77 protein-coding genes, 1 tRNA gene, 2 pseudogenes and 1 riboswitch are annotated in these 81,247 nt (G+C 56.3%); of the genes and pseudogenes, 40 read left to right on the top strand and 40 right to left on the bottom strand.

What is annotated here, in order from left to right:
* Positions 1 to 148: 148 nt before the first annotated feature.
* Positions 149 to 1,237, top strand: a complete 1,089-nt coding sequence (locus tag ACLTXB_RS05205) for a hypothetical protein (protein ID WP_008980302.1) — start codon at positions 149 to 151, stop codon at positions 1,235 to 1,237.
* Between the two features lie 41 nt (positions 1,238 to 1,278).
* On the opposite strand, the gene ACLTXB_RS05210 is transcribed toward ACLTXB_RS05205, so the two are convergent.
* The 12 genes from ACLTXB_RS05210 to ACLTXB_RS05265 all read right to left on the bottom strand — a co-directional run bounded on the left by ACLTXB_RS05210 (position 1,279) and on the right by ACLTXB_RS05265 (position 11,175).
* Positions 1,279 to 1,491, bottom strand: a complete 213-nt coding sequence (locus tag ACLTXB_RS05210; protein ID WP_008980303.1) for a hypothetical protein — start codon at positions 1,489 to 1,491, stop codon at positions 1,279 to 1,281.
* Positions 1,492 to 1,524: 33 nt separating this feature from the next.
* On the bottom strand, positions 1,525 to 2,706 hold the full coding sequence (locus ACLTXB_RS05215) for a nucleoside recognition domain-containing protein (RefSeq protein ID WP_428226268.1): 1,182 nt from the start codon (positions 2,704 to 2,706) through the stop codon (positions 1,525 to 1,527).
* 288 nt (positions 2,707 to 2,994) lie between these two features.
* Positions 2,995 to 3,633, bottom strand: a complete 639-nt coding sequence (locus ACLTXB_RS05220) for a hypothetical protein (protein ID WP_428226269.1) — start codon at positions 3,631 to 3,633, stop codon at positions 2,995 to 2,997.
* On the bottom strand, positions 3,630 to 3,863 hold the full coding sequence (locus ACLTXB_RS05225; protein ID WP_110440917.1) for a hypothetical protein: 234 nt from the start codon (positions 3,861 to 3,863) through the stop codon (positions 3,630 to 3,632). The genes ACLTXB_RS05220 and ACLTXB_RS05225 overlap by 4 nt, the downstream gene beginning before the upstream one ends.
* A gap of 143 nt (positions 3,864 to 4,006) precedes the next feature.
* Positions 4,007 to 4,083: transfer RNA gene (locus ACLTXB_RS05230), tRNA-Pro, on the bottom strand.
* A gap of 200 nt (positions 4,084 to 4,283) precedes the next feature.
* A complete protein-coding gene (locus ACLTXB_RS05235) occupies positions 4,284 to 4,814 on the bottom strand; it encodes a peptidoglycan-binding domain-containing protein (protein WP_302667555.1) in 531 nt (176 codons plus the stop codon).
* Positions 4,811 to 6,037 carry a peptidoglycan-binding protein gene (locus tag ACLTXB_RS05240; RefSeq protein WP_428226270.1) on the bottom strand — a complete coding sequence of 409 codons (1,227 nt, stop codon included), beginning with the start codon at positions 6,035 to 6,037 and terminating at the stop codon, positions 4,811 to 4,813. The genes ACLTXB_RS05235 and ACLTXB_RS05240 overlap by 4 nt, the downstream gene beginning before the upstream one ends.
* Before the next feature lie 9 nt (positions 6,038 to 6,046).
* A complete protein-coding gene (locus tag ACLTXB_RS05245; protein ID WP_008980309.1) occupies positions 6,047 to 6,445 on the bottom strand; it encodes a hypothetical protein in 399 nt (132 codons plus the stop codon).
* A gap of 178 nt (positions 6,446 to 6,623) precedes the next feature.
* Positions 6,624 to 7,631 (bottom strand): NAD(P)H-dependent glycerol-3-phosphate dehydrogenase, encoded by a 1,008-nt coding sequence (locus ACLTXB_RS05250; RefSeq protein WP_008980310.1) that lies wholly within the window; start codon positions 7,629 to 7,631, stop codon positions 6,624 to 6,626.
* An 85-nt stretch (positions 7,632 to 7,716) separates the two neighbouring features.
* On the bottom strand, positions 7,717 to 8,373 hold the full coding sequence (locus tag ACLTXB_RS05255) for a glycerol-3-phosphate acyltransferase (RefSeq protein ID WP_428226271.1): 657 nt from the start codon (positions 8,371 to 8,373) through the stop codon (positions 7,717 to 7,719).
* A 3-nt stretch (positions 8,374 to 8,376) separates the two neighbouring features.
* A complete protein-coding gene (der, locus tag ACLTXB_RS05260) occupies positions 8,377 to 9,702 on the bottom strand; it encodes a ribosome biogenesis GTPase Der (protein ID WP_110440913.1) in 1,326 nt (441 codons plus the stop codon).
* A gap of 42 nt (positions 9,703 to 9,744) precedes the next feature.
* Positions 9,745 to 11,175, bottom strand: a complete 1,431-nt coding sequence (locus tag ACLTXB_RS05265; protein ID WP_428226272.1) for a DUF512 domain-containing protein — start codon at positions 11,173 to 11,175, stop codon at positions 9,745 to 9,747.
* Positions 11,176 to 11,505: 330 nt separating this feature from the next.
* On the opposite strand from ACLTXB_RS05265, the gene ACLTXB_RS05270 reads away from it, so the two are divergent.
* From ACLTXB_RS05270 to ACLTXB_RS05290, 5 genes are all read left to right on the top strand, one after another.
* Positions 11,506 to 11,820 (top strand): hypothetical protein, encoded by a 315-nt coding sequence (locus ACLTXB_RS05270; protein WP_428226273.1) that lies wholly within the window; start codon positions 11,506 to 11,508, stop codon positions 11,818 to 11,820.
* 48 nt (positions 11,821 to 11,868) lie between these two features.
* Complete coding sequence (locus ACLTXB_RS05275; RefSeq protein ID WP_428226274.1) at positions 11,869 to 13,149, top strand: hypothetical protein; 1,281 nt, start codon at positions 11,869 to 11,871, stop codon at positions 13,147 to 13,149.
* 109 nt (positions 13,150 to 13,258) lie between these two features.
* Positions 13,259 to 14,860: a glucosyltransferase domain-containing protein gene (locus ACLTXB_RS05280; protein ID WP_428226275.1), complete on the top strand. Its 1,602-nt coding sequence runs from the start codon at positions 13,259 to 13,261 to the stop codon at positions 14,858 to 14,860.
* Positions 14,861 to 14,864: 4 nt separating this feature from the next.
* Positions 14,865 to 15,824 (top strand): glycosyltransferase family 2 protein, encoded by a 960-nt coding sequence (locus tag ACLTXB_RS05285; protein WP_020989546.1) that lies wholly within the window; start codon positions 14,865 to 14,867, stop codon positions 15,822 to 15,824.
* A complete protein-coding gene (locus ACLTXB_RS05290) occupies positions 15,814 to 16,254 on the top strand; it encodes a GtrA family protein (protein WP_110440909.1) in 441 nt (146 codons plus the stop codon). Before ACLTXB_RS05285 ends, ACLTXB_RS05290 begins: the two co-directional genes overlap by 11 nt.
* Positions 16,255 to 16,312: 58 nt before the next feature.
* On the opposite strand, the gene ACLTXB_RS05295 is transcribed toward ACLTXB_RS05290, so the two are convergent.
* From ACLTXB_RS05295 to ACLTXB_RS05315, 5 genes are all read right to left on the bottom strand, one after another.
* Complete coding sequence (locus ACLTXB_RS05295) at positions 16,313 to 17,083, bottom strand: TIGR03915 family putative DNA repair protein (protein WP_428226276.1); 771 nt, start codon at positions 17,081 to 17,083, stop codon at positions 16,313 to 16,315.
* A complete protein-coding gene (locus ACLTXB_RS05300; RefSeq protein WP_428226321.1) occupies positions 17,080 to 18,351 on the bottom strand; it encodes a putative DNA modification/repair radical SAM protein in 1,272 nt (423 codons plus the stop codon). Before ACLTXB_RS05300 ends, ACLTXB_RS05295 begins: the two co-directional genes overlap by 4 nt.
* Positions 18,352 to 18,482: 131 nt before the next feature.
* The gene (locus ACLTXB_RS05305) at positions 18,483 to 19,304 is read right to left on the bottom strand and encodes a mechanosensitive ion channel family protein (protein ID WP_428226277.1); all 822 of its coding nucleotides are present in this window, start codon (positions 19,302 to 19,304) and stop codon (positions 18,483 to 18,485) included.
* A gap of 75 nt (positions 19,305 to 19,379) precedes the next feature.
* Positions 19,380 to 19,754, bottom strand: coding sequence for a metal-dependent transcriptional regulator (locus ACLTXB_RS05310; protein ID WP_428226278.1), 375 nt, complete (start codon positions 19,752 to 19,754; stop codon positions 19,380 to 19,382).
* A gap of 73 nt (positions 19,755 to 19,827) precedes the next feature.
* A complete protein-coding gene (locus tag ACLTXB_RS05315; RefSeq protein WP_428226279.1) occupies positions 19,828 to 20,748 on the bottom strand; it encodes a DMT family transporter in 921 nt (306 codons plus the stop codon).
* Positions 20,749 to 20,840: 92 nt separating this feature from the next.
* Between ACLTXB_RS05315 and ACLTXB_RS05320 the strand changes: the two genes are divergently transcribed.
* Genes ACLTXB_RS05320 through ACLTXB_RS05330 form a run of 3 tightly spaced genes read left to right on the top strand, consistent with a single transcriptional unit; the run spans position 20,841 to position 22,901 of the window.
* Entirely contained in the window at positions 20,841 to 21,452 is a 612-nt protein-coding gene (locus ACLTXB_RS05320) for a DNA-3-methyladenine glycosylase (protein WP_428226280.1), read from the top strand.
* Positions 21,439 to 22,104: an HAD family hydrolase gene (locus ACLTXB_RS05325; protein ID WP_428226281.1), complete on the top strand. Its 666-nt coding sequence runs from the start codon at positions 21,439 to 21,441 to the stop codon at positions 22,102 to 22,104. Before ACLTXB_RS05320 ends, ACLTXB_RS05325 begins: the two co-directional genes overlap by 14 nt.
* Positions 22,105 to 22,106: 2 nt before the next feature.
* Entirely contained in the window at positions 22,107 to 22,901 is a 795-nt protein-coding gene (locus ACLTXB_RS05330; protein ID WP_243142138.1) for an HAD family hydrolase, read from the top strand.
* 49 nt (positions 22,902 to 22,950) lie between these two features.
* Here the strand turns inward: ACLTXB_RS05330 and ACLTXB_RS05335 are convergent, their stop codons facing one another.
* Both ACLTXB_RS05335 and ACLTXB_RS05340 read right to left on the bottom strand, forming a co-directional pair.
* Complete coding sequence (locus ACLTXB_RS05335) at positions 22,951 to 23,577, bottom strand: ANTAR domain-containing response regulator (protein ID WP_008980326.1); 627 nt, start codon at positions 23,575 to 23,577, stop codon at positions 22,951 to 22,953.
* Positions 23,578 to 23,603: 26 nt separating this feature from the next.
* Entirely contained in the window at positions 23,604 to 24,821 is a 1,218-nt protein-coding gene (locus ACLTXB_RS05340) for a glutamine synthetase family protein (RefSeq protein WP_428226282.1), read from the bottom strand.
* Between the two features lie 318 nt (positions 24,822 to 25,139).
* Between ACLTXB_RS05340 and ACLTXB_RS05345 the strand changes: the two genes are divergently transcribed.
* Genes ACLTXB_RS05345 through ACLTXB_RS05360 form a run of 4 tightly spaced genes read left to right on the top strand, consistent with a single transcriptional unit; the run spans position 25,140 to position 31,936 of the window.
* Positions 25,140 to 27,239 (top strand): glutamine synthetase III, encoded by a 2,100-nt coding sequence (locus ACLTXB_RS05345; protein WP_428226283.1) that lies wholly within the window; start codon positions 25,140 to 25,142, stop codon positions 27,237 to 27,239.
* A gap of 18 nt (positions 27,240 to 27,257) precedes the next feature.
* Complete coding sequence (gene asnB / locus ACLTXB_RS05350; RefSeq protein WP_428226284.1) at positions 27,258 to 28,835, top strand: asparagine synthase B; 1,578 nt, start codon at positions 27,258 to 27,260, stop codon at positions 28,833 to 28,835.
* Between the two features lie 13 nt (positions 28,836 to 28,848).
* A complete protein-coding gene (purF, locus tag ACLTXB_RS05355) occupies positions 28,849 to 30,306 on the top strand; it encodes an amidophosphoribosyltransferase (RefSeq protein WP_428226285.1) in 1,458 nt (485 codons plus the stop codon).
* A gap of 19 nt (positions 30,307 to 30,325) precedes the next feature.
* Positions 30,326 to 31,936: a CTP synthase gene (locus tag ACLTXB_RS05360; RefSeq protein ID WP_428226286.1), complete on the top strand. Its 1,611-nt coding sequence runs from the start codon at positions 30,326 to 30,328 to the stop codon at positions 31,934 to 31,936.
* 48 nt (positions 31,937 to 31,984) lie between these two features.
* On the opposite strand, the gene ACLTXB_RS05365 is transcribed toward ACLTXB_RS05360, so the two are convergent.
* Positions 31,985 to 32,836 (bottom strand): undecaprenyl-diphosphate phosphatase, encoded by an 852-nt coding sequence (locus ACLTXB_RS05365; protein ID WP_110440898.1) that lies wholly within the window; start codon positions 32,834 to 32,836, stop codon positions 31,985 to 31,987.
* Between the two features lie 281 nt (positions 32,837 to 33,117).
* On the opposite strand from ACLTXB_RS05365, the gene bioB reads away from it, so the two are divergent.
* Entirely contained in the window at positions 33,118 to 34,086 is a 969-nt protein-coding gene (bioB, locus tag ACLTXB_RS05370; RefSeq protein ID WP_428226287.1) for a biotin synthase BioB, read from the top strand.
* Positions 34,087 to 34,089: 3 nt separating this feature from the next.
* Here bioB and ACLTXB_RS05375 read toward each other — a convergent pair whose 3' ends face one another.
* Positions 34,090 to 34,635 carry a tocopherol cyclase family protein gene (locus ACLTXB_RS05375; protein WP_428226322.1) on the bottom strand — a complete coding sequence of 182 codons (546 nt, stop codon included), beginning with the start codon at positions 34,633 to 34,635 and terminating at the stop codon, positions 34,090 to 34,092.
* Here ACLTXB_RS05375 and ACLTXB_RS05380 point away from each other — a divergent pair.
* From ACLTXB_RS05380 to ACLTXB_RS05400, 5 genes are all read left to right on the top strand, one after another.
* The gene (locus ACLTXB_RS05380; RefSeq protein WP_428226324.1) at positions 34,522 to 34,965 is read left to right on the top strand and encodes a hypothetical protein; all 444 of its coding nucleotides are present in this window, start codon (positions 34,522 to 34,524) and stop codon (positions 34,963 to 34,965) included. The two genes, ACLTXB_RS05375 and ACLTXB_RS05380, sit on opposite strands and share 114 nt — an antisense overlap.
* 186 nt (positions 34,966 to 35,151) lie before the next feature.
* Positions 35,152 to 35,799 carry a YczE/YyaS/YitT family protein gene (locus ACLTXB_RS05385; RefSeq protein WP_428226288.1) on the top strand — a complete coding sequence of 216 codons (648 nt, stop codon included), beginning with the start codon at positions 35,152 to 35,154 and terminating at the stop codon, positions 35,797 to 35,799.
* A 122-nt stretch (positions 35,800 to 35,921) separates the two neighbouring features.
* The gene (locus tag ACLTXB_RS05390) at positions 35,922 to 36,254 is read left to right on the top strand and encodes a cytochrome C biogenesis protein (protein ID WP_428226289.1); all 333 of its coding nucleotides are present in this window, start codon (positions 35,922 to 35,924) and stop codon (positions 36,252 to 36,254) included.
* A gap of 42 nt (positions 36,255 to 36,296) precedes the next feature.
* Entirely contained in the window at positions 36,297 to 36,689 is a 393-nt protein-coding gene (locus ACLTXB_RS05395; RefSeq protein ID WP_428226290.1) for a (deoxy)nucleoside triphosphate pyrophosphohydrolase, read from the top strand.
* Positions 36,686 to 37,273, top strand: coding sequence for a 3'-5' exonuclease (locus ACLTXB_RS05400; RefSeq protein WP_428226291.1), 588 nt, complete (start codon positions 36,686 to 36,688; stop codon positions 37,271 to 37,273). Before ACLTXB_RS05395 ends, ACLTXB_RS05400 begins: the two co-directional genes overlap by 4 nt.
* On the opposite strand, the gene ACLTXB_RS05405 is transcribed toward ACLTXB_RS05400, so the two are convergent.
* The 10 genes from ACLTXB_RS05405 to ACLTXB_RS05450 form a co-directional block, all read right to left on the bottom strand.
* Complete coding sequence (locus tag ACLTXB_RS05405; protein WP_428226292.1) at positions 37,262 to 38,653, bottom strand: MATE family efflux transporter; 1,392 nt, start codon at positions 38,651 to 38,653, stop codon at positions 37,262 to 37,264. The two genes, ACLTXB_RS05400 and ACLTXB_RS05405, sit on opposite strands and share 12 nt — an antisense overlap.
* A 76-nt stretch (positions 38,654 to 38,729) precedes the next feature.
* Complete coding sequence (locus ACLTXB_RS05410; RefSeq protein ID WP_428226293.1) at positions 38,730 to 38,969, bottom strand: hypothetical protein; 240 nt, start codon at positions 38,967 to 38,969, stop codon at positions 38,730 to 38,732.
* Between the two features lie 187 nt (positions 38,970 to 39,156).
* A complete protein-coding gene (locus ACLTXB_RS05415) occupies positions 39,157 to 39,948 on the bottom strand; it encodes an EFR1 family ferrodoxin (RefSeq protein ID WP_428226294.1) in 792 nt (263 codons plus the stop codon).
* 168 nt (positions 39,949 to 40,116) lie between these two features.
* On the bottom strand, positions 40,117 to 41,769 hold the full coding sequence (locus ACLTXB_RS05420; RefSeq protein ID WP_110440889.1) for an ABC transporter permease subunit: 1,653 nt from the start codon (positions 41,767 to 41,769) through the stop codon (positions 40,117 to 40,119).
* A gap of 15 nt (positions 41,770 to 41,784) precedes the next feature.
* Complete coding sequence (locus tag ACLTXB_RS05425) at positions 41,785 to 43,293, bottom strand: sugar ABC transporter ATP-binding protein (RefSeq protein ID WP_428226295.1); 1,509 nt, start codon at positions 43,291 to 43,293, stop codon at positions 41,785 to 41,787.
* A gap of 201 nt (positions 43,294 to 43,494) precedes the next feature.
* Positions 43,495 to 44,787, bottom strand: a complete 1,293-nt coding sequence (locus tag ACLTXB_RS05430; RefSeq protein WP_428226296.1) for a substrate-binding domain-containing protein — start codon at positions 44,785 to 44,787, stop codon at positions 43,495 to 43,497.
* A gap of 176 nt (positions 44,788 to 44,963) precedes the next feature.
* On the bottom strand, positions 44,964 to 45,944 hold the full coding sequence (locus tag ACLTXB_RS05435; RefSeq protein WP_428226297.1) for a substrate-binding domain-containing protein: 981 nt from the start codon (positions 45,942 to 45,944) through the stop codon (positions 44,964 to 44,966).
* Entirely contained in the window at positions 45,931 to 47,649 is a 1,719-nt protein-coding gene (locus tag ACLTXB_RS05440; RefSeq protein ID WP_428226298.1) for a sensor histidine kinase, read from the bottom strand. Before ACLTXB_RS05440 ends, ACLTXB_RS05435 begins: the two co-directional genes overlap by 14 nt.
* Complete coding sequence (locus tag ACLTXB_RS05445; protein ID WP_428226299.1) at positions 47,646 to 48,923, bottom strand: response regulator; 1,278 nt, start codon at positions 48,921 to 48,923, stop codon at positions 47,646 to 47,648. The genes ACLTXB_RS05440 and ACLTXB_RS05445 overlap by 4 nt, the downstream gene beginning before the upstream one ends.
* An 80-nt stretch (positions 48,924 to 49,003) precedes the next feature.
* A complete protein-coding gene (locus tag ACLTXB_RS05450) occupies positions 49,004 to 49,576 on the bottom strand; it encodes a hypothetical protein (RefSeq protein WP_428226300.1) in 573 nt (190 codons plus the stop codon).
* A 445-nt stretch (positions 49,577 to 50,021) separates the two neighbouring features.
* Between ACLTXB_RS05450 and ACLTXB_RS05455 the strand changes: the two genes are divergently transcribed.
* The 3 genes and pseudogenes from ACLTXB_RS05455 to codA all read left to right on the top strand — a co-directional run bounded on the left by ACLTXB_RS05455 (position 50,022) and on the right by codA (position 53,141).
* Entirely contained in the window at positions 50,022 to 50,345 is a 324-nt protein-coding gene (locus ACLTXB_RS05455) for a YcxB family protein (RefSeq protein WP_428226323.1), read from the top strand.
* A gap of 288 nt (positions 50,346 to 50,633) precedes the next feature.
* A pseudogene (gene codB, locus ACLTXB_RS05460) lies at positions 50,634 to 51,875 on the top strand (cytosine permease).
* A 27-nt stretch (positions 51,876 to 51,902) separates the two neighbouring features.
* A complete protein-coding gene (codA, locus tag ACLTXB_RS05465; RefSeq protein WP_428226301.1) occupies positions 51,903 to 53,141 on the top strand; it encodes a cytosine deaminase in 1,239 nt (412 codons plus the stop codon).
* A 77-nt stretch (positions 53,142 to 53,218) separates the two neighbouring features.
* Here the strand turns inward: codA and ACLTXB_RS05470 are convergent, their stop codons facing one another.
* Both ACLTXB_RS05470 and ACLTXB_RS05475 read right to left on the bottom strand, forming a co-directional pair.
* Positions 53,219 to 54,919: an ABC-ATPase domain-containing protein gene (locus ACLTXB_RS05470; RefSeq protein ID WP_428226302.1), complete on the bottom strand. Its 1,701-nt coding sequence runs from the start codon at positions 54,917 to 54,919 to the stop codon at positions 53,219 to 53,221.
* A gap of 24 nt (positions 54,920 to 54,943) precedes the next feature.
* Positions 54,944 to 55,108 (bottom strand): hypothetical protein, encoded by a 165-nt coding sequence (locus ACLTXB_RS05475; RefSeq protein WP_191905432.1) that lies wholly within the window; start codon positions 55,106 to 55,108, stop codon positions 54,944 to 54,946.
* Between the two features lie 155 nt (positions 55,109 to 55,263).
* Here ACLTXB_RS05475 and ACLTXB_RS05480 point away from each other — a divergent pair, with 155 nt between their 5' ends.
* The 4 genes from ACLTXB_RS05480 to ACLTXB_RS05495 all read left to right on the top strand — a co-directional run bounded on the left by ACLTXB_RS05480 (position 55,264) and on the right by ACLTXB_RS05495 (position 59,385).
* The gene (locus tag ACLTXB_RS05480; RefSeq protein WP_428226303.1) at positions 55,264 to 55,848 is read left to right on the top strand and encodes a TetR/AcrR family transcriptional regulator; all 585 of its coding nucleotides are present in this window, start codon (positions 55,264 to 55,266) and stop codon (positions 55,846 to 55,848) included.
* A 122-nt stretch (positions 55,849 to 55,970) separates the two neighbouring features.
* Complete coding sequence (locus ACLTXB_RS05485; RefSeq protein WP_428226304.1) at positions 55,971 to 57,944, top strand: oleate hydratase; 1,974 nt, start codon at positions 55,971 to 55,973, stop codon at positions 57,942 to 57,944.
* A 123-nt stretch (positions 57,945 to 58,067) separates the two neighbouring features.
* Positions 58,068 to 58,688 carry a TetR/AcrR family transcriptional regulator gene (locus ACLTXB_RS05490; protein ID WP_428226305.1) on the top strand — a complete coding sequence of 207 codons (621 nt, stop codon included), beginning with the start codon at positions 58,068 to 58,070 and terminating at the stop codon, positions 58,686 to 58,688.
* Between the two features lie 211 nt (positions 58,689 to 58,899).
* On the top strand, positions 58,900 to 59,385 hold the full coding sequence (locus ACLTXB_RS05495) for a hypothetical protein (protein ID WP_008980356.1): 486 nt from the start codon (positions 58,900 to 58,902) through the stop codon (positions 59,383 to 59,385).
* Positions 59,386 to 59,476: 91 nt separating this feature from the next.
* Here the strand turns inward: ACLTXB_RS05495 and ACLTXB_RS05500 are convergent, their stop codons facing one another.
* Positions 59,477 to 59,905: a nuclear transport factor 2 family protein gene (locus ACLTXB_RS05500; protein WP_428226306.1), complete on the bottom strand. Its 429-nt coding sequence runs from the start codon at positions 59,903 to 59,905 to the stop codon at positions 59,477 to 59,479.
* A 296-nt stretch (positions 59,906 to 60,201) separates the two neighbouring features.
* Here ACLTXB_RS05500 and ACLTXB_RS05505 point away from each other — a divergent pair, with 296 nt between their 5' ends.
* Both ACLTXB_RS05505 and ACLTXB_RS05510 read left to right on the top strand, forming a co-directional pair.
* Complete coding sequence (locus ACLTXB_RS05505) at positions 60,202 to 61,446, top strand: hypothetical protein (protein ID WP_428226307.1); 1,245 nt, start codon at positions 60,202 to 60,204, stop codon at positions 61,444 to 61,446.
* 24 nt (positions 61,447 to 61,470) lie between these two features.
* Entirely contained in the window at positions 61,471 to 62,712 is a 1,242-nt protein-coding gene (locus ACLTXB_RS05510) for a tetratricopeptide repeat protein (protein WP_428226308.1), read from the top strand.
* A gap of 75 nt (positions 62,713 to 62,787) precedes the next feature.
* On the opposite strand, the gene ACLTXB_RS05515 is transcribed toward ACLTXB_RS05510, so the two are convergent.
* Genes ACLTXB_RS05515 through ACLTXB_RS05535 form a run of 5 tightly spaced genes read right to left on the bottom strand, consistent with a single transcriptional unit; the run spans position 62,788 to position 66,182 of the window.
* A complete protein-coding gene (locus ACLTXB_RS05515) occupies positions 62,788 to 63,537 on the bottom strand; it encodes a carboxymuconolactone decarboxylase family protein (protein WP_428226309.1) in 750 nt (249 codons plus the stop codon).
* 11 nt (positions 63,538 to 63,548) lie between these two features.
* A complete protein-coding gene (locus ACLTXB_RS05520; RefSeq protein WP_428226310.1) occupies positions 63,549 to 64,052 on the bottom strand; it encodes a cyclophilin-like fold protein in 504 nt (167 codons plus the stop codon).
* A gap of 23 nt (positions 64,053 to 64,075) precedes the next feature.
* Entirely contained in the window at positions 64,076 to 65,050 is a 975-nt protein-coding gene (locus ACLTXB_RS05525) for an alpha/beta hydrolase (protein WP_428226311.1), read from the bottom strand.
* A 14-nt stretch (positions 65,051 to 65,064) separates the two neighbouring features.
* The gene (locus tag ACLTXB_RS05530; protein ID WP_428226312.1) at positions 65,065 to 65,604 is read right to left on the bottom strand and encodes a flavodoxin family protein; all 540 of its coding nucleotides are present in this window, start codon (positions 65,602 to 65,604) and stop codon (positions 65,065 to 65,067) included.
* Positions 65,604 to 66,182, bottom strand: a complete 579-nt coding sequence (locus tag ACLTXB_RS05535; protein ID WP_428226313.1) for a sugar O-acetyltransferase — start codon at positions 66,180 to 66,182, stop codon at positions 65,604 to 65,606. The genes ACLTXB_RS05530 and ACLTXB_RS05535 overlap by 1 nt, the downstream gene beginning before the upstream one ends.
* A gap of 142 nt (positions 66,183 to 66,324) precedes the next feature.
* On the opposite strand from ACLTXB_RS05535, the gene ACLTXB_RS05540 reads away from it, so the two are divergent.
* From ACLTXB_RS05540 to ACLTXB_RS05585, 10 genes are all read left to right on the top strand, one after another.
* Positions 66,325 to 67,257, top strand: coding sequence for a LysR family transcriptional regulator (locus ACLTXB_RS05540; protein WP_428226314.1), 933 nt, complete (start codon positions 66,325 to 66,327; stop codon positions 67,255 to 67,257).
* 218 nt (positions 67,258 to 67,475) lie between these two features.
* Entirely contained in the window at positions 67,476 to 69,137 is a 1,662-nt protein-coding gene (locus tag ACLTXB_RS05545; protein ID WP_008980366.1) for a M20/M25/M40 family metallo-hydrolase, read from the top strand.
* Between the two features lie 269 nt (positions 69,138 to 69,406).
* Entirely contained in the window at positions 69,407 to 70,849 is a 1,443-nt protein-coding gene (locus tag ACLTXB_RS05550; protein WP_051355015.1) for an amidohydrolase, read from the top strand.
* A gap of 10 nt (positions 70,850 to 70,859) precedes the next feature.
* Entirely contained in the window at positions 70,860 to 72,017 is a 1,158-nt protein-coding gene (locus ACLTXB_RS05555; RefSeq protein WP_151075577.1) for an AfsR/SARP family transcriptional regulator, read from the top strand.
* Positions 72,018 to 72,157: 140 nt separating this feature from the next.
* Entirely contained in the window at positions 72,158 to 73,549 is a 1,392-nt protein-coding gene (locus ACLTXB_RS05560; protein ID WP_020989556.1) for an alanine/glycine:cation symporter family protein, read from the top strand.
* Between the two features lie 189 nt (positions 73,550 to 73,738).
* Positions 73,739 to 73,853, top strand: a riboswitch (FMN riboswitch).
* Between the two features lie 156 nt (positions 73,854 to 74,009).
* Positions 74,010 to 75,116 carry a bifunctional diaminohydroxyphosphoribosylaminopyrimidine deaminase/5-amino-6-(5-phosphoribosylamino)uracil reductase RibD gene (gene ribD, locus ACLTXB_RS05565; protein WP_428226315.1) on the top strand — a complete coding sequence of 369 codons (1,107 nt, stop codon included), beginning with the start codon at positions 74,010 to 74,012 and terminating at the stop codon, positions 75,114 to 75,116.
* A complete protein-coding gene (locus ACLTXB_RS05570; RefSeq protein WP_428226316.1) occupies positions 75,097 to 75,744 on the top strand; it encodes a riboflavin synthase in 648 nt (215 codons plus the stop codon). Before ribD ends, ACLTXB_RS05570 begins: the two co-directional genes overlap by 20 nt.
* Positions 75,745 to 75,769: 25 nt before the next feature.
* Entirely contained in the window at positions 75,770 to 76,972 is a 1,203-nt protein-coding gene (locus tag ACLTXB_RS05575; RefSeq protein WP_428226317.1) for a bifunctional 3,4-dihydroxy-2-butanone-4-phosphate synthase/GTP cyclohydrolase II, read from the top strand.
* A gap of 36 nt (positions 76,973 to 77,008) precedes the next feature.
* Positions 77,009 to 77,476, top strand: coding sequence for a 6,7-dimethyl-8-ribityllumazine synthase (gene ribH / locus ACLTXB_RS05580; RefSeq protein ID WP_008980373.1), 468 nt, complete (start codon positions 77,009 to 77,011; stop codon positions 77,474 to 77,476).
* Between the two features lie 2 nt (positions 77,477 to 77,478).
* The gene (locus ACLTXB_RS05585; RefSeq protein WP_428226318.1) at positions 77,479 to 78,147 is read left to right on the top strand and encodes an HAD family hydrolase; all 669 of its coding nucleotides are present in this window, start codon (positions 77,479 to 77,481) and stop codon (positions 78,145 to 78,147) included.
* A 73-nt stretch (positions 78,148 to 78,220) separates the two neighbouring features.
* On the opposite strand, the pseudogene ACLTXB_RS05590 reads toward ACLTXB_RS05585, so the two are convergent.
* Positions 78,221 to 78,781: pseudogene (locus tag ACLTXB_RS05590) on the bottom strand (flavin reductase family protein).
* 236 nt (positions 78,782 to 79,017) lie between these two features.
* Between ACLTXB_RS05590 and ACLTXB_RS05595 the strand changes: the two are divergent.
* Positions 79,018 to 80,157 (top strand): exonuclease SbcCD subunit D, encoded by a 1,140-nt coding sequence (locus ACLTXB_RS05595; protein ID WP_428226319.1) that lies wholly within the window; start codon positions 79,018 to 79,020, stop codon positions 80,155 to 80,157.
* On the top strand, positions 80,154 to 81,247 hold a 1,094-nt coding region (locus tag ACLTXB_RS05600; RefSeq protein ID WP_428226320.1), incomplete at its 3' end, for an AAA family ATPase. The genes ACLTXB_RS05595 and ACLTXB_RS05600, both read left to right, overlap by 4 nt.

Raw genomic sequence — 81,247 nt, forward strand, 5'->3', positions numbered from 1 at the left:
GCTTGAATGGCATTCAAGAGGTCAGCGGTTCGATCCCGCTTATCTCCACCAAAATGACCACACCAATTACGGTGTGGTTATTTTTTTGATGCCGGGGAAGAGACCCGGTCTAATTTATTTGATTCCCGTTTTCTGGAGGTCCCTAGCTATGAGTTTCTCCCTTCCCAAATACCAGGCACCGGATTTTGCTGCTCTGGGGCTGGACAACGCGCCCGATGTGCAGTTGGTCCCGGCAGAGAAAGACGGTGTGATGCCTGAAAACTATCACGCCACCACTATGTTCCCCGAATATTTCCGCATCGGCGGACAATGGGTGCTGGCAGAGGACAGCCGGATGGACTGCGTGGCTGTGGTCCGGGAGGGCAAAGTGTCCGTGGTGGAATTTCGCAATGTGAAGCAGGGTGATCTGGTAGCAGTAGGCCGGTCTGAGGACGGCTCTCAGGGCATCTATGTCCACCCGGACTGCTTTGTAGATGAGCAGGGAGAGCAGGAGGTCTTTGCCTTCCGTCAGGGCCGCAGCCGGGAGACTGCTTACTCGGTGGACTATGATAACCTCTATCAGCTGCTGCGCTATGAGCGGCAGCACGGCAATATCCTGTGGGTCATGGGTCCGGCCTGCGTCTTTGACTCTCGGTCCCGGGCCGCTTTTGCTGCCCTGGTGCGCCAGGGCTATGTCAACGGTGTCATGGCGGGCAATGCTCTGGCTACCCATGACCTGGAGGCAGGCTACTTGGGCACTGCCCTGGGCCAGGACATCTACACCCAGCAGTCCCAGCCCAACGGCCACTATAACCACATCGACACCATCAATGAGGTGCGTCGGATGGGGTCCATCCAGGCCTTTGTGGAGTCTGGCAAGGTAAAGGACGGAGTGATGTACCAGTGCGTACACCACAATGTGCCCTTTGTGCTGGTTGGCTCCGTGCGGGACGACGGCCCTCTGCCTGAGGTGTACGGTGACGTCTATCAGGGCCAGGACGCCATGCGCAACCTGGTGCGAAACGCTACCACGATCATCTGTATGGCCACCACCCTGCATACCGTGGCCACTGGCAATATGACGCCCTGTTTCCGGGTCGTGGACGGAGAGGTGCGCCCCCTGTTCTTTTACTCGGTGGATATCTCTGAGTTCGCGGTGAACAAGTTGCGGGACCGGGGAAGTCTGTCGGTGAAAACCATCGTTACCAACGTGCAGGACTTTGTGGTCCACGTCAAACAGAATCTGTTGGGAGAATAAAAAATAAGGTTCGGTATCTGTACAGATACCGAACCTTATTTTTATAGTTGAAAATCCTCATCTTTCAGGGTGCTGAAATCCGCCTTTACCGGGCGGGGCGGGACCCGCTTGAGGGGATCGTATCGAAAGCTGCGGCAGCTGGAGCCGGCAGACATGACCCCCTTCTTCTCACAGATCACCTGGTCTCCCTCCAGGGGACGGCTGTGGGTGCAATAAGAGCAGCGGGGGTCCATCTTTTTTTGAAACAGGGCCATGAATCGGTTACCTCCCTTGTGTAATCTTCTCCATTATACCCCGGACAGACGGGATTTTCCACCGCTTTTTTTCACCACCCGTACGGCCAGAGCAAAAAGGAGCAGCCACAGGCACCAGGCAGAGACGGTGGAGATGGTCAGAGCCTGCTGAAAGTCCAGTACCACCATGGCCTCGGTCTGTTCTGCCAGATAGAAGCTTACTGGGGCATTCAGTGGGACCAGCCGGGTGAGAAGGCCCAACAGAGCGGCGGAAAGGGCTCCATGGAGCAGTTTACCAACAAAGTAGGTGCGCATAGACAGGCCGCTGTCCCCCAGAAAGGCCAGTACCTGGCAGTGGACGGACAGGCCGGCCCAGCCCAGCATGAAGGCGGCCATGGACAGCCGACCGGGTAGGGAGCCGTCAGTGAGGGAGGAGACCCCAGAGGAGATCTCCAGCACGCCCGTGAGCAGCCGTTTTGCCCAGGACTGGGAGAAACCCAGGGGGCCCAGAAAAAGCGACAGGAGCTCAGCCAGGGCCTCCAGAACCCCGGCCAGACTGAGCATCCGGATGACCACACAAAACAGCAGTACAAAGGCGCTGATGGTCAACGAGGAGGACAGAGCTCCGGTGACCGAGCGGGTAAAGGCAGCAGGAAAACGGACGGCCTGGAATTGAGGGGCAGTAAGGCTGCCCCGGCGGGGCCCCTCGTGGGGGCGGTAAAAACGGAACAGAAGCCCTACGCACAGGGAGGCGGCAATGTGTGCCAGGTATAGGAGCAGCCCCACGGTACCGCTCCCAAATACCCCTGCGCCCACCACGCCAAGGATAAAGGCTGGTCCGGCATTGTTGCAGAAAGCGAGCAGACGCTCGGCCTCTGTTTTGGAGCACTGTCCGCTCTGATACAGGGCAATGGCGGTGCGCGCTCCCACGGGATAGCCTCCCACAAAGCCTAAGGCCACCGCGCTGGTGCAAGCTCCATTGACTCGAAAGAGAGGTGCCATCACCGGCTGGAACAGTTTGCCCAGGTACCGGGACAGTCCCAGCTCCACAACCAGAGAGGACAGGACAAAGAAGGGAAACAGGGAGGGGATAATTACATTGCCGCACAGGCGCAGGCCGTCCTTCATAGCGGCCATGGCTTCCTTAGGCCACAGAATCAGCGCCAGAGCGGCGCAGACGATGGCGACGCCCAAAAGTAGCTCTCGATAAGCTTCTTTTCCCAGCAGACGGCCCAAGATGATCCTCCCCCTTTCTGCGCACAGGAGAGTGTATGCAGAAAAGGGGAGAAGGAGAACAAAGAAAAGTGGTACGCGCCTGATTGTATCCAATCGGAGGCAAGAAAAGCAGCGATTTTAGCACCGTTTTTTCCACTCCCAGGGTTTTTACAGGCATGTGATTGTATTGAGACGTCAAGGCTGCCTCCTGTATGGCAGCGGTGACCGTATGTTATTGGGTTATAGCCTATTGACATTGAAAAGGAGAGGACGGGATTGCTCCCGCCCTCTTTTCCTGTCGTTATTCCCTCATCTTATATCATATACAAGTTCTCTTTCAGTTCCTTCCATATCCATAAAAGTTACTACTAATTTCAAAGAATCGGACTCACTACTTTGGACTTCAAGAGGGACTTCAAAGTAGCCTCTACATTCACGGTTTGTATCTAATGGCTCAAAGATACTGTCATAAACATACAAACTGCTACCATCTGCCCCTTGCGCGTCCGCTATGGCAAATTCATATGTGTCAAAAGTATAGCCATCACCATAACGGATTTCAAAACCTATGTAGTTTTCGCTTTGACTTCCAATTTCAGCCGATTCTTTCCCGTTATATGTCAATTCAGCAGTAAAGAATAGAAATATATCCCCGCTTTCTGCCGTGTAAAAAGAATTCCCTGTTTCACTTTTATACTCATCATCTGCTGGCCGGAGATAATAGAGGCCGTTGTTTTCATCTGCTACAGCGTCACTAAACTCAATACCTGTTAAAGTAAATTCCCAATCGCCAGCAGTGCTTGTGTCTCCAATTTTCAAAACTCCGCTTGTCTGATTATTCTCACCATTTCCAGTGGTGGTATTGGGTGAATCGCCTATTTCTCCCCCGCAAGCTGCCAAGGACAACGTGAGTGCCACCGCCAGAATAAGCGGCAATATCTTTTTCATTGCTTCTTTACTCCTTCCCGCACGACCTCCGCAAAGGTGTGCTTGACAATTTGGGGCGTTCCCTTCATTTTGATGTACCTTGCAACCGTGGAGCCGCTGTGCTCTACTTTACGGCCTACCACCGCATAGTTTCCCGGCTTGGTATACAGGCGGTGTATTTCTATGATTTCACCGGGGGGACACTCCGGCTCAGCTATCAAATTTTTATTATACTGTAACATATTATACATAGATATACATATATTGTCAATTAATGCCGTGAACTTTCCACAGTAGTGGCAAAAGGAGAAGTATGTGCAGATATAAGGGAGGTAGATACAAGCGGAGTAAAATAAAAAATCCGCAATCCATTGAGTCTCAATGGATTGCGGATTGGTCCGAGTGCCGAGATTCGAACTCGGGGCCTCTTGAACCCCATTCAAGCGCGATACCAAACTTCGCCACACCCGGTTGTCGGCTCAGGACTCGTTGTCCCGGCGACTCGTTTATATTAGCATACCCCCGGGGAAAATGCAAGCTTTTTTTTAATTTTTTTCAATTTTTTTTGAAATAAGAATAATGTTGAGAAAACTGACGAAATATAACTGTATTTGCAACTTTTTTGAAAGGCACAAAAACTCCTCCGAGAAGAATTTCCCGGAGGAGTGCATTTATTTTGCGGTTACAAACAGCTCATAAAGTCTGGAGAGCATATCCCAAGTCTTCCGATCCATCACTCCCGTCTGTTCCAGCTGGGCCAGACCCTGGAGCCAGCGGGTATTTTCCACTGAGGCGTCTCCGTGATAGCCGTCGGACGGGGCATCTACAATGCCGTTGAGCTTCTGGCTAAGGATCTGGAACATGGTCTGGGGCAGAATCATATAGCCGCCGGACATGCCCGGGGAGACCTGGAACCCTTCGCCAGGGAAAATACGCAGGGAGCGGGTGGGTGAGACGTCCCGCTCCAGATCCACCCAGGCGGAGTGGATGGCGTCCCAGGTGCGCTGGTCCACCACACCGGTGACCGGAGGAGCCAGCTCTCGCTGGAACAGCATCACGGCCTCCAAGGTCTCCTCGCCAAACAGTCCGTCCATGGCTAGCTTTGGCAAGAAAGGGTAGCGGGTAGCCAGCCGCCACAGCATGTATTGAAGGTTGCGGACCGGATTGGACAGCATTTCCTGTTCCAATTCCATTCTTGTCATACCAATTTGACCCCCTTAAAGTCTGTGTTTCCAAGCTGCAGACCTCCGCCCGGGAACTGGCCCTGCCGGCTGGTGGTGCCGTAGGTTTTACCGCCGGTCTGAGCGGATGCAGTCTGGCTGAGCGGAAAGTTGATGTTATCGTTGCGTAGATCTCGCTCAATGCCGGTGTAGTTGTTATAGAGAGAATACCAGGTATTGGGACCGACAATGCCGTCTACCTGCAGTCCGGCCTGTGCCTGATATTTCCGTACCGCCTGTGCCGTAGCATTACCGTAGATGCCGTCTACCCGAATGGGGGTGAGGGATTCGTTAAACTCGGCGGTAAGGGCCAGCATATATTGCAGAATACGCACATCCGCTCCCCGGTCACCCGGCCGGAGAATACCGGGATACTGGAAGGAGAAAGTCTGGAACTGCTGACCCATACTGACCAGCTCTGAGAGCTGGTTGGTGCCCACATAGAGATAGACCAGCTTATACCAGGTAGCCTTGCCTACAATGCCGTCCGGCGTGAGATTGAAAATCTGCTGGAATGTTTTAACCGCCTGTTCTGTGCTCTCATCAAATACATTGGTGACCGGAAAGAGCTTGGGAATGGCAGGATAACTCTGGGAGACGCGGTTGATCATGGTTTTGAGAACCAGCACATCGTCTCCGGTGGAACCCAAGCGAAGCGGCGTGCTGGGATAGGACTGACCCAGGTTGCGCACCGGCGCATCCTGGACCAATTCAATGTCGTTTCCATAATAGTACCGTAAAATCTCCATGGCGGAATAGCCCTGCTGGGCCAGATCCTGGCTTCCCCATTGAGAGAGCCCAGCGCAGGTGACGGTGGTGCCGTTGCAGAACTTGGCGGCCAGAGGCTCGACAAATCCCTTGCGGCGGATGTAGTCATTAAAAATCTCGTCTACGACCTGACTGATATTCTCGAAAATGTTGCGGCCCCGGATAAACTTTTGATCGTAAGCAGTGGAAGATGTGATTTGAAAGTCATAACCCCGACTGGGATAGAACTCCGTATAGACCCGGTTGAGGGCGAAAGAGATAATGGCCAGCACGTTGGCCTCAATGGCGGCGGGCTCCCAGGTGGGATAGATCTCACTGGAGGCCACATTCTTGACGTAATCCGGGAAGGATACCGTTACATTTTCGGCCCACTGATCGGGCGGTCCCAGATGCACGGTAATGGTGCTGGGTACGTAAGGGACGACGGATACTGCCATAGCGCCACCTCACAGATTCTGGCCCGGAATATCCCGGATGCTGTTTTGCAGCAGACTGGACTGGCCCTCGGTGAGGGGCTCCAGCTCCATATCCTGGAGAGTCTCTACCCCGTCAAAAATCTGGACGCCCTCTACCAGCAGCATGGCATAGCCGGGGTGCTCTGCCCAAACGTCACAGATGGCGAAGGGGGGAAGCTGCGCGCCGGGGTGTGTACTTTCCCCGAGCAGGGGCGTAGGGATGCTGATCGGCTGTGTCATTCCACTGGAGTCGGTGGCCTGCACGGAGAGCAGCTTGTATTTGCCGCCCTCTCCCCGCTGTGTGACCACTACCGTGGCGTCTACCACCGGGAGTTTGGCCCGAGAGGTATATACCTGCACCACCAGCCGTCCTTTACCTTTCACTTCCATGTTGTTTCCTCCTTCTGGGCAGGTGTGAGCCTGCCCTCGTTTCCCCATGCTATGCGCAGGGTGAGGGAGGGGTGCGGAGAATAGAAAAACACCCCCAAGATCTCGAAGATCCTTGGGGGTGCTGAGCAGTTTAACGAGGCGAAGCGGAGCTTCGCAGGGTGTTCTTTGCCAAGCTTTCTTACAAGAAAGCGGGAGACTCATCCAGCTCAGAGCGCTTGGCGCGGCTCATAAGGTCTGCAATCACGGCATGGACATCCCGGCCGTTGTAGAGCACCTCATACGCGGCCTGGGAGATGGGCATCTCTACCCCGGCCTTCTGGGCCAGAGAACGGGCGTTGGCGGCAGCGTAATAGCCCTCTACTACTGCGCCGATCTCCTCCAGTGCCTCAGGTACGCTCTTTCCTTGACCGATCAGAATGCCATACCGGCGGTTTCTGGAGTGCATGGAGGTGCAGGTGACGATCAGGTCGCCGACTCCAGCCAGACCAATAAAAGTCTCCTTTCGGCCACCCAGCGCCACACCCAGCCGAGCCATCTCCGCCAGGCCGCGGGTCATGAGCAGAGCCTTGGTATTGTCCCCGCAGCCCATGCCGTCGGTGCACCCGGCACACAGGGCAATGACGTTCTTCAGCGCGGCACAGATCTCGGTGCCAATGCGGTCGTCGCTGGTGTACACCCGGAACCGGGGATTCATAAACAGATCCTGAACCAGCTCCGCATCCTTCAAATCGTCTGCAGCCGCTACCACGCCGGTGGGAATGTGACGGCCGACCTCTTCCGCGTGGGAGGGACCGGAAAGGACCACCACAGGACATTTACCCTCCAGCTCCTCCTCGATGACCTGAGAAAGGCGCAGGGAGCTATCCTTTTCGATGCCCTTCGACACCGAAATCACGATGGTGCCCGGATCAATGAGCCCACGCAGCTTATGGGCCGTTTCCCGCACGGCATAGGAGGGGGTAGCCATTACTACCGCTCCGCAGCCCTTCACCGCGCCCAGATCGGCAGTAAACTTCATCTCCTGAGGGAGCGGAACCCCCTTGAGCATGGGGTTCTCCCGAGTCTCCTCCAGTGCCACCGCCTTAGCGGGGGTGTGGGACCAGAGGGTAACGTCGTGACCGTTTTCCACCAAAAGCAGGGCCAGAGCCGTTCCCCAGCCGCCGCTGCCTACCACGGTAATCTTCATGTTTCCTCCTTCTCTTTTTCTTTTTGAAAAAGGTACATAAGGTATCGTAAGAAATACAAAGGTGACGCTGCGCGGTTAAGGAACCTCACTTCCTTTTATGCAGGGAGAACTTGTTTTCCGTGCCTGTGAGGAGCCGCTTGATGTTGCCGCGGTGCATGTACAGGATCAGCAGTCCGATGACTGCGCCCAGCACGGTGATCACCACGTTATGATATACAAACCAGGTAGCAAAGGGGAAGGAGGCGCCGGCCCAGCAGGAGCCCAGGGACACATACCGGGTCAAAATGGCCAGGATGAGGAAGCCGCCCCACACCACCAGAGCGATGCGCCAGTCGATCATGATGGCGATGGCGCCGCCGGAGAGAATGCCCTTGCCGCCCTTGAAGTGGAACATGCAGGGGAACATGTGGCCGAGCAGACAGAAAAGGCCAGCCCAGTATTTTGACAGTGCGACGACAAGAACTTCGTTGGCAATCATCTGCCGGAACAGGAACATGCCCACCCAGATGGCGACAATAGCCTTAAATACATCGGTGAGGATCACTACCAGGGTGAGAGGACCGCCGAAAGTGCGGTAAAAGTTGGTCAAACCTGCGTTTCCGCTGCCGTGGGTGCGCACATCATCCCGTAAAATATACTTGGAAACGATGACCGCTCCATTGAAACAGCCGCAGAAGTAGGCAATCACAGCGGTGAGCAGGGCAGGAAGTATAGCGGCAGAGCCTAAATCAGTCAAATCCATGGTTTAACCCTCCTTGTCTTCCTTCTGCCGGATAGTCAGCCGGATGGGCGTGCCCTCCAGGCCGAAGGTGGCGCGGATCTGGTTTTCCAGGTAGCGCTGGTAGGAGAAGTGGAACAGCCGAGCATCGTTACAGAAGCAGACAAAGTGAGGCGGCTTGATGCCGATCTGAGTCATATAGTAGATCTTCAGGCGGCGGCCCTTGTCCGTGGGGGGCTGTACCCGGGCGGTGGCGTCGGCCAGGACGGAGTTGAGCATACCGGTGGTGATGCGCATGGCGGACTGGTTGTTGACGTAGGTGATCAGGTCAAAGAGACGGTCTACACGCTGGCCGGTCAGGGCGGAGATGAAGATGATGGGGGCGTAGGTCATATAGCTGAGATCCCGCATCACATCCTTGCGCATCTTGTCCATGGTCTTGCCGTCTTTTTCGATGGCATCCCACTTGTTGACCACGATGATGCAGGCCTTGCCCGCCTCGTGGGCCAGACCGGCTACCTTGGTATCCTGCTCGGTGACGCCCTCCTGGGCGTCAATGAGGATGAGGCACACATCGCTGCGCTCGATGGCCATGGTGGCGCGGAGAACAGAGAACTTCTCAATCCGGTCATCCACCTTGGACTTCTTGCGCATGCCGGCGGTGTCGATGAAGAGGAACTTGCCCTTCTCATTTTCAAATACGCTGTCCACCGCGTCGCGGGTGGTACCGGCCACGTTGGAGACGATGACACGCTCCTGGCCCAGAATACGGTTGACCAGAGAGGACTTGCCTACGTTCGGCTTGCCGATGATGGCGACTTTAATGGTGTCGTCATCCTCTTCCTCCTCATCATCCGGGGGGAAGTACTCAAAGCAGGCGTCCAGCAGGTCGCCGGTGCCATGGCCGTGGACGGCAGAGACGGCGATGGGGTCGCCCAGGCCCAGGTTATAAAACTCGTACACATCGGGGTTCTCTCGACCGACCTGGTCGGCCTTGTTAACTGCCAGCACCACAGGTTTGCCGGAACGGAGAAGCATGTTGGCTACCTCCTGGTCGGAGGCGGTCATGCCTGTCTTCACGTCGCAGACAAAGACGATAACGGTGGCGGTGGAGATGGCGATCTCAGCCTGCTCCCGCATGAAGGAGAGAATCTGGTCGTCAGTGCCCGGCTCAATGCCGCCGGTGTCTACAATATCAAAGGTGCGGTTTCTCCACTCGCACTGGGCATACAGCCGGTCACGGGTGACACCGGGGGTGTCCTCCACGATGGACAGGCGCTGGCCGCACAGCTTATTGAACAGCATGGACTTGCCCACGTTGGGACGGCCCACAATAGCAACTAAAGGTCTCATGATAGTCTCACTCTCTTTTCTTCACTCAGCTGGGCAGAGCCGTCAGCTGGGATTATAGCGGTAGTATTCCCCGTCGCTTCCCGGGGGAGTCGTCTGCTCGATGGTAACAGGCAGACCAAGCATAGCATCCACCAGATCAAAGCCGCTCTCCGCATCCACTGGACATACGGTGACGCCCAGTTCCCGCTCTACATCAGCCACCGTCACATCGTCCAGGAAGACGGACTCTCCGGCGCGGAGCATGTTGGAGGGGATGAGCAGCCGCTGTCCCAGCTCCTGACCTTTCAACTGGGCAATGAGGTCCTGGCCGGTGACCAGTCCGGAAACAGTAATGGTTTCGCCAAAAAAGCGGTTGCGGATGGGATAGACCCGGCCCTGAAGCTGGGGGAACTCTTTTTTGGTTTTTTGCAGGATTTGATCAATGAAGGGTGCCGCGGAGACTCCGGTGGCCACCGAGAAGGGGACCAGTTCTCCCACCTCCGGCTCATCCAGAGCCATATCTGCCTGGCTGAGAAGCAGCCGGAGCATGCCCACGCCGTTTTCCAACTGGGCCATGTCTTCATAGAAGGATTTCTCCGGCAGAGGCAGCCCGGCCAAAAGATAAAATTCGTCGGAGCACCAGGCCAGGCGGGTACCGTGCTTCTCCATGAAGGTTTTTCCAAACGCCTCTACCTGGGCAATGACGGCAGCGGCCTGTTCCTGAGTGTAGGGAGCGATGGGGCACAGCCCGTCCCGGAATTTGGTTACGCCCACCGGGACGATGGCTACGCTGGCCACACCGGGATACATCTCAGACAGCTCCCGCAGTGTGCGGTCCAGAGCCGGACCGTCATTGACGCCGGGGCAGGAGACGATCTGGCAGTTCATGGTGATGTTGGCGGCGGCAAAGCGGCGCATGACCTCAATACTCTCTCCTGCCCGCTTGTTTTTCAGCATCTCCACCCGCAATTGGGGGTCTGTGGTGTGCACCGAGACGTTGATGGGGCTGATGTGCAGGTCAATAATGCGCTGCACCTCGCGCTGAGAGAGGTTGGTAAGGGTCAGGTAGTTGCCCATAAGGAAGGACAGCCGGGCATCATCATCCTTAAAATATAAGGTATCCCGCATGCCCGGGGGCATCTGGTCCACAAAGCAGAAGATGCAGTTATTGGCGCAGGAGCGGGCCCGGTCCATGAGATAGGTCTCAAAATCCAGGCCGAGATCCTGACCCTCTTCCTTGCGTACATGGGCGGTGCGCCGGGTCCCGTCCGGGGAGAGAAGGGTCAGCTCCAAACGGGGGTCGTAGCTGTAAAACTTGTAGTCCAGCACGTCTACAATGGGGGTGCCATTGATCTCCAGCAGGGTGTCCCCCGCCCGGACCCCGGCGCGGTGGGCAGGACTGCGGGGGTCCACGTGCCGCACGACGGTCATGCTCATAGGGGACTCCTTTCCGGCGGCGGAGAACTGCTCCGGGCCGCAGATGTTTTCTCTCATTCTCACCACTGCCCCAACAACCAAAGCGTTTGTTGGGGCAGGAAAAACCGAAGAATGAATTTGCGTATTTCAAGCGTTTTGTTTATTTTACAATAGAATGGGCCGTATTTCAAGGCAAACAGGAAAATTCAACGAAACGTCGCCCATGGGGAAAAAACAAGGGAAAATATGTGCGATTTTTCCAGAAGAGGTGTCTGCATTTTATGTAAAGTCATGGTTGCGTGGGATGCGGCAGGATGTTAAACTGTAAACTGTGATTTTAGAGCCTAATTTGGCCCCCTGTTGCATCAGTCCGGCCAGCGGCGTCTTGTTTGTTGAAGGAGGGCACCTGTGATGATTCAACGTGCCGATTCAAACCGAAAGACCCTTTTGGCTTTGTTGGTGGTGCTTGCCGGACTGCTTGTACTGCGGTACTGTGCCTTTGGCCTGTCCTATTATCCTCAACTGGACGACTATATCCAATATTGCAATTACCGGCAAAGTACAGAACCCTTCTGGGAGATGGCCCTGCGGGTGGGACTGCTGGCCTCCCGGCCTTTGGCCAACATAGCCGACTATTTTATTTGGAGCCCCCTGTTTGACCATATGTTGGTGGGAGTGGCCCTGGTCTGTGTGTTATACGTGGCCTGTGTGGGCATGATGTAGAGCCTGCTGAGACGGCATTTTCCGGTAGGACCAGTTTTTCCAGTGGTAATGACCCTGCTGCCTCTGGGTATGGAGGGGCTATACTGGATGTCCGCCTCCACCCGTATTGTGGGCGGGATGTTCTTTGGCTGTCTGGGGGCCGTGGCCTTTGCGAGATGGCTGGATACCGGGCGCTGGTACTGGCTGGCGGCCTATCTGCCCTTACAGCTTCTGCCCTTTGGGTTTTATGAGCAGAGTGCCGTGCTGTCCATGACGCTGGTGTTGGGACTGGCCCTGCTGGAGCTGCCACGGCGGAAATGGCGCTGCCTGGGAGCTCTGTGGGCTCCTGCTGCCATGGTGCTCTATTTTGCGTTTTTGTCCTTTATGGCATCCAAGAACCCCTTTGTCTCCCGCAGTGAGCTGGTGTTGCCTGACAGTCCGTATTACTGGGACGTTTTCCTGCCCCAGGTTCTGGGGCAGATCAAGAAGGCGTTCCTCGAGGGCGGCCTGCTGACCCTGGGAAAGGGCTTTATCCGGGGAATCCAGATCTTGCTTTCCCATGGCCTGTGGCTGTGGCTGGCGGTGATGGCGGCCGGGTGTGCGGGCTTTGGTTACCTTGCCTGGAAGGAAGATAGCCGCAAGTCGGACCGCACCGCAGTGGGGATCCGTCTGCTGGCCTGGCTTGTGGGCATCCTGCTGGCGGTGGCCCCGGTGACCCCGTTCCTGATTTTGGGCAATCCCTGGTTCTCTCTGCGGGGTACGGTGACTTCCTTTGTCGGAATCGCCCTGGTGGCGGATACGGTGGCGGAGCTGATCTTCTGCCGCTGGCGCAGGGTTCTGCCCTGGGCGGCGGCAGCCTTTGCGTTGGTATGTTCGATAGCCTGTCTGTCTGAATTAAGTGATTACCGGGACACCTATCAGACTGATCAGAAGATTGCACACGCAGTTTTGTCCACGCTAAAGGAGGACCAGGTGGCAGGTGAGACCAAAGTGGGCATTTTAAATCTGAAGTCCAGCTACCTTCCCGACCAGAATTTTTACTACCACGAGCATATCCACGGCTGCACAGAGAGCAGCTGGGCCTTTTCCGGGCTGATCACTGCGGTGGGAGGGCTGGGACTGCCCAGCGTAACGCCTCTGCCCACCACCCCAATGTATCAGCAGTGGAACTATGAGAGCAATCGCCCCGACCGCTTTGATCTGCTGTATTACTATGACGGCGAACAGTTGATTCCTGCCCAGCTGGAGGTCACTGGGGAGAAGAGCTATCGGGTGACGGATCGCCAGGGCAACCTTTTGGGAACCATCTGGGAGGAGAACGGAAATGGATATTTCCAACCCGCGGCGTAATGTGGCTCCCCTTGCAATTTGATACAAAGTATCCTACAATAATGCCTGCGGAATAAACTGGTCAGCGGTTTATTTACACGTATGGTTTGATAGAGAAGGAGGTCCTTTCATGCCCCTTGACCGCATTGCCGGAAATCTGTTTCAGCGCACCTCGTCCGCCCAGCGGGCCGCATTTTTGGCCTGTTTCGTATCGGGATACCTGGTGCACCTGTTTGCTTTTACCAATATCATTCCGAACTCCGATGGACTCAGCCGGGTCTTTGATCCCCAGCAGATGACGGTGTCCGGGCGGTGGTTTCTCCACTATGCCTCCGCCCTAAACAGCTTTACCCAGATGCCTGCCCTCATAGGCTTTTTCTCTATGGTTTTTCTGGCTCTGGCGGCGGTGGGCATTGTGAGCGTGCTGGGGATGCGCAGCCGGTCTCTGGCCGCTCTGCTGGGGGTGAGCATGGCCGCCTTCCCCTGCATGGGCTATACCTTCCTGTACATGTTTACCGCCTCTGCCTATTGTCTGGCCATTTTCCTGGCTGTGCTGGCGGTGGCGATGGCGAAAAAAGGTTGGCGATGGGCTGTGGCAGGAAGCTTGCTGCTGGCCCTGTCCATGGGCATCTACCAAGCCTACGCCGCCGTGGCGGTGGCCCTGTCGGTGCTGCTGATTTTAAAGCGGTGCCTCAGCCACCGGGCACAGTGTAAGGAGACCGCCGTGCTGGGTGTGCGCCTGTTGGCCTTCCTGGCGGTGGGAGCTGTGGCCTACTACGTCATTTTACAGGTGTTTTTGAAGGTAAAAGGGCTGGAGCTGCTGGAATACCTGGGGATGAGCCAGGCGGGCAGCGGTTATCCCATTGCTCAGCTGCCCTCTTTGCTGCTGTCTGCCTATAAGCAGGTGGTGGTGTTCTTCTTTGTGCCCGGTTCTTCCAACGCCTTTACCACTCCGCTTATGGCGGGGCTGGATGTGCTGGCTACCCTGCTGGCTGCGGTGTGCTTTTTCGCTATCCTGGTGCGCCGCTCCCTGTGGCGGGAGGTATGGCGGGTAGCCGGTGCGGTTGTCATGCTCCTGCTGCTGCCCGTGGCAGTGAGTTTTGCTCAGATTATTTCCCCCTACTCCGACGCCACCCCGATTATGAAGTACCCCTATGTGCTGGTGTACGCTGCCGTGCTGCTGTGTGCCGACTTGGGACTGAGCCTGCTGCCTCGCCCCCGTGCGGGCGTGACGGTCTCCTGGGCGCTGGCGGTCTGCATGGTTTGCCTGTGCCTGTATGGAGCCAACATCAATAATATCCTCTACACTGCTTCCGAGCAGGCCCACCGCTCTACCCTCAGCTATGCGACCCGGCTGATGGAGCGGATTGAGAGCTGCCCGGGCTACACGGGAGAGGAGGAGATCGTCATTATCGGTTCCTTCCCCGTGGACCGGATTTACTCCCAGATCGAAAGCTATGCTCTGGTGGATCATTACAGTGTCCCCCTGAACACGGTGGCTCCCCTCAATAAGCACATCTACTACTACCTCCAGGACTGGCTCAATATCCCCGTGGAGGAGCCGGACGAAGAGGTTATGCTGGAGGTCTCCCAGTCCAAGGAATTCCAAAAAATGCCCCTCTATCCCGCCGACGGCAGCGTCCAGAAGCTGGATGGCCGGATCGTAGTGAAGATCCAGGAGGAGTATACCCCCAAGAGCGACTACGAGATCGCCTATGAAAACAGGAGATGAACCCATGGATACACAGAACTCGCTGCGGGACGGACTGCTGACGGTAGTGCTCCCAGCCTACAATGAGCAGGATTCCGTTCCCCTGGCGGCAGATACCATCTGTCCTCTGCTGGAGAAAGAGGGAATCCGGCACGAGATTCTCTTTGTCAACGACGGCTCCCGGGACGGGACTTGGAAGGCGATCCAGGCCCAGACTGCCCGGCATCCTCAGGTGCGGGGAGTCTGTTTTTCCCGCAACTTTGGTAAAGAGGCTGCCATCTTTGCCGGTCTGGCCCAGGCCAAGGGCGACTGCGCGGTGGTGCTGGACTGCGACCTGCAGCATCCGCCGGAAAAAATTGTAGAGATGTATCGCCTGTGGCAGCAGGGCTACCAGGTGGTGGAAGGGGTCAAGGTGACCCGGGGCAAGGAGAGCCCCCTGCACACCCTGGCGGCCAAGACCTTCTACCACTTCATCAGCAGCGCCACCAAGATCGACATGTCCCGGGCATCTGACTTTAAGCTCCTGGACCGCCGGGCGGTGGATGTACTGGTGGCCATGCGGGAGAAGAACGCCTTCTTCCGGGCTCTGTCCTCCTGGATCGGCTTTGAGACCACCCAGGTGGAGTTTGAGGTGCAGCCCCGGGCGGCGGGGGAGTCCAAGTGGTCTATCCGCTCCCTGGTGCGCTACGCCATCACCAACCTGGCCGCTTTCTCCACCGCGCCCCTGCAGATCGTCACCTTCCTGGGTGTACTGGTGTTTTTGTGCTCCCTGGTGCTGGGTGGCTGGTCCCTGTGGCAGAAGATCAGCGGACAGGCCCTGGAGGGCTTTACCACGGTCATTCTGCTCCTGCTGCTTATCGGAAGCATCCTGATGATTTGCCTGGGCATCATCGGTTATTACATCGCCAAGATCTACGAGGAGATCAAGGACCGGCCCCGGTTCATTATCTCTCAGGAGTGCGGAGGCAAGCAGGATGACCGATAAGCTGAAAAAAATCTTCGATCCCACCTTCTTCCGCTTCATCGTGGTGGGCGTCATCAACACCCTGGTGGGCTACGGAGTGATGTTCGGCCTGTACAATCTGGCTGGACTGCACACCTGGGGGGACGCAGGTTACTGGATCTCCTCGGCGGCCAACTACATCATCGGCAGCATCGTCAGCTTTTTCCTCAATAAGCACTTCACCTTCCGCAACCAGGAGAAGGGCGCGGGCGTGGTGCTGCGGTTTGTGGTGAACATCTCGGTGTGCTGGCTGCTGGCTTACGGCCTGGCCAAGCCTGCCGTGGCATGGGTGCTTTCCGGCTGGGGACTGAGCGAACAGCTCCAGGGTAACCTGACTATGCTGGCCGGCTCGGGACTTTTCGTGATCCTCAATTACTTTGGCCAGCGATTCTTCGCCTTTAAGCAGCGTTAATGAAAAAGAAACGAACAGCGGACCGATCAGATGGATTCTGATCGGTCCGCTGTATTTTTCATTCCGCCAGAGCCTCCTGCTCCGGCGGGGCAAATTCGGTCATGTCTCCCCAGTACCGTTTGGGCATATGGGTCATGCGGCACTTGGGGTTGTAGCGCCCCTCAATGGAGATGGTGTGGTAAAAGCTGCGCCACATTTTTCGGTAGGCCAATTCCTCCTGGTCTGCCGGGCCTATTTCAAGGTCCTCCATAGGCAGGATGGCCCAACGGCCAGGAGTGTAGACCAGGGCCTCCTGGTGGGTCTTGTCGTAGAGGAGAAACTGTTCCTGAGGCAGGCGGGAGCAGAAGTGGATGCGCAGCAGGGGCAGTACCCGGTTTTTGGGCGTGATGGTTCCCACCAGCACGCCCTCCAGCTGGGAGAAGCGGACAAAGCCGGTGAACAGGTGTGCCTCGCTGCTGAGTGCCTGAACCGCCTTGTGGACCTGGTTTACCACCGGGTGGGTGAGGTCCCGGGTAAAGCCGGGCCCTCGCTTGTATCCCAGGCGGAGGAAGCACCAAAGCCAAAGTTCCCGGTCGGGCAGGCAGGTAAGAAATCCACGCAGCAGCCAGTCCTTTCCCGTCTTTCCCAGCTTGGCCTCCAGAGAGCGGTACACCCGCTGGGCCTTGGCCCGGTCGGTTTCCACCGATCGCTGGGCGTAGAAGGAGGCGCAGGCCTGGTCGAAGGGGGTGAAGTCAGCCGGCTCCTCCCGGTGGGTGTAGGCCTCAAATACGCAGGTGAGAAAACCAGCCAGGGAGCCGTCATAGAGATAGGAGACCTGAGTCCAGTTCATGACGCACCTCCCATGGAGAAGAGAGACAGCTGTTCCCATTCCGGTTGGGCCAGGTTGGGGGCCTCCAGAGCTACCAGATGGCGCAGCAGTCCATCCTGGCTGACCCGAAGCCCCCGCTCCATCCTGCCGGAACAGGTAATGAAATACTGGGCCCGCTTGAGCACCACCCCCAGCTGTTTGAGACCTTGGAAGTTCAAAGGGCCGAAGCGCCGGGCGGCCAAAATTCGCCGGGCACTTTTGACTCCAATGCCCGGTACCCGCAGCAGGGTCTCGTAGTCCGCCCGGTTCACCTCCACCGGAAAGTGCTCCAGGTGGCGCAGTGCCCAGCCGCATTTGGGATCCAGTCGGGGGTCCAGATAGGGCTGGTTTTCATCCAGAATTTCTTCCGCCTGGAAGTGATAAAACCGCAGCAGCCAGTCGGCCTGGTAGAGCCGGTGTTCTCGGAGCAGAGGGGGTTGGAACCCCTGAGGAGCGGGGAGCAGGGGGCTGTTGGATACGGGCATATAGGCGGAGTAGAAGACCCGCTTGAGGCGGTAGGTGCGGTAGAGCCCCTGGGTGAGGGCCAAAATCTGCCGGTCGCTCTCTCCGGTGGCTCCCACAATCATCTGGGTGGACTGCCCCGCTGGGGCAAACCGGGGAGCGTGGCGGTATACCTTCAGCTCCTGTTTGGAGACCGTGATCCCGTCCCGGATCTGCCCCATAGGGGCCAGAATAGCCTGCTTCTTTTTATCCGGAGCCAACAGGGCCAGGCTTTGGGCGCTGGGCAGCTCGATATTCACGCTCAGCCGGTCGGCCAGCAGTCCCAGCTGCTGGGTGAGCAGGGGATCAGCCCCGGGAATTGCCTTGGCGTGGATGTAGCCTCCGAAGCGGTACTCCTCCCGCAGCAGACGCAGACACTGGATCATTTGCTCGGTGGTGTAGTCCGGGTCCCGGAGGACGGCGGAGGAGAGGAAGAGACCCTCGATGTAGTTGCGGCGGTAAAAGCCCATGGTGAGCTCGCACAGCTCCCGGGGGGTGAAGGCGGCCCGGGGCAGGTCGTTGGAGCGGCGGTTGACGCAGTATTGACAGTCGTAGACGCACACGTTGGTTATCAGCACTTTTAACAGGGAGATGCACCGCCCGTCAGCGGAGAAGGAGTGGCAGCAGCCGCACTGGGTGGTGCTGCCGATGGTTCCCGGTCGTCCCGAACGGTTGAGACCGCTGGAGGTGCAGGCGGCGTCATATTTGGCCGCGTCGGCCAAGATCTCCAGTTTTTGCAGCAGCTCCATACCCTTCACCTCAAAATAGAACATTTGTACTATTATTATAAACTGGAGAAGAAGAAAGTCAAGGGGAAGTTTTTGGATGGAAAAAGCCCTGGCTGCCGGAAACGGCAGTCAGGGCTTTGCAGGAAAACAAGTTAAGGTTTCAGCAGATGGACGTTGAGATGGTTGTAGGTCATCTCGATGCCGTGGCGCTCAAAGGCGGGACGCACGGCTTCCAGCAGGGGATAGTAAACGTTCCAGTAGTCCTCCGTGGTGGTCCAGACCCGCACCACATACTCAATGCAGCTGTCCTTATAGGCGTTGAGCCAGATGGCAGGGGCGGGATCGGAGAGAATTTGCGGGAACTGCTCTACCACTTCCCGCAGGGCAGTTTTTACGGTCTCAGTGGGGGCGTCATAGGAGGCAGAAAAGAGCAGCTCCATGCGGCGGTGGCCCAAATGGGTGTAGTTGATGACCTTGGCAGCGGAAACCTGGCTGTTGGGGATGTAGATCTCCTTATTTTCCGGGGTGACCAGCATGGAGTAGACCAGACCCACAGTGGATACCGTGCCGCCCACATTGTCGATTTCCACATAGTCACCTACGACGAAGGGCTTGGAGACCATGATGACGATGCCGCTGGCCAGGTTGGACAGGGTGTTCTGAAGGGCCAGGGACACAGCCAGACCGGCTACGCTGAACACGGCAATGATGGAGGTGACGGGCACGTTCAAGGCGCTGAGGACCATCACGGCCAGGATAGACCACAGCAGCACCCGCACGGTAGAGCGGATATAACCCCGCACGGCGACGACCGCTTTGCTGCGGTTCAGTGCCCGGTCCACCAGCTTCATGAGGATCTTCACCACAATGATGCCGATGATGAGAGTTAGTGCACCCCGAAGGATGGTGGAGAGGGTCAGTGCCTGCCAGGAGACCCCGCCGGTTACCTGGGACAAAATGGAGTCAAGGGACATGGATATTCCTCCTTTGGATGGGTATTAAAAGGCGCGCGGCGGGACAAGCCCGAACGCGCGCCTGTAAGACGAATCTTATTCCGAAGTGTTTTGACTGACGTGCCGCTTAAGGCACTCAAAGGTCTCGGGGCTGATGTCGTGCTCAATGCGGCAGGCATCCGCGGCGGCCGTCTCCGGGGAAACGCCCAAATGGATAAGCCATTGGGTGAGGAAACGGTGGCGCTCATAGACCCGCTGGGCGTTGGCCTCGCCCTCCTCCGTCAGTTCCAGATGGCCGTCCTTTTCCATGGTGATGTAACCGTTGGTTTTCAGAATGGACACGGCGCGGCTGACAGAGGGCTTGGAATAACCCAGGTATTGGGCTACGTCGATGGAGCGGACGATGCCCTTCTCCTGGCGCAGCACCAGAATGGCCTCCAGGTAGTCCTCACCGGACTCGTGCAGTACCATAGTCGGGCCTCCTTTACGTGAAGTTTTAAGAATCAGTAAACAATATTATACCATAATCTCACAATTGATTCAACTAAAAGCTGTCTGCGGTCTGTTCCTTGGAGGGACTGCGCTTAGAGCGAAGGAAGGAGAACTTGGTCTCCGAGCAAATGACCGCCACAAAAATCAGTGCAAAGCCGGCCAGCAGACGGGGAGTGACCGGGTCGCCGTAGAACAGCACCGAGAACAGTACGCCGAATACCGACTCCAGGGATAAAATCACCGAGGCGGAGGAGGGGTCAGAGCCTACCTGTCCCACATTCTGGAACAGCAGAGCCACCGTGGTGCACACCACACACAGATAAAGCAGAGGCAGCAGTACCTGCGCCTGAGAGAAGATGGCAGCAGGGAAGGGCTGGAAGAGGGCGGCGCTGATCAGAGACAGGATTGCCGTACCTGCAAACTGGAAGACAGTAATGAGGTAAACGTCCTTGCCGGGGGAGAGCTTGTTTACCGCTACAATGTGCAGGGCGTAAAACAGAGCGCTGACCAGGGTGAGCAGATCCCCTATCGTAATGGTGAGATCGCCGTTGAGGGATACTAGGCCAACTCCGGCAACACACAGCACAGCATCCAGAATGTTATAGCGGTCGGGGCGCTGCTTGGCCAGCCACCAGTAAAGGAAGGGGACCAGTACGCAGTAGACCGAAGTCAGAAAGGCGTTTTTCGAAGGCGTGGTGTATACCAGACCAAAGGTCTGGGCGCTGTAAGCCAGATAGAGGAAAGCACCCAGAATTCCGCCGCGCCAGATATAGTCCTTTTTAAAAACAGTCCCCCACTTCTTCCAGCAGAACAGCCCCAGCAGAATGGCTCCCGTGCCGAAGCGGAAAGTGAGCAGCCAGAACACCGGGGTAGCATCCAGCGTATTTTTCATAATGAAGAAGGAGGTGCCCCAGATAAAAGCGGCCAAAAACAGCATGGGTTTGGCCAGCTTGCGGGAGAGGTTGGATTTCATTGCATTTCACTCCTGTACGAAGTTGCATTTTTACGGGAAACATGGTAGGATACCGTTGCTTTGAACGTATTTCTCTCCTGGAGGTGAGATAGGTGAAGATCCTGCCAAAGTCCTTTTATGACCGGGATACCGTGGAGGTGGCCCGGGACCTTTTGGGCAAATATCTGGTGCGGGAGTATGAGGGCAAGACGCTGATGTGCCGCATCATGGAGACGGAAGCCTATGTGGGACGGATGGACAAGGCCTGCCACGCCTACGGGTATAAGCGTACGCCCCGCACCCAGACTCTTTTTGCGCCGCCGGGCACCGCCTACATCTATCTCATCTATGGAATGTATCACTGCCTCAATTTGGTGACCGAACCGGAGGGGGAACCATGCGCAGTATTGCTGCGAGGGGCGGTTCCCGTCCAAAACAGGGATATTATAGCAGACAATCGCTTTGGCCGCAAGGGAAATGAGCTTACCAGGTATCAAACCAGCCATTTTTTGGACGGGCCTGGAAAGTTGTGTAAGGGACTGGCTCTCACCCGGGAAGAAAACGGTCTGGACCTGACCGTTCCGCCTCTTTACGTGTGCGACGGACCAGCACCCGACCCGGCTAAGATCCATGTGGGACCCCGGGTGGGGATCGACTATGCGGAGGAAGCGGTGGACTTTCCCTGGCGGTTCTGGGTGGAGGAGGATGGATATGCTGTTTTTTGATCTGGACGGCACCCTGCTGGATTCCAACGGGGTGTGGCTGGACATCGATGTGGAATTTTTAGGGCGGCAGGGGATCTCCCCGGTACCGGCCGACTATACCGACTATGTGGCCCACCACAGTGCACCGGACGCCGCCCGCTACACGAAAGAGCGCTTTGGGCTACCCCATAGTCCGCAGGAGATTTTAGATGCCTGGATGGAACTGGCCCGGGAGGCCTACGCCCACACGCTGCCTCTGAAGCCGGGAGCGAAAGAGTTTTTGCTGCGCTGCCACCAGGCGGGGGAGCGGATGGCGGTGCTCACCTCCTGCATGCCGCCCCTTTGCCAAGCGGCTCTGGAGCGCCACGGCCTGCTACCGCTTCTGGAGCGGGTCATTACCACCAAGGAACTGGGCCTGGAAAAGCGCGACTCTAACCTCTACCGCCGGGTAGCGGAGGAGATGGGAGTGGCCTGTGGAGACTGCCTGCTCTTTGAGGACGCTCCGGACTATTGTGCTGCCGCCCGCCAGGCGGGCTGGTCGGTGGCGGGGGTAAAGGATGCCCTGTTTGAAGGTCGGGAAGCGGAGCTTCAAGAGCTGTGCCGCTACTGGGTAGAAACCTTCCAGACCCTGCCCACGGAGCTGGAAAAGCGGATCTTTCAAGGAGAAACATGACTATGGTGAAATTGATCGTCAGTGATATTGATGGGACTCTGCTGCCCTATGGGCAGATCAACCTGCGGCCCAGCCTGTTCCAGGTGATTGAGCAGCTGCGGGAGCGGGGAGTGATCTTCTGTCCCGCCTCTGGGCGGCAGTACCACTCCCTGCGCGGTCTGTTCGCCCCGGTGCAGGATGAGCTGGCCTATCTGTGTGAAAACGGGGCCATTCTCTATGGAGCGGGCCGGGAGGAGGACGCCCCGGTACTGGGCAAGACTTCTATGCCGCGGGAGGCGTCTCTTGCTCTGGCAGAGGACATCCTGGCTCTGCCGGGCTGCCAGCTGCTGGTGTCCGGCGCTAACGTGAGCTATGTGTGCCGGTGTACCAGCGACTATGTGTCCATGCTGAAAGATGAGAAGGGCAACCGAGTCCAGATTCTGGAGCATCCCCGGCAAATTGAGGAGGACATTTTGAAGGTGTCGGCTTACTGCCCCGCAGGGACCAAAGAGCCTGCCCAGGTTCTGGGACCCCAGTGGGGGGAGGCGCTGCATATGGCGGCGGCAGGTCCCGACTGGCTGGACTTTACTCTGGCAGACAAGGGAACCGGCCTGGAGCAGCTGTGCCGGGCGCTGGGAGTCTCGCCGGAGGAGACCGTTGCCTTTGGGGATAACTGGAACGACGCTGCCATGCTTCACCGGGCTGGCCGGGGCTACCTGATGGAGCAGGCCGACCCGGAGCTGGGCAAGCAGTTTTCTCTGCGCTGCAGCGATGTGGAAGAACGGCTGCGTGATTTTTTGGCGGGAGGAACCTTATAAATAAACCGCGCTGAGCGACAGACAAAGATCTGGAACTCAGCGCGGTTTTTTATGGCAGAGAGGAGAATGGGTTATCACTCAAAGGGGGCTGCCCGGCGTAGGTCTTGATGATGTCCTGGGCCACCTCCCGTTTGGAGACACGGGTGTCCATAGACTGCTTTTCGATGTAGCGGTGGGCCTGGGCTTCCGTCATGTTGAGACACTGGATGAGCAGCCACTTGGCCCGGTTCACCAGACGAATCTCTTCCATGCGCTCTTCCACCGACTGCTGTTTGGCCTCCAGCTTGCGCAGCCGCTCCCGCAGGGCACAAAGTACCCGCAGAGAGTGGGTGATCATGGGCAGAGAGGTGGGCTTAGACAGGGTGAGCACTCCGTGAGGGGTCACTTTGGAGTAGACGTCGTTATAAAGCGCGCTCTTCACACACAATAGAACTCCAGCGTGGCTGGTGCTGCACACGTCAATAGCAAGACGCATACCAAAGTCGTCCTGGAGAGGGGCATTGATGAGGACGATATCGTACTCCTTGTCCAGCAGCGCCCGGCGGGCCTCTCCACAGCTCTTTACCATGTTTACTGGGAAGAAATCATTGCGGGGGAGCAGGTCGGAGACGGTGCGGTCAAAGGCGGCCGAGGCCGAAACCACCAGTACGCTGTACGTGCGTTCCTGGAATACCATAACATCTCCTCCTTCTCCAAATGATATCAGCCTCTCCGGCGGCAGTAGGCGGCGACTACCGAGGGGGGCAGGTGCTGGGTGACAAACTTGCTCTCCCAGGCGGCGCTCATAGCCTCTTCCAGGCAGGTGGGCAGCCGACGGTAGCGGGAGAGAACACCGGCGGGCGCGGTGTAGAGGTTAAAGTCGGCGGGAGCAGGAAGGGTGAGCCCCTGCTTGATGCCGTAGAGTCCCGCATAGATGAGCATGGCAAAGGCCAGGTAGGGATTGGCCGCAGGGTCGGCGGAGCGCAGCTCCGCACGCCGGAACTCGCCGACGGCAGCCGGAATGCGGATCAGCTGGGAGCGGTTCTCCGAGGACCAGGTGATGTAGCCCGGGGCCTTGCTGCTGCCCAGGCGCAGATAGGAATTAGCGGTGGGGTTTAAAAATGCGGTAAGGGGATAGGCCTGATCCAACAGTCCGGCGATAACATGGGGCAGGGGATCGCTGCCCTCTGGCCCCTTAACGGAGAAATTGATGTGCAGGCCGCTGCCTGCCCGGTTGCTTAAAGGCTTGGGGGAGAAGTCGGCCCACAGGCCGTTGTGGGCAGCCACCGTCTTAACAATGGAGCAGAAAGTGACCGCATTGTCGGCGGCGGTGAGAGGATCGGAGTAACGGAAATCGATCTCGTTTTGCCCCGGTCCCTCTTCGTGGTGAGAGCCCTCGGGCTGGATGCCCATCTGCTCCAGGATCATGCAGATCTCCCGGCGGATGTTCTCTCCCTTGTCCTCGGGAGCCACGTCCATATAGCCCGCCTGGTCATAGGGCTGGGTGGTGGGATTGCCCGCCTCGTCGGTTTGAAAGAGATAAAATTCCATCTCCGAGCCGAAAGCAAAGGCGTAACCCTCCTGAGCGGCCTGGGCCACAGCCTTTTTCAGCAGCCCACGGGTGTCGGAATCCAGGGGAGTGCCGTCCGGGTGGGTGACGTCACAGAACATGCGCACCACCCGGCCGTTCTCCGGCCGCCAGGGCAGGGAGATGAGGGTGGCAGGATCGGGGTGGAGAAAAAGATCAGAGCGGACCTCTCCGCCAAAGCCGGCAATGGCCGAGGCGTCAAAGGCCACGCCGTAAGTGAATGCCCGCTGAAGCTGGCTGGGCATGATGGTGATGTTTTTTTGCTTGCCGTATACGTCGCAGAAGGCCAGACGGATGAACTTCACATCCTCCTCCTGGACGAACTGGATGACTTCTTCCGGTGAATATTTCATGGCGTGTATGCCTCCCTTGTGGGCGGGAATCAACTCCCGGGATGAAATAAAAAAGGGACGTTCCGGGGGAAAAAGGGGACACTTCTCCCAGGGAACATCCTTGTTCATGGTAGATAAAATACTACATTCGGCGGAAATTGTCAATTTGCTCTTTTGGAAAAACACACGGCTTCAAAGGCAAGAAATTTTTGTGATTCCGCCCTTGACAATCCGGAGGGGGGAAGGGTATAGTATGCCCATGAAAAGACGACGGCGTCTTGGAAGTGAAATTCCAGGGCGCCGTCGCCTTTTTTTGAATTTTTGAAAGAGGTGAGTCACATGATGACCGTACCGGAGTATTTTGGATGCAAAGCCTTTGACGACCGCGTGATGAAGGCCAGACTGTCCCAGCCGGTGTATGAATCGCTGCGCAAGACCATGGATGAGGGGGCCAAGCTCAATCTGTCCGTGGCCAATGCGGTGGCCCAGGCTATGAAGGACTGGGCCGTGGAACAGGGAGCTACCCATTTTACTCATTGGTTCCAGCCCATGACCGGGATCACGGCGGAGAAGCATGACAGCTTCATTAGCCCGGCGCCCGATGGGCGGGTCATTATGGAGTTCTCCGGCAAGGAGCTTATCAAGGGCGAGCCGGATGCCTCCTCCTTCCCCTCCGGCGGCCTGCGGGCTACCTTTGAGGCCAGAGGCTATACCGCCTGGGACCCCACGTCCTACGCGTTTATTAAAGACGATACCCTGTGTATCCCCACCGCTTTCTGCTCCTACGGAGGCGAGGCGCTGGACAAGAAGACCCCGCTGCTTCGTTCCATGCAGGCGCTCAACAAGCAGGCACTGCGAGTGCTGCGGCTGATGGGAAATGACACCGTCAAGTACGTGCGCACCTGTGTGGGACCGGAACAGGAATACTTTTTGGTGGACAAGGCCCTCTATGACCGCCGCCCCGACCTTATCTACACCGGCCGCACTCTGTTCGGTGCACGTCCGCCCAAGGGACAGGAACTGGACGACCACTACTTTGGTTCCATCAAGCCTCGGGTGGCTGCTTACATGAAAGAACTGGATGAGGAGCTGTGGAAGCTTGGTATCCTGGCCAAGACCGAACACAACGAGGTGGCTCCCGCCCAGCACGAGCTGGCTCCTATCTACACCACCACAAACATCGCCACCGACCACAACCAGCTCACCATGGAGATCATGCAGAAGGTGGCCGCCCGCCACGGTCTGGTGTGTCTGCTCCATGAAAAGCCCTTTGCCGGAGTAAACGGCAGCGGCAAGCACAACAACTGGTCCATTTCCACGGATGAGGGAGTAAACCTTCTCTCTCCCGGGGATACTCCCCATGAAAACGCCCAGTTCCTGGTGTTCCTGTGCGCGGTGCTCCAGGCGGTGGATGACTACCAGGACCTGCTGCGTATGTCGGTAGCCACCGCGGGCAACGACCACCGGCTGGGTGCCAACGAGGCTCCGCCCGCCGTGGTGTCCGTCTTCTTGGGAGATGAGCTCACCGGCATCCTGGAGGCCATCGAAAAAGATGCGCCTTACGCCGGAGTGGAGCCCACCCAGATGAAGCTGGGAGTCCACACTCTGCCCCGGTTTGCCCGGGATACCACCGACCGCAACCGTACCTCTCCCTTTGCCTTCACCGGCAACAAGTTTGAGTTCCGGATGCTGGGCTCCTCCAACTCCATCGCCTGTGCCAACATCATGCTCAACACCGCGGTGGCCGAGTCCCTCAAGGAGTATGCCGATCGTCTGGAGGGAGCGGGAGAGGACAAGAACCAGGTCCTCCACGACCTCATCCGGGAGACTGTGTCCAAGCATAAGCGCATCATTTTCAACGGCAACGGTTATGACGATGCCTGGATCAAAGAGGCTACCCAGGAGCGGGGACTGCTGAACCTGCGCACCACGCCTGACTGTGTGCCCTGCCTGCTCAGTGAGAAAAATGCGGACCTGCTCACCGGACATAAGGTATTCTCCATGGCGGAGCTCCGTTCCCGCTGCGAGATCATGCTGGAAAACTACACGAAGACGGTGAGCATCGAGGCCCTGACCATGATCGACATGGCCCGGAAGGAGATCCTCCCTGCGGTGGAGGAGTACACTGCCTCAGTAGCCGCCGGAGTTGCGGCCAAGCGGACTGCAGTGGCTCAGCTGAGCTGCAGCTATGAAGCAGGACTGGTGAGCAAGCTGTCTCAGCTTACCGATCAGATTGCTCAGCGCACCGACGAGCTGGAACTGGCTATGGTGCACTTGGGAGATGAGAGTGACGTGATGGTCCAGGCCGACTATGTGCGGGACGAGATCCTGCCTAAGATGGGCAGCCTGCGGGCAGCGGTGGATGAGGCAGAGACCATGACAGCGAAGAAGTATTGGCCCTTCCCCAGTTATGGGGAACTGCTGTTCGGCGTGCGCTGAATATAAGGAGGAAAAATTATGTGTTCCATCATGGGATATTGCGGGGAGGGTATGGATTACGAGACCTTCCGACAAGGATTTGACCGTACTCTCTCCCGTGGACCGGATGACACCCGGATCGTAGATACCGGGATGGGCTTGCTGGGCTTTCACCGTCTGGCCATCATGGATCCCCGGCCGGAAGGGATGCAGCCCTTTGAGCTGGAGGGAAGCTTTGTAGTCTGCAACGGCGAGATCTACGGCTTTGATGCTCTGCGCAAGAAGCTGGAGGGCAAGTACACCTTTGTCAGCGACTCCGACTGCGAGGTGCTGCTGCCTTTGTATCGGGAATATGGAACCGATATGTTCCGCATGCTGGACGCAGAGTTTGCCTGCATCCTCTTTGACGCGGTGAGCGGCAGCTATGTAGCCGCCCGTGACCCCATCGGCATCCGGCCTTTGTATTACGGCCGGGATGAGAAGGGCGTCATGGTCTTTGCCAGTGAGCCCAAGAACCTGGTGGGCCTGGTAGATAAGATCGCCCCCTTCCCTCCGGGACACTACTATAAGGACGGCGTCTTCGTGCGCTATGCCGATATGACCCGGGTGGAGCGGCCGGTGTACGACGATCTGGATACTATCTGCCAGAACATTCGGGAGAAGCTGATTGCCGGTGTAGAGAAGCGGCTCATTGCTGATGCCAAGGTGGGTTTCCTTCTCAGCGGCGGCCTGGATTCCTCTCTGGTGTGTGCCATCGCAGCCAAGAAGAGTTCCAAGCCCATTCGTACCTTTGCCATCGGTATGGATACCGACGCCATCGACCTGAAATACGCCCGGGAGGTGGCTGATTACATCGGCAGCGACCACACCGAGGTCATCATCAGCCGGGACGATGTGATTGAGGCCCTGGAGCCGGTAGTTGCCCTGCTGGGCACCTACGACATCACCACCATCCGGGCCAGCATCGGTATGTACCTGGTGTGTAAGGCTATCCACGAGCAGACCGACATCCGGGTGCTGCTTACCGGAGAGATCTCCGACGAGCTGTTCGGTTATAAGTATACCGACTTTGCCCCTTCCGCCCAGGAGTTCCAGCATGAGGCGGAGAAACGCATCCGGGAGCTGCACATGTACGATGTGCTCCGGGCCGACCGGTGTATCTCGGTCAACTCTCTGGAGGCCCGGGTGCCCTTCGGTGACCTGGACTTTGTCCGCTATGTCATGGCGATCGACCCCGAGAAAAAGCGCAACCACTACGGCAAGGGCAAATACCTGCTGCGCCGGGCCTTTGAGGGGGACTACCTGCCCACTAACATTCTCTACCGGGAGAAGGCAGCCTTCTCCGATGCAGTAGGCCACTCTCTGGTCAACGATCTGAAGGACTATGCGGAGAGCTGCTACACCCAAAAGGAGTTTGCAGAGAAGTGCAAGGCATATACATACGCGCAGCCTTTTACCCAGGAGTCTCTTCTTTACCGGGAGCTGTTTGAGAAGTACTACCCCGGCCAGGCGGAGATGGTGGCTGGCTTCTGGATGCCCAACCGCAGTTGGGAGGGTTGCGATGTGGATGACCCCTCGGCCCGTGTGCTGTCCAACTACGGCGCTAGCGGACTGTAAGAAAAGATACAGCATGAAGGAGGAACAGAGAATGTGGGGAGAGGAGCGGCACCTGCACGAGGAGTGCGGTGTATTTGGGGTGTGCAGCCCCAAGGAGCAGGATGTGGCCAGCCTGACTTATTACGGCCTGTTTGCTCTGCAGCACCGGGGACAGGAGAGCGCCGGCATCGTGGTCAACGACCGGGGGGTGTTCTCCACCTGCTGCGACGTGGGACTGGTCAGTGAAGTATTTCCTCCCCAACGGCTGGAAGCGCTGGGCCAAGGAAATATCGCCGTAGGCCATGTGCGCTATGCCACCACCGGCTCCGACCATAAGCGCAACGTACAGCCCATCGTTATCAACCACTTCAAAGGGCGTATGGCTCTGGCCCACAACGGCAACCTCACCAACTCTGTGCCTCTGCGCCACAAGTTGGAGGAGCAGGGCTCCATCTTCCACACCACCACAGACTCGGAAGTCATTGCCTATCTGATCGTCCAGGAGCGGCTGCGCCAGCCCTCCATCGAGGCGGCAGTTTCTGCCGCCATGGATCGGCTGGAAGGGGCATACTCCCTGGTCATTTCCTCCCCCGCCAAGCTCATTGCGGCCCGGGACCCTATGGGGTTCCGGCCGCTTTGCTTGGGAAAGCGGGACGACGGGAGCATCGTGTTTGCCTCCGAGTCCTGTGCTCTGGATGCGGTAGGAGCCAAGCTGGTGCGGGATCTGCTGCCGGGGGAGATCGTGGTGGCCGACGCCCAAGGGGTGCGGACCGACACAAGTCACTGTGGACGGACCGCGCCCCACCTTTGCGTGTTTGAGCTTATTTACTTTGCACGCCCAGACTCGGTGATCCAGGGCTGCAGTGTGAGCCATGCCCGGGAGCGGGCGGGGGCTTTCCTGGCCCAGGAACACCCGGTGGAGGCGGACGTGGTAATCGGTGTGCCCGACTCCGGCCTGGATGCCGCGCTGGGCTACGCCAAGGCCTCCGGCATCCCCTACGCCATCGGCTTTACGAAAAATCGGTATGTGGGACGCACCTTTATCGCGCCCACCCAGGCTATGCGGGAGGAGGGCGTGGACCTGAAGCTCAACCCAGTGCGGGAGGCGGTGGAGGGCAAACGAGTGGTCCTCATTGACGATTCCATTGTTCGGGGCACGACCTGCCAGCGTACCATTGCCATGCTCCGCCGGGCGGGGGCGAAAGAGATCCACATGCGGGTCAGCGCGCCGCCCTTTGTGGCCCCTTGCTACTACGGTACCGACATCGACAGCGGTGAAAACTTGATTGCCAACCACCATAGTGTGGAGGAGATTGCAGATATCATTGGGGTGGATTCTCTGGGCTACCTCAGTTTGGAACATACCAGGGCGTTGGCAGGCCGGGAGATGGGCTTCTGTACCGCCTGTTTTGGCGGAGGATATCCCACATCGGTTCCCCAGAGCGGAGAGAAGGACCGTTTTGAATATAAAATTCCCCGCAAGCCACAATAAAAGCACGGGAGGCTATGATATGAAGTATATATTTGTGACCGGCGGTGTCGTGTCCGGACTGGGTAAGGGCATTACCGCTGCATCCCTGGGCCGACTGCTGAAGGCTCGGGGGCTGAAAGTGGCCGCCCAGAAGCTGGACCCCTATATCAATGTGGACCCGGGGACCATGAGTCCCTACCAGCATGGAGAGGTGTTTGTCACCGAGGATGGGGCGGAGACCGACCTGGACCTGGGACATTATGAGCGTTTCATTGACGAGGACCTGAACCAGTTTTCCAACCTGACTACCGGGCGGGTCTATTCCAACGTGATTGCCAAGGAACGCCGGGGGGAATATCTGGGCAAGACCGTGCAGACCATCCCTCACATCACCGACGAGATCAAGCGGTTTATTTACTCCGTAGGAGAAAAAACCGGGGCCGACGTGGTCATCACGGAGATTGGCGGTACCACCGGCGACATGGAGAGCCAGCCCTTCCTGGAGGCTATCCGTCAGGTAGGACGGGAAGCAGGCCAGGGCAACGCGCTGTATATCCATGTCACCCTGGTGCCCTACCTGCGTGCCTCCGGGGAGCACAAGTCCAAACCCACCCAGCACTCGGTAAAGGAACTGCAGGGCTTTGGTATTTCACCGGATATTATCGTCCTGCGCTGTGATGAGCCCATTACCGACCGGAGCGTGTTTGAGAAGATTGCAGGCTTTTGCGGGGTACGGCCCGACTGCGTGATCGAAAACGTGACTCTGCCCAGCCTGTACGAGGCCCCTCTTATGCTGGAGGCAGCCAATTTCTCAGGGGTCGTGTGCCGGGAGCTTGGACTGCGGACTCCGCCGCCTGATCTGCGGGAGTGGCGGGAGATGGTGGAGCGTATCCGCCGGCAAAGCCGCAGCGTCACCATCGGTCTGGTGGGCAAATATGTTCAGCTCCACGATGCCTACCTCTCGGTGGCCGAAGCTCTGCGCCACACGGGGTATGCCCTGGATACCCGGGTATATATCCGGTGGGTCGACTCGGAGGGGCTGACCGGAGGAACGGTTTCCTCTCAGCTGGACGGGCTGGATGGGATCTTGGTTCCCGGCGGGTTTGGAAGCCGGGGGATCGAGGGGATGGTTCTGGCCGCCCAATACGCCCGGGAGAAGCAGATCCCCTACCTGGGGATCTGTCTGGGTATGCAGATTGCCGTGATGGAGTTTGCCCGCCATGCGGCGGGGCTCTCCCAGGCCAATTCCGGAGAGTTTGACCCGGCCTGTCCGCAAAAGGTCATCGACTTTATGCCCGGGCAAAATGATGAGATCGACAAGGGCGGTACGCTGCGTCTGGGCAGCTATCCCTGCCGGGTGCAGTCGGACAGCCGTCTTTACCAGTGCTATGGTGAACCGTTGATTTACGAGCGTCACCGTCACCGCTACGAGTTCAATAATCAGTACCGTGCCCAACTGGAGATGGCCGGGCTGAGGCTCAGCGGCCAGTCTCCCGACGGTCGGTTGGTAGAAGCGGTGGAGATCACCGGACACCCCTTCTTTGTGGGAGTTCAGTTCCACCCGGAATTCAAGAGCCGTCCCAACCGTCCTCACCCCCTGTTTCGTGGGTTTGTGGCGGCAGCCGGCAGCCGGAAAGAACAAGTAAAATAAAAAATGTCCGCTCCAACTTGGAGCGGACATTTTTTATCCAAACCAGTGTTATGCCACCAGCGCACGAATACCGAAAAACAGCAGGACCAGAATACCCAGGACGATGCGGTACCAGCCAAAGGGCTTGAAGTCGTGCTTTTTCACAAAGTCCATCAGGAAACGGATGCACAACAGGGAGACTACAAAAGAGACGATAAAGCCTACCGCCAGGATAGCGGCCTCCGGACCGGTAAAGAGAGCCTCGCCAGCAGCGATCTTCTCGGCGAAGAACTTGCCCAGCTTCAGGACGCTCACACCCACCATGGTGGGGATGGCCAGGAAGAAGGAGAACTCCGCAGCCACAGGCCGGGCACAGCCCAAAATGATAGCGCCCAAAATGGTAGCGCCAGAGCGGGAAGTGCCGGGAATGATGGACAGGGCCTGGAACAGGCCGATGCACAGGGCAATCTGCCAGGTGAGGTCGCTGGTGCGGCGGATAGCAGGGGTGCGGCGGCGATCCTCGATAATGAGGAAGCCCACGCCGTAGACGATCAGAGCAGCGGCTACCACCCAGGGGTTCATCAGATGCTCATCCATCCAGTCATTGAGGGGGAGACCAATGACGGCAGAGGGGATGCAGGCCAGAACCACCAGGCCCCACAGGGTCCAGGTCTGCCGCTTCTGATGGGAAGATTTCCGGGGAGAGAAGGGGTTGAGCTTATGGAAAAACAGCACGAGTACGGCTAAAATCGCGCCCAGCTGGATCACGTAGCGGTACATATCCATAAACTCGGTGGTGACATTCAGCTTGATGAATTCATCTACCAGAATGAGGTGGCCGGTGGAACTGATGGGCAGCCACTCGGTGATGCCCTCCACCACGCCCAGGAAGAAGGACTTCAGCAGCTCAACAATCAACATGGCAAAATTCCTTTCCAACGTATGTCGTTTTCGCTGTGCCTGTTACAAACACATTAACCGAGTGGAAAGTATAACACGGGGAAAGGAAAGAAACAAGGGCAAATAGTCCATTCTTTTCTTAAAAATTGTATAAAAACAGACATGGCCGTACCAGGAGAAATGCTGCGGCAAAGCACAAATGAAAACCAAAATAGAATAGAGGTTGACAATCTGCTGCCGAAGAATTAAACTTAAATGTAAACCAAGAAAATAAAATGTTTACAAACAGGAGGGGCAGAGCCATGAATTTTGTGGAGGAACTGAAACAGAAAGTGCTGGCCGGAGGTAAAGTGACCCGGGAAGAGGCGCTGGAGCTGGTCAGTGTTCCCTTGGAGGCGTTAAGCCAAGCGGCCGATGAGTTGCGGGAGCACTTCTGCGGTGACCGCTTTGACCTGTGTACCATCGTTAACGGCAAGTGCGGCAAATGCTCCGAGGACTGTAAATACTGTGCCCAGAGCGCCCACTACCACACCAGCCTGGAGGAGAGCTATCCGCTTCTCTCCACAGAGGAGCTGGTGAAGGGGGCCGCGGAAAATAAGCGCAAGGGCGTATTGCGCTACTCCATTGTCACCTCCGGGCGTAAGCTGTCCGACCAGGAGGTGGATCAAGCCTGTGAGAGCATCCGGGCGATCCGGGAGCAGGTGGGTATTGAAGTATGTGTTTCCTTCGGCCTGCTGGGGGAGGAGGCCTTTCGAAAGCTGAAGGAGGCGGGGGCCTCCCGGGTCCACTGTAATTTGGAGTCCTCCCGGCGTTACTTCCCCCAGGTGTGTACCACCCATACTTATAACGAGAAGATCGAGACGCTGAAAGCTGCTCAGCGGGCGGGACTGGCCGTCTGTTCCGGCGGCATCCTGGGACTGGGGGAGACGATGGAGGACCGGATCGACATGGTCCTCACCGCCCGGGAGTTGGGAGTAAAGTCCGTGCCAGTCAATCTGCTCAACCCCATTCCCGGTACACCCTATGAGCATAATCCGATCCTGACCGAGGATGAGCTGCGCCGGGTGGTAGCTATCTTCCGTTTCCTCATTCCCGACGGCAACATTCGTCTGGCAGGAGGCCGAGGCCTGCTGGAGGATAAGGGAGGGCGCTGCTTCCGTTCCGGAGCCAATGCGGCTATCTCGGGCGATATGCTGACCACCGCGGGCATTACGGTGCAGCGGGATCAGGAGATGCTGAAGGGGCTGGGGTACACGGTCCGTTTGGAGTAACCTTCAGCAGGGATACTCATATTCAAAGGAAGCTTGGCAGCTTTCTCCCGCCCAAAGAAGCTGTCCATCCTGAAACAGGTGGTACCGGGCACGGCAGGATACGTTTTCACGGATGGTTCTGCACATTTCACCTCCTTGGGGAGCGTGCAGAGGGCGGCCTTGATCAGACAGAAGTTCCGCAGTTAGCAGCAAGTCATTTTGCTTTACAGAAATTTTTCCACTTTTAACAGATAAAATCCGAGCGCCGCAATATGTGGCAAGGATTATAACCTTACTAAAAATAGACAGCACGGCGATCACACCGGGGAAGGAAATCGGGCCCAGAGGGATATCTGCGGCTGAGAGTATTAGGGAACCTTCCGGAAATAGACACTGGATCCAGAGGTAGCGGCGAGGAAAAGAGCGGCCTTGGTCCCCCTCGATATACCCCAGATCGTGATCGAAGTGATAGGTCTTTCCATTGACACAGAGTTGGCCTGTGACCGGATGCCGCATGCTGAAGACCCGGTGACGGCACTCCAAAAAGGGAACAAAGCGGAAGGGGCCCATAATATCGCCGGGAAGCGAGGCAGGCTGCCCGAAGCGGAGCTTCCCCTCCACATGGCAGTGCTGGGAATGAAGATGAAGCTCCACACCCTGAGGAGAAAAATAGTTTTGTCCCAGTTTGGCCTGGGGACGATCCCAACGGACAAGGCATCCCTCTCCGGGGAGGGGGATGTTCCAGTGTTCGTGTTCCGTGACGATCTGGATGGAACTGGTCCGCCGGCCCCGACAGGTATGAATGGCTGGAATCAAGGCCAGGGTTTGGGTGGGAGACTGGCACTTGAAGTACCAGCCGCGAAAACTGTTCCCCATAGGTTGACCTCCCAAGTGAAATAGGAGCGCTTTCCTTCCGACGTGAGGAGAGCGCTCCTGTTTATTGTTTCCGGATATCGATGGGATATTCTTCGTCCTGTCCCTGCCGCCTTGACAGAAATATGGGGAGGACTATAATAAATCTCGTTATCAAAGCTCAAGAAAGAGGTAGAAAAACCGAAGCAGAGCCGCAGGGAAGGAAGCATTGGAATGAAAACAGATGTTTTGGGGCAGGTTAAGCGGTATGTGCTCCTGTGTGTGGGGCTAACCATTATGGCCTTTGGTGTGGCCTTTTCCATTAAGGCGGGATTGGGTACCTCGCCGATTTCCAGCCTGCCCTATGTGCTCAGCCTGTTGACGCCTCTAACAGTGGGAACGGCCACCATTGCCATGCATGTGGTGCTTATTTGCCTGCAGATTTTACTTCTTCGCCGCCGATATGACCCTATTCAGCTCATGCAGCTGCCGGTGGCTCTGATCTTTGGGGTACTGACCGATTTTAGTGTCTGGGCGCTGCAGGGAGTGTCCGCCACATCCTACCCCATGCAATGGGTGCTCTGTGTGGTCGGCATTCTTCTGGTGGGTGTGGGAGTCAGCTTTGAGGTCACCGCCAACGTAGTGACACTGGCGGGCGAAGGAATGGTTCTGGCCTTATGTAAGGCGTTCCCTTTGAAATTTGCCAACACCAAAGTGGGATTTGATGTGACGCTGGTGCTTATTGCCAGTACACTGTCTCTCGTCTTCCTGGGACAGCTGGAAGGAGTGCGGGAAGGCACCGTGGCGGCGGCCATCTGCGTAGGACTGGTAGCTAAACAGGTCAACCGGCCTATGACCGCCTTTGCCAAGCGATATCTGTAAAAAAGCGGTCCAGACACAGAGACCAAGTTCTCTGCATCTGGACCGCCTTTTCATGGGTTATGGAGTATGGTACAATAAGAAAAATTATTTATGAATCATGACAGAGGGAAAGGAGCAAGGGTATGACCGAATTTTCCTGCTGCAAATTGGAGATTTTTATTCCAGAGAGCCATTTACCCGTTCTTCAACAGGCACTGCGAGAGGCAGACGCGGGACATATCGGCAGCTACGACAGCTGTCTATCTTACAGCCCGGTTACCAGTTGCTGGCGGCCCTTGACCGGGAGTGAGCCCTACCTGGGTCAGGTAGGGGCGCTGAGCACAGAGCCGGAGCTGAAGGTGGAGGTCACCTGCCGCCGGGAGAAATTGGATGAGACACTGAGAGCGGTGAAGGCTGTGCACCTCTATGAGGAGCCGGTAATCAATGTGATTCGCCTGTATCAGGTGGGAATATAAAAAGCCGCCCGGAGGCGGCATGGCATGGAAAGAGGAGAGCATATGACAGAAGTAGTGGCTGCCCTCATCTGGCAGGGAGAGCGGTTTATGATTTGCCAGCGCCCTGCGCACAAGGCCCGGGGAATGCTGTGGGAGTTTGTGGGGGGCAAGGTGGAGCCCGGAGAGAGCAAGGAACAGGCCCTGGTGCGGGAGTGCCGGGAGGAATTGGCAGTTGAAGTGGCAGTGGGTGATATCTTTCTGGAGGTCACTCATACATATCCCGACATTACAGTTCACCTTACGCTGTTTCACGCCTCCATTGTCCAAGGGGTGCCCCAGAAGCTGGAGCACAACGATATCCGCTACATTACGGTGGATGAGATTCCTAAATATGAGTTCTGCCCGGCGGATGAAGTGATCCTGCAAAAGCTCCGGCAGGAGGGAGGACGCTCATGACCGGACGGTACATTGCCTTTGATGTGGAGACGCCCAACTCTGCCAATGACCGTATTAGTGCCATTGGTGTTACCGTGGTAGAGAGGGGAGCAGTGGTGGAGCAGCACGACTACCTGGTCAATCCTGAGACCCGGTTCGCCTCTTTTAATGTGGCGCTCACCGGAATCACACCGGAGATGGTAGCAGATAAGCCCGCCTTTCCTCAGCTTTGGCAAGAGCTGGAGCCTATTTTTGACAGTGGATTGCTGATAGCCCACAACGCCCCCTTCGACATGTCGGTGCTGGCGAAATGCCTGCGGGATTATGGGATCCGTTGGCGGCCCAACGTCCCCTATGCCTGTACCTGCCAGATGAGCCGTCGTCTGCTGCCTCAGCTGCCCAATCACAAACTGAATACCCTGTGTGATTTTCTGGGTCTGGAACTGGACCACCACCGGGCGGGCAGCGACAGTCTGGCCTGTGGGGAGATCCTCCTGCACCATCTGCATTCCGGGGCAGACTTAACCCCATTTATACGTACGTATGACCTTATTGCGATTCGTACTATGCAGCCGGCCAGACGGGGCTGGGGATCACGACGCTAATGATTTGTAAGTGAAACGGATCATCAGCACGGCAATCAGAAAAGTGAGAAGATCGGAGACCGGCATGGAGTACAATTCGCCGTCCAAACCAAAAAAGACAGGCAGAAGTAATGCAAAACCGACGCCAAAGACCACTTCACGTACTGTGGACAGTACCGTGGAAGCCAGTGCCTTTCCCAGAGACTGAAGGTAGATGAAGGTGCCTTTGTTGACGCAGGCCAGGACCATCATGCACAGGTAGATGCGGAAGGACTTGATGGCAAAAGACGTATAGTAAGAGCTTTCATTGGCTGCGCCGAAGATGGAAATAAGCTGGACTGGAAAGCACTCTACAATAACCAGTGCTACCGCACCCACTGCCGCCTCTGCGAGCAGAAGGTGGGTAAACAAGCTCTTGGCCCGATCCTTTCGCCCGGCACCGATGTTAAAGCTAACGATGGGGATACAGCCTGCAGCCATCCCTACGGCGATGGAGATAACGATCTGGAAAAACTTCATTACGATGCCTACTACAGCCATGGGAATTTGGGCATACTCGGGTTGCCCGAAGATGGGGTCCAGAGCGCCGTATTGCCGAATCATATTGTTAATGGCGGCCATAGCGGCCACCAGAGAGATTTGAGAAAGCAGGCTGCACAGACCTAAGGGAATGAATTTTCCAATCAATGCCTGACGCATGCGGAAACTGTCTTTGGACAAGGATACCGCCCGCATGTGGCATAGATACCAGACAGCGAGAACTGCGGTGAGAATCTGACCCAGCACAGTGGCTACCGCGGCCCCCATCATCCCCCATTTGCATCCGAAGATAAAGACAGGATCCAAAATAATATTGACCACAGCACCGGCCAAGGTAGAGGCCATGGCAAATTTAGGACTGCCATCGGAGCGGATGATAGGGTTCATTGCCTGCCCGAACATGTAAAAGGGAACTCCCAAGGTGATATAAAAGAAGTATTCTTTGGAATGACGGAAGGTTTCGTCATTAACCCGACCGCCAAACATGGTCAGGATAGGCTCTTGGAAGAGCCGATAGATAGCGGTAAGCAATATGCTGGCCGCCAGGCAGAGAACAACGGCATTGCCAATGCTGCGGTGAGCGTTTTCTTTTTCATTTGCACCCAGGCAGATACTTACAAAGGCACAGCAGCCGTCACCAATCAGCACAGCCACAGCCAATGCTACCACAGTCAAAGGAAAGACCACGGTGTTGGCTGCATTGCCGTAGGAGCCCAGATAGGAAGCGTTAGCAATAAAAATCTGATCGACGATGTTATACAATGCAGCCACCAGCAAGGAAATAATACAGGGGATAGCATATTTCCTCATAAGTTTTCCGACTGGTTCCGTTTCCAAAAAAGAATTTGATTTCTGACCCATTTTAAATCCCTCCAAATAAAAAAGCGTGTAGCCAAGCTGGATTTATGCCATAGGCTACACGCTTTGAATTATCATGTTATTTCAGATAGTCCCCTACTGGAGCGTTGTTGTATTGTTTGATGATGCGAAGGAGAATAGAGCCATCCGGCTGTAAAACTTCAGAGAAGATCTGATACTGGACATGATTTCTCTCCAGCTGTTTTTTGTAATTCATCACTTCATTTTGTACTGCCTGTGCAGCATATTCATGCTCGACATGATCTTTTTGAAAGAAATGAAGCGTTTGACAGATACATGCTGCTCTGATTCGTTTCATAAACAGGCCTCCTGTCTCAGAATAAAAAGAAAACGTGCAGCAATCAACCGGATTTACGCCGATCTAGCTACACGTTGTAACTGTATTATATCGAAGGTTTGATAGAAATTCAAAGGTGGTTTTGAACAAAAAATCAAAAAAGCAGCAGATCAGTCGGGACCACCTTGTCAAATCAGGGGGCAAAGATTTATTGGGGGTTCTTCTCGGCTTCTGTACGGAAACGGCCGCGGCGGTATTCCGGGCACTGGTAGCGTCGTTTTCCCTGGCTGGCTCGGCCATATTCGATGGCTTGGACGGGGCAGCCATTGATACAGGCCATGCAGTGCGTACACTCCTTGCCCCACGCCGGACGCCCGTTTGCCATAGAGATAGAACCAAGGGGGCAGCTGCGTTCACATTTGCCGCAGGAGGTACAGGCATCTGATACAGAAAACGGAGAAGATTTGACAAAAAAGCGATAAAACAGCGTGTTGACAATTCCGGACTTCAGATGATCCAGTACACCTGCCTTCCGAGGAGGAAAGTCCTCGCCGTCCCGGATAGAGAGGATGGCCTTGCCCAGGGCGAACCGAGAGGCGTCTATCAACTTCTTGGACAGCTCCGGATCGGGGATGGAGAACATGGCAGTATAGTTTTCCGGCATGACCACGGAGAGGGTTCCCCGGTAGCGCAGACCGATCTGCTGGCAGAGCGCCCGGTTGTATGGCGCCGCACTTCCATTGTCTCCAGCACAGGTCATGACAAAGTAGGCGTCCCGGCTGCCGGAAAAATAACCGGAGCGAAGGATGGCCTCAAAAACTCTCGGGAGACGCCAGCTGTAAGTGGGGGCGACAAAAATCCAGGGTTTTGTGGAGGTCAGCTCCAGTGCAATACCATCCCGGATAAAGTGAAAGGTGTCCAGCAGCTCATCTTCCAGCTTATCTGCCAGCATTTTGGCGCAGTAGCGGCTGTTACCAGTGCCGCTGAAATAGACGATCATAGTATATTCACCTCAAAACTGTTGTCTGCGATTTGTCCACAGTATAACAGATTTTCCGGCGGCTGGGAATAGAAAACAGGGAGAGGGACTTCTTTCTATCAAAAGGACGGAAAAAGGACGGCCTGAGACGTGGTCTCAGGCCGTCCTGATTTACTTGGCAGGGAAGAATTACTTCTTCTGCACGTACTTCAAGCAGTCCAGGGTCACGGCGACCAGAATGATGATGCCGGAGAAAACGAACTGCAGGTTGGTGTCGATACCCAGAATAGTCAGGGAGTAGGTCAGAGCGGTGAAGATGAACACGCCCACGACCACGCCGGAGATCTTACCGATACCGCCGGTGAAGGAGATACCACCGACCACGCAGGCGGCGATGGCGTCCATTTCCCAGCCCTGGCCGTAAGCGGCGGAGCCAGAACCCACCATGCGGATACACTCCAGCCAAGAGCCGAAGCCATACAGGATACCAGCCATTACGAAGGCACCCACGGTGACCAGGAACACGGAGATACCGGATACGGAAGCGGCCTCAGGGTTGCCGCCTACGGCGTACAGGTTCTTACCAAAGGTGGTCTTGTTCCAGATGAACCACACAATGATGATGGCAGCCACGGCCCACAGAATGATGGTGGGGAACTTGCCGATGCGGGGGATGATCATGCTGGGGATGCTGGGATCAATGGCACCGAAGGAGACACCCTTGGTAGAGTAGGTGACCAGACCGAAGATGACCAGCATGTTGGCCATGGTGGAGATGAAGGGGTGCATCTTGAACTTTGCGGTGAAGAAGCCGGCGATGGTGGTAAAGATGGTGCACAGCACGATACAAACCACCAGAGCCAGAAGAATGCGGGCCACCACAGGCAGGCCGGTAAAGTCAAAGATATGACCAAATACAGAGCCGGTGTTGATGCCCTGGTGCATGATGATGGTGGCGGCCGTCATGCCCATACCAACCATACGGCCGATGGACAGGTCGGTGCCGGCCAGCAGGATCAGGCCGGCCACGCCGAGAGCCAGGAACATTCTGGGAGAGGCCTGCTGAAGGATGTTCAGCACGTTGTTCATCGTCAGCAGCTGAGTGTTCTTGACGATGGGGGTGATGATACAAAGGGCGATGAAGATGACAATGATGGCAAGATACAGGCCGTTTTTCAGGAAGAAGTCCCGCTTATTGAAAGTGTACTTATAGTTCTCCCACTTCTGGGCCATGGTCTCGCCGAAGGTGAACTTGGACATGCGGAGCATGTCGATCAGGTGATACTTGTAATCGAACGCAGCGTGCTGCCGATCCTTGACCTGCTGGAGGTCCTTGGCCAGGGTCATCTTGGCGTCGAAGAGACGGTTTTTGTGAACGTACTTCTCGTCCTTGATTTCGTGCTGGTCAGTGAGCTTGGACAGGGTAGCCTGATGCTCCTTGTTGAGCTCAGCCACAGCGGCCTGGTACTTCTCCTGAGCGGCGACTTTTTCATTGCGGCAGCTGGCCAGCAGGGGCTGGTAGTACTCTGCGTCGTAATGGGCCTTCAGGTAGCTCTCCGCGTCAGCGATCAGCTTGGAGATCTCGGCCTTGTTCTGGTTCTCTACCGCCTTGGCTGCTTCCAGCTCTTTCTTCAGCTGAGCAGCGCGGGCTTCCTTCTCCTGAGCGGTATAGATGCGGTCCCGCTTCAGGTTATCCAGGGTGCTCTGGATGTCAATGACTCTGTCGGTGCCGTCCACCCGCAGAGCATCAATTTTCGCTTGGATGCCGCCGACGTATTCGTCGATGGGCTGGCGCAGCTTCAGTTCCTGCTCCGCCGTAAGAATCTTGTTTTCTGTTGCCATATGCAATATCTCCCGTTATAGGTATTTTGCACTGAGCCGCAAAAGCTCTTCCTGATTGGTCTCCTTGGTGTTTACAATGCCGGAGAGATGTCCGTTGGACATAACGCCGATGCGGTTGGTGATACCCAGGATCTCGGGCATCTCCGAGGAGACTACGATGATGGTCTTGCCCTGTTTAGCCATTTTGATGATCAAGTCATAGATCTCATACTTGGCACCTACGTCAATACCGCGGGTGGGCTCATCCATCATAAAGACCTGGGGTTCCCGCTCCAGCCACTTACCAAAGATGACCTTCTGCTGGTTGCCGCCGGAGAGGCTGGAGATCATATCGTCCGGTCCCATACACTTGGTGTGCATGATCTTGATCTCCTTGTTGGTGGCTTTGACCATCTTGGGATTGGACAGGGCCAGACCGGCCTTGTATTGATTCAGGTTTGCAATGGTGGTATTGAAGGTGAGGTCGCACTTAAGGAACAGACCGTTGGCCTTACGTTCCTCGGTGATCATAGCGAACCCGTGTTCAATGGCCTCCTTTGCGTTGCTGAAGTTCATCAGACGGTTTTTAAAGTAAACGCGGCCCGCTGCACGGGTACGCACGCCGAAGATGGTCTCCAGCAGCTCGGTACGGCCGGCGCCTACCAGGCCATACAGGCCAAAAATTTCGCCTTCCTTTACATCGAAGGTCACGTCCTGCAAATGAGGGGCATACTTGGTGGAGAGGTGCTGGACGGACAAAATCGTATCGCCCGGCGTGTTGTCCACCGGAGGGAAGCGGCTCTCCAGGGAGCGGCCCACCATGGCGGAGATCAGCTCGTTCATGTTGGTGTCCTTGGAGTTCTTTGTCATGACCAGATTGCCGTCCCGCAAAACGGAGATCTCATCGCAGATTTCAAAGATCTCATCCATCTTGTGGGAGATGTAGATCAGGGAGATACCCTGAGACTTCAGCATCCGCATCATTTCAAACAGCTTATCGACCTCCTGAACCGTCAGGGAGGAGGTGGGCTCGTCCAAAACGATGACCTGGGAGTTGTAGGAGATTGCCTTGGCAATCTCACACATCTGCCGCTGAGAAACGGACATGTTCCGCATGGGCTGGGTGAGGTTCACCGTCATGCCAAGCTTACGGAACAGCTCGGAAGCTTTCTTCTTCATTCTGCCCTCATCCACTACGCCCAGCGAATTAGTGGGGTAGCGGCCCAGGAACAGGTTGTCGATGACATTCCGTTCCAGGCACTGGTTCAGCTCCTGGTGAACCATGGCGATTCCATTTTCCAAGGCGTCCTTGGGGCCGGAAAAACTGATTTCCTTGCCGTTTAAGTAAATTTTTCCCTCGTCCTTCTGATAGGTGCCGAACAGGCATTTCATCATCGTCGATTTACCGGCGCCGTTTTCACCCATCAATCCCATTACGGTTCCCCGTTTGATGTCCAGATTGATGTGGTCGAGCACCCGGTTACGACCGAAAGACTTGCTCATACCTCGTATTGACAGGACAATATCGTCTTTCGCATCTGCCATTCTCGTTACTCCTGTTTAAACATATTAGCAGTTTCAGCGAAAAATCTGATTCTGCCGAATGGTTCGTTTCAAAGTCGCTATTAGGGAGAAGGGTTCCCGCCGGACGGAGAGTGCTTTCTCCCGAACGGAGAATTCCTTCTCCCTAATAGCTAATGGTTACATGTTCTTAATAAAGATGGACAAATCGTCCATGCCGCTGAATTACTGGTTCAGCAGAGCGGTGTAGGAAGCAGCGTTGTCGGTCTTCACCATGTTGATGGCGAAAGCGTCATAAGCGCTGGGGTTGGACAGACGGTTGGTGATGTTGGACTCGGTCTGGCCGTCGCCGTCCACGTACTCGACCTTCAGGTTCAGCAGGTCGTCATACTTCTGCAGCAGGGGCTTATAGGTGGAGCCCAGGAAGTTATCGGCGGCGTTGTAGGTGTTCAGCCACACGGACTTCTCGGCGTGCTTGGTAGCATCCAGCTGGTTGGAAACGGGAGCGTAGGTCACGGTGGAGTCCAGGAAGTCCTTGTAGTTCTCGGCGGTGACAGCCACGTTCAGAGCGTAGTAGGAGCGCTCCTCAGCCACGTACTTGTACACGTCGGAGCTGAGCACGTTGCCGGCGTCATCCTCGGTGCCGATACCGGTGTCGATGTCCACACCGTCCAGAGCGTTACGCAGGACGCGCAGGGTCAGGTAAGCCTGAACGTCAGCGTGCTGGCTGATGGTGCCGCCGTAACCTTCCGCGATAGCGGCAACGGCGTCGGAGTTGGCGTCATAGCCGAAGGTGGGAACCTTGTTCTCCTTGGACCAAGCGTTGAACATGGACATGCCCATGCCGTCGTTGTTGGAAGCGATGATGTCGATCTGCTCACCGAAGGAAGCGGACCAGGTGCCGATGGCGTTACCGGCGGTGGCGGCGTCCCAAGTGGCGCCGGCGGAGTTCTTCATCTCCTGAGAGGCCAGCTCACGCACGGTGTAGGACTTGCCGTCGACCTCGATGGTGCCGTCCTTAACAGCAGTAGCGGTGCCGTCCACGTTGGTGCCGACGGGGGAGCTGTCGGTGGCGCCGTCCTTCTCAACGGCAGTGCCCAGAGCGTTACGCACGCCGCGGGTACGGGCGATGGAGTCGTTGTGGCCGATGTCGCCGATGGCCAGCACGTAGCCGATCACGCCGTCGCCGTTGCGGTCGATCTCAACGCCGTCCTTGATGGCCTTCTCGAGGTATTCCTTGATCATCTGGCCCTGGAGCTCAGCGCCCTGGTTGGCGTCGAAGCCCACGTAGTAGGTCTTGTCGTTGAACTGCAGAGCGTTCATGTCCAGCTCGCCGGTGGAGCTATTGGAGGGCTGGCGGTTGTACCAGACAACGGGCTTGTCCTTGTTGGCTACGGTGGTGCTGTCGCCGCCGCTGCCGGAGCCGGAACCAGAGGCGGAGCTGCCGCCGCTGCTGCCGCAGGCAGCCAGGCCAAGAACCATAGTAGCAGCCAGGGTCAGTGCAAGAGCTTTCTTCATAATGATTCTCCTTTTCTGTGTAAATTGTATAGAGTCTTTCCTGTTGACTCCATCTCACATGTTTAATTTTATTAAAAGACAACTGGAAAAACAAGTATAAATTTCACCGAAAGAAGGGTAAAAAATTATGCCAATACAACAATGTGCCAAAACATAATGAAAAGAAATTGTGCGTTTTACTCAATGGTTCGCTGCTCAAAAGCGAACAGCGCTTTTTGGCTGTCCATGGTAAACAGGTTGCGTCGATCCACAATTTTGGTAGAAGTGTCCACCGTGCGCTCCAGAGAGGAGCCTTGGCCGGAGAGCAGTTTATAAGCACTTTCCACCCCTAAATAGCCCATAGCGTAGGGATTTTGAACAATCAGAGCATCAACGCTGCCCTCCTGAAGCCCGTCCACTGTGGCGACGTTGGAGTCAAAGCCCACCAGAAATACGTCCTCGGAGAGGCCAAGAGACTCCACCGCATTGGCAGCACCCACGCTGGTGGGTTCGTTGAAAGCCAGCAGGACGTTGATCTGCGGATATTTTTCCAAAAGTGCGGTGGTGTCGGATTGGGCATGGCTGGCCTCAGCCAGCGTGTTGACGATCCCGACAATCTCCGCCCGGCCGCTCTGGGTGAAGGTGTCGACTGCGCCCTGTTCCCGTTCCTGGCCGTTGGCGCTGCTGATATCATAGTTGATAATGCCAACCTTGAGGGGACCGCTGATCCGGTCCAGGGCCGATTGGGCAGCCATCTGTCCGGCGGCATAGTTATCCGTACCGATATAAGTACTCACCGCGCTGGAAGCTACGTTGCTGTCGATGGCTACGATCTGGACCCCTGCCTGGGCGGCGGCGTCGATAGCAGCGGCGTTGTTCTCGTAGTCGATGGCGGAGAAGACCAGGGCTTCCGCGCCCGCGTCCACTGCATTGGCCACCATTTGGTTTTGGGTTTCGTAGTCCTCCTCGGCCTTGGGACCGGTGATGATGAGTTCCACGTTATATTCTGTGGCGGCGGCCTCCGCTCCGGCAAAGACGGACAGCCAGAACTCAGTCTGGGTGGACTTGGCGACAATGGCCACCGTGTGCTGGGAGGAGGGAGCGATGCTTGCGGTGCAGCCGCACAGTAGGAAAAGAGTCAGCGCCGTACTCAGAACGGCCCATTTATTTTGCTTCATAGTTTCCCTCCTGTATCTTGGGCATGCGGATCTCTACACAGGTACCCACATCCAGCTCACTGGTGATATGCAGACCGTATTGTTTGCCAAAGTAGATTTTCAGACGGTCGTTGACATTCTTGATTCCAATGCCGGTGCGGTCCTTGGGGCCGTGCCGGAGAATGGAGTCGATCTGCTCGGAACTCATGCCCACACCGTTATCCTGAACGGAGAACACGATGTCCTCTCCATCCTGCCGCACCTGTACGAGGATGACTCCTTCGTCCACCAGCAGATCCAGACCGTGGTTAATGGCATTTTCAATGATGGGCTGGAGGGTGATCTTATTGCAGTAGTAATCCAGACAATCCGGGTCCACATCAAACTGATAGGTGAACTGGTTTTTATAGCGATATTTTTGAATTTGCAGGTAGCTCTCGGCGTGTTCGATCTCTTTGGAGATGGGGATCAGCTCGTGTCCTTTGCTGATGCTGATCCGGAACAGCCGGGCCAGGGCGTGGACCATTTTTACCGCATCGGCGTTGCGTCCCTGCTCACACATCCAGGCAATGGAATCCAGTGTGTTGTATAAAAAGTGTGGGTTAATCTGGGCCTGGAGAGCTTTCAGCTCTGTTTTGCGCAGGTTGACCTCCTCCTCGCGTACGGTGGACATGAGCTGCTGAATGCGCAGCACCATGTGGCCGAAGGAGTCGGACAATTCCCGCACCTCCCGGGTGCCGCCCACAGGCCGGTAGGTAAAGTGGTCGGCGTCAGCCTCAAAGCTCTCCATAGCAGAAGCCAGCCCGCGCAGGGGGCGGTCCAGCAGACGGGAGAGCAGCCAGCTGGTGAGCAGAGCGGAAACCAGCACGACCACTGCAAGCATGGCGGACAGACGGATCATATCCCGCACGTTGCGGTTGACCAACTCGTCAACATAGCTGACGCCCACAATGCGCCAATCGCTGCCCGCCACACTGGTCAGACAGTAGATGACCGTATCGTCCACATAGGTGCCATCCCTCAGGGCGGAGAGTGCCTCGGTATCTTCCGATTTCAGGCCCGCGTACAGCAGCTGCTGCTGGGGGTGATAGATGATGTTGCCGTCCCGGTCGATGAGAAAGCAGTAGCCCCGCTGGCCGATGCTTACATTATTAATGTAACTGGAGATGCTGGAAAAGCTCAGGTCCAGAGAGACCCAGGCGGCCTCGCCGCCCTGGTCCAGGGGAGCGGTCATGGTGACCACCCAGGGGTAGTAACTCTCAAAAATGGTCTCCACGTGGGGAGCGGTCATGTAGGCAGTTTGAGACTTGAGCGCCTTTTCCAGGTTAAAGGAGAGATTTTGGTAGATGTTCTCCTTTGGCTGTCGGCCGGGAGACCAGCAGTCCAACAGGGTTCCTTGGGCGGAATAGCTGGTGACAGCCACCACGTCGGGGCGGAACTCCAGAAATGCGGCCAGCAGTTCATCCCGGTCGCTCTCATGCTCCAGCATGGACTGCTTGACCAAAGTCATGGCCTGGTCCATGTCTTGCAGATAGTTGCCCACCGTGTTGGATACCTGGGAAACTGCCTGGGCGCTGCTGGTGCGGGCGCTCTGAACCATGGCGCTGCGGTAGCGGTCTAAAAACAGAAAGATACAGCAGCACAGGATAATGGCTACCACACCCACTACCATGGAGACCAGAATAGTGGTAATTCGTACTCCGGTGCGGGGAGCGTTCTGTTTCAAGAGGGCTCACCCGCCTTTTCCAGGTCCAGGCGGCGGCGCATGGCGTTGGGGGACTCGCCGCAGTACTTTTTAAAGCAGTAGCTGAAGTAGTGCTGATCGGTGTAGCCGCACCGCTGGGCAATCTCCTGGATTTTCAGGGAGGAGGTGCTCAGCAGATCCCGGGCGGCCTCCATACGCTTGCGGATGAGGATGTTGATAAAGGTCTCGCCGGCATATTTTTTGATGCAGGCGCTGAGATGGTTGGGGCTGACGTCCAGCATCCCGCTCAGCGACACCAGAGAGAGGTCCGCATCCATATAGTATTGGTCCAGAGTATCCAGCGCCCGCTTGCACAGCAGATTGCCCCCTTTGACGGCGGGGGCCAGGTCGCTGATAAACTGAGCGCCGGCTTCAGTCTTATCCCCTTGGCGCAGAGCTTCCATGGCTTCCCGGTAGGCGTCATGCAGTGCGGAGAGGGAGTTGGCGGGACGGCTCACGCCGATGCGGCAGCGCTTGCCCAGAACACGGGAGGCCATCTGGGGGATCTCATCAGCCAGGATGTGCAGGTACTCCTCGAAATCGGAGGGGTTGCCCAGCAGCACTGAGATGACCTTGCCGGAGGCAAAAAAGCTGGAGCCGCGGAGATATTTTTCCGAGAGGGTATGCACCGAGGACGGAAAGGAGGGGTCCGTACAGTTGGAGCCGTCCTCATTGAGGAGGATGGATACCATGACCGTGTAGTAGGGGCGGTCATCGGCATCCCGCAGCAGGCCGCACTGCCGGGCCAGAGCCTCGGCCTGGGCCGCGCCGTCCGGATCTGGATAGTCGTCCAGAACCAGAGGCATAAGAAAGGCGGCCCGCAGGTCCTGTTCGTCTGCGCGGGGAACCGCCTGACGAAAGAGGGCGAACTGGGCATCGATCTTTTGGCGGATGTTGCGCAGCTCCGCGCCCAGGCCTTCCAGGGTCAGCGGCTTGAGCATATAGCTGATGATGTTGTACTGGATGGCCTGCTTGGCGTACTCAAAGTCGTCGTAGCCGCTGAGAAAGGCGATGTTGGTGGCGGGGCGGATCTCACGCACCTGCCGCGCCAGTTCGATGCCAGAGATAAAGGGCATGCGGATGTCGGTCAGCAGCAGGTCGGGTTCGTGCTTTTCTACCAGCTGGAGGGCGTCCAGACCGTTGCTGGCATTTCCTACCAGGCAAAACCCGTAGTCTTCCCAGGGAATCATGGTACATACGGCTTCCCGAAGTTCATCCTCGTCATCGGCGACGATCACAGTGTAGAGTGCGGCCATTTTCATCGATCCTTTCTGTTGTGGGGAAATGGGAAGTCAGCGGCTCCGCTGTTTTAATAAAGGTGTAGAGTGCGGCCTGTTTAATTTCCGCTTTGGCTGCCAGAGCCGGTCCGGGTCAAATTGAGCCCGTGCTCTCCAATCTCAAGGGAGCCGTCTTTCAGGGAGATAAAGGGAGAAAATTCCACCGTATCCCCCTGATAGGTAAGCTGTATGGTAGCGTCAGAGAAAATATCGCTGACGTTGCACTGAATGATAAACGGTTCACAATCGGGGTCGTGATAGAACAGGGTGCGTTCGGAGGTCTCCAGGTCATTTTTGTAGAGGGAGAGCTCCATGCCGGAGTAGCGGGGGATCACCAGATAGTAATCGCCGGAGGAGAGATAGTGGACCGGGATGTCTTCGCTGTCCAGATATTGCTGGACGTAGTAGTCCAGATCTTCGATCTGCTGATAACCCAGATGGGCCACTGCATAACTTTGCCCGTCGGAAAAGGGGATGGCATCCTGTTTGCTACTCTCGCTCTGGGAGGACGGATGGGAGGAGCTGGAGGGAGCAGAACTTGGGGTGCTGGAAGAGCCGGGATTGGTGCTTGTGCAGCCGGCTAGCAGAAGTCCGGAAAGAAGAACGGCTGTGAAGGAAAGATTCCATTTCATATGCGGTACCTCATAGTATTTGGGCGGAAAAGCCCCTTGTGGAAGGAAAAGCCGTGCAGGGATCTGCACGGCTGGCTGAGGTCAGGCGAAAGGCCTGCCGATTCCTCTTTATCATAACAAGAAATTTACCACAATACAACCGCATCTTCCCGATAAAATAACCTTAATAGAACTTAAGATGAAATTAAGAGATCCTTTCTTGGTGTGTAAGGGGCGGGTTGTTATACTGTTAAAAAACAGTCGAGGAGCATGTTATGGAATTTGCCTGCAAAACGGTCTATGATCACAAGACGCTGGCCGCCATGTCCAAGGCGCTGCGAAGGACGACGCGGAAAAAACCTCCTGGTGTGAGTGGCTGCTCTTTCTAGGGCTGGTCGTCCTGGCTCTGGGCACAGTCATGGACGCATCCCAGAGTATATGGCGTCGGGGGATCTATTTGACGGTAGTGGTGTTAGTCCTGTTTCTGCAGTGGAAGGGGGACTACCTGAACGCCTTTTTTGCCAAACGAAAGGCTCTGCCCGGAACAGATGTATGCCGGGCGCACTTTTACCCCGAGTTCTATGAAACGGAGATCGCCGGCGTTCAGACCCAGTGGCAGTATACCAAGGTCCAGGCCCTGGTGGAGACCAAGGACTATATCATCCTGATCCTGGGCAAAAACCAGGCTCAGGCCTATGATAAGCGCGGCCTGGAGGGCAGAAGCGTACGTGAGTTTTGCGGGTTTCTCAGCCGAAAAACCGGCCTGCATGTGCAGACTTTCCTGCGCTGAGCCGCAAAGCGGATAAAAATTATAAAATCCATAAAAAATAATAAGGATTCCCTGGTCCGGCCTGAAGGTCGGCACCGGGGAATTTTTTATATGCAGGGTGCGCTGAGACGAAACTGTCCAGAAGAATCCAAAGGGCCATCCTGGTGCAAAATACCGTATGTTCCAGAGCATTTTTCGGCGTTTTCCTGAGAAAGGAAGAGAGTGAAAATGTGGACAGCAATTCCAGTATTGTGATATAGTAAATAGCTGTTGTAAGGAATGAAATAGAAACAGAGGGTGATTGCAAATATGAAAAAAGACGAAAACAAGCCAAAGAATGCGCAGGTAGACGCCGACTACTCCCTGGAAGCAGTACCGGAGTCCGCCCGAAAGGGTTTTTGGAATATGTTCTTCGTCATGCTGGGGTTCACATTTTTCTCTGCCAGCATGAGCGTAGGCGCCAAGCTGGGCAACGGTCTGGACCTGTCCGGGTTTTTCTGGGCCTGCCTTATTGGCGGCGTGATTTTGTCCGCCTACTGCGGTATCTTGGCCTATATCGGCTCCGAGACCGGAATGACCATGGACCTGCTGTGCCGCCGCACCTTTGGTGAGAAGGGCTCCTACCTTTCCTCCGCCATTCTGGGCTTTACTCAGATCGGCTGGTTTGGCGTGGGTGTGGCCATGTTCTCCATTCCTGCCGCCCAGCTGATGGGGGTCAATGAGTGGGCCCTCACCATCATCGCCGGTCTGCTGATGACTGCCACCGCGGCCACCGGTATGAAGGCCCTGGAGATCGTCAGCTACATCTCCGTGCCCCTGATCGTCATTCTGGGCATGTACTCCATGATCACCGCCACCAGCGAAGGCGGAGGACTCACCGCCATCTTTGCCCAGTCTGCCGGCGGCATCACGCTGATGACCGGCATCGGTTATGTCATCGGCTCCTTTATCTCCGGCGGTACCGCCACCCCCAACTTCATCCGCTTTGCCAAAAACAGCAAGATCGCCGTGTGGACCACTGTGATTGCCTTTTTCCTGGGAAATACTCTGATGTTCTGCTTTGGCGCGGTGGGCGGCGCTTTTACCGGCAAGGATGATATCTTCTATGTGATGATTGCCTAGGGTCTGGCCATCCCCGCTCTCATCGTGCTGGGCGCCAACATCTGGACCACGAACAATAACGCCCTGTACACCGGTGGATTGGCCATCTCCAACGTCTCCGGCGTACGGATGAAGTTTACCACCTGGATCGCCGGTGTCGTGGGCACCGCCCTGGCCATCTGGCTGTACTGGAACTTTGTGGGTTGGCTGAACATCCTCAACTGTGCTCTGCCTCCCATCGGCGCCATCGTGATCCTGGACTTCTTGAAAAACCGCAAAAAGTTTGCCGCAGACGGTCAGACTGCCGCAGTCAACTGGTTCAACATCGCCGGCATCGTGCTGGGTGCTGCGGTAGCCAATACCCTGCACTGGGGTATCGCCGCTCTGAATGCCATGATCGTGGCGGCTATCTGCTTCTTTGTGGGCGAACTGCTCCGGAAAGACCGGTAATATATTTTTAGAGAGGAAGGTACGGTTATGCTGCTGAAAGATCTGCACCTGGGCAACGCCCAGGAGACGGTGGACATTCGGGTCACCGACGGGAAGTTTGCACAGATTGCTCCCAACCTGGAGCCCATCCCGGGAGAGGAAACGGTCACCGACTGTGCGGGCAAGATGGTGCTGCCCCCCTTTGTAGAGTCTCACGTACACCTGGACACCTGCCTGACCGCGGGCCGTCCCCGCTGGAACCTCACCGGAACCTTGTTTGAAGGCATCCAGTGCTGGGAGGAGTACAAGCCCTTCCTCACCAAGCAGGAGGTGAAGGAGCGGGTCAACAAGGCCATCCGCATGCAGGCGGCCAATGGCATCCAGTATGTGCGTACCCACGTGGATATCAACGACCCCAAGCTCACCGCCCTGGAGGCTATCCTGGAGCTGCGGGAGGAAGTCCGGGACTACATGGACATTCAGATCGTGGCTTTCCCCCAGTACGGCATCTTGAGCTACCCCAAGGGAGCGGAGCTTCTGGAGCAGGCTCTGAAGATGGGAGCGGATGCCGCAGGCGCCATTCCCCACTTTGAGTTTACCCGGGAGTACTCTGTGGAGTCCCTGAACATTTGCTTCGACCTGGCTCAGAAGTACAATAAGCTCATTGACGTCCACTGCGATGAAATTGATGACGAGGCCTCCCGGGGCCTGGAGACCCTGGCCACCCGTGCCTATGAGACGGGCATGAAGGACATGGTCACCGCCTCCCACACCACCGCCATGCACAGCTATAACAACGCTTATGTCATCCGTCTCATGCGCATCCTCAAGCTCTCCGGCATCAACTTTGTGGCCAACCCCTGCGTCAACGTCCATCTGGGCGGCCGGGCTGACACCTATCCCAAGCGCCGCAGCATGACCCGGGTGAAGGAGCTTACCGATGAGGGAATCAACGTCTCCTTCGGCTCGGACGATATCTTCGATCCCTGGAACCCCCTGGGCAACGCCAAGATGCGCGACCAGGTGTTTATGGGCCTGTATACCGGTCATATGCTGGGCTATGACGAGATCGTAAACTCCTACCGCTTCGTCACCACCAATGCCGCCCACACCCTCCACCTGGGGGATGACTACGGCATCGCAGAGGGGAAGGACGCCAACTTTGTCATCCTGGATGCCAAGGACTGGTACGATGCTTTGAACTACGATGCGCCCATCTTGCGCAATTACCGTAAAGGAAAACTAATTGCCAGCACAGCCCCCGTGGACAAGCAGGTGTTCTTCTGATTCCCCGGGAAACTAAATGCGCCGCAGAGCAGCTGCTCTGCGGCGCATTTTCGTAAGGGGATAAAACTTGTCATCCCTTATAGCTGTAAGCCTCGATAACGGTTGAAGCAGGCGAAAAGCTCCTGGGTCCGGGGCCGGGCCAGAAAGGGCACACCGGAGTGGCCTCCGCACAGGGATTCCAGACCTTTTTCATCCAACATAGCCTCCAGCTCTGCTACGATCTGACTCAGAGTGTGTCTCCCGTCCATCAGGTGCTGCTGGGCGCACACCATGGCGTAGCCCAGGGCGGCGGACTGTTCTCTGTCCCGCAGCTGCTCCACATACCGCAGGTCGATGGTCTCCCGGTTGATGGATACTCCATCCCGGCCCAGAGATTTGAGCTTGATCCGGTCGCCCCGAAATTCCGGAGAAGGGGTGGGGCAACGCTTGAAGCTGGGCAGGAGAGCAGTCGGCAGAGAAGTGACGCTGATCGGGAACGCGGCGGCCTCCTGCTTGGCCAGCGCGGTGATGTCCTTGGGGACATAGCGGTCCATCTGAAGGATGGTGTCCGCCACATGGAAGTAGGCTCCCGAACTTCCGGCCACCAGAATGGTGGAAATGCCGTGCGCCTCATAGAGCTCCCGCACCCGGTCAATGAAGGGGGTAATCGGCTCCATGTCCCGGTGGATGAGCCGCTGCATCAGCTCGTCCCGGACCATGAAGTTGGTGGCGCTGGTGTCCTCGTCAATGAGCAGCAGGGAAGTCCCCGCCTCCATGGCCTCTACCACGTTGGCTGCCTGGGAAGTGCTGCCGCTGGCATCCTCCGTGGTGAAGGCGGCAGTGTTCTTGCCGTTGGGCAGGTCGTTGATGAACATGGAGATATCCGTGCGGCGGATGCTGCGGCCGTCCTCCGAGCGGATTTTCACCGCACTCTCATCGGTGATTACATATTCCCGGCCATCCCCGGCGATGTGGTTGTATACCCCCAGCTCCAGGGCTTTGAGAAGGGTGGACTTGCCGTGGTAGCCGCCGCCTACAATCAAGGTAACTCCCTGGCGGATTCCCATGCCGGTGAGTTTGCCCCGGTGGGGCAGGTCCAGGGTGACAGACAGCTCCTGGGGAGAACGGAAGGGGACAGCCTCTTCCATGGACAGGGAGGAGACACCGGAGGCCCGGGGCAGGATGCTCCCATCAGCCACAAAGGCGCACAGGCCCATCTGGGGCAGCGCGTCGCGAATATACTGTTGGTCCTCCGCCAGATCAGCGATGGCCTGGAGATGTGCCGGATTCAAATTACGGTAAAGCAGGGTGTTCTCCACGCACCGGGGGAGCAAATCAAAGAAAATTTTCTCCAGCTCCCGGGCGTTGATGGTGCGGCCATTGGCGGGAAAACCGACCTCCAAGCGTAAAATCAGCCCGCCGGTGTTGGGATTTAGCCGGCAGGCGGTGCGTTCCAGCACCTCCTGACCGCAGCGGCTGATGGAGATAAGACCGCTGTGTCCCGAGCCCTTGGCCTGGAAGGAGGCCTGACATGCCTGCTTCCCAAACCGGCGGGTCAACTCGTCCTGGAGGGCGATACGTTGACAGGACAGCCGGTAGAGCTCCTTGGGAAAGCCTGCCTGGCGGCCATCCACATGGATACTCACCTTGGAGGGGGAGGCAAAGGGATCTCCCTGTACGTGGTCGATAGATAGCACGTACCCGGGAAATTGATAGGTTCCCCGGGTGTCCTTGTAAGCGGGGTAGCTCCTGCGGTCAATGCGGGAGAGCAGAGTTTTCAGGTCGTTGGCGGTCTGCATCGAAAGGTTCCTCCTGTTGCGGTTTCACTGGATCCCCCAGCGTTTGGCGATGACAGAAAGCTCATCCGGTCCGGCCTGCCGAATTTCTTCCGCATCCAGCAGCATAGCGCCCAGACCGGAGAAAGCCCCGGCATATGCCTCATCCAACAATTTTTGGCGAAGAAGCTCTGTCTGCTCATGGTCTTCCATCGTTCCATCTCCTTTGAACGTCTCAATGTGATATGCTCATTATAATCAGGACTGAGGCGGTTTACAAGAAAAGAAGGGGGGAGGTCAGGTGATGCGGGTTGAAACCAGAGAAATTCGCGGTATAATAAGCCTATCAAACACAGGGAGAGACTGTTATGTCAAATACCACCAAGCAGGGCCTGGAAGCATCTTTAAAGCGGATGATGCTGAAGAAACCTCTGGACAAGATCACCATCCGGGACATTACCGAGGACTGCGGCGTGGGCCGCATGGCCTTTTATTACCATTTCAAAGATATCTATGACCTAGTGGAGTGGTCCTGCGTGGAAGATGCCTCCCGGGCGCTCCAGGGAAAGAAAACCTATGATACCTGGCATGAGGGGCTGCTGCAGATTTTTGAGGCGGTGCTGGAAAACAAGCCCTTTATTCTCAATGCCTACCGCTGTATCAGCCGGGACCAGATGGAGAACTTCCTGTTCAAGCTGACCTACGATCTGATCCGAGGCGTGGTGGATGAGCAGAGCCAGGGCGTGGAGATCACTGAGGAGGATAAGACCTTCATCGCGGAATTTTATAAATACAGCTTTGTGGGAATCTTGCTGGACTGGATCAAGCAGGGGATGAGCACAGACTATCGGATCATTGCAGAGAAAATCAGTACCACCATGCACGGAAACGTGTCCAACTCCATTCAAAATTTTGCCCGTGGCAGCAGAGACTTTACAGATCAAGGCCGATGATAAGTTTTTTATCATCGGCCTTTGTTTGTAAATGGTAAACTGGGGGGAAACGGGGTAGGATAAGGCCACGATCAAGAGACAGCGCGGTAAAAACAGCGCAAATTTGGAAAGGTGGCTATCTTATGGCAAAGAATCTTGGAAAGTGGACTGCCGCGGCCGCCGGCCTTGCCGGCGCGGGAGCGGCTGTGGTGCTGGCGAAAAAGGCGGCACAGAATAAGCAGGAGTCCCAGGCGGAAAGTCAGACGCAGCACTGCAGCGACTACCGCAACACGGAGTTGGGCCGCCATGAGAAAAACTCCAAGGGCATCTATTATACCAACGGCAACTACGAGGCCTTTGCCCGGCCGGAGAAACCTGCGGGCGTGGAGGAGAAGAGTGCCTATATTGTGGGCAGCGGCCTGGCCGCTCTGGCGGCAGCCTGTTTTCTGGTGCGGGACGGACAGATGGATGGCTCCCGTATTCACATCCTGGAGGCCATGGATGTAGCCGGCGGCGCCTGCGACGGCATCTACGACCCCACCCGGGGATATATCATGCGGGGCGGCCGGGAGATGGAGGACCACTTCGAGTGCCTGTGGGACCTGTTCCGCTCCATTCCCTCTTTGGAGAAACCCGGCGCTTCGGTGCTGGATGAGTTTTATTGGCTCAATAAGCACGATCCCAACTACTCCCTGTGCCGCGCTACCGTCAACCGGGGCCAGGACGCCCACACCGACGGAAAGTTTAACCTCAGTCAGAAGGGGTGCATGGAGATCGTCAAGCTCTTTATGACCCCGGATGAGGACCTGTATGACAAGACCATTGAGGACGTCTTTGACGATGAGGTATTTTCCTCCACCTTCTGGCTCTACTGGCGTACCATGTTCGCTTTTGAAAACTGGCACTCCGCCCTGGAGATGAAGCTCTATTTCCAGCGCTTCATCCACCACATTGCCGGTCTGCCCGATTTCAGCGCTTTGAAGTTTACCCGCTATAACCAGTATGAATCGCTGATTCTGCCCATGAAAAAGTACCTGGAGGAGGCAGGAGTGGACTTCCAGTTTGGTGTGGAGGTGACCAACGTCCTCTTTGACATCAAGGGAGGCAGAAAGGTGGCCACCGCCATCGAGTGCAAGGTCAAGGGCGTGGAGCAGGGAATCGTGCTTACGGAAAATGACTTGGTCTTTGTCACCAATGGCTCCTGTACCGAGGGGACCATCTACGGCGACCAGGATCATGCCCCCAACGGAGATGCCGAGGTGCGCACCAGCGGCTGCTGGAATCTGTGGAAGAACATTGCTAAGCAGGACCCGGCTTTTGGCCGTCCGGAGAAGTTCTGTTCCGATGTGGCCAAGACCAACTGGGAGTCGGCCACTATCACCACTCTGGATGACAAGATCCTGCCTTATATCAAAAACATCTGCCAGCGGGATCCCCGTACCGGCAAGGTGGTCACCGGCGGTATTGTCAGCTGTCAGGACTCTAAGTGGCTGCTGAGCTGGACCATCAACCGCCAGGGGCAGTTTAAAGAGCAGGAGCCGGAGAAGGTCTGTGTGTGGGTGTACGGTCTCTTTACCGATGTGCCCGGTGATTTTATCAAAAAGCCTATGAAGGACTGTACCGGCAAGGAGATTACCCAGGAATGGCTCTACCACATCGGTGTGCCGACGGAACTGATTCCTCAGCTGGCCGAGGATAGCGCGGTGTGTGTGCCCACCTTGATGCCCTATATCACCGCCTTCTTCATGCCCCGGACTGCGGGAGACCGGCCCGACGTAATTCCCGACGGCTGTGTCAACTTCGCCTTTCTGGGCCAGTTTGCCCAGACGCCCCGGGACACCGTGTTTACCACCGAGTATTCGGTGCGTACCGCCATGGAGGCGGTCTACGGCCTGCTGGGTGTGGACCGTGGCGTGCCTGAGGTATGGGGCAGCGTGTATGACATTCGCTGCCTGTTGGATAGCTCGGTTTGCCTGATGGACGGCAAGTCCCCTCTGGAGATGGAGCTGCCCGGTCCGCTGAATCTGCTGAAAAAACCGGCGCTTAAACTGATCCGGGGAACAGTGGTAGAAAAGGTGCTGCGGGATCACAACATTCTTCGGGATGATATGATGTAACCCTCTATCAACATCAAATTGATCAGGGGCGGCGTTTGATTACGCCGCCCCTTGCATTTTTTTGAAGGATAAGTTAGAATAAAGACAAAATTAGAAAGATGACATTATTTTGGAGGTGTGGGAATGCCTAAGGTCGCTTATTCAGACGCGGATCGGGAGCGGGTCCGAGACGATCTGATTACAGTCGCGCTGGAAAAAATGGCGCGGCAGGGGATCCAGCATACCACCGTGGAGGAGATCTATCGATCGGTAGGCATTTCTCGTACCTTCTTTTATATCTTCTTTCCCACAAAAGAGGATTTGATTGTAGAGGCACTGTATACGCAGCAGCCTAAAGTTTTGGCTCATGCTCAAAGGCTGATGGATAATCCGGCTTTCAGCTGGCGGGAAGGAGTGCGTCAGTTTCTTGTCTCCTGCTGCTATGGAGAGCAAAGCGGCATTGCAGTGATGACGCTGGAGGAGCAGCAGAATCTGTTTCGCCGGCTGTCTCCGGAGAGCTACCAGGTATTCCGGGAGAAGCAGGCCAACCTGTTTGGGAACATTTTGAAGTGCTTTGGAATCCGGGCGGACAAGGAGACCATAGGTTTGTTTACAAACCTATGCCTGACCGTGATGGTGATCCGCCGGGCCGTGCCGAAAAATCTGCCCTTTCTGGTGCCAGAGGCGGCAGACGCCACGGTGGAGTTCCAGATCAATGCCATTGTTGACTTACTGGAAAAGATGAAGCAAGGTCACGATATCTGAGTAAAGGGATGAAAATCCGTCGGTACCGTCCAGTCCGATGGTCCGACGGATGTTTTTTATTAAAAATAAAGATAAAATTAAATTATCATCTTTATTAGTTAATGCAAATCAAGGGAATATGATCAGCGGCTGGTGGGATTTATTTCTTTTGGCCCCTACTGCGGACAATGGGCCGCGAGGATATAGAACAACATACATAGGAGGAAAAACCATGGGATTTTTCAGCAAGATTTTCAAAGGACCTGAAGTGGACATGGAGAAAAGCAATGCCAATGCTCGGAAAATGCGCCAGCTGTTTGACCAGGCGGTAGACAATGGGGCCGATTACAAGCTGATCTTTGGATACACAGAAGATGTGTCCCGCTTCAACTATGGCTTTGTCCACGGAAGTAAAACCAAAATCGGCAATCTGATCGTGGGCTGGAACGAGGACAGCCAGACCATTGTGGCCCTCCCCACGGTCCCGGACCTCTCGGGCTGCGGTGAGCCCACCTACTACCGCCGCTCTGAAATTTTAAAGGCTTACCGCAACAAATATCCCACGGATGCCTTTGTAATCTATCCGGATAAAAAGGGGTATCTGGCCATCAATGCTTATGACTGGCTGGATGATGAGAAGCTGTATGTCTATGTTTCTCAGGAGGAGGAACTGGCTGCCTTTACCGATTTCTTCATGAATCGCTTTGCCACAAAGTAACCTTCTGGACAGAGAAAAATAGAGTATAAAAACAGGGAGACTGGATATTTTCCAGTCCCCCTGTTTTTATAACTTGCAGTTGCAAAAAACCTTACAGCCACAGGGCCGGTTCATCCCGGAACACCGGTACAGGTCCGTCGGCATAGGGATCATAGCGCTTGTCATTGCACCCGAATTCCTGTAAGAAACCAATCTTTTCCTCTTGGTTCCAGCGGATCAGGGAAAGACCGTCAAAACTCTGGCTCGGTTCCCCAGACAGCTGGCATTGGAAGTGCCACTGGACTACGGTCTGGTCACCCTTATGAAAAAACTGCTGAATATCCCATTGCTGAACGGTACCACGGGTATTCCATTCCTCAAACCAAAACTTGATTGCCCCAATTCCGTGGTACTCGGGTCCCCAGCTCTCCACATACGTGGCGTCAGGGGAGAAGATGTTTTCAAGTCCGCTGTTCTGCCCGGTCAGCCACATGGAAAACCACTGGCGGATGATCGTTTCCCGTCGTTGAAGCAGCTCCATACTGCACCATCCTTTCTGCTAGGTGTTTAAAAGGTTTTCCCTTATAAAAACGCATTACGCATGGCTGTATTATAACACACAGATTTGATATTTGTCTGTGATAAAACGCAATGGTCAGAATGTTATGGAAGATCACCGGACTATCAAGGGAAGGGGGCTTATAAACAAATCAGCCATATGGCTGAATTTGTGATAAAATAAAACCATGAGTTTTGGGTAAGGGAAAGGAGCGGCGAGGCATAATGGAGTCAAAAGGAAATCCAAAAAAGAAAAGGTATCTTCGATGGCCCTGGAATGTGCTGGTTTACATACTTTTAGTTGTACTGCTGCGGGTCTTTGCGATCCCGTTCATTCTCCTGATCATGTGGTGGAATAAGAAACAGCAGCCTGACGGTCCGGAGGAGGGGTACTGTCTCCAGCGTACCCGGGGGCGACTTACCGGGCTGATTTGGGCAGCCATCGTCCTCATTGGGGGCGGCCTGGCGATCTGGTTTTTTATGACTGCTCAGTCCATGCCGTACGAGGCGGAACGGCTAAAAGAAGAGATGAGTTTCGGCTACTACCTGATTCCTGTGGCGGGGGTGGTCGCCATACTGGTGGGCCTCTTTTTGGCATACCGGAGCCTGCGGGATGCTCTGATTCCGGAGAAAAGCACCTTAGCCCAGTCCATCCGCGCTCAGCTCCCTTACCCGGATGAGGCACCCCCGGTGAAGGAACTGTTCGCTATGGTGGATCAGGACTTAAAGCAAAACGGCCAGTGGTGCGGTAAGCTGGGCGTGGGCCGCGAGTGGGTGCTGGGAGATGAGGTTTCCTCCATCCCTCGCATCCGGGGTGTGTTCAGCAGGGCGGAGCAGCATACTCGCCACGCCGGAAAACGCACCCAGGTCACCTATATCTACGAAATCTGGATCGTGGATGACCGCCGGGAGCGGCAGGTCACCTCTTTGAGATCCAAACGGGAGTTAGAGGATGCCATGGACTGTTTGCGTCAGCGAGCTCCCGCCGCTGTGTTCGGGACCTATGACTCTAAAGAGTACCAGGATCTGGTTTACGCCAAAGAGGAGGAGCAGCAGTACGCCCAGGAGCGTGCCTATCAGCAGAGAAAAGCCCGGTTTGATGAGCAGAACCGCCAGGAGCAGGAGCGGCTGGCGCAGAACCAGGTGCTCACAATGCCCGACGGATCGGTGACCTCCCGCATCACCTGGGACACCATCCGTCAGCTGCTGCTCCGACCCAGCCGGACGGGGGAATCCAGCCCCTTCCAGCTGGTGCCCGGTATTCCTTTCCAAGGGCAGGGGCATACATTCAGTCGTCTGGCCTGTCTTCCCGGCAGTGGGCAGGAGCTGACGCGCATCTTAATGGAGGAAGATTCCGGCTCTCCCCAGGAGCCCGGCCAATACGCCTGGACCCGGGACGTCTCCACCAGTGAGGCGGAGACGATCCTGCGGGGATGGCTGCGGGGGGAGATCCCTGCGCTGGACAACTGGACGCACATGGAGCGCGCTGGCCGTACCTGGCAGCAGGTTTCAGAGCGGAAATAGCATGCAGCAGAGAAGGGGGATAGTATGGGACAGTTTTTCAGTGACTCGGTGGAGCGGGCGCTCAAATATATCTACTATGATCTGCGTTCCCAACGTGGCGCAGAGGGATTCCGCTTGCTGGAACAGGCCGTGGATGCTGGAGATGCAGACGCCTGTTGCCTGCTGGCCCGGTGCCTGTACGGCCCGGAGTACACCTGGCCTGGCCACCGGTTTCCGACGGACGAGAAAGCGGGGGACGAGCTGATGCGCCGCTCCGTGCTGGAAGGCAGCGCCATCGGAACGCTGCTGTCCCTGCGCTGCGGGGTGATGAACCGGCAGCTGGCCCAGGCCATGCCCCTGAGTTTTCAGGAGGCCTTTGACATTGTGCTGGACAAGGCGGAGCACGGGGAGCCTCTGTGTCAGATGATCATCGGTAACGCCTACTACTGGGGAGATTTCCCGGAAATTCAGGGCAAGGCCCGGGAGGATTTCGACAGCGACGACGCCGTCCAAAGCTATCTGCGGGAGAATTACGCCAAGTGTGAGGACTGGCTGTGGAGATCCCTGCGCAGCGGCATCTCCACCGGCGGCGTCAACCTGGCCAATTTCTATCGGGAGGGGAAAGCGGGGCTCATTTCTCCCCGGCCGGAGAAGGCCATTGAGGTGTACCGCTATGGGGCGGAGAAGGGGTATCCCAGTTACTTCTTCTACTATGCTAATGAACTTTATGACCAGGGGGAAAAGGGAGAGGCCTTTGAGTTCTACCGCCGTGCAGCGGAGACGGGGGAACCCCGGGCCTTCTTCTGGGCGGGCTACTCCTATGAGCTGGGAGATGGGGTTCCTAAGGATGCCGCTCGGGCAGCCCAATATTACCAGCAGGCGCTGGAGGCGCCCATCCACGAAAAGGTAAACCCTGCCAACCGAATGGGCATGTGCTACTATGACGGGCGTGGCGTGGAGCGGGACTACGCTAAAGCCTTTCAGCTTTTGAAGTGGGCGGAGGACCACGGCGGTCCGGCCATGCTTTACTATCTGGGGGCCTGCTACGCCAACGGCCAGGGAACCCGGCAAGACTACGCCAAGGCATTTACCTATCTGGAGCGGATCGATTGGAACTGCCACCCCGCGTTTTATCTTCTGGGGAAGATGTACTGCAACGGCCTGGGGGTTCCGATGGACATTGCCAAGGGTGTGGAATATCTTCAGAAGGCCGGCGATTATGTAGAAGTCAAAGAGGAATTAAGACACTATAAAAAGACCTTCTTTGGTAAGTGGGTCCGGCGGTAATGTGTAACATTATATATGACGATAAAAGAGGGCTCCTGCTATCGGCAGGAGCCCTCTTTACCAATTCAAATTGACTTATAATTTGCAGTAATCCTCGTCGGATACCGCTTCCAGCCACTGGTTGGAACGGTTTTTACCGGGAACCTCCAGAGCCAGATGGGAGAACCAGCTGTCCGGAGCGGCTCCATGCCAGTGCTTTACCCCAGTGGGGATGTTGACGACATCGCCGGGGTGCAGCTCCTGAGCTGCTTTGCCCCACTCTTGGTAGTAGCCTCGTCCGGCCACACAGATCAGGATCTGGCCGCCGCCCTGATCAGCCTGGTGGATGTGCCAGTTGTTGCGGCAGCCGGGCTCAAAGGTCACATTGTACACGCCCACCTGGCTGGTGGAGAGAGGGTGGAGGTAGCTCTGTCCCACAAAATACTGGGCAAAACCGTCATTGGGTGCTCCAATGGGGAAGACCATCTCCTGTTGATGCTGTGCCTTGCCGTCTTCTCCGGCCTCCTCGCTCCAGACCTCCTTGGCCATGCGGAAGGCAGCACAGGCCTTGGGCCATCCAGCGTAAAAGGCGGCATGGGTCAGAATCTCAGCAATCTCCTCTCGGGTGATGCCGTTTTGCTTGGCGGTGGACAAGTGGTACTGGAAGGAGCTGTCCACCAGTCCCTGGGCCATGAGAGCCACTACGGTCACCAGAGAGCGGTCCCGCAGGGACAGTTTATCCTCCCGGCTCCATACTTCTCCGAACAATACGTCGTCATTGAGCTGGGCAAATTTGGGGGCGAACTCGCCCAGAGCATCTCTGCCAGCTGTCTGCTTTACTGCCATATCAATACCTCCTATGCAAGAGAAAAGGTTACCTGAACGGTTCCGGTTCCCAGCTTTGCCTGCAAGTCGGTGGAATCGTTGATTTTAGCCAGACGGGTAAAATTCCAGGTATTTGTGCCGTAATAAATGGTGATTTGATTGCCCTGATAGAGGATCACATCTCCGGGCTGAGTGGTGATCCGGGTATCGTTCCGAGTCAGTGTCGTGCCCAATGAGCCAACCTTCTCAAAGCCTCCATAGTCGTCCATGGAAATGGTCACCGGGCCTTGGGCCAGCAAGTCCCGAAACGCTTCTGCGGAACTGTTATCGGCAAAGGGGGCCAGCAGTTCCTGGTCCCCTACGGTGATTTTTAACATGGGTTCCTCCTGACTGGACGAGTTGTCCTGGGACTGGCTGCTCTCCTGCTCAGAGATCACCGACTGAGACGGCGGCGGAGCGGAGTCTGCCGGGGACGAACTGTTCCCACAGCCGGACAGACCCAGGACAGCAAGGAACAGATAGAGAATTCGTGTCATGGAATCTCTCCTCCCGCCAGTGCTTACTTCAAATTCTCCTGGAAAAACTGCTGGATCTTATCGAAGGGGATAATATTCTTTTGGTCGTAGAGGTCGGTGTGGACCGTGCCGGGGATGATGAGCAGATCCTTATTTCCGGCATAGGGGCTGTTCTTGACCATATCGGCGTAAGCGTCCCGGCTGAAATAGCAGGAGTGGGCCTTTTCTCCGTGGATCATCAGCACAGCGCTGCGGATCTCATTGCTGTAGCGCAGGATGGGCATGTTGAGGAAGGACAGGGAGGAAGTAGTATTCCATCCGTCGTTGGAATTGAGGGAGCGCTCGGTGTAGCCCCGCTCCGTCTTATAGTAGTCGTAATAGTCCTTCACAAAGAAGGGGGCGTCCTCCGGTAGGGGGTCCACCACACCGCCCGCCCGGGCATAGGTCCCGTTCTGATAGTCCACGGTCCGCTGGGCGTTGAGGGCTTTCTTGGTTTCGTACCGGGCATCGGCGCTGTCGGCGGAGTCAAAGTAACCCTTGGCGTTCACACGGGTCATGTCGTACATGGTGGAGGTGACGGTGGCCTTGATACGGGTATCCATGGCGGCGGCGTTGAGGGCCATGCCGCCCCAGCCGCAGATACCCAGAATTCCTACCTTGTCCGGATCAATAAACTCCCGGGTGGAGAGAAAGTCCACGGCGGCAGAAAAGTCCTCGGTGTTGATATCGGGGGAGGCCACGTTTCGCACCTGGCCGCCGCTCTCTCCGATGAAGGAGGGGTCAAAGGCCAGAGCGGCAAAGCCACGGCTGGCCAGCTCCTCGGCATAGAGTCCGGCGCACTGTTCCTTTACCGCGCCGAAGGGACCTGCCACCGCTACCGCGGCCAGTTTTCCGGAGATAGCCATGGGCAGATACAGGTCGCCTACAAGCTCGATCCCATAGCGGTTATGAAAACGTACCTTCTCACGCTGGACGGTGTCCCGCAGAGGGAAGGAGTATCCCTGATATTTGGCGTTCATATTCTTGTTCCTCCTTACGCGTGCTTGCCCAGCTCGTAGGCCTTTTCCAGTGCGGGGTGATTTTGGATTTCGCCCACAGAGGTCACGCCGCCGGCAAAGACCGTCCCGGCCAGACGGGCCTTTTCAAAGCAGTCGATCCAGCCCTGCAGGCCGGTGACCGCACCGTCCACGGTATGTTCATCCTCCTCTGCCGCAGCAGCCAGCAGGTAGATGTCCCGGAATTGGTAGTCGGAAGGAAAGAGAGAATTGGCCCGGTCCAGCATGGTCTTCATCTGGCCGCACATCCCGTAGTAGTAGATCGGGGTGGCAAAGGCGATGACGTCGGCGGTGAGCATCTTTTGGGCGATCACCTCCGCATCGTCGTGGATGATGCAGTGCTGGGTGTTCTGACAGGACAGGCAGCCCTTGCAGAACCCGATGGTTTTATCGTACAGGGTAACCTTCTCCACCTGGTTGCCGGCCTCCCGGGCGCCGCGGACAAATTCATCCGCCAGACAGTCTGAATTGCCGCCCTTCCGGGGGCTGGTAGAGATCACTAAAATATTCTTGCTCATTACATTTCCTCCTCACTTAACGAGCGCATTACGCTGGCGGGTACGCCGCCCACGATGGTATTGTCCGGCACATCCCGGGTTACCACTGCTCCGGCGGCCACAATGGCTCCGTCGCCGATGGTCACACCGGGAAGAATGGTGGCATTGGAGCCGATCCAGACCCGTTTGCCGATGTGAATGGGGGCAGGGATCATAGTGGCGCGGTCCATGGGGGACTTGGCATGGTTGAGGGTGGCCAACACCACGTTATGGCCGATGAGCGTGCCGTCTCCGATAAAAATGCCGCCCTGATCCTGGAATTTGCAGCCCATGTTAATAAAAACGTGTTTGCCGATGTGGATGTTCTTTCCGCAGTCGGTGTAAAAAGGCGGAAACAGCGCGAAGCTCTCATCCACCGGTCTGCCGATGAGCTGGGAAAAGAGGGCGCGCAATTCCTCCGGCTGGTGGTAGCTGCCATTGATCTCAGCGGTGATGCGCAGGGCCTCCTGGCTGACGCCGTGCATAAACTGATGTGCCTCGCCGCCTCCCTGTACCGGGGCTCCGCTGTTCAGGTGTGCTAAAAATTCATCTAATTCCATCGTTTGCTCCTGATCTATCAAATTTCTGATGTCGTTGTACCATCGGTCATACAAGATAACAAATACCTATATAGAATAACTAACTATGCTTGAAACCTATATTTGGCCTGTGTTATCATCAAGGCATCCGGAGGTGAATGAAATGGAATTGCGAGTGCTGCAATACTTTTTGGCGGTGGCCCGAGAGCAAAATATTTCGGCGGCGGCCCAGTCACTGCACTTGACCCAGCCCACCCTGTCCCGACAGCTGAAAGAGCTGGAGGAGGAACTGGGCAAGCGGCTGATGATCCGGGGAAACCGGAAGATCGTTCTGACCCAGGATGGTATGCTGCTGCGAAAGCGGGCAGAGGAGATTCTGGAACTGGTGGACCGTACGGAAAAAGAGGTCATGTGTTCAAATGAGATCGTCAGTGGGGATATCTACATCGGTACCGGCGAGACCGACGGGGTGCGGCAGATCGTGCGCAGTGCAAACCACATCCAGGCGCATTATCCGGGTATCCACTTTCATATTGTCAGCGGCGACGCTGTGGATGTATGTGAACGGCTGGACAAAGGGCTTTTGGATTTTGGCGTTCTCCTGGGGGACATTGATAAAATAAAATATCACTATATGGAACTGCCCATGAAGGATACCTGGGGAGTCCTCATGCGGCGGGACAGCCCTCTGGCAGCCCAGGACACCGTTTCCCCACAGGATCTTTGGGACAAGCCGCTGATCCTCTCCCGGCAGGTGGACAACAAAAGCGGGCTGTACCGCTGGCTGCGGAAGGAGCCTTCCGAGCTGCACACCGCAGCGACCTATAACCTGATCTACAACGCCTCTTTGATGGTGGACGAGGGGATGGGCTACGCCTTCACGCTGGACAAGCTGGTGAACACAACCGGCAGCAGCCTATGTTTTCGGCCGCTTGAGCCGGAATTGAAGCTGGGCATGTATCTGGTGTGGAAAAAGTCCTGGATCTTTTCCCGGGCGGCTGAGCTGTTTTTGGAGGAGCTGAGAAAGCAACTGGAACCCGCACAAGGCCAATCGTTTGGACGGGATCAGAGCAAGACAAGAAACTCATGTTGCTAGCACCCGGAGCATAAAAGAAAATGTGATTATGGAACAAATAGTTTAAAGAGATACAAATTTGATTTAGTCAATCCTACAAAGTTTAACCGGCGTTTATTTTTGCTCGGGGCAGATAAAAATGAATGCCGGTTGCTACGGGAAATAAAACGGCGCGCAAAAAAAATAATGATATGATAGGGCCAGAATAAATACAAATCGATGTGGAAAGGGGTATAAACATGAATAAGTTAAAGCGCGCCGCCCGTATCGAGGAGATCACCAGAGACCTTGCCAGCCAATTCAGCGTATTGGAGACTCCCAACGAGGTCGCCATGGCCGAAAAGGTCTACCGTATTTTTTCTCAAATGCCCTATTTCCAGGCCCATCCGGAAAATCTGAGCTATGTTCCGGTCAAAGATGATCCCTGGAACCGGAAAAGCGTGATGGCCATTGTGCGCGGCGAGAAAAAGCCCAGCCCCCGCACCGTGGTTATGATCGGACACATTGATACCGTGGGCGTCTCTGACTACGGTCCGCTGGCCGCCTACGCCAATCAGCCCGACGTTTTGATGGAAAAATTCCGGGACATCGAGCTGCCTGAGGAGGTGCGCCGGGATCTGGAGTCGGGAGACTATCTGTTTGGGCGCGGCGTCTTTGATATGAAATCCGGCGACGCTATCATCATTGCCCTTCTGGAAGAGATCAGCCAGTCTGTTGAGGAGTTTGAAGGCAACCTCATCTACGGCGCGGTCTGTGACGAGGAAGGTAACTCCGGTGGTATGCTGAACCTGGTTCCCAAGCTGGCCAAGATGCAGGAAGAGGAACACCTGGAATATCTGGCTCTGCTGGACACCGATTACATGACCTCGGAATTCCCCGGGGATGAAAATAAGTACGTATACGTAGGTACCGTGGGCAAGCTGATGCCGACCTTCTATGTGGTAGGCAAGGAAACCCATGTAGGCGAGTCTTTCAAGGGACTGGACCCCAACCAGATCACGGCCCAGATCATCTCCCGGGTCAACCTGAATCCGGAATTCTGTGATGTGGCCGAGGGCGAGGTCACACTGCCTCCCATTACCCTGCGTCAGCGGGATATGAAGCCGGAGTATTCCTGCCAGATCGCAAAGTCGGCGGTGCTGTTCTTCAACTATGCCACCCACTGCAGTACGCCCGACCAGGTGCTGGAACGCATGGTGGGCGTGGCCCAGGAGTGTTTCCAGCAGGTGATCGATACCCTCAACCAGCACTACCGGACCTTCTGCAATATGTCCCGGCGTCCCTATGTGCGTCTGCCCTGGAAGGCGCGGGTCATGACCTATCAGGAGCTGTACACCGCAGTCAAGGCGGAACTGGGCAGCGCGCTGGATGAGATGGTCCGCGAGAAGTCGGAGGCCCTGCTGGCCCGGCAGGATATCGATACCCGGGTGCGGGCCAACATGCTGGTGGAGTACGTCCATGGGCTCTGGAGCGACAAGGATCCCATCGTGATCGTCTACCTCACGCCGCCTTATTACCCCCACGTCTATGTGGAGGGCAAGAGTGAGAAGGATAAAGCCCTGCTGGCCGCGGTGGATAAGGCAGTCACTTCTACCCAGACCGATTATAAGCTGGTCTACAAGAAGTTCTTTCCCTACATCTCCGACCTCAGCTACGGAGCGGCGCCCAAGGACCCGGAGATTATCCGGGCGCTCAAGCGTAACACGCCGGGCTTCGGTATCTTCTACGATCTGCCTCTGAAGGAGATGCAGGCTTTGGACCTTCCCGTTTTGGATATTGGTCCCTTCGGAAAGGATGCACATAAGTTTACTGAGCGCATTGAAAAGCATTATACCTTTGAGGTGGCTCCTGAACTGGTCTATAAAACGGTTATGAACCTGCTCCATGACGATCCTCAGTAACTGGAAGCTTGAAACGCGGCGCAGCAATCCCTGCTGCGCCGCATCTTATATTTTGCACAAGATTATTGTGATTGCTATTTAATTTTTATTCATATATAATAAGCCCAAGCGAAAGGGGGAGACCTTGTATGCTCCAAACTCCTGCACATTCTGGAAAAATGACGCTCAGCGCAGGCTCTGCCCATGGCCGGTCGCTGCTTTTGTATAATGGGAATTTTTTTCGCTTTGGAGGAAAAAAGCATTACACGTGGGTCTGGATCAAAAATGGCATGATTCAGGATGCGGGGTACCGCAGTTGGGAACCGACCTATATCCGGGATGCGGAGGAGGCCATTGATCTGAAGGGAAACCTGGTGCTTCCGGGTTTCTCCGACAGCCATGTCCATTTTGTGCCCAGCGCCGTGGACCGCATGAAAGTGAATCTTAACGGCTCCCGGAATTTTGAAGAAATCGGGCAGCGGCTGAAGGACTGGGTGGAACGGCATCCTCAGGAGAGCACGGTGCATGCCTGCTGCCTGGAGGTATCGGACCTGGAGGAAAAGCGACCTCCCACCCGCAATGTCATTGACCACTATCTGCGGGACTATTCGGTTTTGATTGAAAGCCGGGACTTTCATTATACCGTGCTCAACACCCGGGCGCTGCACAGTTCCCGCGTCCCCTTTACCATGGAGGGGGTGGAACTGGACGAACGTCAGCGGCCCACAGGAATTTTCCGTGGGAAAGCGAACGCCTTTCTGCGCCGGAAGACGGCAGACAGCTATTCCTGGGAGGATAAAGAGCGGGCAGTCTATGAGCTGTCCGGACGGCTGCTGAAAAAGGGAGTTACCTCCATCCACGCCATGGAGGGCGGCTACGGTTTCCCGGAGTCGGACGCGGAATTTCTGGCCTCCTGCGGGCCAAAACTGCCGCTGGATATTGCCATCTACTTTGGAACGACCTCGCCGGAAAAAGTCAAAAGGCTGGGGTTATCCCGGATCGGCGACCTGTTTCTGGACGGCTCCTTTGCCTCGGGAAATGCAGCCCTGCTCAGCAATTATGAGGACCATCCCGGGAACGGAACCTTGAACTATTCCCAGGAGGAATTGAATTCTTTCCTCTTGCGCTGTTACCTGGCTGATTTGGATACTTCTCTGCATGCGGTAGGAAACCGGGCCATGGAACAGGCGCTGATCGCCCATGAGTATGCCCGGCAGAAGACAGGAAATGTCTATCTCCGCCACCGGATCGAGCATGCAGAGCTTACCACAGAGCTTCAGCGTAAACGGGCCGCCGCCCTGGGCCTCACGTTTTCTATGCAGCCGGCCTTCGAGTATTACTACGGCGGCAGCCACAGCATGTATGCCGAACGTCTGGGAGAGCGCTGGAGACAAACCAATCCCTTCCGGGAAATCCGCAACGCGGGCATCCGGATCTGCGGCGGCTCGGACAGCGGTCTGACTCCCGTCAATCCTCTGGTAGGAATCTATGCCGCAGTCAATCCTCCGGTGGATGAGAACCGCCTGACCATTGAAGAGGCGCTGTCCATGTTTACCCGTGACGCAGCCTGGGCGGTACGGGAGGAGGACTACAAGGGGGAGATCGAGATCGGGAAAATTGCAGATCTGACGGTCACCGACCGGAACATTTTCCTGACCAACCCCAAAAACATTATTACCGCGGAAATCATCATGACCATCAAGTCTGGCTCTGTTCTCTATCACAATCTTTAAGGAGGCAGCCATGGATCAAGGATTGTTCATTCAGATGTTTGGCTCTGCAGAATTCTTTGTTTCAGGCAAGCCAGTGACCACCCGACTGAGCGCAAAATCCCTGGCTATCTTGGTATTTTTAATCTGCCACGAGCAGCGCCGGGTCACCCGGGAAAAACTGGCCTCCATGTTTTGGGCGGAGAGCTATGATACCGCAACCTATAATCTGCGCTATAACCTGTGGAACATCAAAAAGGTAATTCCGCCGGATGAAAACGGAGCAGAATTCCTGATCACGTCAAAAGATTTCTGTGGAATCAACCCTGCCTACCGGTATACCTCTGACCTGACACGGCTTGAGCAGCTGCTTGAAATCCATGACGAAGATGCGCCTGCGGATATTCTTCTGGAGATCAATGAAATTCTCAGCCGGGAATTTTTAGAGGACTTTTATATCCGGGACAGCGACGAGTTCAACGACTGGCTGTTGTTTGAACGCACCCGCTATCAGAAGCTGTCTCAGCAGAATCTGGAGCAGCTCTACGACAGCTATATCAAAAACCAGGATATCGACCGGGCGGAAGAGGCGCTGCGCGCCCTGCTGCGGATCAACCCTTACGAGGAAAAGTATTACTGCCGGATCATGAAGCTGTGTCTTCAAAAGGGCGAGCGGCATGCGGCACTGCGCTGGTATCAATCCTGTGAGGACCTGTTGCGGAAGGATTTGAATCTGGCACCCTCCAAGACCCTGCGTGAGCTATATCTGGAGATCACTTCCCAGGAGCAGGAGCTGTCCCCGCGGGGGGAGACGCTGGAGGAACTGACGCTGGAACTGTCGGGAAATGAGGATACCGCGGTGATTTCCGGCCTGCTGCTCAGCGAGTTTATCGAATTGCTGACCTGTGCCTGTGAACGTACCGTGGTCAATCAGATCCCAAAGGTATTTCTGGAAGATCTGTCCAGCATACAATCGGCCCTAATTCCTACCTATGGGTTGGAGGGCGACTGCCGCCAGGTCTCTCAGGCAAGACTGCTGAACTCGCTGCGGGGGTTGATCACCCAGCTGTCCAAGACTTACTGCATCACGGTTTACCTCAAGCAGGAGGCGATGGCAGATCCCTTTTCACGTCATGCCCTGCGCTATCTCCAACGTACATGTCCCGATGTTTTCCGGTTATATCCCCAATAAACCCATGGTGTTTATTTGAGGTTTAACTTAAATTTCCACAAAAACAAAAAAATAAAAAAACAAACGTTTGTGCCCTTTCAATAAAATACAGAGAAAACCACTTCAGCGGTATAATGCAGAAAAACGAAGGAGGGGTTTTTGTGGATCAAATCGTGAAAGCAATCGTAGACTTTACCAACTGGCTTTGGGGTCCCCCGCTCATGATTATCCTGGCCGGCGGCGGCCTGTTCCTCACCATTCGTCTTGGGTTTTTCCAGTTCCGGCATCTGTTTTACATGTGGGGACAGACGTTCGGACAGATGATGAAAAAGCCTGAAGATCCCAACGCGATTTCTCCTTTCCAGGCCGCAACGGCGGCCATCGCATCCACCATCGGCGCGGCAAACATCGTAGGTGTTCCGGTAGCCATTGCATTTGGCGGCCCGGGTGCCGTGTTCTGGATGTGGATCATTGCCCTGCTGGGCTGTGCCTCCAAGTTCTCTGAGATCGTTCTGGGCATCAAGTACCGGGAAAAGGATGCCAGTGGCGAGTATGTAGGCGGACCGACCTACTACCTGGCCAAAGGTTTTAAGAACAAGGCCCTGGGTAAGTTCCTGGCCGGCTGGTTCGCCTTCTTCCTGATGATCGAGATCATCCCGTCCATCTCTACTCAGACCGTTTCCGCTGCGCAGAATGCAGCCACCCTGGGTATTCCTGATATCGCTACCGGCATCGCCATGGCCCTGATCGTTCTGGTCATCGTGGTGGGCGGCACCAAGCGTCTGGTTCAGGTTACCGAGCGCCTGGTTCCCGTTATGGCTCTGATCTATGTCATTGGTGCCCTGGTGGTTATCGGCGTCAACATCGATAAGCTCCCCGGCGTCTTTGTCCTGATTTTTGAAAGCGCCTTTGCTCCTATGGCTCCTGTGGGCGGTTTTGCCGGTTCCACTCTGGCTCTGGCTCTGCGCTGGGGCGCCGCCCGCGGCACTTACTCCAACGAGGCCGGTATGGGTACCGCTCCCATCGCCCATGCCACCGCTCAGACCGACCACCCTGTCCGTCAGGGCTTCTGGGGTATCTTTGAGATCACTCTGGACACTCTGATCGTCTGCACCGTTACCGCTCTGGTGGTGCTGGTCACCGGCGCTTGGCAGGCCGTTCCCGCCAGCGAGGCTGCCGCTATGCCTTCCATGGCCTTCCAGACCGTGTTCGGCAAGGTGGGCGACTATGTGGTTACCATCTCCATCCTGCTCTTCGTGCTGTCCACCGTCATCGTGCTGGTGTTCTACGGTGAGCGTCAGGCCCGCTTCCTCTTTGGTTACAAGTTCTCTCGTATTTGGAAGTTTATCTACATCGCTGCCATCCTCTTCGGCGTGTTCGGCGGCCTGGAGTTCCTGTATCAGTTCCTGGACTTCTTCCTGGCTCTGGTCATCCTACCCAACATGATTGCGCTGATCGCTTTGAGCGGTGAGGTGAGGGACCTGAAGAACGAGTTCTTCACCGGCGAGCAGTATTACCTGCGGGATAAGGCGAGAAAGCACGCGAAGAAGTAATCCCAAACGTGCCAACCTTTTTTCCTCATATGCGCCCGGGGCCGAAAGCTTCTGCTTTTGGCCCCGGGCGTATCATATGCTGTGAGAGAAAGGGATTGTGTATCTGCCATATGACAAAGGAGGTGCTGCGACTTTTTTGGGGGGAATTGACAAGAGCGGCCGTTGGTAGTATACTGTGGTAAATTGAATCAGGATCTTCAGGGCGGGGTGCAATTCCCCACCGGTGGTATAGCCCACGAGCCGAAAGGCATGACCCGGTGTGATTCCGGGGCCGACAGTATAGTCTGGATGGAAGAAGATCGTGTACTGCGGGGAGTCATATACCTGCGCGCATGAAGTTGCTCTGGAATGGTATCATTCCGGAGTTTTCTTTTTTTGCGGCAGGTTTTGATTTGCTTTCCTGCACCATGATGCCTTGAACGATTCCGTTCAAGGCATTTTCTTTTTCAGGAGGCACAGGATGAACGATACCGACTATATGAACCTGGCCCTGGAGTTGGCCCGGCGAGGGATGGGCTGGACCTCACCCAATCCCATGGTGGGAGCTGTTCTGGTGAAGAATGGAGAGATCATCGGACAAGGGTGGCACACCCGGTACGGAGAGCTCCACGCGGAGCGGGAGGCGCTGAAAAACTGTACCGGTTCGCCCGCCGGAGCAACCCTCTATGTTACGCTGGAACTCTGCTGCCATCAGGGCCGCCAACCGCCCTGCACCCAGGCCATTCTGGACGCGGGCATTACCCGCGTGGTGGTGGGCTCCAATGACCCCAACCCTCTGGTGGCGGGAAAGGGGTTAAACATTCTGCGGGCGCACGGCGTCCAGGTGGAGACGGGGGTGTGCAAGCAGGCCTGCGACGCCCTCAACCAGGTGTTTTTCCACTTCATCACCACCCGCCGACCCTATGTGGTTCTGAAATACGCCATGACTATGGACGGAAAGATTGCCACCCGCACTGGGGCATCCAAATGGATCACCGGGGAAACGGCCCGAAAGCGGGTCCATGAGGACCGGCACCGCTACCGGGCCATTCTGGCCGGCGTGGGGACCGTGTTGGCCGATGACCCGCTGCTTACCTGTCGCATGGAGGGAGGACGGAACCCCATCCGGGTCATCTGTGATACCCATTTACGTACGCCGTTGACGAGCCAGATCGTCTGCACTGCAAAGGAGGTGCCGACCATTCTGGCTACCGCCTGCCCTGATGAAGCACGCCGGGCCATCTATGAGGCCGCTGGATGCCAGGTGTGGATGCTGCCTGAGCGGGGGGAACATGTGGATCTTGCCGCCCTCATGGACCGGCTGGGAGCGGAGAATATCGACAGCGTCCTGCTGGAGGGGGGAGGCACCCTAAACTGGTCCGCTCTGGAGCAGGGACTGGTTCAGAAGGTGCAGGCCTACATCGCGCCCAAACTCTTTGGCGGCGGTGCGTCCAAGTCCCCGGTGGAAGGGCTGGGGGTGGAGACCCCCGACCAGGCGGTGCAGCTCATCAACACCACCATCACCCCCCTAGGGGACGACTTTTTGCTGGAGAGCGAGGTAGAACACCATGTTTACCGGGATCGTTGAGGAATTGGGGAGCATCCGCTCCGTACGCCGGGGACAGCACTCGTCGGTACTGTCCATTGCGGCGAAGGATATCCTGTCTGACCTGAAGATTGGGGACAGTGTGGCGGTCAATGGGGTGTGTCTCACCGCTACCACCGTGGACGGTAGCGGCTTCACCGCCGACGTGATGCACGAGACCCTGAACCGTTCCTCACTGGGCAGTCTGACGGTGGGCAGCCACGTGAATTTGGAGCGGGCCATGGCAGCAAACGGCCGCTTCGGCGGACACATCGTCTCCGGCCATATCGACGGAACCGGTACCATCACCGCCCTGCGGAAGGACGATAACGCGGTATGGTACACCATCTCCGCTTCCCAGGAGCTGCTTCGCTACATCGTGGAGAAGGGGTCCATCGCCATCGACGGCATCAGTCTGACGGTGGCGGAAGTGGGGGAGAGTTGGTTTTCCATCTCCGCCATCCCCCACACAGTGGCTGTCACCACCCTGGGTGAGAAGCGGCCCGGCGACACGGTGAATTTGGAAAACGACGTGATCGGAAAGTACGTGGAGAAGCTGCTGCGGCCCCAGCCCCAAGAGACGGCCAAGAGCTCCCTCACCTTGGAATTTTTAGCACAGCACGGATTTTAAGCACATATAAGGAGGATTTTTAACCATGGAACATCCCTATTGCACCGTGGAGGAAGCCCTGGAAGAACTGCGGGCGGGCCATCTCATCATCACCATCGATGATCCTGACCGGGAGAACGAGGGGGACCTTATCTGCGCGGCTCAGTTTGCCACCACGGAGAATGTGAATTTTATGGCCGTCCATGCCAAGGGACTCATCTGCACCCCCATGAGCGAGGAAGTGGCTGCCCGTCTGGGGCTGGAGCAGATGGTAAAGGTAAATACCGACAACCACTGCACCGCCTTCACTGTCTCCATCGACCACGTGGACACCACCACCGGCATCTCCGCCCAGGAGCGGGGCTACACCTGCCGCAAATGTGTGGACCCGGCTACCCGGCCTGAGGACCTGCGCCGGCCCGGCCACGTGTTCCCCTTGGTGGCCCGGCGGGGCGGCGTGCTCACCCGCAACGGCCACACCGAGGCTACGGTGGACCTGTGCCGTCTGGCAGGGCTGACCCCCTGCGGCCTGTGCTGCGAGATCATGCGGGACGACGGTACCATGATGCGCACTACTGAGCTTCTGGAGAAGGCCCAGGAGTGGGGGCTGAAGGTCATCACCATCAAGGCGCTCCAGGACTACTGCCGCCTCCACGACAAGCAAGTGGTGCGGGAGGCATGTGCCAAGCTGCCCACCCGCTTTGGAGAGTTCCAGATTTACGGCTATGTCAACGACCTCACCGGGGAGCACCATGTGGCCCTGGTGAAGGGAGAGATTGGCGACGGCAAGGACATCCTGTGCCGGGTCCACTCCGAGTGCCTCACCGGGGATGTGTTTGGCTCCCGGCGGTGCGACTGCGGCCAGCAGCTGGCTGCTGCCATGCGGCAGATCGAGGCGGAAGGCCGGGGCGTGCTACTCTATATGCGCCAGGAGGGCCGTGGTATTGGCCTCATCAACAAGCTCAAGGCCTATGAGCTCCAGGAGCAGGGCTTTGACACGGTGGATGCCAATGTGAAGCTGGGCTTTGCCCCCGACCTGCGGGAGTACTGGACCGGCGCGCAGATTCTGCGGGATCTGGGTGTGCGGACCATGCGCCTGCTCACCAACAACCCGGACAAGGTCTATCAGCTCTCTGACTTCGGCCTGGAGATTGCCCAGCGGGTGCCCATCCAGGTGGAGGCCAACAAGGACGACATCTTCTATCTGCGCACCAAGCAGCGTCGTATGGGCCATCTGGTGAACTATTGATCAAACTCAATTTACATAAAACAGGAGGAATTTACTATGAAAATCTTTGAAGGCAATCTGGTATCTCAGGACATCAAGGTGGGCATCGTGTGTGCCCGGTTCAACGAATTCATCGTCTCCAAGCTGCTCAGCGGCTGTGAGGACGGCCTGCTGCGCCACGGCGTGAAGCCCGACGACATCAGCGTGGCCTGGGTGCCCGGTGCCTTTGAGATCCCTCTTATTACCTCCAAGATGGCCAAGAGCGGCAAGTACGATGCGGTCATCGCTCTGGGGGCTGTCATTCGGGGCAGCACCAGCCACTACGACTACGTGTGCAATGAGGTGTCCAAGGGTATCGCCGCCGTGGCCCTGGAGAGCGACATCCCCGTGATGTTCGGAGTGCTCACCACCGATACCATTGAGCAGGCCATCGAGCGCGCCGGTACCAAGGCGGGCAACAAGGGTTCTGAGTGCGCTCAGGGCGCCATTGAGATGGTCAACCTGATCCGCGCCCTGGAAGCCTGAGTATGGTAAATCTGCTCTTTGACTACGACGGTACCCTCCACGACAGCCTGGCTATCTATGCTCCCGCCGTCCTGGCGGCCTACAATGATCTGGCTGCCCGGAGACTGGCTGTGGGTGATCCCCCAGACCGGGAGACCATCCAAAGGTGGATCGGCATGACTCCCTCAGAGATGTGGGAGCAGTTCCAGCCTCAGCTCTCTTCTCAGGAAAAGCAGGCAGGGGGCGCGTACATTGGCCGGCGGATGCAGGAGCTGGTGGAGGAGGGGAACGCCCGACTCTATCCCGGCGTGCCCCAGGTCCTGGACGCGCTGAAGAAGTTGGGGGTAGGGATGCTGCTGCTAAGCAACTGTCCCGTCTCCTATCTCCGTGCTCACACGGCTTGCTTTGGGTTGGAGCGCTGGTTTGACGGGCTCTATTGCGGCGAGCAATTTCAATATCTGCCCAAATACGAGATCCTGCCTATTCTGAAAAAACGCTGGCCGGGAGAATTTCTGGTTATTGGCGACCGGAATCAGGATATGGAGATGGCACGGAAAAACCAAGTATCCGCGGTGGGCTGTACTTATGGCTATGGAAGTCCGGAGGAACTCTCCGGGGCGGACTGTCTTGCAGGGACTCCGGAAGAAGTGCTGTACTTTGTGCGGGAATTTCTCGTACGAACCAGGTTTTAGAGCATATATAAGAAAACCCCGGGCGGATGGCTTATAGACCATCTGCCCGGGGTTTTATGTAGATTCTAAAGAATTATTTCAGCTTTGCTCCATCCTGGAACGCATTGCCCACTTTTTCACCCAACTTGCGGTAAGCGCTGTGAATGGGGTCAAAGGTAATGGGCTGAAGCTTATCCTGATCGATTTTTCCGTCATCCCCCAGCACCGATTCGTCGGCACTGATATTGACGATCTCGCCCACCAGACGGCAGCTCTCCGGATCGTAGCTGATCAAGCGGCACTCCACGGCCATGGGCAGCTCATCAATGACAGGGGCGTCCACAAATTCCGATTTGGTGGTGTGCCAGCCCGCCTTCTCCAGTTTGTTGGCCACATTGTTGCCCGACTCGATGCCCACGTAGTCACAGGCCACCATTTGCGCCACCGTGGCCATGCTGACGGTAAAGGCTTTTCAGGCCAGAATGTTGGCGGTGGTCTTGTGACCGGCACTGATGCACATAGACAGCTCTTTATCGTCGCTGATCCCGCCCCAGGCCGCATTCATGGCATCGGGCGGACCATCTTCCCCATAGGTGGCGAGAATAAAAACCGGCTGGGGATAGGTCCAAGGTTTGGCTCCAAAATTCTTACGCATAAGAAATACCTCCTATTGTATGGATGTTTGCATCAGACGGCAGTGTTTTGGGCCGTGAGGGCAAAAGAGAGGACGATCATGCCTGTTCCCTTGCAGGAAATATTATAGCACATCGGCGCGGAAAGGTCATAGAAAATCAAATAGGTACAGCGGCAGGATCAGAGGGGTACGATTGCGCCGCCTGTGATTTCCGGATATAATGGTGATAATCCATATCGGTTTGGAGGAGCACAGCCATGAAACTGATCCATCTCTCCGACCTGCATCTGGGCAAGCGGGTCAACGAATTTTCCATGCTGGAGGACCAGCAGTATATTCTGACTGAAATTTTGCAGATCATTGACCGGGAGAAGCCGGATGGCGTGATGATTGCCGGGGATGTCTACGACAAGTCCGTACCCTCCGCTGAGGCTGTGGCGCTGTTGGACGACTTTCTGGTGCGCCTGGCCAAGCGGGACCTCCAGGTCTTTCTCATCAGCGGAAACCACGACTCGCCGGAGCGCATGGCGTTTGGCGGCCGGCTTATGGCGCAAAGCGGCGTACATCTGGCCCCCGTCTATGATGGCAAAGTGAGCCCGATTACGTTAACGGATGAGTACGGCCCGGTAAACCTCTATTTGCTGCCCTTTCTGAAACCGGCCCATGTCCGCCGGTGTTTTCCGGAGCGGGAAATTTTGACCTATACAGACGCACTGGCCGCAGCCATTGAGGCCATGGGAGTAGATCCCGCGCAGCGGAATGTGCTGGTGACCCATCAGTTTGTCACCGGCGCAGCCCGGTGCGACTCGGAGGAAATCTCGGTGGGTGGCACAGAGAATGTGGATGTGTCGGTCTTTGGGCCCTTCGACTATGTAGCCCTGGGCCATATCCATGGTCCCCAGCAGGTGGGACGGGAGACCGTACGTTACTGCGGTACGCCTTTGAAATACTCCTTCTCTGAGGCCAAACACCAGAAGTCGGTGACGGTGGTGGAGTTGGGGGAGAAGGGGGCTGTGTCGGTGCGCACCGTGCCTCTCACCCCTATGCGGGATCTGGCAGAACTGCGGGGTACTTATGAGGAACTGACTTTCCGGGGCTTTTATGATGGCACAAGCTATCCCCGGGACTACGTCCATATCACCCTTACAGATGAGGAGGACATTCCCGATGCGGTGAGTAAGCTGCGGATCATCTATCCCAACCTGATGAAGCTGGACTATGACAACAAGCGCACCCGGGCAGGGATCATCCTGGAGGGGGCGGAGGATCAGCAGCGCTCCCCGTTGGAGCTGCTGGAGGAATTTTATGAAAAGCAGAACGGGCAGCCCATGGGGGAGGAACAGCGCGCCTTTGCCAAGAGCCTGATGGAGCGGATCTGGGAGGAGGATGAGCCATGAGACCACTAAAATTGACTGTATCGGCCTTTGGCCCCTATGCCGGAAAAGTGGTCATGGACCTGGAGAAGTTGGGAAAGCAGGGGCTTTACCTGATTACCGGGGATACCGGCGCGGGAAAGACTACGATTTTTGACGCCATTACCTACGCGCTCTACGGAGAGCCCAGCGGTGAGAACCGGGATCCATCCATGTTCCGCTCCAAATACGCCCAGCCGGACACCCCTACCCAGGTGGAACTGGTTTTCTCCTACGGAGGCAAGACCTACACTGTGCGCCGCAATCCGGAGTATGAACGTCCGGCCAAGCGGGGCGGCGGGATCACCACGCAGAAGGCGGAGGCAGAACTGATCCTTCCCGATGGCCGTGTGGTTGTCAAACCCCGGGAGGTCAACCGGGAGATCGTGGATATCATTGGCCTGGACCGAGGCCAGTTTGCCCAGATCGCCATGATCGCACAGGGAGATTTTTTGAAGCTGCTGCTGGCAGATACCAAAAGCCGTCAGGAAATTTTCCGGGAGATCTTCAAGACCCGGTACTATATGGTGTTTCAGGAGCGGATGAAGAACGAGGCGGGACAGCTTCAGCGGGACTGCGAGGCAGCCCGGGCCAGTGTACAGCAGTACATTGGGGGAGTGGTCTGTCACGAGGATGACCTGTGTAAGCCTACCCTTCAAAAGGCCCAGGCGGGTCAGCTGCCGTTTCCGGAGACTGTGGAGCTCATCCGTCAGCTGATTGCCCAGGACTGTGAGGCCCAGGAGGAGCAGCAGAAGGTACTGGACCGCCTGGAGGAAGAGCTGAAAGAGATCTCGGTCCTACTGGGTAAGGCAGAGGAGGCTCAAAAGACCCAGAAGAAGCTGGAGGCGGCCTGCAAAGCCAGGGAAGAACTGCTGCCCCAGGTGGAGGCAGCCCGGAAGGCACTGGAAGAGGAGGTACAAAAGGCACCTCGTCAGGAGGAATTGAGCAAGGAGTTGGCTGCGCAGGAGGCGGAACTGCCCCGGTATCAGGAACTGTCAGAAAAGGAGGCTGCCCGCGCGGTTCTCACCGGGCAGATCGCGGCGCTGGAGCAGAAGCGGAACGGTCAGACACAAAT

It is taken from the genome of Flintibacter sp. (genome assembly GCF_046973065.1).

Coding starts and splice junctions, on each gene's coding strand:
- ACLTXB_RS05205 (WP_008980302.1), top strand. CDS start 149: ATGAGTTTCTCCCTTCCCAAATACCAGGCACCGGATTTTGCTGCTCTG.
- ACLTXB_RS05210 (WP_008980303.1), bottom strand. CDS start 1,491: ATGGCCCTGTTTCAAAAAAAGATGGACCCCCGCTGCTCTTATTGCACC.
- ACLTXB_RS05220 (WP_428226269.1), bottom strand. CDS start 3,633: ATGAAAAAGATATTGCCGCTTATTCTGGCGGTGGCACTCACGTTGTCC.
- ACLTXB_RS05225 (WP_110440917.1), bottom strand. CDS start 3,863: ATGTATAATATGTTACAGTATAATAAAAATTTGATAGCTGAGCCGGAG.
- ACLTXB_RS05235 (WP_302667555.1), bottom strand. CDS start 4,814: ATGACAAGAATGGAATTGGAACAGGAAATGCTGTCCAATCCGGTCCGC.
- ACLTXB_RS05240 (WP_428226270.1), bottom strand. CDS start 6,037: ATGGCAGTATCCGTCGTCCCTTACGTACCCAGCACCATTACCGTGCAT.
- ACLTXB_RS05245 (WP_008980309.1), bottom strand. CDS start 6,445: ATGGAAGTGAAAGGTAAAGGACGGCTGGTGGTGCAGGTATATACCTCT.
- ACLTXB_RS05250 (WP_008980310.1), bottom strand. CDS start 7,631: ATGAAGATTACCGTGGTAGGCAGCGGCGGCTGGGGAACGGCTCTGGCC.
- ACLTXB_RS05255 (WP_428226271.1), bottom strand. CDS start 8,373: ATGGATTTGACTGATTTAGGCTCTGCCGCTATACTTCCTGCCCTGCTC.
- der (WP_110440913.1), bottom strand. CDS start 9,702: ATGAGACCTTTAGTTGCTATTGTGGGCCGTCCCAACGTGGGCAAGTCC.
- ACLTXB_RS05265 (WP_428226272.1), bottom strand. CDS start 11,175: ATGAGAGAAAACATCTGCGGCCCGGAGCAGTTCTCCGCCGCCGGAAAG.
- ACLTXB_RS05275 (WP_428226274.1), top strand. CDS start 11,869: ATGACCCTGCTGCCTCTGGGTATGGAGGGGCTATACTGGATGTCCGCC.
- ACLTXB_RS05280 (WP_428226275.1), top strand. CDS start 13,259: ATGCCCCTTGACCGCATTGCCGGAAATCTGTTTCAGCGCACCTCGTCC.
- ACLTXB_RS05285 (WP_020989546.1), top strand. CDS start 14,865: ATGGATACACAGAACTCGCTGCGGGACGGACTGCTGACGGTAGTGCTC.
- ACLTXB_RS05290 (WP_110440909.1), top strand. CDS start 15,814: ATGACCGATAAGCTGAAAAAAATCTTCGATCCCACCTTCTTCCGCTTC.
- ACLTXB_RS05295 (WP_428226276.1), bottom strand. CDS start 17,083: ATGAACTGGACTCAGGTCTCCTATCTCTATGACGGCTCCCTGGCTGGT.
- ACLTXB_RS05300 (WP_428226321.1), bottom strand. CDS start 18,351: ATGGAGCTGCTGCAAAAACTGGAGATCTTGGCCGACGCGGCCAAATAT.
- ACLTXB_RS05305 (WP_428226277.1), bottom strand. CDS start 19,304: ATGTCCCTTGACTCCATTTTGTCCCAGGTAACCGGCGGGGTCTCCTGG.
- ACLTXB_RS05310 (WP_428226278.1), bottom strand. CDS start 19,754: ATGGTACTGCACGAGTCCGGTGAGGACTACCTGGAGGCCATTCTGGTG.
- ACLTXB_RS05315 (WP_428226279.1), bottom strand. CDS start 20,748: ATGAAATCCAACCTCTCCCGCAAGCTGGCCAAACCCATGCTGTTTTTG.
- ACLTXB_RS05325 (WP_428226281.1), top strand. CDS start 21,439: ATGCTGTTTTTTGATCTGGACGGCACCCTGCTGGATTCCAACGGGGTG.
- ACLTXB_RS05330 (WP_243142138.1), top strand. CDS start 22,107: ATGGTGAAATTGATCGTCAGTGATATTGATGGGACTCTGCTGCCCTAT.
- ACLTXB_RS05335 (WP_008980326.1), bottom strand. CDS start 23,577: ATGGTATTCCAGGAACGCACGTACAGCGTACTGGTGGTTTCGGCCTCG.
- ACLTXB_RS05340 (WP_428226282.1), bottom strand. CDS start 24,821: ATGAAATATTCACCGGAAGAAGTCATCCAGTTCGTCCAGGAGGAGGAT.
- ACLTXB_RS05345 (WP_428226283.1), top strand. CDS start 25,140: ATGATGACCGTACCGGAGTATTTTGGATGCAAAGCCTTTGACGACCGC.
- asnB (WP_428226284.1), top strand. CDS start 27,258: ATGTGTTCCATCATGGGATATTGCGGGGAGGGTATGGATTACGAGACC.
- purF (WP_428226285.1), top strand. CDS start 28,849: ATGAAGGAGGAACAGAGAATGTGGGGAGAGGAGCGGCACCTGCACGAG.
- ACLTXB_RS05360 (WP_428226286.1), top strand. CDS start 30,326: ATGAAGTATATATTTGTGACCGGCGGTGTCGTGTCCGGACTGGGTAAG.
- ACLTXB_RS05365 (WP_110440898.1), bottom strand. CDS start 32,836: ATGTTGATTGTTGAGCTGCTGAAGTCCTTCTTCCTGGGCGTGGTGGAG.
- bioB (WP_428226287.1), top strand. CDS start 33,118: ATGAATTTTGTGGAGGAACTGAAACAGAAAGTGCTGGCCGGAGGTAAA.
- ACLTXB_RS05375 (WP_428226322.1), bottom strand. CDS start 34,635: ATGGGCCCCTTCCGCTTTGTTCCCTTTTTGGAGTGCCGTCACCGGGTC.
- ACLTXB_RS05385 (WP_428226288.1), top strand. CDS start 35,152: ATGAAAACAGATGTTTTGGGGCAGGTTAAGCGGTATGTGCTCCTGTGT.
- ACLTXB_RS05390 (WP_428226289.1), top strand. CDS start 35,922: ATGACCGAATTTTCCTGCTGCAAATTGGAGATTTTTATTCCAGAGAGC.
- ACLTXB_RS05395 (WP_428226290.1), top strand. CDS start 36,297: ATGACAGAAGTAGTGGCTGCCCTCATCTGGCAGGGAGAGCGGTTTATG.
- ACLTXB_RS05400 (WP_428226291.1), top strand. CDS start 36,686: ATGACCGGACGGTACATTGCCTTTGATGTGGAGACGCCCAACTCTGCC.
- ACLTXB_RS05405 (WP_428226292.1), bottom strand. CDS start 38,653: ATGGGTCAGAAATCAAATTCTTTTTTGGAAACGGAACCAGTCGGAAAA.
- ACLTXB_RS05410 (WP_428226293.1), bottom strand. CDS start 38,969: ATGAAACGAATCAGAGCAGCATGTATCTGTCAAACGCTTCATTTCTTT.
- ACLTXB_RS05415 (WP_428226294.1), bottom strand. CDS start 39,948: ATGATCGTCTATTTCAGCGGCACTGGTAACAGCCGCTACTGCGCCAAA.
- ACLTXB_RS05420 (WP_110440889.1), bottom strand. CDS start 41,769: ATGGCAACAGAAAACAAGATTCTTACGGCGGAGCAGGAACTGAAGCTG.
- ACLTXB_RS05425 (WP_428226295.1), bottom strand. CDS start 43,293: ATGGCAGATGCGAAAGACGATATTGTCCTGTCAATACGAGGTATGAGC.
- ACLTXB_RS05430 (WP_428226296.1), bottom strand. CDS start 44,787: ATGAAGAAAGCTCTTGCACTGACCCTGGCTGCTACTATGGTTCTTGGC.
- ACLTXB_RS05435 (WP_428226297.1), bottom strand. CDS start 45,944: ATGAAGCAAAATAAATGGGCCGTTCTGAGTACGGCGCTGACTCTTTTC.
- ACLTXB_RS05445 (WP_428226299.1), bottom strand. CDS start 48,923: ATGGCCGCACTCTACACTGTGATCGTCGCCGATGACGAGGATGAACTT.
- ACLTXB_RS05450 (WP_428226300.1), bottom strand. CDS start 49,576: ATGAAATGGAATCTTTCCTTCACAGCCGTTCTTCTTTCCGGACTTCTG.
- codA (WP_428226301.1), top strand. CDS start 51,903: ATGCTGCTGAAAGATCTGCACCTGGGCAACGCCCAGGAGACGGTGGAC.
- ACLTXB_RS05470 (WP_428226302.1), bottom strand. CDS start 54,919: ATGCAGACCGCCAACGACCTGAAAACTCTGCTCTCCCGCATTGACCGC.
- ACLTXB_RS05475 (WP_191905432.1), bottom strand. CDS start 55,108: ATGGAAGACCATGAGCAGACAGAGCTTCTTCGCCAAAAATTGTTGGAT.
- ACLTXB_RS05480 (WP_428226303.1), top strand. CDS start 55,264: ATGTCAAATACCACCAAGCAGGGCCTGGAAGCATCTTTAAAGCGGATG.
- ACLTXB_RS05485 (WP_428226304.1), top strand. CDS start 55,971: ATGGCAAAGAATCTTGGAAAGTGGACTGCCGCGGCCGCCGGCCTTGCC.
- ACLTXB_RS05490 (WP_428226305.1), top strand. CDS start 58,068: ATGCCTAAGGTCGCTTATTCAGACGCGGATCGGGAGCGGGTCCGAGAC.
- ACLTXB_RS05495 (WP_008980356.1), top strand. CDS start 58,900: ATGGGATTTTTCAGCAAGATTTTCAAAGGACCTGAAGTGGACATGGAG.
- ACLTXB_RS05500 (WP_428226306.1), bottom strand. CDS start 59,905: ATGGAGCTGCTTCAACGACGGGAAACGATCATCCGCCAGTGGTTTTCC.
- ACLTXB_RS05510 (WP_428226308.1), top strand. CDS start 61,471: ATGGGACAGTTTTTCAGTGACTCGGTGGAGCGGGCGCTCAAATATATC.
- ACLTXB_RS05515 (WP_428226309.1), bottom strand. CDS start 63,537: ATGGCAGTAAAGCAGACAGCTGGCAGAGATGCTCTGGGCGAGTTCGCC.
- ACLTXB_RS05520 (WP_428226310.1), bottom strand. CDS start 64,052: ATGACACGAATTCTCTATCTGTTCCTTGCTGTCCTGGGTCTGTCCGGC.
- ACLTXB_RS05525 (WP_428226311.1), bottom strand. CDS start 65,050: ATGAACGCCAAATATCAGGGATACTCCTTCCCTCTGCGGGACACCGTC.
- ACLTXB_RS05530 (WP_428226312.1), bottom strand. CDS start 65,604: ATGAGCAAGAATATTTTAGTGATCTCTACCAGCCCCCGGAAGGGCGGC.
- ACLTXB_RS05535 (WP_428226313.1), bottom strand. CDS start 66,182: ATGGAATTAGATGAATTTTTAGCACACCTGAACAGCGGAGCCCCGGTA.
- ACLTXB_RS05540 (WP_428226314.1), top strand. CDS start 66,325: ATGGAATTGCGAGTGCTGCAATACTTTTTGGCGGTGGCCCGAGAGCAA.
- ACLTXB_RS05545 (WP_008980366.1), top strand. CDS start 67,476: ATGAATAAGTTAAAGCGCGCCGCCCGTATCGAGGAGATCACCAGAGAC.
- ACLTXB_RS05550 (WP_051355015.1), top strand. CDS start 69,407: ATGATTCAGGATGCGGGGTACCGCAGTTGGGAACCGACCTATATCCGG.
- ACLTXB_RS05555 (WP_151075577.1), top strand. CDS start 70,860: ATGGATCAAGGATTGTTCATTCAGATGTTTGGCTCTGCAGAATTCTTT.
- ribD (WP_428226315.1), top strand. CDS start 74,010: ATGAACGATACCGACTATATGAACCTGGCCCTGGAGTTGGCCCGGCGA.
- ACLTXB_RS05570 (WP_428226316.1), top strand. CDS start 75,097: ATGTTTACCGGGATCGTTGAGGAATTGGGGAGCATCCGCTCCGTACGC.
- ACLTXB_RS05575 (WP_428226317.1), top strand. CDS start 75,770: ATGGAACATCCCTATTGCACCGTGGAGGAAGCCCTGGAAGAACTGCGG.
- ribH (WP_008980373.1), top strand. CDS start 77,009: ATGAAAATCTTTGAAGGCAATCTGGTATCTCAGGACATCAAGGTGGGC.
- ACLTXB_RS05585 (WP_428226318.1), top strand. CDS start 77,479: ATGGTAAATCTGCTCTTTGACTACGACGGTACCCTCCACGACAGCCTG.
- ACLTXB_RS05595 (WP_428226319.1), top strand. CDS start 79,018: ATGAAACTGATCCATCTCTCCGACCTGCATCTGGGCAAGCGGGTCAAC.